95 protein-coding genes and 2 tRNA genes (2 of these 97 cut by a window edge) are annotated in these 115,343 nt (G+C 41.7%); 38 read left to right on the forward strand and 59 right to left on the reverse strand.

The annotated features are described in order from the left end of the window. On the forward strand, window positions 1-431 hold the 3' portion of the coding sequence (locus ACQ4LT_RS05985; RefSeq protein ID WP_445665122.1) for a cysteine desulfurase family protein. It extends 730 nt beyond the left edge of the window; the window shows 431 of its 1,161 coding nt (coding positions 731-1,161); its start codon lies off the left edge, out of view; it ends in the stop codon at window positions 429-431. Here ACQ4LT_RS05985 and ACQ4LT_RS05990 read toward each other — a convergent pair. The 30 genes from ACQ4LT_RS05990 to uvrA all read right to left on the reverse strand — a co-directional run bounded on the left by ACQ4LT_RS05990 (window position 428) and on the right by uvrA (window position 30,571). Continuing rightward, window positions 428-2,266, reverse strand: coding sequence for a DUF262 domain-containing protein (locus tag ACQ4LT_RS05990; protein ID WP_445665123.1), 1,839 nt, complete (start codon window positions 2,264-2,266; stop codon window positions 428-430). The two genes, ACQ4LT_RS05985 and ACQ4LT_RS05990, sit on opposite strands and share 4 nt — an antisense overlap. 96 nt (window positions 2,267-2,362) lie before the next feature. Then, on the reverse strand, window positions 2,363-2,845 hold the full coding sequence (locus tag ACQ4LT_RS05995; RefSeq protein ID WP_445665124.1) for a hypothetical protein: 483 nt from the start codon (window positions 2,843-2,845) through the stop codon (window positions 2,363-2,365). 1 nt (window position 2,846) lies between these two features. Next, complete coding sequence (locus tag ACQ4LT_RS06000) at window positions 2,847-4,811, reverse strand: hypothetical protein (protein WP_445665125.1); 1,965 nt, start codon at window positions 4,809-4,811, stop codon at window positions 2,847-2,849. Next, window positions 4,801-5,004: a hypothetical protein gene (locus tag ACQ4LT_RS06005; RefSeq protein ID WP_445665126.1), complete on the reverse strand. Its 204-nt coding sequence runs from the start codon at window positions 5,002-5,004 to the stop codon at window positions 4,801-4,803. The genes ACQ4LT_RS06000 and ACQ4LT_RS06005 overlap by 11 nt, the downstream gene beginning before the upstream one ends. Beyond that, complete coding sequence (locus tag ACQ4LT_RS06010; protein ID WP_445665127.1) at window positions 5,001-6,968, reverse strand: DEAD/DEAH box helicase family protein; 1,968 nt, start codon at window positions 6,966-6,968, stop codon at window positions 5,001-5,003. Before ACQ4LT_RS06010 ends, ACQ4LT_RS06005 begins: the two co-directional genes overlap by 4 nt. Continuing rightward, window positions 6,955-7,962 carry a sigma-70 family RNA polymerase sigma factor gene (locus ACQ4LT_RS06015; RefSeq protein ID WP_445665128.1) on the reverse strand — a complete coding sequence of 336 codons (1,008 nt, stop codon included), beginning with the start codon at window positions 7,960-7,962 and terminating at the stop codon, window positions 6,955-6,957. The genes ACQ4LT_RS06010 and ACQ4LT_RS06015 overlap by 14 nt, the downstream gene beginning before the upstream one ends. 304 nt (window positions 7,963-8,266) lie before the next feature. Then, window positions 8,267-8,743, reverse strand: coding sequence for a JAB domain-containing protein (locus tag ACQ4LT_RS06020; protein WP_445665129.1), 477 nt, complete (start codon window positions 8,741-8,743; stop codon window positions 8,267-8,269). Window positions 8,744-8,833: 90 nt separating this feature from the next. Continuing rightward, complete coding sequence (locus tag ACQ4LT_RS06025) at window positions 8,834-9,013, reverse strand: hypothetical protein (protein ID WP_445665130.1); 180 nt, start codon at window positions 9,011-9,013, stop codon at window positions 8,834-8,836. 29 nt (window positions 9,014-9,042) lie between these two features. Beyond that, window positions 9,043-9,294: a hypothetical protein gene (locus ACQ4LT_RS06030; protein WP_445665131.1), complete on the reverse strand. Its 252-nt coding sequence runs from the start codon at window positions 9,292-9,294 to the stop codon at window positions 9,043-9,045. 9 nt (window positions 9,295-9,303) lie between these two features. Continuing rightward, window positions 9,304-10,296: a DUF3871 family protein gene (locus tag ACQ4LT_RS06035; protein WP_445665132.1), complete on the reverse strand. Its 993-nt coding sequence runs from the start codon at window positions 10,294-10,296 to the stop codon at window positions 9,304-9,306. Window positions 10,297-10,652: 356 nt separating this feature from the next. Next, window positions 10,653-11,006 carry a hypothetical protein gene (locus tag ACQ4LT_RS06040; protein WP_445665133.1) on the reverse strand — a complete coding sequence of 118 codons (354 nt, stop codon included), beginning with the start codon at window positions 11,004-11,006 and terminating at the stop codon, window positions 10,653-10,655. Window positions 11,007-11,668: 662 nt separating this feature from the next. Beyond that, window positions 11,669-12,190, reverse strand: coding sequence for a hypothetical protein (locus ACQ4LT_RS06045; RefSeq protein ID WP_445665134.1), 522 nt, complete (start codon window positions 12,188-12,190; stop codon window positions 11,669-11,671). A 166-nt stretch (window positions 12,191-12,356) separates the two neighbouring features. Then, window positions 12,357-12,623, reverse strand: coding sequence for a helix-turn-helix domain-containing protein (locus ACQ4LT_RS06050; RefSeq protein ID WP_445665135.1), 267 nt, complete (start codon window positions 12,621-12,623; stop codon window positions 12,357-12,359). A 689-nt stretch (window positions 12,624-13,312) separates the two neighbouring features. Then, window positions 13,313-14,317, reverse strand: a complete 1,005-nt coding sequence (locus ACQ4LT_RS06055) for an AAA family ATPase (RefSeq protein WP_445665136.1) — start codon at window positions 14,315-14,317, stop codon at window positions 13,313-13,315. Window positions 14,318-14,419: 102 nt separating this feature from the next. Beyond that, window positions 14,420-15,145: a hypothetical protein gene (locus ACQ4LT_RS06060; protein ID WP_445665137.1), complete on the reverse strand. Its 726-nt coding sequence runs from the start codon at window positions 15,143-15,145 to the stop codon at window positions 14,420-14,422. A gap of 84 nt (window positions 15,146-15,229) precedes the next feature. After that, window positions 15,230-16,348, reverse strand: coding sequence for a tyrosine-type recombinase/integrase (locus ACQ4LT_RS06065; protein ID WP_445665138.1), 1,119 nt, complete (start codon window positions 16,346-16,348; stop codon window positions 15,230-15,232). 155 nt (window positions 16,349-16,503) lie between these two features. Then, window positions 16,504-16,577, reverse strand: a tRNA-Pro gene (locus ACQ4LT_RS06070). 44 nt (window positions 16,578-16,621) lie between these two features. Then, entirely contained in the window at window positions 16,622-17,023 is a 402-nt protein-coding gene (mce, locus tag ACQ4LT_RS06075; protein ID WP_445665139.1) for a methylmalonyl-CoA epimerase, read from the reverse strand. A 68-nt stretch (window positions 17,024-17,091) separates the two neighbouring features. After that, window positions 17,092-18,687 carry a phosphoglycerate dehydrogenase gene (gene serA / locus ACQ4LT_RS06080; RefSeq protein WP_445665140.1) on the reverse strand — a complete coding sequence of 532 codons (1,596 nt, stop codon included), beginning with the start codon at window positions 18,685-18,687 and terminating at the stop codon, window positions 17,092-17,094. 23 nt (window positions 18,688-18,710) lie between these two features. Continuing rightward, window positions 18,711-19,301, reverse strand: coding sequence for a ribosome biogenesis GTP-binding protein YihA/YsxC (yihA, locus tag ACQ4LT_RS06085; RefSeq protein WP_445665141.1), 591 nt, complete (start codon window positions 19,299-19,301; stop codon window positions 18,711-18,713). Further along, window positions 19,301-20,803 (reverse strand): amidophosphoribosyltransferase, encoded by a 1,503-nt coding sequence (purF, locus tag ACQ4LT_RS06090; RefSeq protein ID WP_445665142.1) that lies wholly within the window; start codon window positions 20,801-20,803, stop codon window positions 19,301-19,303. Before purF ends, yihA begins: the two co-directional genes overlap by 1 nt. A gap of 81 nt (window positions 20,804-20,884) precedes the next feature. Continuing rightward, on the reverse strand, window positions 20,885-21,763 hold the full coding sequence (locus ACQ4LT_RS06095; protein ID WP_445665143.1) for a mechanosensitive ion channel family protein: 879 nt from the start codon (window positions 21,761-21,763) through the stop codon (window positions 20,885-20,887). 163 nt (window positions 21,764-21,926) lie between these two features. Continuing rightward, window positions 21,927-21,998 (reverse strand) — tRNA-Gly (locus ACQ4LT_RS06100). Between the two features lie 158 nt (window positions 21,999-22,156). Continuing rightward, entirely contained in the window at window positions 22,157-23,431 is a 1,275-nt protein-coding gene (locus ACQ4LT_RS06105; RefSeq protein WP_445665144.1) for an adenylosuccinate synthase, read from the reverse strand. 66 nt (window positions 23,432-23,497) lie between these two features. Continuing rightward, window positions 23,498-23,854 carry an STAS domain-containing protein gene (locus ACQ4LT_RS06110; protein ID WP_445665145.1) on the reverse strand — a complete coding sequence of 119 codons (357 nt, stop codon included), beginning with the start codon at window positions 23,852-23,854 and terminating at the stop codon, window positions 23,498-23,500. 43 nt (window positions 23,855-23,897) lie between these two features. Beyond that, a complete protein-coding gene (gene secF / locus ACQ4LT_RS06115; protein WP_445665146.1) occupies window positions 23,898-24,809 on the reverse strand; it encodes a protein translocase subunit SecF in 912 nt (303 codons plus the stop codon). A 40-nt stretch (window positions 24,810-24,849) separates the two neighbouring features. After that, on the reverse strand, window positions 24,850-26,667 hold the full coding sequence (gene secD / locus ACQ4LT_RS06120) for a protein translocase subunit SecD (protein WP_445665147.1): 1,818 nt from the start codon (window positions 26,665-26,667) through the stop codon (window positions 24,850-24,852). Between the two features lie 79 nt (window positions 26,668-26,746). Then, complete coding sequence (locus ACQ4LT_RS06125) at window positions 26,747-27,295, reverse strand: hypothetical protein (RefSeq protein ID WP_445665148.1); 549 nt, start codon at window positions 27,293-27,295, stop codon at window positions 26,747-26,749. Between the two features lie 105 nt (window positions 27,296-27,400). After that, complete coding sequence (locus ACQ4LT_RS06130; RefSeq protein WP_445665149.1) at window positions 27,401-27,604, reverse strand: hypothetical protein; 204 nt, start codon at window positions 27,602-27,604, stop codon at window positions 27,401-27,403. A gap of 108 nt (window positions 27,605-27,712) precedes the next feature. Further along, window positions 27,713-30,571 carry an excinuclease ABC subunit UvrA gene (gene uvrA / locus ACQ4LT_RS06135; protein WP_445665150.1) on the reverse strand — a complete coding sequence of 953 codons (2,859 nt, stop codon included), beginning with the start codon at window positions 30,569-30,571 and terminating at the stop codon, window positions 27,713-27,715. A 141-nt stretch (window positions 30,572-30,712) separates the two neighbouring features. Between uvrA and ACQ4LT_RS06140 the strand changes: the two genes are divergently transcribed. From ACQ4LT_RS06140 to ACQ4LT_RS06165, 6 genes are all read left to right on the forward strand, one after another. After that, window positions 30,713-31,366, forward strand: a complete 654-nt coding sequence (locus ACQ4LT_RS06140; RefSeq protein WP_445665151.1) for a hypothetical protein — start codon at window positions 30,713-30,715, stop codon at window positions 31,364-31,366. Between the two features lie 100 nt (window positions 31,367-31,466). Continuing rightward, on the forward strand, window positions 31,467-32,516 hold the full coding sequence (locus tag ACQ4LT_RS06145) for a WG repeat-containing protein (protein WP_445665152.1): 1,050 nt from the start codon (window positions 31,467-31,469) through the stop codon (window positions 32,514-32,516). A 123-nt stretch (window positions 32,517-32,639) separates the two neighbouring features. Beyond that, window positions 32,640-34,025, forward strand: a complete 1,386-nt coding sequence (locus ACQ4LT_RS06150) for a 3-deoxy-7-phosphoheptulonate synthase class II (RefSeq protein ID WP_445665153.1) — start codon at window positions 32,640-32,642, stop codon at window positions 34,023-34,025. A gap of 343 nt (window positions 34,026-34,368) precedes the next feature. Continuing rightward, window positions 34,369-34,788: an Hsp20/alpha crystallin family protein gene (locus ACQ4LT_RS06155; RefSeq protein WP_445665154.1), complete on the forward strand. Its 420-nt coding sequence runs from the start codon at window positions 34,369-34,371 to the stop codon at window positions 34,786-34,788. Between the two features lie 157 nt (window positions 34,789-34,945). After that, window positions 34,946-36,442, forward strand: a complete 1,497-nt coding sequence (locus ACQ4LT_RS06160) for a Do family serine endopeptidase (protein WP_445665155.1) — start codon at window positions 34,946-34,948, stop codon at window positions 36,440-36,442. Window positions 36,443-36,619: 177 nt separating this feature from the next. Continuing rightward, entirely contained in the window at window positions 36,620-37,645 is a 1,026-nt protein-coding gene (locus ACQ4LT_RS06165; RefSeq protein ID WP_445665156.1) for a DnaJ C-terminal domain-containing protein, read from the forward strand. 68 nt (window positions 37,646-37,713) lie between these two features. Here the strand turns inward: ACQ4LT_RS06165 and ACQ4LT_RS06170 are convergent, their stop codons facing one another. Then, the gene (locus ACQ4LT_RS06170) at window positions 37,714-38,094 is read right to left on the reverse strand and encodes a DUF2784 domain-containing protein (protein WP_445665157.1); all 381 of its coding nucleotides are present in this window, start codon (window positions 38,092-38,094) and stop codon (window positions 37,714-37,716) included. A 100-nt stretch (window positions 38,095-38,194) separates the two neighbouring features. Here ACQ4LT_RS06170 and ACQ4LT_RS06175 point away from each other — a divergent pair, with 100 nt between their 5' ends. Continuing rightward, window positions 38,195-38,974 carry a S1/P1 nuclease gene (locus ACQ4LT_RS06175; RefSeq protein WP_445665158.1) on the forward strand — a complete coding sequence of 260 codons (780 nt, stop codon included), beginning with the start codon at window positions 38,195-38,197 and terminating at the stop codon, window positions 38,972-38,974. Between the two features lie 114 nt (window positions 38,975-39,088). On the opposite strand, the gene ACQ4LT_RS06180 is transcribed toward ACQ4LT_RS06175, so the two are convergent. Further along, window positions 39,089-39,625, reverse strand: coding sequence for a macro domain-containing protein (locus ACQ4LT_RS06180; protein ID WP_445665159.1), 537 nt, complete (start codon window positions 39,623-39,625; stop codon window positions 39,089-39,091). A gap of 278 nt (window positions 39,626-39,903) precedes the next feature. On the opposite strand from ACQ4LT_RS06180, the gene clpB reads away from it, so the two are divergent. Beyond that, window positions 39,904-42,537, forward strand: coding sequence for an ATP-dependent chaperone ClpB (gene clpB, locus ACQ4LT_RS06185; RefSeq protein WP_445665160.1), 2,634 nt, complete (start codon window positions 39,904-39,906; stop codon window positions 42,535-42,537). Between the two features lie 71 nt (window positions 42,538-42,608). On the opposite strand, the gene ACQ4LT_RS06190 is transcribed toward clpB, so the two are convergent. From ACQ4LT_RS06190 to ACQ4LT_RS06200, 3 genes are all read right to left on the reverse strand, one after another. Then, entirely contained in the window at window positions 42,609-43,712 is a 1,104-nt protein-coding gene (locus tag ACQ4LT_RS06190) for an aminopeptidase (RefSeq protein WP_445665161.1), read from the reverse strand. A gap of 114 nt (window positions 43,713-43,826) precedes the next feature. Further along, window positions 43,827-48,287, reverse strand: coding sequence for a translocation/assembly module TamB domain-containing protein (locus ACQ4LT_RS06195; protein ID WP_445665162.1), 4,461 nt, complete (start codon window positions 48,285-48,287; stop codon window positions 43,827-43,829). After that, window positions 48,287-50,167, reverse strand: a complete 1,881-nt coding sequence (locus tag ACQ4LT_RS06200; RefSeq protein ID WP_445665163.1) for a BamA/OMP85 family outer membrane protein — start codon at window positions 50,165-50,167, stop codon at window positions 48,287-48,289. Before ACQ4LT_RS06200 ends, ACQ4LT_RS06195 begins: the two co-directional genes overlap by 1 nt. A 233-nt stretch (window positions 50,168-50,400) precedes the next feature. Between ACQ4LT_RS06200 and ACQ4LT_RS06205 the strand changes: the two genes are divergently transcribed. The 5 genes from ACQ4LT_RS06205 (at window position 50,401) to crcB (ending at window position 54,430) form a co-directional block, all read left to right on the forward strand. Continuing rightward, window positions 50,401-51,666 carry a M14 family metallopeptidase gene (locus ACQ4LT_RS06205; RefSeq protein WP_445665164.1) on the forward strand — a complete coding sequence of 422 codons (1,266 nt, stop codon included), beginning with the start codon at window positions 50,401-50,403 and terminating at the stop codon, window positions 51,664-51,666. 201 nt (window positions 51,667-51,867) lie between these two features. Next, window positions 51,868-52,782 (forward strand): cation diffusion facilitator family transporter, encoded by a 915-nt coding sequence (locus ACQ4LT_RS06210; protein WP_445665165.1) that lies wholly within the window; start codon window positions 51,868-51,870, stop codon window positions 52,780-52,782. 18 nt (window positions 52,783-52,800) lie between these two features. Beyond that, window positions 52,801-53,391 carry an SCO family protein gene (locus ACQ4LT_RS06215; RefSeq protein WP_445665166.1) on the forward strand — a complete coding sequence of 197 codons (591 nt, stop codon included), beginning with the start codon at window positions 52,801-52,803 and terminating at the stop codon, window positions 53,389-53,391. After that, a complete protein-coding gene (locus tag ACQ4LT_RS06220) occupies window positions 53,388-53,870 on the forward strand; it encodes a copper chaperone PCu(A)C (protein ID WP_445665167.1) in 483 nt (160 codons plus the stop codon). Before ACQ4LT_RS06215 ends, ACQ4LT_RS06220 begins: the two co-directional genes overlap by 4 nt. 191 nt (window positions 53,871-54,061) lie before the next feature. Beyond that, window positions 54,062-54,430, forward strand: a complete 369-nt coding sequence (gene crcB, locus ACQ4LT_RS06225) for a fluoride efflux transporter CrcB (RefSeq protein WP_445665168.1) — start codon at window positions 54,062-54,064, stop codon at window positions 54,428-54,430. Window positions 54,431-54,535: 105 nt separating this feature from the next. Here crcB and pafA read toward each other — a convergent pair whose 3' ends face one another. After that, a complete protein-coding gene (pafA, locus tag ACQ4LT_RS06230; RefSeq protein WP_445665169.1) occupies window positions 54,536-56,182 on the reverse strand; it encodes an alkaline phosphatase PafA in 1,647 nt (548 codons plus the stop codon). Between the two features lie 203 nt (window positions 56,183-56,385). Here pafA and ACQ4LT_RS06235 point away from each other — a divergent pair, with 203 nt between their 5' ends. The 4 genes from ACQ4LT_RS06235 to ACQ4LT_RS06250 all read left to right on the forward strand — a co-directional run bounded on the left by ACQ4LT_RS06235 (window position 56,386) and on the right by ACQ4LT_RS06250 (window position 58,333). Then, window positions 56,386-56,772, forward strand: coding sequence for a hypothetical protein (locus ACQ4LT_RS06235; RefSeq protein WP_445665170.1), 387 nt, complete (start codon window positions 56,386-56,388; stop codon window positions 56,770-56,772). An 89-nt stretch (window positions 56,773-56,861) separates the two neighbouring features. Continuing rightward, the gene (locus ACQ4LT_RS06240; protein WP_445665171.1) at window positions 56,862-57,104 is read left to right on the forward strand and encodes a hypothetical protein; all 243 of its coding nucleotides are present in this window, start codon (window positions 56,862-56,864) and stop codon (window positions 57,102-57,104) included. Window positions 57,105-57,118: 14 nt separating this feature from the next. Further along, window positions 57,119-57,691, forward strand: coding sequence for a TlpA disulfide reductase family protein (locus ACQ4LT_RS06245; protein ID WP_445665172.1), 573 nt, complete (start codon window positions 57,119-57,121; stop codon window positions 57,689-57,691). An 18-nt stretch (window positions 57,692-57,709) separates the two neighbouring features. Then, a complete protein-coding gene (locus ACQ4LT_RS06250) occupies window positions 57,710-58,333 on the forward strand; it encodes a TlpA family protein disulfide reductase (RefSeq protein ID WP_445665173.1) in 624 nt (207 codons plus the stop codon). A gap of 10 nt (window positions 58,334-58,343) precedes the next feature. On the opposite strand, the gene ACQ4LT_RS06255 is transcribed toward ACQ4LT_RS06250, so the two are convergent. After that, window positions 58,344-58,802, reverse strand: a complete 459-nt coding sequence (locus ACQ4LT_RS06255; protein WP_445665174.1) for a methyltransferase family protein — start codon at window positions 58,800-58,802, stop codon at window positions 58,344-58,346. A 117-nt stretch (window positions 58,803-58,919) separates the two neighbouring features. Here ACQ4LT_RS06255 and ACQ4LT_RS06260 point away from each other — a divergent pair, with 117 nt between their 5' ends. Beyond that, window positions 58,920-59,540, forward strand: a complete 621-nt coding sequence (locus tag ACQ4LT_RS06260; RefSeq protein WP_445665175.1) for a class I SAM-dependent methyltransferase — start codon at window positions 58,920-58,922, stop codon at window positions 59,538-59,540. Between the two features lie 99 nt (window positions 59,541-59,639). Here ACQ4LT_RS06260 and ACQ4LT_RS06265 read toward each other — a convergent pair whose 3' ends face one another. The 9 genes from ACQ4LT_RS06265 to ACQ4LT_RS06305 all read right to left on the reverse strand — a co-directional run bounded on the left by ACQ4LT_RS06265 (window position 59,640) and on the right by ACQ4LT_RS06305 (window position 68,593). Beyond that, on the reverse strand, window positions 59,640-60,035 hold the full coding sequence (locus tag ACQ4LT_RS06265) for a rhodanese-like domain-containing protein (protein ID WP_445665176.1): 396 nt from the start codon (window positions 60,033-60,035) through the stop codon (window positions 59,640-59,642). 26 nt (window positions 60,036-60,061) lie between these two features. After that, complete coding sequence (locus tag ACQ4LT_RS06270; RefSeq protein WP_445665177.1) at window positions 60,062-60,448, reverse strand: rhodanese-like domain-containing protein; 387 nt, start codon at window positions 60,446-60,448, stop codon at window positions 60,062-60,064. A 28-nt stretch (window positions 60,449-60,476) separates the two neighbouring features. Beyond that, window positions 60,477-61,235, reverse strand: a complete 759-nt coding sequence (locus ACQ4LT_RS06275; RefSeq protein WP_445665178.1) for a sulfite exporter TauE/SafE family protein — start codon at window positions 61,233-61,235, stop codon at window positions 60,477-60,479. A 185-nt stretch (window positions 61,236-61,420) separates the two neighbouring features. After that, window positions 61,421-61,678, reverse strand: a complete 258-nt coding sequence (locus ACQ4LT_RS06280) for a YgaP family membrane protein (RefSeq protein ID WP_445665179.1) — start codon at window positions 61,676-61,678, stop codon at window positions 61,421-61,423. Between the two features lie 302 nt (window positions 61,679-61,980). Beyond that, the gene (locus ACQ4LT_RS06285) at window positions 61,981-62,292 is read right to left on the reverse strand and encodes a hypothetical protein (RefSeq protein ID WP_445665180.1); all 312 of its coding nucleotides are present in this window, start codon (window positions 62,290-62,292) and stop codon (window positions 61,981-61,983) included. A 75-nt stretch (window positions 62,293-62,367) separates the two neighbouring features. Beyond that, window positions 62,368-65,592: an efflux RND transporter permease subunit gene (locus tag ACQ4LT_RS06290; protein WP_445665181.1), complete on the reverse strand. Its 3,225-nt coding sequence runs from the start codon at window positions 65,590-65,592 to the stop codon at window positions 62,368-62,370. 25 nt (window positions 65,593-65,617) lie between these two features. Then, a complete protein-coding gene (locus ACQ4LT_RS06295; protein WP_445665182.1) occupies window positions 65,618-66,712 on the reverse strand; it encodes an efflux RND transporter periplasmic adaptor subunit in 1,095 nt (364 codons plus the stop codon). Between the two features lie 37 nt (window positions 66,713-66,749). Further along, complete coding sequence (locus ACQ4LT_RS06300; protein WP_445665183.1) at window positions 66,750-68,114, reverse strand: TolC family protein; 1,365 nt, start codon at window positions 68,112-68,114, stop codon at window positions 66,750-66,752. 92 nt (window positions 68,115-68,206) lie between these two features. After that, window positions 68,207-68,593 (reverse strand): DUF302 domain-containing protein, encoded by a 387-nt coding sequence (locus tag ACQ4LT_RS06305; protein ID WP_445665184.1) that lies wholly within the window; start codon window positions 68,591-68,593, stop codon window positions 68,207-68,209. 251 nt (window positions 68,594-68,844) lie between these two features. Between ACQ4LT_RS06305 and ACQ4LT_RS06310 the strand changes: the two genes are divergently transcribed. The 9 genes from ACQ4LT_RS06310 to ACQ4LT_RS06350 all read left to right on the forward strand — a co-directional run bounded on the left by ACQ4LT_RS06310 (window position 68,845) and on the right by ACQ4LT_RS06350 (window position 83,621). Continuing rightward, window positions 68,845-69,654: a GntR family transcriptional regulator gene (locus ACQ4LT_RS06310; protein WP_445665185.1), complete on the forward strand. Its 810-nt coding sequence runs from the start codon at window positions 68,845-68,847 to the stop codon at window positions 69,652-69,654. Between the two features lie 28 nt (window positions 69,655-69,682). Beyond that, window positions 69,683-69,886: a YgaP family membrane protein gene (locus ACQ4LT_RS06315; RefSeq protein ID WP_445665186.1), complete on the forward strand. Its 204-nt coding sequence runs from the start codon at window positions 69,683-69,685 to the stop codon at window positions 69,884-69,886. 242 nt (window positions 69,887-70,128) lie between these two features. Next, entirely contained in the window at window positions 70,129-73,335 is a 3,207-nt protein-coding gene (locus ACQ4LT_RS06320) for a PAS domain S-box protein (protein WP_445665187.1), read from the forward strand. Continuing rightward, complete coding sequence (locus ACQ4LT_RS06325) at window positions 73,328-73,981, forward strand: response regulator (protein WP_445665188.1); 654 nt, start codon at window positions 73,328-73,330, stop codon at window positions 73,979-73,981. Before ACQ4LT_RS06320 ends, ACQ4LT_RS06325 begins: the two co-directional genes overlap by 8 nt. 178 nt (window positions 73,982-74,159) lie before the next feature. Beyond that, entirely contained in the window at window positions 74,160-74,549 is a 390-nt protein-coding gene (locus ACQ4LT_RS06330; RefSeq protein WP_445665189.1) for a hypothetical protein, read from the forward strand. Between the two features lie 105 nt (window positions 74,550-74,654). Further along, window positions 74,655-76,838 (forward strand): PAS domain S-box protein, encoded by a 2,184-nt coding sequence (locus ACQ4LT_RS06335; RefSeq protein WP_445665190.1) that lies wholly within the window; start codon window positions 74,655-74,657, stop codon window positions 76,836-76,838. 141 nt (window positions 76,839-76,979) lie between these two features. After that, window positions 76,980-78,863 carry a glycerophosphodiester phosphodiesterase family protein gene (locus ACQ4LT_RS06340; protein WP_445665191.1) on the forward strand — a complete coding sequence of 628 codons (1,884 nt, stop codon included), beginning with the start codon at window positions 76,980-76,982 and terminating at the stop codon, window positions 78,861-78,863. 189 nt (window positions 78,864-79,052) lie between these two features. Beyond that, window positions 79,053-82,238 carry a S41 family peptidase gene (locus ACQ4LT_RS06345; RefSeq protein WP_445665192.1) on the forward strand — a complete coding sequence of 1,062 codons (3,186 nt, stop codon included), beginning with the start codon at window positions 79,053-79,055 and terminating at the stop codon, window positions 82,236-82,238. Between the two features lie 342 nt (window positions 82,239-82,580). Then, window positions 82,581-83,621, forward strand: coding sequence for a zinc-dependent alcohol dehydrogenase family protein (locus ACQ4LT_RS06350; RefSeq protein WP_445665193.1), 1,041 nt, complete (start codon window positions 82,581-82,583; stop codon window positions 83,619-83,621). 160 nt (window positions 83,622-83,781) lie between these two features. On the opposite strand, the gene ACQ4LT_RS06355 is transcribed toward ACQ4LT_RS06350, so the two are convergent. Next, window positions 83,782-85,785, reverse strand: coding sequence for a copper-translocating P-type ATPase (locus ACQ4LT_RS06355; protein ID WP_445665194.1), 2,004 nt, complete (start codon window positions 85,783-85,785; stop codon window positions 83,782-83,784). A 454-nt stretch (window positions 85,786-86,239) separates the two neighbouring features. On the opposite strand from ACQ4LT_RS06355, the gene ACQ4LT_RS06360 reads away from it, so the two are divergent. The 4 genes from ACQ4LT_RS06360 to ACQ4LT_RS06375 are packed head-to-tail and all read left to right on the forward strand — an operon-like array spanning window position 86,240 to window position 91,311. Then, window positions 86,240-88,627 carry a TonB-dependent siderophore receptor gene (locus ACQ4LT_RS06360; protein WP_445665195.1) on the forward strand — a complete coding sequence of 796 codons (2,388 nt, stop codon included), beginning with the start codon at window positions 86,240-86,242 and terminating at the stop codon, window positions 88,625-88,627. 6 nt (window positions 88,628-88,633) lie between these two features. Further along, window positions 88,634-89,854, forward strand: a complete 1,221-nt coding sequence (locus ACQ4LT_RS06365) for a PepSY-associated TM helix domain-containing protein (RefSeq protein WP_445665196.1) — start codon at window positions 88,634-88,636, stop codon at window positions 89,852-89,854. A gap of 5 nt (window positions 89,855-89,859) precedes the next feature. Next, window positions 89,860-90,183, forward strand: a complete 324-nt coding sequence (locus ACQ4LT_RS06370; RefSeq protein ID WP_445665197.1) for a DUF6686 family protein — start codon at window positions 89,860-89,862, stop codon at window positions 90,181-90,183. Between the two features lie 24 nt (window positions 90,184-90,207). Then, on the forward strand, window positions 90,208-91,311 hold the full coding sequence (locus ACQ4LT_RS06375) for a PepSY-associated TM helix domain-containing protein (protein ID WP_445665198.1): 1,104 nt from the start codon (window positions 90,208-90,210) through the stop codon (window positions 91,309-91,311). Window positions 91,312-91,372: 61 nt separating this feature from the next. Here ACQ4LT_RS06375 and ACQ4LT_RS06380 read toward each other — a convergent pair whose 3' ends face one another. From ACQ4LT_RS06380 to ACQ4LT_RS06390, 3 genes are all read right to left on the reverse strand, one after another. Then, window positions 91,373-92,029 carry a metal-dependent transcriptional regulator gene (locus ACQ4LT_RS06380; RefSeq protein WP_445665199.1) on the reverse strand — a complete coding sequence of 219 codons (657 nt, stop codon included), beginning with the start codon at window positions 92,027-92,029 and terminating at the stop codon, window positions 91,373-91,375. 71 nt (window positions 92,030-92,100) lie between these two features. Further along, a complete protein-coding gene (locus ACQ4LT_RS06385; RefSeq protein WP_445665200.1) occupies window positions 92,101-92,616 on the reverse strand; it encodes a thioredoxin family protein in 516 nt (171 codons plus the stop codon). Window positions 92,617-92,625: 9 nt separating this feature from the next. Continuing rightward, window positions 92,626-95,238, reverse strand: coding sequence for a PP2C family protein-serine/threonine phosphatase (locus ACQ4LT_RS06390; protein ID WP_445665201.1), 2,613 nt, complete (start codon window positions 95,236-95,238; stop codon window positions 92,626-92,628). 95 nt (window positions 95,239-95,333) lie between these two features. Between ACQ4LT_RS06390 and ACQ4LT_RS06395 the strand changes: the two genes are divergently transcribed. Then, window positions 95,334-96,104, forward strand: coding sequence for an NRDE family protein (locus ACQ4LT_RS06395; RefSeq protein ID WP_445665202.1), 771 nt, complete (start codon window positions 95,334-95,336; stop codon window positions 96,102-96,104). A 125-nt stretch (window positions 96,105-96,229) separates the two neighbouring features. Here the strand turns inward: ACQ4LT_RS06395 and ACQ4LT_RS06400 are convergent, their stop codons facing one another. Both ACQ4LT_RS06400 and gltX read right to left on the reverse strand, forming a co-directional pair. Then, complete coding sequence (locus tag ACQ4LT_RS06400; RefSeq protein WP_445665203.1) at window positions 96,230-97,960, reverse strand: Na+/H+ antiporter NhaC family protein; 1,731 nt, start codon at window positions 97,958-97,960, stop codon at window positions 96,230-96,232. A gap of 188 nt (window positions 97,961-98,148) precedes the next feature. Beyond that, window positions 98,149-99,633: a glutamate--tRNA ligase gene (gene gltX, locus ACQ4LT_RS06405; RefSeq protein WP_445665204.1), complete on the reverse strand. Its 1,485-nt coding sequence runs from the start codon at window positions 99,631-99,633 to the stop codon at window positions 98,149-98,151. 197 nt (window positions 99,634-99,830) lie between these two features. On the opposite strand from gltX, the gene ACQ4LT_RS06410 reads away from it, so the two are divergent. The 3 genes from ACQ4LT_RS06410 (at window position 99,831) to ACQ4LT_RS06420 (ending at window position 103,616) form a co-directional block, all read left to right on the forward strand. Next, entirely contained in the window at window positions 99,831-100,508 is a 678-nt protein-coding gene (locus ACQ4LT_RS06410; RefSeq protein ID WP_445665205.1) for a WbqC family protein, read from the forward strand. Between the two features lie 58 nt (window positions 100,509-100,566). Further along, the gene (locus ACQ4LT_RS06415; RefSeq protein ID WP_445665206.1) at window positions 100,567-101,727 is read left to right on the forward strand and encodes an aminotransferase class V-fold PLP-dependent enzyme; all 1,161 of its coding nucleotides are present in this window, start codon (window positions 100,567-100,569) and stop codon (window positions 101,725-101,727) included. Window positions 101,728-101,876: 149 nt separating this feature from the next. Then, window positions 101,877-103,616 carry a sodium:solute symporter gene (locus ACQ4LT_RS06420; RefSeq protein WP_445665207.1) on the forward strand — a complete coding sequence of 580 codons (1,740 nt, stop codon included), beginning with the start codon at window positions 101,877-101,879 and terminating at the stop codon, window positions 103,614-103,616. Window positions 103,617-103,705: 89 nt separating this feature from the next. Here ACQ4LT_RS06420 and ACQ4LT_RS06425 read toward each other — a convergent pair whose 3' ends face one another. Continuing rightward, the gene (locus tag ACQ4LT_RS06425; RefSeq protein ID WP_445665208.1) at window positions 103,706-106,198 is read right to left on the reverse strand and encodes a zinc-dependent metalloprotease; all 2,493 of its coding nucleotides are present in this window, start codon (window positions 106,196-106,198) and stop codon (window positions 103,706-103,708) included. 233 nt (window positions 106,199-106,431) lie between these two features. Between ACQ4LT_RS06425 and ACQ4LT_RS06430 the strand changes: the two genes are divergently transcribed. Next, the gene (locus ACQ4LT_RS06430) at window positions 106,432-107,043 is read left to right on the forward strand and encodes a class I SAM-dependent methyltransferase (protein ID WP_445665209.1); all 612 of its coding nucleotides are present in this window, start codon (window positions 106,432-106,434) and stop codon (window positions 107,041-107,043) included. Here ACQ4LT_RS06430 and ACQ4LT_RS06435 read toward each other — a convergent pair whose 3' ends face one another. The 6 genes from ACQ4LT_RS06435 to glmS form a co-directional block, all read right to left on the reverse strand. After that, window positions 107,044-107,361, reverse strand: coding sequence for a phage holin family protein (locus tag ACQ4LT_RS06435; protein WP_445665210.1), 318 nt, complete (start codon window positions 107,359-107,361; stop codon window positions 107,044-107,046). It lies immediately after the preceding gene. A gap of 66 nt (window positions 107,362-107,427) precedes the next feature. Next, window positions 107,428-107,787 (reverse strand): Hpt domain-containing protein, encoded by a 360-nt coding sequence (locus ACQ4LT_RS06440; RefSeq protein WP_445665211.1) that lies wholly within the window; start codon window positions 107,785-107,787, stop codon window positions 107,428-107,430. Window positions 107,788-108,189: 402 nt separating this feature from the next. After that, entirely contained in the window at window positions 108,190-110,448 is a 2,259-nt protein-coding gene (locus ACQ4LT_RS06445) for a heavy metal translocating P-type ATPase (RefSeq protein ID WP_445665212.1), read from the reverse strand. A 127-nt stretch (window positions 110,449-110,575) separates the two neighbouring features. Then, entirely contained in the window at window positions 110,576-112,654 is a 2,079-nt protein-coding gene (locus ACQ4LT_RS06450; RefSeq protein ID WP_445665213.1) for an APC family permease, read from the reverse strand. Between the two features lie 3 nt (window positions 112,655-112,657). After that, window positions 112,658-113,224, reverse strand: coding sequence for an AraC family transcriptional regulator (locus ACQ4LT_RS06455; RefSeq protein ID WP_445665214.1), 567 nt, complete (start codon window positions 113,222-113,224; stop codon window positions 112,658-112,660). Between the two features lie 114 nt (window positions 113,225-113,338). Beyond that, entirely contained in the window at window positions 113,339-115,189 is a 1,851-nt protein-coding gene (glmS, locus tag ACQ4LT_RS06460) for a glutamine--fructose-6-phosphate transaminase (isomerizing) (RefSeq protein ID WP_445665215.1), read from the reverse strand. A gap of 134 nt (window positions 115,190-115,323) precedes the next feature. On the opposite strand from glmS, the gene ACQ4LT_RS06465 reads away from it, so the two are divergent. Then, window positions 115,324-115,343, forward strand: the 5' portion of a protein-coding gene (locus tag ACQ4LT_RS06465; protein ID WP_445665216.1) for a GlmU family protein. Its footprint extends 1,186 nt past the window's final position; 20 of the gene's 1,206 nt are visible here — the first part of the coding sequence; the start codon lies at window positions 115,324-115,326; the stop codon falls past the right edge of the window.

Here is a 115,343-nt window from a genome sequence, read left to right on the forward strand (position 1 = left end):
ATGTTCCAGCTATAATTGGTTTTGGAGAGGCTGTTAAATTGGGAAAAAAAGAAATGGATAAGGAGAACAAGAAGTATAAACAATGGTCAGAATACTTCTTATCAAAGCTTAGAAATCAAATTGGTGAAGTACATTTAAATGGTCATCCAAAAAATAGGCTACCTAACAACTTAAACATTAGTATCCCAGGAGTTGAAAGTAGAGCCTTAATCGTTAAGCTTAAAGAAATAGCTGTAGCAACTGGCTCTGCCTGCACATCAGCAAAGGTTGAACCCTCTCATGTCATCAAAGCATTAGGTTTCGGTGAACAGAGAGCCCATAATGCAATCCGTATTAGTTTTGGTAGGGGAAATACAAAAGAAGAAATCGATCAAGCATTAGATCACCTTGTTAAAAACATAAATAGACTCAATGCTTTAAGTATTTCCTAACTAGGAGAATCAATAGTAAAAACCGATAAACACATATCTTTTATATCATCATGGCGATTTTGAAAATCCTCAATTTCCCATTCGTCATACTCCGTTAGTTTCCTACTCAAAGCAATGTTTGATTGTTCAAACACTTCTTGTTTGTCATTAAAAGTAGCGTTCTCTGCCGCCTTATTATCTCTGGGAGCTAGTACAGTTAAGTTACCTAGTTTGTGCTTAACCTCTTCAAGAGTCTCATTTTTATCATCCTCCTCTGCATTTCTAGGATAAATATGTTCAACTGTAGTATTGGAGAAGTCATAAACTGTAGTTTTATCATGGCATATAGGTTCTCCATCAGAACCATCTCCAAACCAATCCAAGTAATAATTTAATGTCATCAAACAGTATTTTACGTTTTTATTCCCCGAACTTGTTTGATAGAGTAGCTCTTCTAGTTGATTGGTAAATTTTTCATCATGTGTCTTTCTCTCTTGGAGATTATTTAAAGCTGTTTTATAAGAATCTACTTCATAATCTTCGATGCTGTCTCTAATGTTCTCTGCCTCCTTATTGTATATATTATTCAAAGAAGTAATGTGTTCATTACAAACAAGCTTATATCTAAAAAATATCCTCTCTGTTAATTTAACAATATCTAAAAAATCTGTCTGAGATAATCTACTAGCGGCAAGTAAAACTGGGATACAATTTGTATGATTTAACTCATTAGTTAGGGTATTGAGTCTATCTATATCCCAGTCAGTTATGGGATTACCTAATTCTTCATAAGGCCAATTACCTTTAGAAACCTTCCGACATTTTTCAAATTCCTTTTGCAACTCTAATGTTGTATCTACTATTTGATTTGCATCTTGCTCTTCAATCTCGTCCATATCATCTTCTGGATAAAAAGCTTCCAGAAAATCGTCGAAAAGTGTTGATTTTCCAGCTCTAGTTCCTTCATAAGATGCATAAATCCAACGCAAATAATCTTCAGTATCTGATGGTGCATCCTTTAATATCTCATCCCATGCTTTTTCAATACTATCCTGCTGGTCCATAAATTCGTCTGACTCAAGTAGCTCTAATGTTCTAGCACGTAATAAATCCCCTTCTGTTAAACTAATTCCCCTATTGTTTAATACCTGGAATAATTTTATTGCATCTTTTTTATCTGTAGTTACAATATGGATTATACTTAAATCCTCATCTATTATTTTTTTTATACTTTCTAAGACATCAAGTTTTTCAGACAAATCGCCACAATCTTCTATCAAGTTATCTACCCACTCCTCAATAGAAATAAATGCTTGTTTTAGCTTTTTATGAGAATCTCTTTTAATTGTGATATCCCGACCATATAAAAGGTTGTGGAATTCATCCTTATCAGCTTTTGAAAGTTTTAATTTGTAGAACTTCTCAACTTTCCTGTGAATATCTATATCTATCTGGAAGTATGACTTCTTTAAATCCTCAATCCTCTTTTTAATAATTTCTTCTCTATCTTCAGGTATTTCCTCCTCATCTAATAAATTCTGATATACTTTGGTAACTTTGGCCATCAAGATCACAAAAGTTGCTATTCTTTGTTGACCATCTACTAATTCACACTTCTCTTCATGTGCAGCTCCAGGTATTGCTTTTCTAACACTTACGATACCACCAAAAAAATGTGTCTTAGGATTGTCATTTATTCTTGCATCATAAGCTTCACTAATATCTTTCAAGAAATCACTTATCTCAGCATCTCCCCAAGCATAGCCTCTTTGGTATTTTGGTACATTGAAAATAAGGCTTTCATGAAATAAACTACCCACGGAAACATGTGATGGTGTTATATCCATCTCTGACATAATAAATACCTATTCAGTTAATGTTAAAAAAAGTGTATTTATAAAAACTAAACTTCTAATAATCTCTCATAACAAGTGGGAATTTAATTCAAAAAGCTAGAAATTTTTCTCAAAGTTCTTTTTAAGATTTTTATAAGCATTAATTAAGAATTCAGGTGCAAGTGATGCAGGATTATCTCCTAACTCTTGTTGAAACAACTCATACCCTCTGCTTGCATAATCATTCATCAGCGAAAACCCTTTGGAAGTTAATTTAGCCTGTGATTCAGGTTCTACTATCTGTTGATATTTATCTTTAACCTCTCTCTTATCATCTGGTGATATCCCTAGTCGATTTAACTCTGAATTAACTAATAACCCAACAATTGTATTTCTAGACCCTTTATATTCTTCTGGGAAATACTCAATAAGCTCCTTAACAAATTCAGAACCTTTATTTTTTGGGTTCTTATCTTGATTCGCAATTCCCTTCAGAAAAAAAAGATAGTAAAGGTCAAATCTTGTACGAATTAATTCATTCCCATCTCTTGTAAGATCTGTATACCAGTCTTCCGATTCTCTTCTTATATAAAAAGCCATATTAACTTTCCTCTTCCTCAATATCTATTTGATTAAAAAAATCCTCATCATCTATTACAAAACCATCAGTAGATTCAAATGCAATCTGTGGATTCAACTCATCTACAACATTTTTACTATATCCAGTTTTTCTCAAGACTGTAAGAGATTTTATACTAGTTCCATTACCTTTTTTCATTTCATTTACAAATCCTTTTCTCTCAGAGGAGATGGTAAATGCAATAAATTGATCGGTCAAGTCAGGTATTATTCTAGCAATATGCCGTCTAACATTGATGTCAAGGGAACCAGCTGGGCTATCCACGACTAAAGGAAAAGAATGTGTCCCCCACCTTAAAAGTGTTGTTAAGAAGCAATAAGCTATTCCTAATGTTTGACCAACACTTGCACCAGACTGATTAACTAACTTTATATTACCATCTATAGACTCAATCGATATTGGATTATGCTTGAGAATATTATCAATACGGTTTTTGAACTTATCTAATAATTGCTGCTTTAATTTTTCTTTAGCTAACAATTTAGATTGTGTAAGTATTTCTTTTAGTAGGTCGATCTTTTCTTTCAACTCAACTTTACCACTAATTATTTCAATTTCATTCTCAATGTTCTCTATTTCTTTCTTGATTACAGATATATTTTTTGTCGTATATGGATTATCGTCATTATCACTTTTAAAGGCCTTTATTAGTTTTCCTAAGTCTTTATTCTCTTTGTTCAACTCAGCCTGCCTATCTTGCAAATCTTTTAATTTGTCATCACCTCTTTCTTCCAATTGTGTTTTTATGTGTCTAATCTTTCCTTCAAGACGATCTCTGTCATCTAATAAATCAGATAATTCTGAAAGCTCATTCTGAAGAGATGCCTGATCAAAACCATCTGATTGTAGTGACTCGACTTCTGTTTTAAATGAGTTGAGAAAACCCGAAATCTCATTAGACAGATATTGCTCAGCTTGTTCCCTGATATTTTTTTCTTCTTGCTCGTTTATATCATTTCCACAAATACATTGGTCCTGATTAGCTAACTCTTCAAAAAATTGTCGGGAAGTATTAGCAGGTAGTTTTAGCTTATCTAATTTACCCTTATTTTCTATCAGAGTATTAGTTATTACCTCATGGATTGATGCAGGATTTCGAAGCAATTGAAATGCCTGTTGACACCTGCTTGTTATCTTGCCTTGTAATTTACCCAATTTAGCTTTGGCATCATTAAACTCCTCTCTAAATTTTTCAACCTTAGTAATACGTCTTTCTATTTCTTTCTCATTCTTTTCGTATTCCTCTTCATTCTCCTCAATACGATTTTTAAATCTTTTAAATTTAGTTGTTAGTTTCTCTTCTCTTTCTTCAAGTTCTTTTAATTTTTTCTTTTGCTGTGTAATAGCCTGCTTAGACTTACGAGGCACATCTTCTGTTTTTTGATCCCAATATTCATTCAGTCTTTCTTTAATTTCGTCAAGGAGATAGAGCTGGAATAAGGCATCTATTGCCTTAGAAGCTTCGTTTTCATCATTCTCAAGTAACTTTTCAGCTAATTCGCCATCAAAAATAAATAGCTTGATGAATTTTTCGTTTAAAAACCTTGCTAGTTGATTTGATAGCACCCATCCTTTTTTTCTTCCCCTATCCTCAGGTGATATTGTCCAAAAAGTTACCTCTCCTTGCCTGAAATCTGCAACTAATTCAATACTAAGTTCTTTTCCATCCACTAAAAGATTTGTTGTAAAGCGTCCTTCATTTACTGCATGATTCTTCTTTTTAAGCTCTTTAATATCTGCTTTCGACCAGTTGGTTGTATCACCTGTAAGACAAGCCTTAAGTAGAAGTAAAGTAGTTGTCTTGCCCGTCCCATTAGGCATTTGTATAAAATTAATTTTAGCTGGACTTCCCTCTTTAGTTAAATCAACTTCTACATCTGGGCACCGAAAACCCTGTGAAGTCCATCCTTTAAATTTAATTTCCATTTTTAGTTCTTATTTCATTTAAAATTACTTCTATTCTATCCCATGCATCTTCTTTGTTATCTATATCCTCAGAACCAGTTACTAGTGCGTCTATCCATAGGTTTAATTTATGTGATAAATCTTCACTTTGATCTTTTTTACTAACTATATTTTCAATTGTTTTATGTATTATTTTTGTAGATAAATCATTCATTGTTTTTGTCTTTTCGTTTGACTTAATTCCTCAAGCCATTCTTTTCTATCTTTATCAGCTCTTACTAAGCTTCCTTCGTTATAACCTATAAAATCATAAACATGTGCAACTTTATCTGGGTTGTTATCATCTATCCTCAAAGAACGACCAATTCTTTGTATAGTTTCGAGTTTTGCTCTATCTGATGACAATAATACAATATTTTTCACAGAGGGAATGTCAATACCTTGTGACAGTTTATGACAAGTTATTAAACAATCATAATTACCATCAGCAAACTCTTCTAGGTGATATTCTTCATCACCAGAAAAGTATGTACTATAATTATGAGTATGTTGATGAATTGAAGGCAAAAATCTTTCAGAATAGGCTTTAGTAGCACCAAAAATCAAGCATGACTCTAATAGCTCAGGTTTATTATCAACTAACCTTTCGAACCTATCAATTTTATTTTCAGCTGTTTTATACACCATCGCTAAATCCCGATATTTATCAGTTTCCTGATAAGGTTCTCCTAACTCCTCTTTCTTTTTATACTTTGCATAAACCGCTTGAATACGACGTTTATCATCTTCAGTTACCTCGTAAGTAATTGGCATGTAATTAAACTCACATAATATTCCTTCTTCAATTGCATCTGCTAAATCAAACCTGTAAATAATTTCACCGACTTCATTCTCAATGAATTCATTTCCTTCCTCATCATATTCTCTCTCTGGTGTTGCCGATAACCCCAACTTATATTTAAATACTTCATGAGAACCTTTGAGATTATTTACATGACTTGGACTACCAAAACCATGAATCTCATCATGAACTATTAACAAGGACCAGTTATTAAGTTCATCAGAATGTTTAAATAACTTGTCTAACTGATATCGTGAGAGGAATAAAACGGAATCTTCTGGATTGCGAATAAACCTACTTAGTTCACGATGGTTATCGTACTGGCCAAATATTTTTAGATCCCAGTTTTTATCATAATTCCACTCATAAAATTCGGTCTGCCATTGCTCAAGTAATGGGTTACCTTCTACAGTTACAATAGCACCATCTACCTTTTGTTCAGATAATAAATGTTCCATAATTGCAATTGCAACTCTTGTCTTCCCCGTGCCAGTAGCCATCTCCAAAATCCCTTCCTTCTGTTCCAAGAAAACATCAAATGCTTCTTTTTGATGCTCCCATAGAGTGTCAGAAATAGTTTTACTTTCACTATAATTTTGGGATTCTGGCTCTTTGACTTTTGGTTTATCTGGAGGTGAATCGTAACTAGTTGAATAGCTTCTAATTTTATTTAACACCTTTTCAGATAATTGATGGACTTGTAATCCTGGGGAGACTCCACTCCATGCTTCTTCGAATTGGTTTTCCTTAGTTTCCACTCTTGATACTTCAGAATCTATCCAATTCCTGTAGACATCGATAGACTCATAGTTTCTACTATATCCTCCACTTGTTTCATTAGCAGATCCTGTGAATGCAATTTTATAATTAGGATTAATGTCAAAAACACCAATCTTTTCATGAAATAATGAACCAAGTTCATTACCTCTAGGAAAGGCAAATTTAATAGTTAGAATGTTATTAGCTACAAGCCAGGAAAAAAACTCTACTCTCCATTTTTCCAGCTCTCCATTTTGTCTAAGGGACTCTAACCTCTCAAAGAATTTTTCTGAGTAGTCTCTTATATATCCTAGTCTCTGTTCATCATTTAATTTTTTGAGCGCCTCTAAATCATCCTCAGTAAGATTGGGAGAAAGTAAAAGCTTTATTGAAAGCTGATTATCAAGAATATCATTTACAATTTCAGACCATTCAATAAGTGCTTTTGTAGAGAAGTAAGCTACAGCTCTTCTATACCTGTTACTTGCTTTTAAACACGGTATAAAAAAATCGCTTGCTAATGAATCCTTCCCACTTCTATAGTGCTCTTGAATAGTTTCTGGATTAAAGTTCTTCATACAACTCGAATAATAAGTCTTCACTTAGTTCATCTTCAATATCAGCATCAATATTATCAGCAGATTCTTCTAAACCTATTTCTTTTTGAGCAACTACTTCGAATTCATCACTCTTATAATCTAAAAAATGCTTTATGACATTTAATTTTATAGATGATCTTTTTCTATTAGTATCTGAACTTGGATAGTTTAGATCTTCCTTACTAGTAAAATCTGATATAGCAACCTCAGACTCTAACTTCTTAAGGATATTTACTTTAATTTGTCGAACTCTTTCCCTTGTAAGATTCAGCTCTTCCCCAATCATCTCTAATGTCCACGATTTACCAAACAAAGCAAAGTATTTTGTTGCTATCAATCTTTCTCTTTCATTAAGTACATCAAGTTTTTGCGTTAAAACCTTCTCTGTCTCGGAATCAAGTATTTTCTTCAAAAAATTCTCTCCGATTAGCTCGACATTAATTTCAAGTATCTGATCTCGTAATTCAGTATTGGTTTGGGAGTACAACTGTAATATTTCGATTGCTTCATATTCTGTTAAATCATATTTCTGTCGAACTTTATTTAAAGCTTCTACTTCACTAGTACCTATTTCTTGTTTCCTTAAGTCCTTTATAATATTGGAGGCAATACCAATTTTATTTAACGGCAGTCTAACAACTCTTGACTCATTTGCCAAAGCATCATGCATACTTTGCTTAATCCACCAAACTGCATAAGTAATAAGTTTGTAACCTTGACTTGGATCAAAACGCTCAATTGCCTTCATCAAACCAATATTACCAGCGCTAACTAGATCAATGAGATCTAGACCTTGATTTGTGAACTTTTTAGCTTGAGTTATTACAAATCTCAAGTTTGATGTAACTAATTTATGATAAGCACTTAAATCTCCATTTTGAGCTCTGTTAACAAGTTTAACTTCTTCTTCATAGTCTATTTGCTCATAATCTCTGATGTCCTTAAAGTATTTGTCAAATAATCCTTCACTCATGAGAAAAATATTAATATGTAACCCTTTTCAAATCTAATAAGACAATACATTGCTTCATTTAATAGGTCATAATATTACTGCATAAAATTATGTTAAAAAACTTTTTAGTAATGACCTTATAAAATTATTTTTACCCCGACTATCCATTAAATACCAAAACTTTGTTTTGAATATTTTTTCCGAAGTGCCATGTTTTTAAATGAAATGCCATCTGCATGAATAAATAAAGGAGGCGTTGGCCAGCAATGCAACTGTATTATTTTACAGTCTTAAATCCATTTGGCTATAGCCTCCTCTAAAACTGTTAAGAAAGTATATTATTAGCTCTAAAAGAAAAATATTCATTAATGGTAATAACAATGTGATCTTCAACTTTTATTCCAAGCATTTCTCCTGATTTATATATCCTATGAGTTAAGTCTTTATCAGACTTTGATGGCTTAATATTTCCGCTGGGATGGTTGTGTGCCAAAATAATAGACGTAGCATTAGCTAGTAAAGCTACCTGAAATATCGTAGCAGGATCAACTATAGTTGAAGTAGCTCCTCCCGAACTTATTTTGCTCCATCCCAAGCATCTCTTCGCATTATTCAAGAGTAATACTACAAATTCCTCTTTTAGTTGAATACTGTCCTCATCCCAGATCTCACGTAATACCTTTTCCGCTTTGTCGGGAGATGTTATTTCAGGACATTCCTCTATTGATTGTTTGCTATTATATTTAAGCTTTACCTCTGCCAGTGAGGGCGACTTTTCTATAAGATTACTGTTGTTATTCATAATACTAATTGATTTTGAATTAACATTAAAAAAGGGAGCCATCAGGCTCCCCGTTATAATTCTTGTTTAACTTTGTGCTATATATGACGGCTACTTTTGGGCATATTCTTCCAGGTCAAAGTCCACCTTTGATATTCCTACAGAATAGGTGTCATCGCCAACTTTGAACCAGATATATCCTACATTGGAATCTATTCTACAGATAGATTGTGGATCAATCTCCCTGAACTCCATAGCCTCAACTAGTGCCTCGAATAATTGAAAAAGCATAGTGATCTAATTCGTGATTTGACTTACACTCAGAGTTGAATGGAGAAGTAGTAATGGTAATACCCCTTGTTACCTATGATATAAACGAGATCCAGGTCAGGAGATATCTTCACATTTACCACTTCTAGCTCCTCTCCTACCATATAACTATCCACTGATCGAATTACTTTTACCGTGAATGGACAATACAGGCGGATTAATCCCCTGCTTTGGGTATGGACGAGAAGGCTGTCTGAGCCTGTGTATTTGTTAATTTGATCTATCAGTTTACTATTGCTCATAACCACCGCCTAGTTGAGAAACCAAAAATCAGTTTTCCCCTCTAGGGCATTGGCAATTTGAGACGTGAACTGATAAGCATTTACGCTTCTATCCAGAAACGTATCTATGTAGGATGATTTATTTGCCTCCGTAAAAAGGTTGTATAGATCCCACAGGTTAATACTTCCATCAGAAGCACCGCCAAAGTGCTCGTTGCTGTAATACTCTTTAGCTACCGTAGCTATTTGCGTATCATTGAGCTTAAGTTCTGGCAGTTTACTTTTCTGATTGGATGGCAAGTATTGATATAGACGTGATCTGCCCACCAGTTGTGCAAACTGATCTTCCGTTAGTTCATAGTTTTGATACTTTCCCAGCATATTGCTCTGATTGGAGTAGCTGAATCCAGTAATCATATCAAAGATTTTTCCTTCCAGGTCACGAGGGTTATCCACCTCTATTGTTTGGGAGAATCCATCTGTCCAGATACACAGGTTAGTGCATACTTTATTTACAAAGCCAATAAAGACCTTGAAATGCTCTGGCGTACCTTTTCTTCTGTTTAGGTTATCAAGATTGTACGCCTTCACGCCTCCGATGGTAAGACTAAGACTATCCTCTTTGATCTGCTGGGTTATGGAAGGGATTTCAATAGCAAATGCCATCCGCTCATAGTAAAGCGTTTTCTCGTGTTCCTCCAGCTGATCAGCAGGCTTGCCTTTGGCTTCTGGAATTCTGCCCTTCACAGGATGAGATACTCGTATATTTGGCTCACAAACGGTTTCCCCTTCAAAGACATGGTGAGCTATGCCTACTGTACGGTCAATGAATTCAGCAGTGGATATCAACGGCTCATTATCCTTCACAAAGACAGGAATAATGTGGTTCTCTTTTATCTCAGCCAGCTCCATTTCTTCGGTATTAGCTTCGATAAACGGAGACTCAAAACCGTTTTCATCTGCTATCATTGTGTTCTCATTATCAGGTCCAGAGTTGGTATGTAATTGTTGTTCTTGTTCCATAGTCTTGTTTTCAATTTGATTAGAAATAAAAAAGGCAGGCCTGAAGGCCCGCCTTATCATGATGTAATAAACCTAGTATGGGGAAAGCTATTCCAACAGCTTGCTGCACATTGGAACTATCACTAATGAAGCAAAAACCATTAGGATAATGAACAGAATGCCACAGTCAGTAGATTCTTGCTTATCCTTATGCCTATTTCTTGCTTCTCGTCTTTCCCTCTGTTTTTCTTTTTTACTTTGTCGCATATTACTAAGAGATATAATTAAAGATTTTCAGCCCATTAGAAGCTTTAACTCTCAAAGAAGGAAAAAGGACGGATGCTACTCCGCCCTTTCTAAACCTGGTAAGGGGTCAATTAAGCTTCTACTCCATTTTGAGGTTGGCCTTCAAATACATGCTCTTCCACATTCGAAGGCTCAGGATTGTACTCCCAGGTATGCTCCAGCATGATGGTTTCCCCAGTCTCCTCAATTTCATAGGCGTATTCCTCACAGGGAACCCGTTCTATTGTGCCCTTCAACTTCTTACCAATAAGATCTTGACAAACAACTTCATCAAAAGTCGATGGAATTGAAGTCTCCCTTGCAGTAGCATACGGCTTTCCTGTCTCAGAGGACTGAACAATTTCAATATCTCCCTGCAAGTGTAACACATTAAATGGTTCACCCTTGTCATTAAGTCGTTGTGTAAATCCAATTACTCGTACCATAACATTATTCTTTTTTATTAGAGGTTAGTTGACGGGGCCTGTTTGAACCCCAACTTACAGCGGGGGGCGTTTCTCAGGGTGGTCATCGGATTTGCAAACACACTATTTTTCTTATAGAGCCTTGTGAATAAAAGACATACAGATTTATAAAAGAATAGTTTATAAATATTGCTGTATTACAATTTCTAATTGGAAAGAGTTGATAAATCTATAATATCTACCTCTATAGATTACAAGGATTATTTAAATAGCCTTTTTTACCTTACTTAGAAGCTAAACTAAAAATAGAATTCAAGAGAAGAGGAAATTTACAGATCGAACCTGGTACAGAGGTAAATTAATATTAGCTGAGAAAATCAGAAGAAGGGAATCAAAACTACATTTTTCTCAATAACTTTTGAGAGCAAGGGTAATAAAAGGCTATTTATGAGTGGCCAGTACATATACCCAATTCTTGCCTGAAAACCTGATAGACGTGAAATTTAATAGGCTCAGAAACATCTGGGGCATTAATATCACTACCGCAATAAACACCTCCTTGCAATACCCTCTACAAACTGGTTTAAAATCCGATCACTAAGAGTATAATTATTGTATATCTCTTTAGTGTATATATTATATAATTATATATTTTACTCTTAGTGATCAGAAATCAGATCAGTTTATTCCTTCTCCTTTTCAATAAGTTCTGATTGTTCTTTAGGTAAATCATCAGGATCTATATCTATGTTCCCAGGTTTACCCTCATAATAATCGGTGGAGGAATGGTAGTTGATAAAGCTAGTTAACGTCTGCTTTAAAGGCACTACATCTCCTTCCTCTACATCTGTAAAGTTATATACCTTCTCAAGATTATCCGTTATCCAATCATAATTGATACTGTACATGGTTTTAGCACCTTGAGATCTATCTGTACTAAGAATTCCAAGATCTTCTAGAAATTCTATCGCTTTCCTGACCTTATACTTACCTAGTCGAGTATCTTCCACAATTTTATGCAATTGTTTATAGAACTGGGTATTTCCCGTTCTTCTACTCATTACAAGCATGAGCTCATATACAAGAATTTGGGAAAGAGTCCATTCCTCGTTGTAGGCATTAAGTTTTTTAAAATGTACAGCAAAAAGATTAGGAGTCTCTTTGCGTCCATATTGATCAAGTAAAAAAGGTGTATAGTCTTTCATAATTATTGTTTCTCTTTAAATGTGCTTAATTATACCTCTTGATGGAGTACTATATTCTAACTTGCCAAGGGCAAATGAGGTTGTTCAAGCTTTACCCTAAAGCTTACATTTTAACAGGGGGTAGGCTATTCTCTATTAGGACCTGATTTTCGAAGCTATACTACTATCAAGCTTTATTGGCTTCGAGTACTTTATCTATTTCTTTACGGTCATAGTAATTGGTTCCTCCTAGTTTGGTACAAGATATTATACCCTCTGCTTTGAGGTTATGTAATTGGGAAGAGGAAATACTAAGGTAATCAGCGGCCTCTTTTGTTCTAAGCCATTCTTTCTCTTCTGAAACAGGCCTATTAACTATTGCCTCTATATCAGAAATAAATTCCTGCATCAAGGATTTAAATTTCTCAACCGTAAGTATTTCTGAGGTATCCATATGGGTCTTAAGTATAGGGTTAAGACCCTTTGGAGGGAACCAGAGTACTGCCTATTAGTTTCAGCACCCTACCCTCCTCGTATTCTCTAAGGCAGGATCTTTATATAATGAGTTTAGAGTCTAATAATACAATTTTTGTCGCAAACAATCAAGATAAAAAATGCTGTAAATATATAAATAACATGAACTTAGAAGGTTTTATAACCTTATACAAGGTTTCTTAATAGCATCCCTTTAGTAGGGAAACATTTTCTTTTTTATCAATAAATTTTTGATGAGATCATTAAAGTTTCCCGATATCTTTGAACAGCAGGATTTGAGAATCCAATTTACCTACTAGTAGCTAAATCTTATTTCATAAGGAATTTAATCTTGTAGGTTTTTCCTCTCTGGAAAGACAAAAATGTATGTTAACCACGATTCAACACATCGATTTTGTAGGTGCTGTTTTTCAGTTACAAAAAAGTTTGTCGTATATAAATACAATGTCTCAATTAGAAGCCGATTAAAAATAAGCAGAAATCTCAGATATGAACCCACTCTTTGAAAAAGACAGATAAAACAAACAGAAACCGCACCTTCCAGCTATCTATCAGCTGAAAGCTACGGTTTCTGAATAAACATTAATCTGAATGAAGAATGAATGTTCATTCATTCAATGAATATAAGGTAAATGACTGAATGAACGTCTATCCAGATTCTCCATTTTTTCGTGCTTTTACGGCTTTGGCCAAAGTTCCTCTGCTCACATCTACTCCACCCTCATTCAACGCTTTTTCTGCATCTTTATAAGTGTAATCTTTTGCATGGATCAACCGATCTATTATTGGGTAATTGTTCTTCAATAATTGATCTACTTTAGTTGGCCCGCTCTTCTTTGACAAGCTCTCAAGGTTACTGGTCCCCGAAAAGCTAAAATTCAAATCTTGACCAAACTTAAGATTTGTGACCTTACTCTTTTCTTCCTCAGGCAAATAGTTATGTTTAACAACGCAAAGATTTCTCAGACTATCGTTATATTTGTCAAGACTCAGGTTCAGGATAGCCCTCATCTTAGCTTCAAAACCCTGGCTACCCAGTATATCATCTTTGTGGGGAGTTCCATACTGCGTACGCTTGCCATTATGATGGAGAAAAATAACTAAACACTGATGTTTCCTTGCTAGGTCAGCATACTGCTGAAGAAAGGTTCGAACATCATTTGAAGTATTTATGCTCCCTGAAAATACATCGGAAAAAGCATCAATCACTATGCAGTCAGCAGGTTTATTTGATAACTTTTTCTCTAAGTTTTCAAGCAACCCTTCTGTATCAAATATGAATTGCAGATTATCTAATTCAGCGGACTGCGGTGTCTTCCCTTCCTCAATCACATCTAAAACATCCAGCTGCTTAGCAAGTAGATGGCCTAAGGCATTCTGTTCATCTTCCGTACTTACATAAATAGCACTCTCGTGATCGCACTCTAAGTTATGGCCAATGAACTCATCCCTGCCCTGTACAATAGCTAAGGCCAGTTGTCGTAAAAAGCTACTTTTACCTGTATCTGATGATCCCACAAGGGAGGCTACTCCCACTTTAGGTAATATAGGATCAAGCAGGGTTGGCATTTCCATATTGGCTATCGCCAACAATTCATTAGCTGTCATTTCGGACTTAATTGCTACATTTAAATTACTGTCTATTGCTTTCATAATATTCCAAGAATTTGGAGTTGAAATGTTAATTCAATCCAAATGTCTTGTTTAGACAGTATGCAATATCCGACTATACAGCATTCTAATAGCCGTTTGATTTTATTTATAGGCGTCTTTTACTCTAAATAGTCCTCCAACTTTTTTACATTTTTTCTGGAAATTGTCCCTGATTGTTGATTCAGCTATATCAAATTCATCTTGCAGATGGAGCCCCAAACTACTGCTCAAAAAGGTATCCTCATTTTGCCCCTTATAGTGTTCATATTCTTCTTCCAAAAGTTGATTTGCTTTTTCTACGAGGGAGATCAGTAACTCTTGTCCCATCTCCTGTTTCTTAAAGTTTGGATTTCCCCTGCCATCGATATTTTCTTCGAGCTTCTCAAAGGTTGGTGCAAACTCTTCAGGAGCTTTTTCACCAACATGGGAGATTAAATCGATTAAATGTTGCTTTATATAAGGACGGCTTTTTACCTCCTCATGCTTGCGGTAACACTTAATTAATATATTAATCTGCTCCTCTATATGGTTCAGATATACCTTTAACGGAGCATCAGAATCCCTTGACAAAATTTCATTAGCAATCGTCTTTTTATCTCTGCGTAACTCTCTTTTCAGTTTTCTTTTTAACCGCTGATCTAACGACTCTGAAACTTCTACTTCTTCAGTTTCATGGCGATTATTTTCAACCATGAACTTGTGGTATAGATGCTCAGATTTGGGATCATACTTGTACTCTAATGTCCTTTGCTCTACTGACGGACTTGGCCCACTCTCCAGTTTTTTCTCGTATTTCGTAATTCCATTTCCCCTTAGAAGCTTTGCCAAAAAAGTAAACATGAATTAGCCCATTTATTTATAGCCAGCTTTTGAGTATAAATAAATAAAAACGGCTAAACTCAAAAGGTGCATTTACCCATTAAAAGCTTCCCCAATAGCATCAGAAATATCAGTTGCTAACAAATCAGCATATTTCTGTGTTGTTTTCACACTGCTATGCCTCATCCAGCGTTGCACCGTATAAATGGGTACCCCTTTCCGCAGTAACTCTATGCAGCAGGTATGGCGTAAAGTATGTACAGTTACATCCTCTCTTTCTGGAAGTATCATCCTGACATATTTTTTAAATGTTCGGCTGGTTCTTCTTCTGCACTTATGCTGGAATAATCGACTCTCCTTAGAAGGTACGTTATGCAATAGCTTTTTTGCTATTTCTTTTAATCGATCTACCTTGCCAATTGGTAATACTTGCTTACTTTTGGACTTAGTGCTGAATTTGGCAGATCCTATACGCACTTCCCACGTATCAGTGTTTATATCTTTAGGATACAGATTGAGAGTTTCCGATATACGCATACCGCTTAACCTTTGCCAATGGATGAAGTCAATCAGCCAAAGGGCATTTCTGCCTTCATGCTGATACCCTTTCTCCATATCCCTGTGCACCTTTTCTCTAATCCCCTTTACCAGGTTCTGTATTTCGTGCTGGGACAAATAGCTTATACTTTCGTCCTGCTCATTATCATTGTTGTATATCTTAATCTTCGAAAAATCGTACTGTAAAATTTGCTCCTTGGTAAGCCAATTCGCAAAACCATCTATTTTCTTTTTATGGGATTTTTTGGTCTCGTAGGCATACTTGTCTCTATTAAGGAAAGCATTGATTTGGGCGGGCGTTACCTCCCTAACAGATTTATCTTTACCGACAAATCTGGCAAATGCATTTAGTATATATGAGGTATTTACGGTTGTATTTTCTCGCCAGTCTTCCCGTGATTTTTTCTCGATATAATAGTCCAAAGCTTCCTCTACAGTTGAGTTATCATCGACGGGAATCAATGAATCATTACTTCGATATCCTGTCCATGGATCATACTCCCCAGCAGCATATTCATTTTCTAATTGCCTTATAAGCTTGTCAGCTGTTTTTTTAGTTCTAGTTTTCAGTGGAACCCGCTTTCTTTTGGGTGAACGGGCACTGTTATAGAACTGGGCGTAATACCACTTTTTCTGCCTTACCAGTGTAGCCATCTTATTGTCCTCCATGTATTTAGAGAGGAACAAACCGTATAACAATTGTATAACAAATTTTGCTACTACGGCTTATTCAGAGGAAAAATCCAGAAAGGCTAAAAACAAAAAAGCCTTCTAACAGCTCAAAAAGGCTATCAGAAGGCTTTCAAAAGTCGGGACGACTGGATTTGAACCAGCGACCCCACGACCCCCAGTCGTGTGCTCTACCTGGCTGAGCCACGTCCCGAAATAAGAATGCTTAAGATAGTACTGCCAGCGGCAAAACTCAACCTATTCTTCAATACTTTGACACAACTCTACCAGTACCCCATGGTTATCTTTAGGATGCACAAAAGCCACCAACTTGTTATCGGCCCCGCGGCTGGGCTCATCACTCAAAACGGTAAATCCTTCTTCTCGTAACCGTTCCAACTCGGCATGAATGTCATCCACTTCAAAAGCAACATGGTGCATACCTTCGCCTTTTTTGGCAACATATTTTGCAATCACTGAATCCGAATCTGTAGCCCCCAGCAACTCAACTTTAGACTCACCTGTTTCAAAAAATGCTGTTTCCACTTTTTGATCTTGTACAACTTCGCGCTTATAGCACTTGGCGTTCAGAATCTTTTCGTAGGTTTCTACAGCTTTCTCCAAATCATCAACCGCTATGCCAATATGATCAATATGCATAATAATAGGACTCAGAATTCTTTAATCAGTATCCAGCAGTTCTCCTACTTACTACTTGTTACTCGTTATTAATTAACCGATAAACTCACGTACTGTAGCGCTTGTACTCCATCAAGATTGAGAATTGGTTTCAACTCCTCACCCGACATATTTTTATCCACCGAAACAGCCGTAATAGCATTCTCTCCTTTTTTCGTGCGCCCCAAACTCAAATTCGCAATATTGATACCCTGCTCTGCCAACGCGCCACTAACAGAGGCCAACATTCCGGGCTTATCTACATTTTGATACATGATGATATCTCCCTCCAATCGCAGCTCTATACCAAAGCCGTCAATTTCAACAATGCGGTAATCATCATCACCAAACGCTGTGGCAGAAATCTTCTTGTAATCAGCCTCTTCATCCAGCTTGATAGTTATCAAGTCGTTAAAAGTTTTTGTCTGACTGGCAGTAGTTTCGCGGATATTCAGACCCCGTTCCTCAGCGTAGTGACGAGCATTAATCAGGTTAACTGACTCACTTACGTGATGCGAAAGAATTCCTTTGAGAATGGAATCGGTCAATACATCTGCAAATTTGGTACAGGTACCACTGTATTCAAACGAAAATTCATTGGCATGCTCGGGCGCCAACTGAATAGCGACACTTCCCAACTTTTCGGCCAGTTTCAAATAAGGTTGCACCTCTTTATTGGTGATCAGGGAAATCGATTTGCCGTTCAGACTTCCTTTAAAACTTTTCTGCTCCAAAGCATCTGCCATCTGATGAGCAATCTGCTCGGCCACCTTTTCCTGCGCTTCTTCGGTAGATGCACCAAGATGAGGAGTTGTAATTATTTGGGGATGCTTCAACAACTCGTAAAGCTCTTCGGTTGGAGGCTCACTGGAATAAACATCCAATGCAATACCTTCAACATATCCCTCCTGAATAAGCGTATTTAGATCCTCTTCTTTATAAATTCCGCCCCGGGCACAGTTCACCAGGTACATCCCTTTTTTAAGCTGACCTGCATTCTCCATCGAAATCATATTCTTGGTCTTCTCAGTCAGCGGGGTATGAACGGTCAGAAAATCTGCTTCACCAAGCAACTCATCTAATTCAAGCAACTCTACACCCATGCCTTCAGCCTTTTCCACCGATGCGAATGGATCATACGCCTTAATCGTCATTCCAAACTCCTGCATGCGCTTGGCAACTTCACTGCCGATTTTACCAAGTCCGACAATACCGAGTGTCTTATTATGCACTTCGGTACCCATATACTTTTTTCGATCCCAACCACCGCTTTGAACTTTATTAACGGCCTGCGGTATATTTCGAGCCAGCGCTAAAATCATCCCACAAGTATGTTCTGCGGTAGAAATAGTATTACCGTCAGGCGTATTCATTACCAATACCCCATGCGCCGTAGCTGCATCAATATCGATATTATCAACTCCTACTCCGGCACGCCCTACTACTTTTAAATTCTCTGCGGCTTTCAACACTTCCGGTGTTACGTCGGTAGAACTCCGCACCACAATACCGTCATACGATTTTATTTCGTCAAGCAGCTCTTGTCCACTTAGGTTGTGATTGCGAACAACCTCTATTCCGCGCTCTTCAAAAACCTTTTCGCAGAGTTCATCAACATTATCTAACAGTAAAACCTTAAATGACATGGCTATGTGGAATTTTGCTTGGTTTAAAATTCAGCGAATTCGGTTATTAATTCTTTGACTTCACCTATTCCTTTTTTGTCTTTAGTAGAGCTGACAATAATAGGTACTTCAATATTCATTTCATCTAAAATCCGTTTTAACCGAAATTTAGATTGCTGCTGCTTATTGTAGGAAAGTTTATCAGCCTTCGATAGCACCACAGCAAACGGCAGTCGATTCGTCCCCAGCCAGTAGAAAAACTCTTCATCAAGATCACTGGGTTCATGACGGATGTCTACCAAGTGAAGAACTAAACGAAGTGTCGATCTTTCTAACAGGTAATCGCGAATATCACGTCCCCAGCGCTCTCGTTCTTCTTTGGATACCTGGGCATAGCCAAATCCGGGCAGGTCAACTAAGAATAACTTGTCATTCACTTGGTAATAATTCATCTGCTGAGTTTTGCCTGGTACGTTACTGGTACGTGCTAATCCCTTGTGATCCACTAAGGCGTTGATCAATGATGATTTGCCCACGTTGGAGCGACCTGCAAAACAGATCTCAGGAAAATAGGGATCCGGGCAAACATCCAGTGAAGGAGCACTTGTAACAAAGTCGGCTTTTTTAAAAGGCATTATATAATTTCGTTTTCCTCTTTTTCGATGCCAAAGTTAACGGGAACGGGATATTCTTCAGTAAAGCAGGCGGTACAATATCCTTTGGGGGATACATTGGCCTCTTTTACCGCATTAATCAGCCCGTCGGGCGACAAATACCTGAGGCTATCCACCCCAATTTCTTTAGCCATTGCCTCAATATCACGATCGAAGCGATTAGCCATTAATTCGTCAGGAGTAGGGAAATCCATCCCGTAATAACATGGACTGATAATTGGCGGAGAACTCACCATAAAGTGGACTTCGGCCGGATTATCCTGCCTAATCATATTAACCAAATAGCGCGATGTGGTTCCGCGCACAATCGAATCATCCACAATAATAACTGAGCGACCTTCAATCACCCCCTGTACGGTATTAAACTTAGTGCGCACTTTTTGGTTGCGGGATTCCTGTCCCGGTGATATAAAAGTACGTCCCACATAATGATTACGGATCAACCCAAGTTCAAATTTGCATCTGTGTCCCAACTTCTGATTTTCATGCACATATCCCAATGCGGCCGTATTGCTGGAGTCGGGCACCGAAATCACAATAGGTTTTTTATCGCCGGGGGCATTTTGAATGACCTCATTGATGGGATGCTCTTTGGCCAGGTATTTTCCCAAATTGCGGCGAACTTTATCTACATTTTCGCCAAATATCTTACTGTCGGGACGTGAGAAATATACGTATTCAAAAATACACTGACTTGTATCAGTGCCGTATTCTGCATCCAAATGGTGAGATTCAGGCTCGGAATCGGCCGTAGCCTCCTGATCCATTACCAGCACTTCACCCGGCTCAATATCGCGGATAAATTCTGCGTCAATGATATCGAACGCGCAGGTTTCGCTGGCCACACAATAGGAGTTATCAACTTTGCCCAACGCTAACGGACGAAATCCATTGGGATCACGGACTGCAATCAATTTATCGTCGGTCAACATCACCAAACTGTAAGCCCCCTCAACCTGCTCAAGGGCATCCAAAACCTGCTCCAGTTGTGTTTCTTTTTTACTGTGAGATATCAAGTGCAGGATAAGTTCGGTGTCGGAGGTACTCTGAAAAAGCACTCCTTCTTCCCTGAAACGATCGCGCAGCTGTTTGGCATTCGCCAAATTCCCGTTGTGCCCTATCGCAATATTTCCGCTGCGATAAAGCACCCGGAACGGCTGTATATTAGCCGGATTTTTAGCTGCACCCGTTGTAGAATATCGGTTATGGCCAATAGCTGCTGAGCCTTTAAGTTCTTTTTCAAATATTTTTTGGTCATCAAATACATTTAACACCAAGCCAAAATCGCGGTGAGCAGGCATTACCCAGCGATTTTTGTATTCATCGTAATACGAAGTTACAATCCCCGCTGATTCCTGCCCCCGGTGTTGTAATGCATGCAATCCATAATAAGTGAGAAAGGCTGCATCGGGATGGTTTTGCATCCCAAAAATGCCGCAATAATCGCGTGGCTTGTCGATCATTTAGCTAATTGATAAGAATTGATTTCCAGTGATCAGAAAGTTAATAAAAATAGTGCAGTATATGGCAACAAAATGACTATTTTATTTGGACGACTCAGAAGTATTATTCAGCCTTACATTAACTTCGCTCATATCTACAGCGGTAGAAACTTCGGAACTGAATTTAAAGTCATTTTGGACTAAGGCTGTGCGCGCCTGATCCATCAGCTCTGATTTTACATTAGCCAGAAAGATCTCCTGTTTTGAAGTATCCACTTTGATCCAGAAGTAACCCGTTAATTCGACAAAATTTGGCGTAAAGCCAGTAGTTTGAACCATTGGTTCCGGTTTACCAACTACGTTATCGTTCTTTTTTACGACCTCTAATAGAATCCGACATGCGTTTTCGGCATCATCGCGGTAATCAATCCCAACCGTAAAAAAGCCCCGGCGCAAACCATCTCTTGTATAATTATACAGCGGCTTGGCAAGTAACTGCGAGCTTGGAACAAAAACATCGCATCCATTGGCCATACGGATATGGGTATGCCGCAATTCAATATTTCGTACTCGACCTACTACTCCTTCAGTCTCTATAAGGTCACCGTTAGTAAAGGGACGACTAAATGCCATGAAAAATCCCGCCAGAAAATTTTCGCCAATATCTTTAAAAGCAAATCCCAGAATTACAGCAGTGATACCCCCACTGGCTAAAATACTGGTTGCAATGCCGGATAATCCTAAAATATTGAGTGCTATAAGAATACCAACGAGAAAAATAAATGCATAAATTAACTTCCCAAAGAAGTTTATATTTGACGAAGTCAGAGGAGTTTTATTTAATACCTTTTTGTAAATTTTTTGGCCGCCTTTTGCTAAATAGTGAAATAGAATAAGAACTATTAAAGCAAAAAGGAGTTCGGGGAGCTTTTCCAAAAATTGCTCAAAAAGCTCTTCAAAGCGACCATATAAAATTTCCATAATCTTTTCTTTTTCTTGGATGATATTCTAAGAAAGAGAAAAGTTTTAACTTTGAAAACTTATTTTTTGATTAAAAAAGAAGAGAGTAATTAGACCCTTTATATAAAAACATACTCAAAATAAAAAAGCTCCTGCAGACAACTGCAAGAGCTTTTATTGAGAGAGCGGGAGACCAGAGTCGAACTGGCGACCTTCTCGTTGGCAACGAGATGCTCTACCGCTGAGCTACTCCCGCTAATATGTCAAATTCTTCAAAAAGCTTATTTAAAAGGGTTCTTCGTTACTTTAGTATAGAAGACTCCCGCTTTTCAGAGAGTCCCAAATATAAGGTATTCACCTCATATATATCAAGAGGAATTAGCTTTTTTCTATAAAACTTTATAGACACAAATATCAAAGAATAATAGTTTCTGATCGTTTGGGACCTTTGGATAAAATAGTCAGTTCTACTCCCAAATAATCTTCTATAAATTGTAAATACTCTTTTGCTGCTTGCGGAAATTCCTCAACGGTATCACAGTTCTCCAGAGATCCATTCCAACCGGACATAGTCGTAAATACCGGCTCAATATTGTCAATGTCAGGAAGATCCAGGGGAAAAACAGTGGTTTCTTCACCATCAATGCGGTACGAAGTACACAGTTTAATTTCCTCAAAGTCATCCAGAATATCGAGCTTAGTTAACGCAATCTCATTCATGCCGTTTAAGCGTAGTGCATATTTGAGGGCAACTAAATCAATCCAGCCGCAGCGGCGGGGACGTCCTGTCGTAGCTCCGAATTCTTGCCCTGCTTCGCGCAGCTTTTTACCGGCATCATTCGTCAATTCTGTGGGAAATGGTCCATTTCCAACGCGTGTACAATATGCTTTGGTGATACCCATCACTTTGTTGATGGCTGTAGGTGGAATAGCTGATCCGGTGCAAGCTCCTCCAGATGTAGGACACGAAGAAGTTACAAAAGGATAGGTACCGTGATCGACATCCAGCAAACTGCCCTGGGCGCCTTCAAGTAAAATTTCATCGCCTTTTTCTATCGCATCATGCAGCAAAGCAGAAGTATTGGTAATGTACGGTCGTAACGTTTCGGCGGCCTCCAGCAGATCCTCAATAATAGGTTCAGCCTCAATGGGATCGTGTTTATACACATGCTGTAAGGACTCGTTAATATCCGTAATATTATTTTGCACCTTTTTTCGCAGTGCTTTGGGATGTAAAAGATCCGACATGCGAATTCCCACACGCGATACCTTGCTCACATACGCCGGCCCAATACCCCGCCCCGTAGTACCAATGGCATCGTCACCGCGATGTTCCTCTTTAACCTGATCCAGCAGCTGATGATACGGAAGAATTACATGAGCAGAGCTACTGATCTTTAAACGATTTTTAATATCGCCTCCAATAGCTTCCACTTCTTTGATCTCTTCAAGTAGCGCAAACGGGTCAATTACTACTCCATTGCCAATGATACAAGTAGCATCTCCATTAAAAATTCCCGAAGGGATTAGATGGAGTACAATCTTTTCGTCATCAAATTCGAGAGTATGTCCAGCATTGGCACCTCCCTGATACCGTACAACGTAATCGGCATCTTTGCTAAGCAGATCTACTATTTTTCCTTTCCCCTCGTCGCCCCACTGGGCTCCTACAACAACACGGATGGCCATAATATCTATTTGACATAAAAAAAAGAGGTGAACAGCCACCCCTTTTCTAAATTAAATTTAAAATAATTACTCTTGCTCTTTGGAATTACCGTATGATTTTACCGCTTCTTCAAGCGATTTAAAGTGCTTAAAAACGGTGATCAACTTGGTAACAACCAGCAGACTTTCAATTTTATCGGTTGCATTCGCGATACGCAAATCGCCGCCTGCTTTGCGCATCGTTGTGAGTCCGCCAATCAGCATACCCAAGCCCGAAGAATTCATAAACTTAACTTTGCCCAAATCGGCAACAACATTCGTCCGATCCTCTTCGATGAGCTCGTGAAGCTTTTCGTTAAGTTTAACGGCATCGGGCCCACCCATCACATTGCCCTTAAATTCAATTACAACACAATTATATCGTTCCGATACATTAAAATTCATTTTATTGCTCTCCGCTGGTTAATATTAGGAGTTAATATAATAGTTAAGCTTTTTCTTTATACCGCTGAATTTCAACAACTGTTGAACTTGCTACAAACAACGAACTGTAAGTACCAATAATGACACCCAGCATCAATGCAAAGGAAAAGCCTTTTAGAACTTCACCGCCGAATATAAATAGAATGGTTACCACAAAAAAGGTAGTTACAGACGTAATTACGGTACGACTTAACGTATCGTTTAAACTCCTGTTAACCATCTCATCGTGATCCATCGTTTTATATAGTAATTTATTTTCACGAATCCGGTCGAACACCACCACCGTATCATTAAGCGAGTAACCCACAATCGTTAAAAAGGCAGCAATTATCGACTGATCGATTTGCAAGCTAAAAGGTACCAAGTCCGCAAGGAAAGTAAATACCCCAACTACAATTAATACATCGTGAAACAGTGCTGCCACCGCTCCCGCTGAATACGTCCAGTCTTTAAACCGGATGAGAATGTAAATAAAAATAACTATCAAGGCGAAAATAATGGCATTTAACGCCCCACGCCTTAGATCGTCAGCAAAGCGAGCCCCCACAATATCGGTTTTGATAACGGTAGCGGAATTGTCTGGATATAACTCAGACATCGCATTCGTAATTAGTGACTGTACCTCCGAAATATCTTTCGGATTGTCCGTTCGGATCAATACTTCTTCCGGCGATCCAAAAAGCTTTACCACCGGGGTACCATCCAACGGCTCTGAAAGTTCTGAACGGATATCAATTACATCAACAGGCTGTTCGAATTCAAGGACGAACTCTTTACCACCCTTGAAATCAATGCCGTACTGCAAACCTTTGGTTAGGATTCCAAAAATTGAGGCCACAAGCAAAATTCCAGAAACGTAATAGCCAATTTTGTGACCTTTTAGAAAATTAAAATCAGGATTTTCGAACCATCTCATAATTAAAGTCCCTTATTATAAATGTTGAATTTCTTTGTTATTAACCGAAACTGATATCTGCGGATTTATCGCGCGTCAGATAATCCACGACAACACGAGTAATTACAATTGCGCTAAACAATGACGCTACAATACCGGCCATCAGCGTAACCGCAAATCCTTTAATAGGTCCAACCCCAAAGCTGTAGAGAATGATACCTACGAAGAATGTCGTTATGTTGGCATCCATAATCGCACTCATAGCGTTGGAATAACCACCCTCAATGGCAGCACGGATCGTTTTACCAGCTCGCTGTTCCTCCCTGATCCTGTCAAATATCAGCACGTTGGCATCCACGGCCATACCAATGGTAAGTACAATACCCGCAATACCGGGTAATGTAAGTGTTGCTTTAAAGGCCGCTAAAATACCCAGTATAAATATGATATTGAGCATCAATGCGAGGTCAGCAATAGCTCCACCGGTTCGGTAATACACCATCATAAAGAGAGCTACAATAATCAATCCTATAACTGTTGAATAAAACCCTGCCTGAATTGATTCTTCACCAAGTGTAGCACCAACCGTTCGCTCTTCGACTATTTCAAGCGGAGCAGGAAGTGCACCAGAAAGTAATATATTGACAAGGTCTTCGGCCTCTGTAACACTTTCCAATCCGGAAATAGAAGAACGACCGTTAGAAATTTTTGTCTCTACATTAGGATAGGAATACACATAACCATCAAGAACAATCGCAATTGGTTTACCGATATTTGCCCCGGTAATGCGTGCCCAGCGTCGAGCACCTTCAGCGTTCATATTCATCGATACCCGAGGCTGATTAGTAGCCTGATCAAAATTAACGCTGGCTTCAGAAATAACATCTCCGGTCAGCTCCACTTCTGATCGAACACCAATAAGCTCAAATAACTCCTGACCCTGCTCAGTTTCCGTAAATGGCGTAGCCCCCCACATCAGCTCAATATTTCGGGGCATCAGCTCTTGCACTTCAGGCCGCTGAAGCAACTCATTTACGCGAGCAGTATCTCTACCGGTAGAATATCCAAAGGTATAAGGGTTCTGGCCCCGTGGATTTAACACTTGAAGCAATGGATTTTGACCTGCTCCCTGTTCTACGGTATCGGTAGTATCTGAAGAAACCTGCTCGTAATAGCTTACTACACGATCTTTCGCATTGCTGATTTGGTCCGGTTCTCCTACTAATCTAAATTCGAGGCGGGCCGTACCCTTCAACAGATCACGGATACGCTGTTTATTAGCCACCCCGGGAAGCTCAACCACAACACGGTTGTTCCCTTGCTTAAAAATCGCAGGTTCGGTCACTCCATAGCGGTCAACGCGAGATCGGATAATCTCCATTGCCCTATCCACTGCTGATTCCCGCTGTTTTACTAAATACTGCTGTATTTCTTCGTTTGTTGATCTACGCGTAATATTTTCAGTATCAGAGCGATAGTAACGACTTAATCGCCCATCGGGATTACGCTCTTCAAACAGCTGGACCATCTCCTCAATAAAATCGGTATTATTTTCGAGTGCCCGCTGTTTAGCATCGTCAATTACATTGGTCAGTGTTGAATCAGCGTTTTCGCCCGCTAATTCTTTTAGAAATTGTGCCGTACCAACTTCCAGTGTAACGTGCATACCGCCCTGCAGGTCAAGCCCCAGCGATAACGAATTCTGACGCAGCTCTTGTAAGCGTTGCGCATTTTCTTCTACATATTCAGCGCGCTCGGCTTCCGGCAAATCTTCAATATAATTTTGCTCCAACGTATGAACTACTGTCGGCCACAAATAATAGATGGTAAGTGCCAGAAAGGCGACAATAAATCCTATTTTAGTTCCATTACCTTTCATAATAAATCATTTTAAAAATTAAGAATAGAAATTCGTTTTATAGATGTTTAACAAAGAATAGCATGCCCTGCTAATGCATCTATGGCGCTCCAATAGCAATGCCTTCTTTCATCGGCTGCATTGCCATAGTAAAAAAATCATCAATATAGGCTGTAAAAGCATCGATAACCCATTGATGTTCAGGCATGAGTGAAACAGCAGCTGCTGACCCAATTGCTACTTTTTGATCGAGGACAACAGAAACGAAAGCTTTGGTAACTGACGGAATAGGAATACCGGCCATAGCATTACCGGTTTGAAATTGACACCACTCAATTAGCAACAGCTGGTAGAAGTGCATTGATGCTGTTAATTCAGCAAAAGAAAAATTAAAGTTTTCGTTGTTACTTTTTACAAACTGAGAAGCTTCTTTTATAAACTCATCCAGATCACCTGTTGACTTCCGAAGATCATCCAGTTCTTTTTGCAATCCAATGCCATCAGAAGTTTTCACCTTGGTATCCAACCAACTTGCAAAGGCCTGCGACGAACGATTTACCTGGACCTGCTGCACCATATACAAGCCAAAGCCTGTACAAATCACAGCAATTACAGAAATACGGATTATATATTTGCGGAGTCGATTCATCAGTGGCAGAAAATAGGGAGAATGTAAGAACGGGACAAACCTTTTTCTGCTTTCCTACATTCTCTTTCAAGAAGACTCTTACGAGAATTATAACCCCATACCAAATTACTCTTCCAGCCCCGGCTGATGCTTCCGAAAAAACATATCGTCAAGCCAGCCATAAAATATGGTCATCATCAACGCGGCAAATGTAGCAAACAAAATATTGCTCGAAAAAGGCATCTGCGAATAAAGCACACTTTCAAATAACACTGTTATTAATACGGTAAGAACAACACAAACCGAGAGACACTTTGCGAAAAAACTCATATAAACCTCCGATTTTTGTTAGAAGGATATATGCTATTATGTCGAAAGTAATTCAACCTGCCAAATTTTTACCTGATAAAAACCTCAACCTCTTTCTTCAATACACTTTTAAGAAGCCGTAACTGTCTGCTGCTTCTCACGGTCAAATTCTTCCTTCAGATATTGGCCCGTATAGCTCTCCTCCATCCGAGCAACCTCTTCAGGCGTTCCCTCGGCAATAATTTGTCCCCCTTCGACGCCGCCTTCGGGACCCAGATCGATAATCCAATCCGCCGCTTTGATGAGATCGAGATTGTGTTCTATTACAATTACGGTATTTCCTTTGTCTACCAGCTGCTGTACCACATCTACGAGCATGCGCACATCCTGAAAATGTAATCCAGTGGTAGGTTCATCTAAAATATAAAGCGTATCGCCCGTACCCACTTTGGCAAGCTCGCGAGCAAGTTTAATACGCTGCGCTTCACCGCCACTAAGCGTAGTACTGGGTTGACCAAGTCTCAGATAGCCAAGTCCAACATCAACGAGCGTACCCAATATTCGATTAATAGCAGGTACCGAATCAAAGAACTCGTGCGCTTCATTGACCGACATATTTAATACATCAGATATATTCTTGCCCTTGTAATAAATTTCAAGCGTTTCCCGGTTATAGCGCTTGCCGTTGCATGTTTCGCAATCCACATAGACATCCGGCAGAAAGTTCATCTCAATCTTACGAACGCCGTCACCATTACAGGCTTCGCAACGACCGCCCTTCACATTGAATGAAAATCGTCCCTGATCATACCCCCGAATTTTGGACTCCGGTAGCTCGGCAAAAAGTTTACGGATATGATCAAACACCTTGGTATAAGTTCCGGGATTGGAACGCGGCGTACGCCCGATAGGACTCTGATCCACTGAAATAATTTTGTCCAAATTATCAATACCGTGTACTTCATCAAACGGGAGCGGCACTGATTTCGAATTATAAAACTCCGTCGAAAGAATAGGCTCCAGCGTCTGGTTGATTAGCGAACTCTTTCCGCTTCCACTTACACCTGTTACGCAAATAAATTTGCCGAGTGGAATATCAACATCCAATTCTTTGAGATTGTGCCCACGAGCTCCTTCGAGTCGAACTGATTTCCCATTACCTTCGCGTCGCTCATCAGGGTATGGAACCGTTTCTTCATCTTTCAGAAACTTGGCCGTCATCGAATCAGGGTCCAGATCCTCAGGCCGACCTTCAGTAACAATTTCTCCACCGTATTCACCGGCACCGGGTCCCATATCGATCACATAGTCCGCCGACTCAATGGTTTCGCGATCGTGTTCTACCACAATTACGCTATTCCCCAAATCGCGGAGCGTTTCAAGCGAATTAATTAGTTTAATATTATCACGCTGATGCAGACCAATACTGGGCTCATCCAAGATATAGAGCACACCAACCAGCTGCGTACCAATCTGTGTAGCCAGACGAATGCGCTGTGCTTCGCCACCACTGAGCGACTGCGCTTCGCGATCCAGCGTCAGATAATTAAGCCCAACATTGAGCAGAAAATCCACGCGATCGCGCACTTCCTTTAATACCTGGCTACCTATCTTTTGCTGACGCTCGGTAAGATCCAGATTATTAATCGTATTTCGCAGCGTAGTAATATCCATGTTTACCAACTCATCGATGGTATAGCCGTCAATACGATACGAAAGCGCTTCTTTATTGAGCCGACCGCCGTCACATTCAGGGCAGTCGATTTTACTCATAAATGCCTTAGCCTTGTCGCGCTGCTTATTAGAATTGCTCTCCTCGTACTTCTCGTAGATCATATTCCGCAATCCCTTGAAGGAGTGCTTGTATGTGACGTTATCATCACGAAAATCATAACTTACGTCATACTTCGTATCACCGCCGCCTTCAAAAAGCAGATCCATTTGCTCCTCGGTAAATTCTTTGATCGGGGTTTCAAAATCGAGTCCCACCGAATCGAGCACCGCCTTTATCTGTTTAAAAGCAAAAATGTCGCGGGGTTCTCCCAAATACCGAATAGCCCCTTCCTCGATCGTCTGTTCTTTATTGGGAATCACCAAATCACGATTCACATCGTAGGTATAGCCCAACCCATCACAATGCTGGCAAGCACCATAGGGAGAATTAAATGAAAACATATTTGGAGCGGGATCTTCGTATGCCAATCCGCTTTCAGGATCAAAGAGATTCTGTGAATACAGATGATCTTTAAACTCGACCTCCCCGTCTTCTTCTTTGGGAACTGCTAAAATTACATTCCCCTCGGCCATCTCCAGCGCCAGCCGCACGCTTTCAGCGATACGTTTTTCGCTCTTATCATTAATTACAAACCGGTCCACTACCACTTCGATATCATGTTTCTTGTACCGATCTACCTTCATGTCCTCTTCGAGGTCCATAAATTCCCCATCCACGCGGACCTGCACAAAACCCTGCTTCATCGTCTGCTCAAACAGCTCGCGATAATGCCCTTTTCGTCCCCGTACTACCGGCGCAAGGCAATAAGCCTTGGTTCCTTCGGGCATATCCATAATGGTAGATACAACCTGATCGGCCGTCTGCTTTTCCATCTTATTACCTGATTTCCACGAATAGGGTACGCCAACGCGGGCATAGAGTAACCGCAGAAAATCATAAATTTCGGTAACGGTACCCACCGTTGATCGTGGATTCCGGTTCGTTGTTTTTTGATCGATGGAGATCACGGGAGAAAGTCCGTCAATAAAATCAACTTCGGGCCGCTCCATCATCCCTAAAAACTGTCGGGCATAAGCAGAAAGCGATTCCAAAAATCGACGCTGGCCTTCAGCATAAATAGTATCAAAAGCCAGTGAAGATTTTCCCGAACCAGATATACCGGTAAGCACAACCAGCTCCTCACGGGGAATATTAACATCTAAATTTTGCAGATTGTGTTCGCGCGCACCGCGGATAACTATATTTTCTCGCAAAGGTAATCCATATTTTGGGGTTCAATAAAACTTTAAAAGATAAGGATAAATCGTATCTTTTGAAGCCTACATTTAAAACTGATTTATACTCTCGAAAACCAGTGTAGATAACGGAAACTATCGGCATTTCATTCAGTACTTATGCAGCAGCTTTCTATCGATTTAACAGCTCTTTTCAAGTTTAGTTTTCAGCAATACAGATTGTACGCCTCTTTTATAATTGGGGCTGTTCTCACCTTTATCGTCTTAGCTGTAGTTCCACAAATCTACTTCATGATGCGAGCCCCCGAGAACCCCACCATGCAAACACAGTTTGTTTCGTTTTTATTAACAGCCGTACAGCTGTTCCTAAGTCTTGGATTTACGAAATTAATGCTACTGCTCGTACAAGATGCCTATGTTACCGTGGCGGATATGTTCAACAACTTCCGCATTTTCCTCAGCTATTTTGTTGCCAGTTTTATATACGGTCTGGCTGTTTCTGTGGGATTATTATTACTCATAGCCCCGGGCATATGGATTGCTATCCGATTTCAGTTCTTCCCCTATTTTATTATTGAAAACGGCGACTCCTCATTTACAGCTCTCCAAAAGAGTTTTAATTTGTCACAAGACCTCCTTCTGGAACTCTTTGTGTTCGGAGTTGCAGTGGTATTTCTAAATCTAATAGGTGCCCTGCTGTTCGGCGTAGGTGTGATTCTTACCTATCCCCTGACAACCATGGCTACCGCTGTCATCTACAGAAGCTTAATCGAAGAATCAGACACCATACCTGCCAACTCCTACCAAACCTGATGACCTCTCTGATCTCTCTTTATATAGGAACATAGCTTCAGCATCAGGGTAAAATGGTAACAAAACATATAACCCAAAAAAGAACAGCACAGTTTTTACCATGCCAAAGATAATTTGGAAAGGCATTCTTATAACCGGAATTGCTATACTTTTAAACTCATGTAAAGCATCAGAGCCCACAGAATCGACCAAAGATTATTTATATCCCTATTTGGAAAATCACCAGGTCGGCTTTTTAGACACTTCCCTTGAGAAAAAAATTGATCCCCAATTTAAACTTGTTAATAACAGAACCTGGCCCTATACCTTCTCTGAGGGATTGGCCGCCGTCAACTTTTTGGGAACAATAGGCTACATCGATCGCCAGGGAAATATTGCCATCGAACCACAGTTTGACTATGGCCAAAATTTTGAAAATGGTACTGCCTTAGTTCGTAATAATGCGCAATATGGATTCATCAATCGGGATGGCAAGTTCATTATTGAGCCCCAATATCAAAACGCAGGGCGGTTTAACAATGGCCTGGCGCCCGTACAACACTATAAAACAAGCAACTGGGGGTATATTAATCAAAATGGGGATTTTAAAATCCAGCCTCAGTTCGAAAAGGCTACCACTTTTAGTGAAGATCTTGCCCTTGTTCAAACATCGGAACACAAAGAGTGGGGTTATATTAATACTTCTGGTGAAATAGTAATATCGGCAAAATATCAGCAGGCAAAATCGTTCTCCGAGGGATTGGCCCCGGTACAGCTGGAATATAAACAGTGGGGCTATGTCAACAAAAACGGTGCTGTTATCATAGAGTCGAAATTTTTGAAAGCCGAACCATTTTCTGAGGATAAAGCAGTCATTGCCATGCCTATTGATAATAAAAATCTGGAACAGCAGAAATATGGCTATATCAATAGGCAAGGTGAAATTATTATTGAACCCACCTATGAGAAGGCTTTTTCTTTTCATGAAGGCAGAGCTAAAATAAAGCAAAATGGCAAGTATGGATTTATTAATGAACGAGGCCAACTAATTGCAGATCCCATCTATGATAAAGCATGGAGTTTCAAGGGCGGTTTTGCCATGGTTAAACTGGGAGAGAAATACGGCTATATTGATAGAAACGGTGTTTTTGCACTGGAACCAATAAACTAAAACTTTGGTTATAACACATCACAATATTTTAACACCCTATTACTTCTGATAATTGCTCCTATCCGTAATTTTCGGTAACCTTAGAGGTTTTATTAGAAGGGTCAATAAGAGCTTAACAATTAAATGTATTCAAAAAAATCAGTGGCTTCTGAAGTAGCAAATCCCAAAGACTGGTCTCCCCAATCCTGGAAACAATTTCCAGTTAAACAGCTTCCGAAATATCCGGATCAAGCAGCACTGGAGCAGGCCTATAATGAATTACAAAATAACCCTCCCCTAATTACTTCGTGGGAAGTTGAAGCCCTGAAGAAAAAGCTGGCTGATGTAAGTGCCGGAAACGGTTTCTTGTTGCAGGGCGGCGATTGCGCCGAAAGTTTTGCGGATTGCAAATCTCCCAAAATTGTGAATCTGCTCAAGGTTTTACTACAGATGAGTTTCATTCTCATCCACGAGATGGAAACTTCTGTTGTTCGGGTAGGACGTATTGCAGGCCAATATGCAAAGCCGAGGTCAAGGGACTACGAAATTGTTGACGGTGAAAAAATCCACAATTACCGCGGTGATCTAATCAACAGTATTACTCCTACTGAAGAAGCGCGCAAGCCCGATCCCGAACGATTAATTGAGGGATATAATAAAGCGGGTCTTACACTCAACTTCTTGCGAGCTCTCTCTGATGAAGGGTTTGCTGACCTGCATCACCCCGAGTACTGGGAACTCGACTTCATGAAAGAAAATGAGTATTACAAAGAGTACGAGGCAATGGTAAACTCCATCCAAAAAGCGGTTAATTTTATGGAGACCATCACGCCTAATGAATTTAGCACAACCCAAAAAATTAATATTTATACCTCGCACGAAGGATTAAACTTATATTACGATTCCGCCCAAACCCAGCAAGTTCCTCGTCGTGAAGGCTGGTACAACCTAAGTGCTCACATGGTATGGCTTGGAAACAGAACACGCGATCTGGGTGGCGCTCATGTGGAATACCTGCGCGGCATTCGCAATCCGATTGGAATAAAAATTGGTCCAAATTATGATCTGGACCATACCCTGAAATTAATTGAGCGACTGAATCCGACCCACGAACAAGGCAAAATTGTGCTCATTACTCGTTTTGGAAAAGAAGAGGTAGGAAACGGGCTTCCCGATCTTATTAAAAATATCAAACACGAGGGCATGCCCGTGGTATGGAGCTGCGATCCCATGCACGGCAATACCTTCAAGACAGATGAAGACGTCAAAACTCGTAACTTTGATGCAATTGTTTCTGAAATCCGCAAGACCTTTGCCATTCACCGCGACTTGGGCAGCTATCTCGGCGGGGTTCATCTCGAACTTACCGGTGACAATGTTACCGAATGTGTTGGTGGTGCCAAAGGTCTGCACGAGGGACAGCTTCACAAAAACTATGAAACCTATTGTGATCCGCGCCTAAACTACCAACAGAGTTTAGAGATAGCTTTCCTTATTGCCAAGGAGTGGAACCAAAGTTACGGCAGTTAGCAGAGTGCTTATTTGAGACACATAATACCAAATTTATTTATGTCATAACTCTCCTGCTAATTGCAAACCTATTGAGATAAGCCTTGGTAATTGGTCTCTGATCACTGTACTCTGGCTATTCTGCCACAAATACAGCGGAGCTGACGGTTTGACTAAATAGGCGGTGACATTTTTTTCTTAATTACTGACACCTCTGAAAATTTCGCGGCTAATCTATGGCTGAATGACAGACCTTTCCTACTTGTAAGCCCTTGGTATAGCTCTTGCAGCTATAAAAGTGAGTTTGAATCAACAAATATATTTCCAACATAAATTCACTTACGAGGTGTTTATTATGACTTTAATGAGATATTCCAAACCCAACAGAAATGCATTGGACAAGAACTTTTCAGACATCATGGATGAATTTTTCAATGATGTTGTAAATGATCGGCGCGGAAATTTTGTGCCCAGTATCGATATATCCGAAACGGAAAATCAGTTTTTAATTACTGCTGAACTTCCGGGTATGAATAAAGATGATATTACCATCAGTCTGGAAAACGGGCGACTTGCCATTAGCGGTGAGCGTAGCTTCGAGAATGAAGAGAAAGGCAAAACATTCCATCGCGTCGAGACAAAGTACGGTTCTTTCGAGCGCTCTTTCCAATTACCCGATAATGTTGATGAGCAAAGCATTTCGGCAACCTATGAAAACGGATTGCTGAACATCAACATTGACAAGAGCGAAGACAAAGTGAAGAAACAAATTGAAATTAGCTAACCTTAGCTAACAATTGATTCCCAATCCGCGGAAGTTGTGATGAAACACAGCTTCCGCTTCTTTTTTGATGAACAGCACAATAATTTACTACTCTCAGATGTTTATTGAACTGTCAGAAATTCAAAAATTATTAATCTCGATCTAAACTAAGTTCATTATGGAAAAAATTCGTTCCTCTAATTTGTTATGGGCTTTTGTCGCTGTATTGGTTGTCGGTTTTTACACCGTTGATGTACAGACAAACAATGCTTCGGTGCTTTCACTGCCCGGGTTTTCCTCTGATAAGAGTGTTAAGCAATCGAAGAAAGCTCCCTCAAAAACCATTGGCGAACTAAATGATGCTATTGTTGATATCGCTGATAAGTCAAAACAGGCGGTAGTAACCGTTAAAGTAACGCAAAAGGTAAAAGCACGACCAAACCCATTAAGCCGATTTTTTGGGAATCCGCGCCAGCAACCTCAGGAATACCAGCGACGTGGACAAGGTTCCGGCGTTATTGTCTCTAACGAAGGATATATTTTGACAAATAACCACGTTGTGGAAAATGCCAGTGAGGTAGAAGTACAGCTCTTCAATGATAAACGGTTTGATGCCGAAGTAATTGGTACCGACCCCCTGACTGATATAGCTGTATTAAAAATTGATGCTGAAGAACTGAATGTCATAAAACTTGGGAACAGTGAAAAATTACGAGTGGGCGAAATGGTATTAGCTATCGGTAGTCCACTTCAGGCAAGTCTGGCACACTCCGTATCGATGGGTATTGTATCTGCCAAAGGACGTTCCGTTGGCATCATCGAACAAGGAGCTGGATATGAAAACTTTATTCAAACAGATGCTGCCATTAATCCTGGAAATTCTGGTGGTGCCTTAGTAAATATGGATGGAGAACTTATTGGCATTAATACGGCTATTGCGTCTCGCTCTGGCGGCAGTGATGGTATTGGCTTTGCTATTCCCATCGACATTGCTAAAAATGTGATGAAGTCAATCATCCAAAACGGACGCGTTGTCCGTGGTTATCTCGGGATTGAGATGGGTGGAGAAGTGGATGCTACTATGGCAAAAGCTCTCGGCCTTGATGAAGCTTATGGTATTATCGTGGGCAGTGTACCCGAAGACGGTCCTGCAGCAAAAGCTGGGCTTCAGCCAGATGACATCATTCAAACGATCAATGGTAAACCGGTTCGGAGCTGGAGTTCACTGCGTACATCTATCGGTACCTCACCCCCTGGCACCGATGTAAAACTTGGAATAATTAGGGACGAAGAAAAACAAACTATTACAGTAACATTGGGTGAACAACCCGAAGAAATGATGTCTGCCATGCAGCCGGACAACCCATCCGAACCTAATATGGAAAAGGAACTCGGCTTTAAAGTTGAGGATCTTACTCCGCGCATTGCCCAAGAGCTGGAACTCAATCAGAACCAAGACGGAGTTGTCGTTACCCAAATATCACGACAGAGTGAGGCTTATCAACAAGGTCTGCAGCGCGGTTATGTTATTACTGAGGTTGACCAAAAGGAAATTTCCGATGTTCGGGATTTCAACCGGGCAATGAATCAACTTGTTGAAGAAGGCAAAGAGGTGGTACTGCTTCGGGTAATTACCCCTAATGGTAACAGTCAGCTCGTTGCTTTTGAGCTATAACAGTTTAGCACAATCCCTGATAAAAAGCCCTTCGGTTCACCGGAGGGCTTTTTTTATGACAAGCTGACGAATTTTGACCTGATTTTTGACAAAACGTTAGCTTTTGGATTGTGGCACCTTATTTGCTCTATTATTAATGAAATTGAAGAAAAAGCTCTATAATGGTACAATTTCATTATGGAATACAAAAATTACTACGACATACTCGGTGTAAGCAAAAATGCCTCTCAGGATGAGATAAAGAAGGCATACCGTAAGAAGGCGGCAAAATACCATCCTGACAAAAACCCTGATGATCCCTCGGCTGAGGAGAAATTTAAGGAGGTGGGTGAAGCATACGAAGTTCTGAGCGACCCTGAAAAACGTAACCTCTATGACAAAGTTGGTAAAGACTGGAAGAAATACCAACGCGCGGGTGGATCTGCCGATGGATTCAACTGGCAAGATTATGCCCGACAACAAAGCCAAGGTCGAGGTGGTTTTAGCGGTCAGCAAAGCTACCAAACAAATTTTGATTTGAACGACCTGTTTGGTGGCGGGGGTGCCCGCAGCCGTAGGGAAAGCAGCGGCAGAGGCGGTGGATTCTCAAGCTTCTTTGAAACCATTTTCGGAGGCGGTGGCAATCCGTTTGAACAAGCGCAACAGCAACAAAGCCGTGGACGTCGCTATCAAAGCCGTGCTCGCCAACAACAACGCAACGGCAAGCAAAATACCAAAGCCAGCATTACTATTTCGCTGAAAGAAGCATTTGAAGGTACCTCGCGAACATTGCGCGTAGGCGGTGAAAAAATGAAGGTCAAAATCCCGGCAGGTATTGAAGATGGAAAACGCCTGAAACTAAAGGGAAAAGGACAAAGCCGAACACGCGGCGGGGCACGAGGCGACCTCTACCTTACTGTAAACATTAATATGCCAGATGGCTACGAGCGAAAAGGCAACAATATTTACTACGATCATTCAATAGATCTTTATACTGCTGTACTGGGTGGAGAAACCGTCGTAAATACGCTGGCTGGTAAAGCCAAACTGAATATTCCCTCTGGAACTTCGGGTGGTAAGCTCTTCCGATTGAGTGATATGGGTATGCCTGAATTTAAAAATTCATCTAATAAAGGAGATTTATTTGTTCGTATCCAGATACAAGTACCTGAAAAACTCTCCAAGGAAGAAGAAAAACTATTTAAACAACTGGCAAAGAAATAAGATCAAGACAAATTTTTTGAAGATAATGGTTCAGGTAGCTACTCGAACCATTGTTATTTTGTAACTATCTACGAGACAATTCTTTTCTTATCAAAATCTCGAAAGTTAACATAGATCGATATAACCAGCGCCATAAAAAACAGAATTGCCGTTGTGGTATCCACTAACGCTGTATTAAAGTCTAAGCCCGTCAATAACTCTGCCAAAAACTCAATATAGGATGAGGACATCTCGGTGTATCCCAATTCTTGCCGCACCTGCCAGTGCCAATCGGTGCACGGGCAATATCCGAATCCGTACCAAATCCCCAAAATAAACCACGAAAACGCCGTAAGGAGTAATGTGCCAAGATTCCAGCGGCGGGTCGCCTCCCAAATCCATCCAAAAAGATTAAACAGGATAAGTACGGTGTGGAAGACAATAAAACCGATATCGAGTAAGATATACATCCCAAAAAATGATGTTAAAAGTCCCAAAAGCATTTACCTTTCTTCTAAAAAGTAGTGATATTCAACTGCCTACAAAACTTTAATACAACTGTTTAACATTATGGTTTTTATTCTACTGATTGCCACCCTCCTGTTCGTTCCCGCAGATAACCTCTCAAACGATAATCTATGGGGACAAAACGGCCATCGTATCGTAGGCGATATTGCTGCTGATTACCTCACGCCCGAAGCCCGCGAAGAAATCGATCGTGTACTCGGACACGAATCAATGGCTATCGCCAGCACCTGGATGGATAAAATAAAGTCAGATCCCGCCTATGATCACACGCATGACTGGCACTGGGTCACCATTCCCAATGGAAAAACCTATGAGGAAACCGAGAAGAATCCCAATGGCGATCTGATTAATTCCATTCGAACGTTTATTGAGGAACTCAAAAGCGGCAGCCTATCGGCTGAGGAAGAAAAGAAAAAGCTGCGAATGCTCATTCACCTTGTTGGCGATATCCATCAGCCATTACATGTAGGCAACGGTAAAGATCGAGGTGGAAATGAAACAGAGGTTGAATGGTTTTCTGAGGATTCAAATATTCATCGCGTATGGGACAGTGAGATGATTGACGACACGCAGTTAAGCTATACCGAATTTTCGGCAGCGATAAACCATCCCTCCGATCAACAAATTGAAAATTGGCAAGACACCGACGTTCTGGACTGGGCGTACGAGGCCATGGAGCTGCGTGATCAGGTCTACGACTTGCCTGAGGATCGGGAGATTGGCTATAAATACCAGTACGAAAATCGCGACCTGCTGGATCGCCAATTGCTCAAAGGTGGGGTTCGGCTGGCAGGCGTGCTTAATGAAATTTATGGTGAATAGTATTTTTTAGCTAACCGGTAAGGATACGGCGCGCCGTATCCTTACTTTTTTCGTGATCCTTCAAGAATACCCCTGATCTATAATTCAGCTGATATACATATAACAACTAAACAATTAGCTAAATACTTCTTCCATTACACCTTCATGAACCGCGATATCTCCCTCGCTCCAAAGTACAAAGCGAATGAGCGAAACGTATTCCAATTCATTAACTTTCTCCCGAACTGTTTGGAAAGCAACACGCGCAGCATCTTCCATCGGATATCCAAATGCTCCGGTTGATATCGCCGGAAATGCAATTCGCTCGATTTGATGATCTTCGGCAAGATCCAGTGCATTCAAATAGCAATTAGCAAGCAACTTATCCTCCGGTTTATCCTTTCCATATACCGGACCTAAACAGTGAATAATATAGTCGTTCGGCAAATTATGTCCGCCCGAAATAACCGCTTCACCCGGCTCTATCGGCGCCATCGATCGCGTTTCTTCGGTAAGTTCAGGTCCGGCTGCCCGATGAATAGCTCCCGCTACTCCACCGCCAATTCGGAGTTCCGCATTGGCAGCATTAACAACGGCTTCCACATCCGATTGATTAGCTATATCTCCTCGCTTTAGCTCAATTGTTATACCTGATTGCTTTGTTTCTCTCATAGTCTTCTCAATATATTCCTATGAACTATTCAAAAACACAAAATGCCTCACTCAAATTCAATAAATACATAAAAAGACACTGACAACCAACTGTCAAACAGACTCCCTCCTAATTCTAAATGGCAGTTTTCCTACCATAATTACAGATCCCGGCCAAAAGCGTCATATTAAAGAGTAACAACACTGAAATTTAGACACATTTTGGGATTCGGTACGGTATTGGCTTCTATAAAAGTGAAATAACAAAAAGGAAATTTTCACCTAAGTATTCACTTATTATGAACTTAGATAAGCTTACACTCAAAGCTCAGGAAGCCGTACAAGCAGCGGTAGATCTGGCTTCCAGTAATAATCATCAGGCGGTGAGCCCCACCCACCTGCTGATGGCTTTTCTGTCGGATTCCGACAACGTCATTAACACCATTTTAAATAAACTCGGCGTTCGGATTCCACAACTTAAAACCGAGCTTGAACAGCGTATTGATAAACTTCCGGTTGTGAAAGGTGCATCCGTATCAGGTCAATATTTGTCGAATGATTCCAAGGAAGTCTTCGACAACGCCCAGAAATCAGCTGACAACCTCGGCGATGAGTACATCAGCTCAGAACACGTGCTTATCGGAATGCTGGAATCAAAAGGAGAAGCCGGCAGCCTGCTAAAACAGAACAGCGTCAAAAAGGACGATATTCTTAAAGTACTTGAAGACGTTCGCGGATCGCAAAAGGTAGACGATCCTAATGCAGAAAGTCGATATAATGCCCTCAAAAAATATGGGCGTGACCTAAACGAACAGGCCGAAAAAAACAAGCTCGACCCAGTAATCGGTCGCGATCAGGAAATTCGGCGCATCATGCAGATTCTATCACGTCGTACTAAAAATAATCCCGTTCTGATTGGAGAAGCCGGAGTCGGTAAAACGGCTATCGCCGAGGGACTGGCTCTGCGCATTAACAAGGGCGACGTACCCGAAAGCCTTAAAACCAAGCGCATTGTAGCTCTCGATATGGGAGCCCTGATGGCCGGAACCAAATTCCGCGGTGAATTTGAAGAACGACTCAAAGCCATCGTCAATGAGGTTCAGGAGTCTGAAGGCGAAGTTATTCTCTTTATTGATGAGATACATACTCTCGTCGGTGCCGGTGCCACCGAAGGAGCTATGGACGCTGCCAATATCCTAAAACCGTCACTGGCTCGCGGTGAGCTTCATGCCATCGGTGCTACCACGCTGGATGAGTATCGAAAGTATATTGAAAAAGATCGTGCGCTGGAGCGACGCATGCAGAAAGTTCTGGTCAATGAGCCTTCGGTTGAAGATACGGTTTCTATCCTGCGCGGACTGCAAGAACGCTATGAACTTCACCACGGCGTTAAAATCCGCGATGAGGCTTTGGTTGCTGCCAGTGAACTGTCGCACCGATATATCAGCGAGCGGTTCCTCCCTGATAAAGCAATTGACCTGATTGATGAAGCAGCTTCACGACTGCGACTGGAAATCGACTCCATGCCCGAAGAACTCGATCAGGTTGAGCGACAAATTCGTCAGCTCGAGATTGAACGCGAGGGACTCAAGCGAGATCAGAATGAAGAAAAAATTGAAAATATTGAGAAAGAGCTCGCAGATCTCGAGGAAAAACGCAATACCATGCGCAACCAGTGGGATACCGAACGGGATCTCATCAAAAAAACGCGTGACCTGAAGAAAGCTATTGAAACGGCCCGCAATCAAGCTGAAAAAGCCGAACGCGAAGGTAAGTACGACAAGGTCGCCGAGCTACGCTATGGCACCATCAATCAGCTTGAAAATGACCTGGAAGAAACCAAAGAAAAACTCGAAGAGGTACAAGAAGGCCGAGCCATGCTAAAAGAGGAAGTTGAATACGAAGATATTGCCGATATCGTTTCGCGCTGGACCGGCATCCCCGTACGGAAAATGCTGCAAAGCGAACGAGAGAAATTAGTCCACCTCGAAGAAGAGTTGCATAAACGAGTTGTCGGACAAGATCCTGCTGTGGAAACAGTATCGAATGCGGTACGTCGCTCGCGCGCCGGGCTGCAGGATGCCCAACGTCCCATCGGCTCGTTCTTCTTCCTCGGATCAACGGGTGTTGGTAAAACCGAACTTGCCCGATCATTGGCTGATTTCCTCTTCAATGACGAAGACGCCATGGTCCGCATCGACATGAGTGAATACATGGAGCGCCACAGCGTGAGTCGGTTAGTTGGTGCACCTCCTGGCTATGTAGGATACGACGAGGGCGGTCAGCTTACCGAAGCGGTGCGACGAAAACCGTACTCAGTAATCTTACTCGATGAGATCGAAAAAGCACATGCCGATGTGTTTAACATGTTGCTGCAAGTGCTTGATGAAGGTCGCCTAACCGATAATAAAGGCGTGACCGTCGACTTCACCAACACAATCATCATTATGACCAGTAACATCGGTTCGCACCTAATTTCCGATAAAATTGAAGAAACGGGCGGTGAATTTACGGATGAAGTATACAACAAGCTTCAGGATAAATTAATGGACCAATTGAAGAAACAGATTCGTCCCGAGTTCTTAAACCGTGTGGACGATGTCATTGTCTTCCATCCCCTGGAGAAAGAACACATCCGCGAAATTGTGGATATCCAACTCCAACGCGTATACAAGATGCTCGACAAGAAAGACATCAAATTGTCTGTTTCTGACAACGTCAAAGACTGGCTGGCCGAACGAGGATACGATCCCGTCTATGGTGCACGACCGCTCAAGCGACTCATCCAAACAAAAATTATTGATGAGCTGGCTACGGAGCTGCTCAAGCGCGAAGAAGAAGGTGAAACACACTTCGAGGCTACGATCAGCGAAGACGGTGAAAGCATCGAATTTGCTGAAGTTTATGAAGATGCTGAAGCCTGGGCGGAATAAAACAGTTTCACAGTTAGCAGTGGGCAGTGGGCCATTTAAAGTCACTGCCTTACTGTTCACTGTTTAACTAATTACTGTAAAAGATTCTCAGGGTTTAATCCTTTTAAATCGTCTGTAATAAACTCGCGTCCCTCACGGATTTTTTCGCCATCCAAATACACATCCGCGCCGATACAAACCAAGTCCCAGTGAATATTACTCTCGTTACCGTTGGGCGCAATCTCATAATCATTACCGAGCGTTAGGTGATTGGAACCATATATTTTTTCATCAAAAAGAATATCATACATCGGTTCATCGATAATGGGATTTAATCCAAAGCTGAACTCTCCGAACTGACGTGCCCCGGCATCGGTATCCAGAATTTCTTCGAGCGCTTCATTGTTTGAAGAGTCTGAATCAATCACCACGCCATCGCGAACTTCCAGCTTGACGTACTCAAACGGCTTGCCCTGATATACACTCGGCGCATAAGTAATATGCCCGTTCACAGATGACAAAATCGGTGATGAGAAAAGCTCCCCATCGGGAATATTCCGCTTACCAAAGCAGGGTATCCAGGTTTGACCTTTGACCGAAAATTCGATGTCGGTACCCTCTCCTTCAAGACGAATCATATCGGTATTTTCAAGTCGATCTTGGAGAGGCTCCATCGCTGCTGCCAGCTCGGTATAATCCAGCAGGCAGGCTTTGTAATAAAACTCTCGAAATCGCTGGGTCGGCATCTTCGCATTCATGGCAAAAGCCTCTGAGGGATACCGCAGTACCACCCAGTTGGTATTATTCACGCGCTCTTTGTAATGCACAGGATCCACGAAATAGTCGGCATAGGCTTTATTGGCCTCTTTGCTAACATCGGCCTGCTCGTAAATATTGAGAGCCGCACGAATCCCCACAAAAGCGTCCATCTTTTTCATCAGAGGAAGCTGATCATTTTCGGCCTGGTTTTTCCAGAACTTTTCGTCACCGGTTTCTACAAGCATGCGGCGGATTTCGGTATCCTCAATCTGTACAAAGGGATTGGCATCCATCTCCCGGGCGTGCTCTACCAGTGCCCGAAGCAGGCCAATGCCATTCAACCCCACCAGCTGCAACATCACATTTTGTCCTTTCTCCAACTCACAGCTGAATTCTAAAACTTTCTTCGCTAATTGACGATCTTCGTTTGAATACATATCTCTATTATTATTGTTACTTAATTTAATCAATTCTATCAAAACGTAGCGAGATCCTGAAACAAATTCAGGATGACACAATTTTAAAAAAGCCACCCCATCTCACTACTAAACCTAATAATCATAATTCCACCTCAAATCTACTCCCTGGCGGATATCATTTCCCTGACGTAGAATCAACTTCAGATTCTCACGCAGCATATACTCCAACAAGAAACCCGTATCCGGCGTTGAACCCGTAATAACGTTCTGGATGGCAAAGAATACTTTGGGATTCAAATACCAGCCGGTAGTTATTGATGTTCCTGTTTCACCACCAGACCGAGTGTTATCAATTTTTACCACATCAATACCCAGCCGCTGGGTTGCAAGTGCTTCCACTCGATCCAAAAGAACATCAAGAGCAACATCAGCAGCCGTTGTATTACTTCCGGAACTGGCTACGACCTGCTTCCAGGAATCCAATGCATAAAAAGGCTGCCCAAACAGCGTATAGCTTATAATATTTTCAAGCTCCATTGTTGGCTGACTCTCGTATCTAAACTTGGGTTTTTCAACCGTGCCTTCAATGATATACCAGATTACAATTTCTTCCTGTGTCTGCGGAGGCTCATATTTAGTTCGAATCTGAAGTCGCGGGTTTTCCGGATTCCCGCTAAATGTTACTACCCCCTCTTCAAGATTAAAACGTTTCCCAAAGGGACGCGCATACCCATTCGGGGCACTCATATCCCCGAAAAGCTGCAGATCATCCCCACTTTTTTTTATCAAATCCAATACTCCGTCCAATTCAAGTTCCATTTCGAGATAACGCTCATTTCGGATAAAAAACCGTCTATTAAATTCCACATCCATATCCAGGGCCAAAGAATTATAAATATTACTTGATGATGTTTCCTGATCCTCAGAATCTAACTGTACGCTTTCAACTGATTTTTCACCGAAGTTATCCAGCTTAATAAAACCACTTATAAAACTGAGACTCCCAGAAATCTTAGGACTTGTAACTGTTCCCTGCGCCCGAGCATTAAGATTTATTACAGCATTATACTCAGAGGTGTTGGCCGCCCGAAAGTTCTGTGCATTTACCTTAATATCCATATTTCCAGGCATCAATTCTTCCAGCCCAATCGTACCATTCACACGAATATCACCGCTTCCACTTTGAGCCGAAAATTTGGAAACCCTAATTTGATTGGGAGCAAAGTTAACGGTTGAGGCAATATTATCCACCGTAATTCCGGCCGGTACCAAACGAACTTTTCCGCCCTTCAGCTCTAAAAATCCATCCGTCTTTAAATCTTCTATGGCTCCCTTAACTTGCATAGAACCGTCAAGGCTACCTCTCACCTCTCTTAACAGCAATGGATCTATAAAGTCATTGAGTGCCCTCAGGTTAAACTCATTCGTCTCGATATCGACAGCAATGTGATCTTTCTGCTGCGGTAAATCCACTTGAAAGGTTTTCATATCGATGAACAAGGGAAAACGGGCACTAATTTGTGCCGCACGCTGCTTCAGCGACATAACGGAAGCATCAAGTGTGAGTTCCTCATCGATATGCCGATAATTTGCGCCTGCCGTTATGGAATCGATGGCAACGCCAGACAGCACAGCGTTTTTCAGGGTCACATCAGCATCGAACTCAGGATCGCCGGCCGTACCTCCGAGCGTTCCCCAAAACGAAAGAATACCGCTGGTTTCGGTATTTTCGGCTTCATCAAAAAATGACTGGAAACGCTCGATTGAAATATCCCGCACTCTCAAATCGCCCGACACCGGCTCCTCAAAAAAGGCTTCTTTAAACGTTTCAGGATCCCCCAATTTAAAAGGCAAATTAGCATGTCCGCTAACAAGCTTATCACCTTCATCATTAAGAGCCAGTGCACCCTCCATTCGCTCCTCGACGATATCAGCAGAGATCGATAACGAATCAAAATCCGCACCCTCAAATAACATCTCTGATAATAGCATATTGCCTGTAGCCTGCAAATCGGTGCCCCGGCGATCAATATTGAATTCCCCGGACAGCATTCCTTCAAAAAACGTTTCGCCCAACAAACTGCTTTGAATAACGGCTATATTTAGATCATTTCCCTTTACAAAACCTCGTTGCTCGTCCGCACTGATTAACGGCACTCCAACCTCCAAAAATGACCCATCCCCCGAAGAAATACGCAGCGTATCCATACGCAGACTATCATTTTGATACCATAGTCCGAAAGACTCTTCAAGTGTCAATGTTCTATAATCGCTGATCAGATTTAATCCACTGGTGTTTATTTTGATGGAATCTGTTGCCACCTGGTAAGTTCCGGACTGTTCGATACGACCCTCTGTGGAACTTGAAAACTTAAAGTCATACTGTCCCGTTGCAGTCCCATCCCTATAATCACCCTTCGTTTTAAGACTTAAATTTTGGAGCTGAACCCCTGAAAAAACCGGCTCTTGCAAGTTTAAATCAGTAAGGTAAAACAACGTATCTCCAACATTAATATCTACTGATCCCTGAGCACGATCGGCCGCAAAAAGTGAATCATACGCTATGTCATTAACATCCATTTTTCCCAGAAACCGGAGACCATCATTCTTAAACGGACTTAAGGTACCCGCCACATCACCCACTGCCTGTAACTCATCAGCATTTGCCAAGGGAGCCAACGACGACAAATCCTTGAGTTGCAGATCTAAAAATAATTCGTTGCTCTCCTTATATAAGTCCAAGAAATCCAACTGACCATTAAAGGCTCCATCTGCAATACCACTTTGCAACCGGGCACTATCGACGGTTATAACGTTATCCCTAATCGAAAAGTCAGCAAAAATAGTATCAATTTTCTCTCCATTTATTATAGAAGAATCGGCCTCTACTGTTGACCGGAGCTGCATACTTTCGGGATCAAACCCTGTTCCCTTTCCAGTGATAAGACCATTTAAAGACGTACTGAAATCCTGTTCTCCTAAAAATGGCCCCAGATCCAATCGTTGCGTTTTCAACTGGTATTTATATGATGGCGTTGTTGTCAACTCCCGCAGCGAGGCGACTAATTCAATGCGTCCACCATAAAAATTCATGGCCCCATCTGCTGTAAAATCATTACTACTAATCTGCCCGCTCACCTCTGTATTTGTGATATTATGCCCAAGTGCCGTTCCCTGTTCCATCTTCAGGGTGTATTCCCAAAGTTCTTTCTGGGGATACCAATCTCGGCCTTCAAATTTCAAATTAAATGTCAGATTTCCGGCATAAGTCGAATCCTGCATCCAGTGGCCCGGATTTATTTTTTTACCCAGCACATTGCCTTTTACAGAAGGGAGTTCTGACCAAATATCCCGGGCCGACAAATTGACCTCTATCCTTTGCTGTTCTTCAACAGCTTCTATACTCAAGGCAATGGATTTATTTTCGATTGTTCCATTACCAAATAACTTTTGCAATCTATAGGGATTGCTTTCAATCTCGGCTGCCGAAAACGACAGCTCTCCAGCTGTCTTTGTCAAATCGGCAATATTTACCTGACCTTTAAATGAAAAATCTAACTCTTGGAACCGCGGATAGGTCGTATCAGCTAATAATGTTGCCAGATCTATTGATTTAGCTGTGGTTGTAATTTGCTCTACAATTAACTCAGATTGCCAAGCGACGCGGCTCCTCATTTCGAGTGATTGCACTCCTTCTCCCTCTATGGAAAGCCCAAGGTCAAACTGCTCAGGATTTCCCCGTACCGAAAACGTTACATCCACATTTTCCCGAACGGGATAATCTTCCATAATACCTGCAATATCCGACCAATAAATCGGTGTTGACGAGATTCCTAACTGCAGACTCGTATCAACTATGTTAGCATATCCATTGGCTTCAATTACTGATCTTCCCGTCGCCAACACCAACTTTTCAAGAGTCAAACTTTGATCTTCTGCTGAAGCCGAAGCTTGTACGTCCAAGGATTGATCAATATTAGCCTCAGTGATATTCAAAGAAAAGTCGCGTATATCTACTTCGTAAATATTGCCATCATATCCAAAACTGCTACCAATATTAAGCTGGCGGAGCTGATAGCTTGATCCCAGTGGCAAGCTATTAGACTTTATAGAAACAGACCCATTTTCCAACGTAAAATTTGCAACATGGAAGGGCATTATTGCTGATTCCGTTGTGTCGGAGGATTCCACAACCAATCCCTCTATATTCCAATCCTCAGAATCCTGTTCGGCATTCAGTTTGGGCTGATATATTCCCAGATCAGTAACAACAATTTCTCCTCCTAATAAAGCCCAAACATTATACGCAGCGCTTACAGAATCAATTTGTGCAATGGTATCCTGCTGAGTTAATGTAATATGGGATAGGGTAATATCTTTCCATAAATCTCCTGACAGCTTTTCTATAGACAGCTGCGCGTTGAGTTGTTCATTTGCTGTTGATACGAGAGCACTGCGCGCCCAATCTTGAACATATGCTGTCTTCAGGGATAGACGAACAATCAATCCCAATACGACAACCGTTAAGCACAGCCAAAGCAAACGCTTACCCCATCGTTTCAAAGCACTATTATTGTTCTTCTGCTGATCCATTAAAATGCCTGACCTATACTAAAATGAATACCTATTCTATTCCAGGCGCTGCCATGATTCGTTCCTCGGTAAATATTTAAATCCTGATCAGTGGGATTAAGTTTGTATCCAATATCGACCCTTACGGGCCCCAGTGGTGATTGATAACGAAGTCCGCCGCCTATCCCAAATTGCACAGGTCGTTGGCGAATACGAGCAACCGTTTCCCAAATTTGTCCACCATCCAAAAATGCGGCCATTCCGAGTCCATTAATTAAAAAACTCAATTCCTGGCGAATCTCCACATTAAATCCAAACATAGCCCGCCCCCCCAGTGGAACGTACTCATTGAAACCGGTACTGTCGACCTGCACTCTTTTTGGTCCCAATTCATGGCGATACCAACCCCGTACCGAATTCGTTCCACCCAAGTAAAATCGGATGTTACTTGGCAAAGAATCTGAAGAAGTATTGAAAAGCCCACCCCCCTGTACCCGTGTAGCCAGCATTGTTGAACTCGAAAGCCTTATAAAACGACGGATATCTGCAGATACCTTTTGAAAATTAAATGAGGCAAACCCAAAAAACCCTGAGTATTCAAGATAGGGCTGTATTACCCATCCTTCTTGCTGCCGCCCATAACCCTGGCTGTAATAACCGGTTAGTTGTAATGATGACAGATCGTACTCCAGTGTTGTATCGGGTAAACTAATATCCCTTTGTCTTGACAACTCCTGGTTTTTGGTAAACTCATACGAGGCCGAGGCCGTCAAATTTTGACTGTATTGGTAAATAAAACTATTGGTGACACCCGCACGCAACAACTCATAGTTGCTCTCCAACATATGCTGACCAAAAGGAGATATAATAAAGCTGCTTTTCGTGTTGAATACATAAGGAAATTGATACCCTATATTTAGGTACTGCTCAATAAATGAAGCCCGTGCCGTCATACTAAAGCGATGTCCACGATGGGCTACATTCCGATGGGTCCAACTGGCTTGTCCACGAAACTTATCTTCAAGTCCAAATCCCGCTAACAACTCAACTGACCGCTGTTCATGTTCACGAATACGCATCAGTAAATTCAGCGTAGAATCTTGTGGCTGATCTGGAATACTGATTGTAGCAAATCGAAATAAATGATGATTAAAAAGTTCTTGCTGCGCCTCCTGTAGTTTGTTAAGGCTATACTGTTCACCCCGTTGCAGGGATGCTTCGCGCAGCACATAATCCTTGTCAACTGTTTCAATACCCTCTACTTTTATCGAATCGATATACGTTTGGGGACCTAAATCTGCCTGTATCGATACTTCAGAAGAAAGGGCCGAAGAGTCTATAGCTGCATTAATATTGACATCCACATATGCATATCCCAAATTTTTAATTACATTCGAAAACCTTCCCACCACTTCAGGCTTTTTGATCATCTCATACCGATTCCCCTGCTGGTAGTAATGTTGGCTTTGCGCCCGTATAAAAGCACGGCTTTCCAAAATCTGTCTTACATTTTCATCATCTCCTTTAATTTCGTACCCAACATTCTTTATTCGAATAGGATTATTTTCCCTAATTGTAAAAAATACCTCTTTCTTCCACTCTGTATTCTTTGTTTCAATACGATATGCTACCTCAACATTTACAAATCCTCGTCGTTGGTAGTAGTTACGAATGCGAATTACATCTCGCTTAACATCCCTTTCATTTAACTCAAATCCCGTTTTATCCCAGAATTTTAGCTTCTCTCCTATCCCCGGAGCTTCTGTAGCGATCTGATTTTTCAGCACCATTCCCGGATACGTGGTATTGCCTTCAAAAGTAATATTCCACACCTGAGGAACTTTTTCAGAATCATCCGACATATCTTGGCCAAAAGCTGATGTAACGGCTAAGGATACCATCAGCACGATCATGCATATATATTTCAACAGGACAAGTAGCCGCACGCAAATCTTATTTTGAGGATTGTAAAAGTATGACTGAAGATATGATCAAAAAAAGCTAAACAATAATAAAATTCATCCAACGATTAACAAAGACTTTTTAAAGCTCGCTAAATATCCGACAATGATTTTAAGTATTTTGAATATTACTTTCGACCTCTGTGCCAAAAAACAACAATAAATCGTTCGCTATGGAAAATCCCATAAACACAATTTCTTCGATCACTGTTTTCCTGCTTATTTTACTTCTTATAGGATGCTCAACCTCCGAAGAGTTTTCGGGCTATTCCTACGATCCCAAAGACGTTACCGAAACTTCTGATAAAGAAACCAACCCCCATTATACCCGAGTTATTGGCGTTAATGACGGCAAAATATGGGTCAGCAACGATTTTCCGGGCGCGCGAATGAACGATTTCTATCAAGTCAACGACTCGCTGTACCGCGTCGCCATCAAACCGGAACGCGATGCTATTAACAACAGTCCCTGGTATGCATTCCAGATCTGGAGCGTTGAACCCGATACCATCAAATTACAGCTGGATTATGAACACGGGGACCACCGGTATATTCCCAAGTTAAGTAAAGACAGTCGGCATTGGCAGCGTATCGACAGCACAAATTATTCCGCAGATACTACCCGGGGTACAGCCACTCTTACCCTTAATCTCGAACGAAAACCACTTTGGGTTTCAGCGCAGGAGCTTTTTACCTGGAATGATTATAAAGCATGGGCCGACTCATTGACAAAAAAATCATTTATTTCACAAGATACCGTCGGATTTTCACACAATAACCACCCAATTATCAAGCTAAATATCAGTGAAACAAATACCGATGAGCCACGCGGCGTGATGATCATTACCGGACGCCTACATCCTCCCGAAGTTACTGGCGCACTTGGGACAGAAGCATTTATTAATGAACTCGCTTCCGATACTGAACTGGCTAAAAAGTTCCGGAACAATTTTGAAATCTGGGCGTATCCATTTGCAAATCCCGACGGCGTACAGCAAGGGCACTGGCGCTATAATGCGCGTGGAGTAGATCTCAACCGCGACTGGGAACATTTCAAACAACCCGAAACACGTGCTATCCGAAATGACCTCCTTCCATTAAAAAATGATAGTCTCCGCAAAGTCTATTACGGTATTGATTTCCACTCAACGGACGAAAACATTTTTTATCCTATTAATCGAGAGGAAAAAACTTTTCCAGACGATTTCACTTATCAGTGGATCGATTCCCTAAAAAAAGAGTTTCCAGAATATCCGATTGAGGTGGAACCTTTCCCGCCCAATTCCCCTATCACCAAAAACTGGATTTTCCACACCTTCGGCGCCGATGCCGTCACTTACGAGACCAGCGATGAGGCCCCCCGAGACAGTATGCGAACGGTTACGCGGGAAAGTGCTCGTATAATTATGGAGCAGCTGATTGAAGAACAGAAACAATAAAGATACTGGAATGCGTCAGTAGTGACACAGCGCGCCGAATTAAATGCCCGGCACTTTTTAAGTGCCGGGCATTTATCCCTGATAAAAGACAGCACTATATAATATTATTCATGATTTCTTTATCTTCGATTGCTATAATCAGCATTATTAAATTACGGGAGTTCAACTCCCTTCAAGCCAACTGAGCTTTCATAAAAATCGATGGCACATTCTCACGACCACGGACATCATCATCACGGCAAAGATCAAACCGAGGGACGTCTGTGGATCTCCATTATTCTCAATTTTATTATTACCGTTGCTGAATTTATTGGCGGTCTTATATCCGGCAGTCTGGCACTGCTCTCTGATGCCCTACACAATTTAAATGACACTACTTCGCTGGGTATAAGCCTGGTAGCCCGAAAGATTTCCAAGAAAGAAGCCAACCGCGACAAAACCTTCGGCTACAAGCGCGCTGAGATCATCGGGGCATTCATCAATCTCATTACACTCGTCATCATTGCCCTCTTTCTAATCAAAGAAGGCGTTGAGCGGTTCTACAATCCCCAGCCCATCGATGGCATGGTAATGTTCATCGTGGCCATTATTGGTCTGCTGGGTAATGTCATAACCGCCATCCTGCTGTACCGCGATTCTACTGAAAATCTAAATCTTCGCAGTGCCTATATTCATATTCTGTCTGATGCTTTTTCATCAGTAGGCGTCATTATCGCCGGCCTGCTCATCCTCTGGTATCAAATATATATCATCGATACCATCCTCACCCTTATTATTGCTGGATATATTCTCTGGCATAGTTATTATATGCTGCGTCAAACCATCAATATTTTGATGGAAAGCACCCCGGCTGACATCAAAATTCCAAATGTTCAACAGGCTATGGCAAAAGTCAACGGTGTGCTCGATATTCATCACCTGCATGTTTGGCGACTCGACGAAAAAAATATCCTGTTAGAAAGTCACGTTGTCATCGACGAAGACAATATGGGGCAAATGGAATCCATAAAATCATCGCTCAAAGATCTTCTAAGCACCGATTTTGATATCCACCACTCCACCCTCGAATTCGAACTTGAACCCTGTGAAGAACACCACGAAAGTCCCTGCAACTAAATACCAGGTCAACTAACTATGAGCTCGACACTTAAATCACTATTTGCCGCTATTTTTATTATTGCCATTATCTCCGCATGTGATGGCCCAGACCCGCTGTACGACCTCAGCGGTGATACTTTTCAACTCCGCAACTCCGACAGCACCCAAGTCAATTTTCCCGGCGACTTTAAAGGTGACATCTCACTCATCACCTTCATCTACACCAACTGCCCCGACGTGTGCCCTGTTATTACTGCCAACATGACCAATATACAGCGTAAGCTCGACGACACCACGGGTGTCAACTTCATAGAAATAACCTTTGACCCCGAGCGCGACACGCCCTCAGCCCTCAAAGAATATCGCGATCTATATGGACTCAATAATCAATTTACCATGCTCACCAGCCACCCGAACAGTAGTGATGTACTGCTCGATAAGCTCGATATTGTCGCCCAAAAAGTTATTGTAGACTCCCTCGGTTATGACAGCACCAACTACGCCATGCGTCACTCCAATACCCTTTACCTGATGGATCGCGACGGCTACATTCGCGCCGAATATCCCGCGCACCGCGTCACCCCCGAACATGTTAAAGACGATATCAATTACCTCCGATCAGAATGAAATATATACAACACTTACTACTATTATTACTATCAGGCTTCTTCCTTTTTTTGGGATGTGGTTCTGAGTCGAATTCTTCGAACGAATCCAATTCAAAGCAAGAAGTCGTTCTCGGAAAAATAACCCTCGACAACGTCTGGGCACGTCCCGGCTCACAACAGGGCAAAAGCGCTGCATACCTCCGCATCTCCAACGGCACAGCCGCCGCCGATACGCTTTTATCATTCCACAGTAATGCCGCCGAAAGCGTAGAACTGCATGAATCTATTGAACATGATGACGGCACTACCAGCATGCAACCGGCCGGACAACAAATAATTCAAGATGGAGAAAAACTCCTGCTCCAACCCGGAGGACTACACCTCATGCTCATCAATTTAAACAGAGATATTACCGTGGACGACTCCCTGCAAATTTCCCTGGAATTTGCCCGTGTTGGCACCGTAACAACTACTGCTCCCGTTCAAATACAGAATTAGTTTGTGTAGTAGTGACACAGTGCATCGTGTCACTACTACAAATTCTACTTGCCTAATTAACAATAAATATTCGTGTCACCCTCAATTTATTTCAATATGTACGTATCCAAACAGATAATTATAGATGCTGAAACAAGTTCAGCATGACACGTTCTCAAAATTAAAAGGATTAATCTGACAGGAATTATCACATGCTTCAATCCATATTAGCAGTCGGTATCGGAGGATTTTTCGGTAGTATCTTTCGTTATCTTATAAGTCATTACATAAACATCAGCGCCCAATCTACGTTCCCTTTTGGCACGCTTACTGTCAACATCCTTGGCTCATTTCTGATTGGAATCATTATTGCGGCCGCACTCGAAGGCGATCTCAACAAATCCATGCGCCTACTTTTAGCCACCGGATTTTGTGGTGGATTCACGACCTTCTCCTCATTTTCCTACGAATTCTTTTCCCTGCTACAGCACGAACAAATCGGCTACGCTTTTTTATATGCTGCTTCCAGCTTTGTATTGGGATTGGCTTTTGTCTGGCTGGGCTTTTATCTCATCAAATAAAAAAGGACGGGATAACATCCCGTCCCATAAAATTGCACTACTTCGGCTACCCACACCTAAACTAAAAACACCTATCGCGCAAGCATCCACTTGTGCAATTAACCATCACTTTTTGAACTGTAGAATATTCGCTTCAGAACCGCTGGGCAGAGGAATATTCAACATATTCGAAATCGTCGGAGCAATTTGAGGAATAGCTGTCTTTCTGCTGGTTTCGCCCTGAGGCACATTCCATCCGTAAAAAATAAGGGGTACATGCGTATCATAATTATAAGGAGATCCATGTGACGTACCCGTCGGATAATCCGTATCCAGCCAGCCCGACTTCAGCTGAATAAATATATCTCCAGATCGATCATACATAAAACCGCGTTGATACATAGCTTGCTGACCGCGGTCAAAGTTTTTGTATTGAAAATTATGTGCAGTATTTGTGGACAGTACGCCTTCAAACTGCAGCAAAAAATCGGCGGCTTTATCTTGGACCACTTTCAACGATAAACCGTTTTTTTCTACCAACTTACGATCGAGATAAATCTGCTGATTAGTATAATCTTCAATCCATTCTTCATCTCCGAATTCATTTTTTAAATATTGCGAAAGCTCCTTAACAGCTGTATCACTGTCAAAATATCCACCGGGAAGATTTTTATCGATCAGCTCTTGCGGCACATCTACCACACCGTGATCGGAGGTCAACACTACTAAATAATTTCCTTTACCTATTTCTCGGTCAAGATAGTCGAGTATATCGGCAATGTTGCGATCTAAGCGCAGGTAAGTATCCTGCAGTTCAATTGAGTGAGGACCGTACCGATGCCCTACATAATCGGTGGAAGAAAAACTCACACCCAGAAAGTCAGTTGCATCACCTGATCCCAAATCTTCACCTTCAATCGCTGATTTAGCCAGTTCTGCAATCAACGTATTGCCAAAGGGAGTGGAATTAACAATTCCGTATTCGTCTCCTCGGTTAGCTGCCAGATCATGCGGAAAGACCGGCGCATCTTCATTTTCAAATGTCGCCTCATAAGGAGTGTCATCGGCATTGCTTTCGGTATATTCCTCAATCGGTAGCAATGTTTCCCACGTGCTATTAGCAAACTCTTTGGCTAAGCCCTCTTCATTAAAATTTTGCACCCATTTCGGAAGCTCAGAAACGTACCAAGAACTGCTTACAAATTTTCCTGTTTCACCTTCATACCAATAAGCGGCGTCGCCAAGGTGCCCGGCCGCAAGCACTGCCCCGCGGTCTTTGGATGAAATACCGATCACCTTGCTTTCAGAACTGGCAGACTTCAACTCATCCGTAACGGTCGTACTCAACAAATTTCGTGGCGACATTTTCTCAGCATCGCTATCAGTCCCAACCGGCGAAACCGTAGAATCAGAAACAACATACATACTTCTGTCGATACTGCGATCATACCAAGAATTACCGACAATACCGTTTACCGATGGAGTAGCTCCTGTATAAATGGCAGCATGCCCGGGTCCGGTAAAAGTGGGGAAATAATTAAAATGGTTATTATTAAAGTTAAAACCCTGTTTCACCAAACGCTTAAAACCATCGTCTTCAAACTTATCCCAGTACAGCGGGATATAATCGTACCGCAGCTGATCAACAACAATATTCACTATCAGCTTGGGACTATCAGCTGCTGATTGCGTATTTTGTTGCTGCGTCCAGCCCGTTTGGACAAGAATCATCAACATTAAAAAAGTACCGCAAATGGTTCTGATAAATTTCATAGATCGCCTGTTTTTTTGATTACATTATCTGAGGCCAAAAAGTAACTTCTTTTTAGTAATTATCGAATTATGATTCTGTAAAATAATTTAAGCCCATCAGTGTTATAAAAAGCAATGTTCTCATTAATCATCGATAGATAAAGAACAGCATTTTTAATACCTTTATATCTGATTTTTACAGAATCTAAACAACAAACTGCCCAGTGATTAACGCCATAAAGCATATTTTCTTATTCGCGCTTATTTTTGCGGTAGGCAGTGCCATATCTCAGCAAAATATAGCACAATTTGGTAATATTGGCAGTTCTGAATCAGGTTCAAAAACGCTTTGTCAACAGCTTACCAACGGAAGCATATCTAATCCATCCGGCAAAGTTGATCCGCTTTTTGAACATACTTCTAAATCGAATACCGATGATGCACAGCCTAAAACCATTACAAGCTGTAACTCAATGCTGAATATTCTTCCGGCGGAAAGCAATTTTGTTTTCAATCCTGGCGAACAACAACTAAATACCGGCTTTCGTAACACCGTACTCTCCTCTCAAACATTTGTATTTCAAGAACCTGATCCCCCTCGGCTCGGTTGATCTTTATCTTTACAGAACCCCTTTTCACGATATTTTAAAAAACACAGGTAGTGGATCCTCTCCCTGTATATCAAAGATCAACCAAGCTCATGCCTCATTTTAAACAACGCAAAGAACTTCTCGCTCTGGTTGCAGTCATTATCCTACTTGGTATTGCCGGCTATGATTTATTCAGCGAACAACAGGATAACGCTGCAATCGTTAATTCCGGTAAGATGATTGATCCCACAATTATAAGCGGCCGAGCAGCTTGTGAGGTTCCCATTCCGGATATATCCAAGCGAACACAATCTCAACAACCTGCCTTCGAGGCAAAAGAAATTTCCAACTAAGAATTTAATTAATCATGAATTTCTCTCGATTTTCAACAAATTTATTTTTCATTATCCCAATAACCCTGTCAATAATTGCGTGCGGCACCCCAAATGAACGGGCCTCTGCTGATAATGCACAAACAGCTACAGAACAAGCTGCCAACACCCAGAACTCATCCCAACAAGAATTTAAAGAAGCTCCTGATTTTACCCTCGAAACCATGGAGGGCAATACCTTTACCCTCTCTGACCATAAAGGAAAAGTAGTGGTACTTAATTTCTGGGCGACATGGTGTGGCCCTTGCCGTGAAGAAATTCCTGACTTTATGGAGCTCTACAAAGAGATGAAAGACGACGGAGTACTATTTGCCGGCGTTTCTCTTGATGAGGAGGGTTGGGAAAAGGTTCGCCCCTATGCCAATGATATGGGCATAAATTATCCTATAATGGTTGATGATGGCAATGTATCCCGTCAATACGGTCCTATTCGAGCAATTCCAACAACGTTAATCATCAATAAAAAAGGCCAAGTAGAATATGTAGCGCCTGGCATGCTTACAAAAGAAAAACTAAAACCCATACTCACTAAACTGGCCAATCGGTAATCTGAAATTTTAACATTTATGACTTCTACACAAAAAGAAAAAAACAGTAATTCATGGAAACGAAGCCTTATTGAGTGGGGCGTAATATTTACAATTGGAGCTGTTCTTTATGCTACAGGATTGCATACCGAAGTACTTGGTACTATGCAGCGGGCTATGCTGTGGACCGGCTTTTTTGATGCCGATACCTCCCAGATTGCCACTACTGATGGACCGATGCTCTCCGATTCGGACTATCGATTTACCATGGAAACATCGGATAGCCAAACCGCTTCACTGAGTGATTTTCGCGGTGACGTCGTCTTCGTAAATGTTTGGGCTTCGTGGTGTCCGCCCTGTGTAGCCGAAATGCCTACTATCGAGACCCTCTACGATAATGTTAGCAGTCACGATAATATAAAGTTCATTTTACTTTCGATGGATGAAGAGCACCAAAAAGCAGTCGATTTTATGGAGGATAAAGAATTTTCCATGCCCTACTATTTTCCCGCTTCCAGTTTGCCAACGCAGTTTCGCAGCCAGTACTTACCCACTACTTATATCATGTCTAAAAAGGGACAGATCATCTATAAAAAGGAAGGTATTGCCGATTATAGCTCAACAAATTTTGCGCAATGGATGATCGAACTGGCTGAGAAATAATGGACTGTAATTACAACCATCGACGCACCTCGGATTTATACTTTTGGTATTTCTCTCCGAATTTTTCATCCATCACCCTTTCCTCGGGAGCAATCTGAAACCGATTTATATATATCAAAAATAATGGAATGACCACAAAAGTCAGCATGTTACCCAGATAAAATCCGTATCCAATCAGAATCATTAATAATCCCACATACATCGGGTTTCGCGAAATGCTGTAAATGCCGCTTGTGACAAGATTACTCGCTTTATTTGGTTTGTGGGGATCTATGGAAGTGGAATATTTGTAAAACTGAATAAGGCCGACCAAGCCAAATATTCCTCCTATTCCCAAAAAGATAAAGCTTACCCATAATATTTTACCAAATGTGGCCCAGCCGAAAGCAAGATATATATCAATCCACCACATAACTATAGCGATAATTAGTGTAACAACTGCAGGTGGTATTTTAAGCTCTAATTTCATTGGTTATTCATGTTATTTTTTTAACTATAAGTGTTGTAAACTTAATAAAAAGACTGATCCAAACAGCACTAACATTTAGTAAAAAACAAAGCCACAACAATAAAATATTACTTACTCATGCGTACCGCACAAGAGGCTAAACAATTCTGGGATGATCGCTATTCGAGCGGCAATTATATCTACGGGACACAGCCCAACCGCTTTTTTAAGAATCAACTTGATGAGCTGAAACCCGGACGGCTGCTCTTACCGGCTGAAGGGGAAGGACGTAATGCTATTTATGCATCTCGAGAAGGCTGGAATGTTGATGCTTTTGATATCAGTGAAAAAGGACGCAAAAAAGCCTTAGAGCTGGCCAAGCGTAATCACGTAACCATCAATTATTCCATCAGCAGATTTGAAGAGTTTGAAATTGATGCCGAATCTTATGATGCCATTGCCCTTGTTTACGCACATCTGCATAAATCGAAAAGAAGAGGCATCCACCAAAAGCTTATAACGGGCTTAAAACCGGGAGGCCACCTAATTCTGGAAGCCTTTTCAAAAGAGCAGCTGGATAATGATTCCGGTGGGCCACAAGATCTTGATATGCTTTATGATTTAGATGAGCTGCGCAAGGATTTTGAGGAACTTCAAATTAAACATGCCGACTCTACAGAAATTGAGCTAACAGAAGGAATGCACCACGAGGGGACTGCTAACGTTATCCGAATTTTGGCAATAAAACCAGAAAGTTAACTTTGAGTCTATAAAAAGTACCGAAAGCATTTAAATCTCGTGACTAAATACAGGATAGTCACGAGGTTTAAAAATGAACAATAACTTCTAAATTAATTACTACTTGCTACTCTCCACTCCCGCATCTACCAGTTCCTGGAAACCGCCGATATTATAAACATTCTCAAACCCGTTTTTCTTCATCAGATCTGCGGCCTGACCACTTCGATTACCCGTTCGGCAATAAAGATAATAGGTTTCTTCTTTGTCAAGCGAATCCACGGAAGATTCAAAATCACCATTTAGTAAATTAAGTTGGTGGTCAACTTCGGCCAAATGTCCCTGATCGTATTCTTTTTGGGTTCGTACATCGATAACTACACCCGGCGTTTCGTCAACTTTTTCCAAGAACTGCTCGGCACTTATCCGGGTGCTGTCCCCTTCGCTTTGTGCGCAAGCCTGTGCTACAAAAAGTGACATCATTGCTATTAATCCAAGAGTAAATAAACGTCTCATTATAAATTAATTTATTTATACATTAGTTATTCCTTTTCAAACCCGGCATTAACCAAGTTCTGCAACCCACCTACATTATACACATTTTCGAAGCCATTTCGTTTCATAACCTGTGATGCTCGTCCGCTGCGTGATCCCGTCCGGCAATACAAAAAGTAGTTTTTATCCTTATCCAATGTTTCGATTTTCTCTTCAAAATCAGATGCCGAAATATCAAAGTTGTAATCCGTCTTTTTAAGACGGGCATTATTATATTCACTCTTCGTTCGGACATCAATTATCTCTCCCGACTCCTCTTTTAATAACTCTTTAAACTTTTGGGGTGGTATCATGTTTTTAGAATTTTTCAACTTATTGAGATAAAAAAGTGCCACCGCAACACCTACTAAAATAATTACTGTTAATGCATCCATTATTTATTAAACACTTTAGATTTCATTTTTAAATATTCATCAAGATCATGTATCCGCCCATCAAAACAAGAAAGCCAGCAAAACCTTTTTTGAGTCGTTTGTTGGATATTCTGCCTGCCATCTTGTTGCCAATCAAACTACCTACCGCACCAATTAAACTAAAAACCAACACCAGTTGCCAATTCATACTCATGTTCAGTCCATCAAGAACATCAAGGTATTTATAAAACCCGCTAAAGCTCTTCAGAGCAATAATCAAGAGACTCGTTCCTACAGCTAATCCCATTGGTAATCCGCCTAATAACACCAAGGCGGGGACAATCAAAAAGCCACCGCCTACGCCAACCAATCCCGTCAGAATTCCTACTGCAATCCCTTCAAGCACGATTTTCCACCAGGCATGCGAAATTTCAATTTTGCCAGCCGGGTTTAAATTATTCTTGTCTCGAAACATCATAACAGCAGCAATAAGCATCACAACAGCGAATAGTAACAACTGAAATCTACCGGAGACAAATTCAGCAATCATCGCGCCGCCATAGGTTCCCGCCATGCCCGGCACCCCAAATAAAATTACGCTGCGCCAGTGTACTTTTTGCTTTAAGGCATATGGTATAAAACCAGCAAAACTAATAGCACCCACGATGCCAAGTGATTCAGCAATCGCCACTTTTTCTGATTCACCTGCCAGGTAAACAAGCACCGGAACAGTCAATATAGAACCGCCCGATCCCAGCAGACCCAGCGAAAGCCCTACCAATAACGCCCCAATCCATGATAATATCATAATAGACCTAATATACAATTAATTCGGATGGCCGGCTATCAACCGACCATCCGCAGGTTAGGGGATCTATCAAAAAAACAGAGGTATAGCCGGATGGCTATACGCTCTGCTTGTGCTTCGCAAATTCTTTCTCTTTTAGCATAAAAGCCGTCATTATAAAACCCACAACCTGATTTTTTCAGTCGTTAGTTATTGGCTTTTGCTCCGCTTTGGGAATTATCGTCCACCGCAATACCCAGCTTGGTAAAAATCTGTTCGGCCAGGCACCAGTTTGTAAAAGAGGACTGGAATAAATTGAGCCCCACAAACAGGGTTAACAAAAACCAGTAGGGACTTACAAAATATCCCAACGCTAAACTTACCGTTACAATGGTACCGGCCAGCATTCGTATTGCTCGTTCCATAGGCCGCATTGTTGAACAACTTGGATCTTGATTACTCATAATATTGCTTTGTTAAATTTTAAAATTAATTACGTTGCACGCGCTTATCAGTTAGTATTTATTTTAAACCATCTAATTCTCAGTCAATCCTCCTGTCCTCCTTCTCCAAGGAGGAACTCATTAAGTCCACTGATGGATCATTATCGCTTTTGGTAACGAACCTCCGAAAAGTCCATCTTGCGTGCCCGAGTCATTCGGTGGGCGAACAGGGATTTAGCTTGCTCTACAAAGCCTTGTGCGTAGTAGAGGGAGATTGAATATTTGAAAAAAGAAAACTGAGTTACTTTTAACCGGTAAGCGATTTATGCTGATTCTTCTACGCTCAGCGAATAGGCGTGCAGCGGATTTTGTTTTTCTGCACCGGTCTCCTTGTTATACGCTTTTACTTCATCGATAACCCGCTTAACACACTCCTCATTCTGAATGGAAAAAAACAATGAGGAGTAAATACCGTGCTCGTCACCTGCAAACCAGTTTGTGATCTCCGGCTGATGTTTGTCAGTCCTAAAACCGTGTACTTCTGTTTCGCTGTAAATTGGAACCTTCTGTCGCGCTAAAATTTTGCGCACATCATCGGTGTACTCTTCGATACTAAGTATGATTAATAGCTTCATAATATGATATTTTTGATTATTGATAATCACGGCCGGGTTCACAATTCAATACCCGACCGCAGCACCTGCTTAATCTTACGTTTGTTCTCCTTTGAGCTCCTTCACTTTGTTCTCTACCATAAAGTAGATCAACGGTATCATTACCAGCGTTAATGCTGTAGATGCTACCGCACCGCCCATCAGCGAAATTGCCAGTCCCTGAAATATCGGATCAAACAGGATTACGACTGCCCCAATGACCACGGTACCGGCCGTCAACAGAATAGGCATGCTACGCACGGCCCCGGCTTCGATTACCGCCTGTTTGAGTGATTCGCCGTCATCAAGCCGTATATTGATAAAGTCGATCAGCAAGACGGAGTTTCGTACCATAATACCGGCCAGTGCAATCATCCCGATCATGGACGTTGCCGTAAAAAAGGCACCCAGCACCCAGTGACCCACGAGAATACCAATCAACGAAAGCGGGATGGCAATCATCATAATGATGGGCACTTTGAAATCCTGGAACCATCCGATGATCAGCATGTAGATAATCACCAACACAACGGCGAAGGCAATTCCCAGGTCACGAAATACCTCGTAGGTAATCTGCCATTCACCGCCCCATTTAAGCGTATAATCATCTGTCATAAACGGCTGTCCGGCAAAAATCTGCGACAGATTATAGCCTTCCGGCATTTCAATATCGGCAATCTCATCACCGGTATCGAGCAAGGCATAAACCGGACTTTCAATTTCGCCCGCAACTTCAGCCAGCACATACGTTACGCGCCGCTGATTTTTGCGGTGGATACTGGTATCAAGTGTATCCTCGCTCACAGTTACCAAATCAGCCACGGGAATCATTGCCCCTGATGCCGACCTCATGTGCAACTTCTTGAGTTTTTCAATATCAGAACGTTCGGCCTTAGGTAACTTCACCGTAATGGGCACTTCGTTCAATTCTTTTTCGCTGTAAAGACGTGATACATCCTTTCCGCGCAACGCCATCGTTACGGTCTGTACTACCTGCTTGGATGAGATGCCCGACATCATCGCCTTCTCGGTATTCACATCCAGCTTGTACTTGGTCTGCGGTGCTTCGACCATCCAGTCTACATCGACAATACCAGCTGTTTTTTCGAAAATATCCTTCACCCTGCTACCGACCCGCTTACGCTCATCGGTATCGGGACCGTAAATCTCGGCAACAATCGTAGACTGTACCGGAGGCCCGGGCGGCACCTCCACAACTTTAACATTGGCATTGTACTTTTCACCCACTTTTTGAACCATGGGACGAAGGCGTTTGGCAATGGCGTGGCTTTGATCGCTACGCTTGCCTTTATCAATCAGGTTCAGCTGGATATCCGCCACATTAGGGCCTTCCCGCAAGTCGTAATGCCGTACGAGCCCGTTAAAGTTAATCGGTGCATTATCACCGGCGTAAATCTGGTAGTCCTTAATTTCAGGGACATCCTTCAAACTCAAGCCTACCTCACGAGCAACCGCGTTGGTCCGCTCCAGCGTAGTACCTTCGGGCATATCGATAATTAGCTGTACCTCATTTTTGTTATCAAAGGGTAGCATTTTCACCTCTACCATTCGAAACACGAACAGTAGCATTGAGGCCAGAAGCAATACCGTTACTCCAATAATAAATACCCATCGCTTAAACGTACTTTCGATCAGCGGTTCCATAGTACGAGCATACCACTTGTAAATGAACGTCTCTTTAAGATCATACTCTTTGTCCTCTCCATTTTCGTCCTTCTCCGTATTACCGTGCGGCAGCAGTATATATGCCAGCCACGGAGTTATAACGAGAGCAACGATCAGAGAGAAAATCATCGCCAACGAAGCACCTATTGGCATAGGACTCATATAAGGCCCCATCAATCCCGATACAAAAGCCATCGGTAACACCGCCGAAATAACGGTAAACGTCGCCAGAATAGTCGGATTCCCAACCTCGCTGATCGAGGCGATAGCCGCCTGCTTGAGCGGGAGCTTCTTCATCTTAAAATGCCTGTGCATGTTTTCGGCTATAATAATCGAGTCGTCGACCACAATACCCGTCACAAAAACCAGAGCAAAGAGCGTAATCCGATTCAGGGTATAGCCGAACATGTAGTACAAAAAGAGGGTTAGCGCAAAGGTCACCGGCACCGACAGGAATACAACTAATGCACCCCGCCACCCCAATGCAAGAGCCACTACAAAAGTCACAGCCAGAATGGCAAACAACAAGTGTTCAAGGAGTGAGAAGACCTTGGCAGAAGCGCTCTTACCATAATTACGAGTGGTAGTAACATTCACATCCGCCGGGATAAGACTTCCATCAAGATTGTCTACTTTCCGTTGGATTTGTTCGGCAATCGCCATCGCATCCGCACCGGAGCGCTTGGCTATCGAGATAGTTACCGCGGGATATGACTCACCCGCATTTAAACCGGCTTGCTCTGCTTTTTGATGACCAACGCCATACGAGACATACTCAGAAGGCTCCTCCGGCCCATCCCGGATCTCAGCAATACTATGCAAGTAAATCGGATCTCCATTCTGCACATCTACGACGACGTTCCGCACCTCTTCGGCGGATTTAAAAAAGTCCCCGGTATCAACCAAGTACTCGGTATCGTTACTGCTAAATGATCCGGAAGAAAGTTCTTGATTTGCCGCCTGAATTTGTCCGACCACCTGCATCGGGTCAATACCATACGAGCCCATTTTATTCTTATCGAGATTCACCGAAACCTGTCGGCTTCGCCCACCGTGTATATCGGTCTGCGCTACATCCTCGATCTTTTTAATGTCCAAAGCTAACTCTTCGGCCATGCGACGCATTTCAAAATCGCTGTATCTATCGCTCCATAACGTCAATGTCATTATCGGGACGTCATCAATGGAACGGGTTTTCACCATGGGTTGAGTCGCACCCTCGGGAAACCGATCCATGTTTTTTATGATCTCATTGTAGAGCCGAACTAAACTGCGCTCTACATCTTCACCAACATAAAAGCGGGCTGAAACCATCGCCCGGTCGGGCATGGATGTAGAATACACATATTCTACTCCCTCAACATTTGATAGTACTTTCTCTAAGGGAATCGCAATATTCTTTTCCACCTCCTCGGGCGTAGCCCCGGGATAGCCGACAAAAATATCGGCCATCGGCACATCAATTTGTGGTTCTTCTTCGCGCGGGGTTAAGTACGTTCCGTAAAATCCCAGCGCCAGAAATACAATCATTAGCAAGGGCGTCAATTTTGAGTCTATAAACCCTTGTGCTACTTTTCCTGCAATTCCAGTCTTCATAATGGTATATCTAAATAATTTCTATTTATTGCGTATTCACTTTTCGACCTTCGCGTAGCGGCTGCTCAACTGAAGCTACATACGTTTCACCTTCCGATAATCCCGATAAGATCTCTACACCGTTGGCACTTTCGTCGCCAAGGCTAACCCAGCGAAGCACAATTTCAGAGTTATCAGTTAATGTATATAAACCCGTCAGCTGTCCGCGCTCAATAATGGCAGACTTGGGCACAACAATTGCACGATCACTCTCTGTTACCAATCCGACCTGGGCGAACATTCCTGATTTTATGTCTGCATTCTTTTCCAATTCGGGCAACATCACTTCAACAGCAAACTGTCGGCTACCGCGGTTACCGGACTGATTAATATTCTTAACTACGCCCGTCATACCCTTTTGACCAGCGGCCTTTATGTCCACTGTTACAGTATCATCATAATTGAAAAGCGAAATATTACTCTCGGGCACCGTTATTTTCACTTTCATAATTCCTTCCTGTTCAAGCGCAATAATAGGCTGTCCCGGTGAGGCCATATCTCCTTCGGTAGCCATCTTTGAGGCCACATATCCGTTAAAAGGAGCTGTCAACCTGGTATAATTGAGCATTTCTTCAATTTCTTGAAGTTTGCTCTCCGCAGTATTGACTTTGGACTTGGCCATTTCGTACTTGGTAGATATATCATCCAGCTCTTTTTTGGTCGCGCTGTTCTGCTCATACAAGTTCTTTATTCGATTATAATTGGTCTTTGCATTTTGCAGCGCCGCTTTGGCTGCCATCAGGTTTGATTCTACCTGATTCTTTTGTGCTTGTAGATTATCATCTTTAATCTGAATCAATACATCGCCCTTGCTGACGTAGTCTCCCTCTTCAAGATCAAGCTGGGTAATACGTCCCATTACTTTGGTACTCATATTAACCGTGCGATCACTACTTACCGTACCCGAAAAGTTGTGTGATGCCGTTCCCTGTACATATTCCGCGGCCTGAGTATCTACCGTTAAGGGCTCATCTTGCGCAGGCTTCTCACTTTCAGAAGAACTGCACGAGATCCCCATCAACATTAGCACTGCAAGTGCAGATAATAGTCTTCCTGATATGTTCATTATTCTATATTTCATTGTTCTATTTGTTTAGTTGTTAAAATCTTATAGAAAATTAGTAAGGCATTTCGCGCTCAAGCAGCAACTCCAGCGTTGCCACACTTAAATTATATTGATAAAGCGCATTTAATCGCTGCAACTTGCTTTGGAGCAGCTTGGTTTCTGCCCGCAGTAGATCAGTCGTTTTTTCCATCCCTTGCTCATAGCGATTATTTCGGATGCGAAAATCTTCTTCCGATTGCTCTACTGATGCCTCAGCAAACTGAAGCTGTTCTTGGGCCTGATTAAGTGAACGCTGTGCCTGCTGGATCTCCATCTTGTTTTTGAAAAGGCTGCTTTCATAAGCCAACTCTGCTTTTTTTAATCGGGCTTTTGATTCCATCACATTGCCCACATTTTTAAACCCTTTAAACAAATCCCACTTGAGCGTTGCCCCTACCATATAACTGTCACCCTGCATACCGAAGGGCACATCGTCATTAAATTCGTAGCTGCCAAACAGATTTATACTTGGAATAAAGTTGAACTTTGAGGATCGCTGCATCTCTTTCGCAGCCGACATCCGGTATTTCATAGCCTCAATTTTGGCATTGGTTGAATTTTCAGTATTAATCATTTCATCCGAAATACCGGGACGAATCTGCAAACTGTCCGTAGGCTCAATAGTGATATCTTCATCAATATTCAGCAGGTATCGAAAATTATCCTGCACCGTCTTTCGTTGGTCACGAACTTTTGACTGCCGACTTTTCAGTTCCAGCACCCGGACTTTCGCCGCCAGGTAATCGGCCTTGTTGATCATTCCCTGCTCGTAATAGTTCTTGGCCTGACGTTCATTTTCGCGCGCTACTTCAAGTGATTTCGTAATCACTTGGTCCTGCTTCTCCATTAATTGAAGCTGATAATAGGTATCTTTCACTTGGTAGCGGACATGCTGAATGGTCCCCTCCATCTGCTTTTTAGCCGCCTCTAACTGCTTTTTCACCGCTCGACGCTGAAAAATGGCATCCGCATTAAACAGCGGCTGCTGCGCCTTAAAAGTAGTGGTAAAGTTATCATAGGCATCAGGATCATTTAACCGCGTTGGATTAAAATCAGCCTGTGTCACCGCTTCCTGTTTTAACTTAAATCCGAAAACATTCAGCGGATCATTCGTTGAGATACCCGTCTCTTCTATAGAAAGCTGTGGCAAAAACGTGGCATTGGTTTGCCGATACTGCGATCGGGCTTTCTCCATATCGGCCTCGGCCATTCGAATTTCGAAACTGGCCTCTTCTGTAATAGCAAGCGCTTCCCGAAGGCTCATTTCCCGAACGTTCGTTGCATCAGTAGCATTTGACTGCGCCAGTACCGACTGAGTTATAAAAAGTAACAGTACTGCAAAAATCGGCCAGACATTTTTTATTCTTTTAATGTTCATTAGGGCTTATTGTTGGTTAAATATTTCTGCGGCTACTTATTGGCTAACCTTAAGTTCTCTTAACTATCTACATTGCGAAAGAGGGGATACCCCTACAGCCTGTCAATTACTTTTTGCAACCGTGATCGAACTTCATCTGCAATAGAAGGTAACTCCTCATTCTCAACCGCCTGCATCGAGGCCACCGGATTTACTGCAGAAACCTCTACCTGTCCGTCATCTTGCTCTTCAACAATTACATTACAAGGCAGCATCACTCCTATTTTATCTTCGGAGGTAAGCGCTTTGTGCGCAAACTCAGGGTTGCAAGCTCCCAAGATCCGGTATTTTTTAAAATCTACATCCAGCTTTTTCTTGAGGGTTTCTTTGACATCAATTTCTGTAAGAACACCGAACCCCTCTTCCTTCAATAATGCTGTTACGGTATCAATAGCTTCCTCAAATGACTGATCAGTTGTTGCAGAGTAAAAGTATTTCATAACACTGTTGGTTTGATTGTTTTTTGTTATGCATGAATATAGGGATAGAATTTATGGTTGTCAATACAAGTAGATACATATAACTAATTGTACTGATATATTTCCTCTATAAACAAGTATTAAGCCCCCTAACAGCATATAAATAATTTATAACTGGCCAATACAAGAAATTAACTTGTTATGACAGGTATTTGTATTATTGGGATTTTTCTTTAGTTTAAGGAAGAGTAATATTTAACAACGATGCGATTATGGAATTAAAAGAAGGAATCCCCTTACATAAGCAAATAAGTGACTGGCTGAAGCAGAAAATCGAAAGTGGGGCGTTAGAATCCGATGAAAAGCTCCCCTCGGAAAATGAGCTCAGCAGGAAGTTTGATGTAAGTCGCGTTACCGTTCGGCGGGCCCTGCAAACCCTTGAAAACGATCAGCTTATTTATCGCTGTCAGGGATTGGGATCGTTTGTTACCGATCAGCGTACGCATCAATCCTTTTCAATACTCAATGACTTTACCGAAGAGCTGGAGGGATCGGGCATGGAGGCAAGCTCTAAACTTATCTCCTTTGAACAAGTCGATATCGGTGATCGTAAAGATCTGCTTTCATATCTCAATATCAAAAACAAGACCATTGCTGTTCAATTAGAACGTGTTCGTCTGGGCGACGGCGAACCTATTGCCTACGATATCACCTGGATGCCCATCTTTTATGGTCAACTTATTGCGGATTATGACCTGGAAAAAAACACCATCTTTTCTATCCTTGAAGATGAATTTGATATCCCTATCGAAAAAGGATGCTATCGCATTGAAGCATCGATGGCAGACGGACCACTGGCCAAGCACTTAAATATAGATCCGCAAACACCGCTATTATTAATGAATCGTATCTCCTACACGATCGGAGAGAAACCGGTGTATTACCAAAAGCGATATTACCGGAACGATAAGATGGTGTTTGAACTTATGGCTGAAAGACAATCATCGAGGAATACAAATACCAACGACGAACTACCCTTTAAAGAAATGATTCCGGTTTTTAGACAAAACGATAATAAATAACTAACGCTAAATTAAAGAGGTATCCGTCATGAAAAAGAACATGGGAACGATTGATCGCGCTGTACGAACACTGCTGGCTATATTGGTGGGTATTCTATACTTCATGGATATAATTTCCGGAACCACTGCCGTAATTCTGGGAATATTTGCAATTATCTTTTTAACTACCAGCCTAATAAGTACCTGTCCCCTTTATATGCCGTTTGGACTATCAACTCGAAAACAAGAGTAATTTTTACATATACATTGCATTTAAACCTATAAGGCGACCTATAATGGTCGCCTTATTTATTACATCCTTTCCCACCTCCAAGCCTATAGACTCCCAACGTTATTTCTGTATATCTTGTTTACTAAATAGTTACCTACTTAGTAAGGGGTTTATCTATTTCAAAAAAAGCATTACAATACCTAATAACATTTTATTGAGACTGAGCTTTTCTTAAAAAAATAAATTACAGACAGGCGGAAAAGATGTCGAAAAATAACAACCAATATATATCGCTTTCCCCACTAAAGATAACAGTCATTTATCTTATTGTTGCCGCTCTCTGGATCGCCTTCACCGACCGTTTGCTTGAATCATTGGTTACAGATGCTAATGCCCTTTCCACATTGCAAACCTACAAAGGATGGTTTTACGTTTTTCTTACGAGTGCCGGCTTATTTTGGCTGATAAAAAAACATGACCAGCAGCTTAAAACAAAAGAGCTGAAGCTGGAAAATCTACTCAGGGATATCCAATCTAAAAAGGAACTCAAAGACGTTTTATTTGAACGCATTCCCGTACTGATAACGATTTACGATCCCGACCTAAAGACATTTGAAGTAAATAAAGAGTTTGAAAAAGTAATCGGATGGTCAAACGAAGAAGTTGAAGAGGAGGATATCGACCTTTTAAAAGCGTGCTATCCGGATCTGGATGACCGGGAAGAAATTGTCGACTTTATGAACAGTCCCGGCGTTGGCTGGAAGGAATTTCATATTACCACCAAATCCGGAGAGCAGCTCCCTATCTCATGGACCAACGTTCGCCTTACCGATGATACTTCGGTGGGAATCGGTATTGACATGACCGACATAAAGGCCTCCCAAGCAAAAATTCGGAGATCAGAAAAACTGCTAAAAAAGATTTTCGAAAGCCTGGAGTCGAGCCTCATCATTGTTGATCCCCGAAGCCGTACTATTGTGGACTGCAATTCTGCCACAAGAGAAATATTCGGCTACAGTGAAGATGAACTTATCGGCAATTCAACCCAAATACTTCACGTCAATGAACAAATGTACAGAAAGTTTGATGAGATGGGTGCTCAGCCTCTTGAAGAAAACGGGGTTTTTCAAACGGAGTTCCAGATGCAAAAAAAGGACGGCACCATTTTTTATTCTGATCATACCGTTACCATGGTTTATGATGAGGACGGAGAAGTTGACAAGGTAGTAAGTGTTGTCAGGGATATCAGCGATCGAAAGAAAAACGAGCTGGAGCTCAAACGACGTCAAGAACGCTTATTGCGATCTCAGAAGATTGGCCAAATTGGCGACTGGGAATTCAATCCAAAAACCGAGAAAATCAGTTGGTCCCAAACCATGTTTGACATTTATGAACGCGATCCGGAAATGGGGCCTCCCAGTTTTGATGAAATTCAAAACAATTATTTCGGGACTGACAGCCAAAAACACAATGAATCTGTTAAGCGAGCAATAGAACACGGAGAATCTTATGATATCGACCTTGAACTGCATACAGATAAAGGAAACCAGAAATATATAAGAGTAATCGGAATACCAACTAAAATTGATGAAGGAGAGAATACAAAATTAAGGGGTATTGTACAGGATATTACGGAGCGTAAAAAGTCAGAAAAAAAGCTAAAGCAACGCAACACCTTTATTGAAACCACGCTTCAAAATCTACCTGTCGGTATAGCCGTAAATACTATCGATGGCGGCAAGACCACTTTAATGAATGATCGGTTTAGCGAAATTTACGGGTGGCCTAAAAAAACACTCAAAGATGTAGAAAGCTTTTTTGAACATGTCTACCAAGATCCCGATTACCGAGCCCAAATAAAGAAACAGGTCATGCAAGATATGGAAAGCGGGCAGCCCGAACGCATGAACTGGAAAGGCATTCAAATTACAACACAAGAAGGAGACAAAAAGTATGTTAACAATAAAGCCATTCCACTTTACAAGCAAAACCTAATGATCTCTACCGTCATCGATGTCACTGAACAAAAAAAACTGGAAAAAGAGCTCCAAAAAGAGAAACAGCGTTTTAAGTTAGTAGCTGATACAACCAGCGATGTTATTTGGGATTATGATATTCAAAATGAAGAGATATGGTGGAGCAAAGGCTTTGAAGATCATTTTGGCTATGACAGAAGCAAACTGGCCGATGACCTATCATCATGGACCAACCATATACATCCCGACGATAAAGTTCGAACTAGTGAAAGTTTGGAAAAAGCTATCAACGGAGAAGACAAATTTTGGCAAGAGAAATACCGGTTTAACATGGCCGATGGCTCTATTGCTCACATTATTGATCGAGGAATAATAATCAGAGATAAAAACGGCGAAGCTGTACGTATGGTAGGGACCTTAAATAATATTACCGAGCGTGTTAAAGCTGAACAACGACTCCGCGAATCGGAAGAAAAATACCGGCATATTTTTGATAATAATCCTGAACCCATGTGGATTTATGATCCGGACACGATGGAATATGTTGAAGTGAATCAAGCGGCTATTGAACACTACGGTTATACCGAAAAAGAATTTTTAAATATGACACTGGCCGATATCCGCCCACCCGAAGATATCGAAAGATTGAAAAACACCATCGAAAAGCACCGAAGTGAAGAAACATATATTGGAGAATGGAGACATCTAAAAAAAGACGGAACACTTATGCATGTTGAGGTAACTGCATCAAATATACAATACAGAGACCAAACGTATCGTCTGGCTCTTATGCATGATATTACTGAACAAAAACGAATGCAGGAAAAAATTATTCAGTCGGTTATTGAGGGCGAAGATCGGGAACGAAAACGTATTGCCCATGAACTGCACGACGGCCTCGGGCAACACTTGGTAGCGGCCAGCATGAACCTGCAATCGGCCAAAGCAGATATTGAAAAATTAAGCGACAAACGACAAAAGCAGTTTGAAACCGGCATATCGCTTCTTAAAAATGCCCTTTCCGAAACCCGGAATATTGCACATAATCTCATGCCCAAAGCTATTTCAGATTATGGGCTTATTGCTGCACTCGAAAATCTCATCAACGACTTTAACAAAAGCACCGAAATAGACTTTCACTTTAACCATAACTATGATGAACTAAAGCTTAAGGATCAGGCTGAAATTAATATCTACCGTATTTTTCAGGAACTTATTACAAATGCTGTTCGTCACTCTGAGTGCACAAGAATAGAGATTACATTGCACCTGAAGAACGATTCACTTAAAATAATGATCAAAGACAATGGGATCGGGACACAGCTGGATGAACAAGATGAAAAAGCTGGTTTGGGATTACGAAGCATAAAAACAAGAGTAAGCAACCTTAACGGTTCGCTCGATATTAATTCAGAACCCGGTGAAGGTATGCAAACTACGATCACCATTCCAGAAGTTAACAACCTGAAATCTAATAATACGGACCATGAGTAATATCAAAATATTATTAGCAGATGATCACGATATTGTTCGTGATGGGATAAAGATGTTGTTGGAAGATGAGGTAGGCTTTACTATCGAAGCTGAAGCTGAAAATGGTCTTCAGGCCATTGAAATCTGCAAAAAGCACGACATCGATTTAATCATCATGGATATTAACATGCCGGAGATGAATGGCATTGAAGCTACCGAAAAGATTAAAGAGTCATTTCCCGATATAAAAGTATTGGCACTTACCATGATGGATGAGGATCAGCATATCCGCCAGATGATTGAGGCCGGCGCCTCGGGCTATATCCTCAAGAGCTCCGACAAAATTGAGCTTGTCGATGCTATTACTACTATTTTAGACGGCAAACACTATTTTAGCGATGATGCCACTCAAAGTGTTATGATGGATCTTGTTAAGGGCACAACTAAAAAAGAAAGCTCTGATCCCGGAAATATTACTGAACGCGAAAAAGAAGTGCTCGAGCTGATTGTAAAACAATACACCAATCAAGAGATTGCAGAAGAATTGCACATAAGCACCCGTACTGTAGATGCCCACCGCCGGAATCTACTGCAAAAAACAGGTGCCAAAAATACAGCAGGACTCGTCACCTATGCTATCAAACACGACTTGGTAGATATCGAATAAATATCGCTTTCTCCCAATCCAAATTCTCGCACGAACCATTTTTTCTATTCCCGTTTATATAGATTTTAAACTTCGGCTTATAGGCTTTTTCACCTATCCCCCAAATAGGCTTTTTAAATTATATCCCATCTATGTTAAAAATAGTAGATTGGGTATATCATCTTAAAAACACTACGGCATGCAAATATTACTCGTTGGCAAAGCGTCTTCTATTACCACTACTATACAAACAATGCTCCAATCAGTAGAAGACTGGTCGGTTCGGTTTTATTCTGATTTAAACAATCTGAGTAAATCAAAAGAATTACAAGCCGACTTTGACCTCTTGGTTGCCAATATTGAGGATTTTGACGAGACTTCTACAAAAGCTGTTTCTCAAATATGTAAACAATTCCCCGACACTCCATTGCTTGCAATTCACTCATATCTTAACAAAACGCTCATTAAGCCGATGATTATTGCAGGAGCTACGGGATACATCCAGAACAATGTATCCGAGAACAAGCTAATTGAAGCTGCACAAAAAATAGCCTCCGGCACAAAATGTATTATAGCAGAATCTACCTAATGCCCAATACGCTTTTTGCGTTATTAAAAATATAGGCTTTTCACCTGTTTCCCGGTCCTACACAATTGATGATTTTATGATCGTATTATCATCAACCCAAGTACTATGACTGACACAGATTTTTCAAACATTACTTTTGACAAAACTTTTCTGAATAGTCTGCTGGCACATGTGGCTATTATAGATGCCGACGGAACCATTGTAGATTACAATAAGGCCTGGAATGATTTCGACGACGCTTCTTCATCAATTAAACGAGTTGATAAGGGCGTTAATTACTTCGAGGTTCTACAACGAGCTATTGAGGAAGGCAACGATTATGCTCTTAAATTTTTATTGGGATTAAAGAACGTTTTAAATCAAAATAAAACGTCTTTTACCCTTACTTATCCTCTAAAAACAGATACCAATTCATTTTGGTTTAACTTGACTATTCGACCCTGCAGTGACGATAACTCGCATTTTGTGATGATCCATGAGGATATCACGGCCTCAATGAAAGCGAAATATGAAAAACAAGAAAACGAGGATCGGTTCGAGGTAAAATTCAAGCAGAGCATTGACGGTATTTTTATTACAGATACCGATGGTAATATTTTGGAAGCCAACCAGACGGCCAGTAATATTTTGGGGTGGGATCAGGAGGAGCTTGTTGAGCTTTCGCTGGACTCTGTCATAAATGTTGATGATCCAACCTATAAAGCGGCTGTTGAGCAGCAAGAAAAATCCGGCACTTTTTCGCTGGAACTCGAATTTATTAACAAACAGGGTAATACCATCCCTACAGAAACAACGGCTCGAACCTATCGCAATCCGGATGGCAAATTACGATCTATTATTTCCTTCCATGATATCAGTCGGCGCAAGGAAGTTGAACACGATCTATTCCAAACCAAGCAATTTACTGAGTCGGCTCTGAATAGCATCCCCGGCGTATTTTTTGTGATGGATCGAAAAGGCAACTTCATCCGCTGGAATGAAAATATGGTGACAAAGCTGGGATACAATGCCGAAGAACTGACTCAGAAAAAAGCAGGGGACTTTATTGTCGATGAATATAAAGAAGAAACCCAGCAATATATTGAACGCTGTATTAAGGAAGGAGAAATATCCGTTGAGACAAAATTAATATCCAAAAATGGACAAATAAAAAAGTATTCGTTTTTTGCCAAGCGATTTATTGAGGATGGTAAAGTATATATTGTAACTACCGGCATTGATATTACCGAACGTAAAAAGATTGAGCGTGAAAATCGCAAAAATCAAATCATGCTGGAACAGCTTTTTGATAATTCTCCGGTGGGTATTACCATTGTCGATAATGATAACAAAATCCAGAAAATAAATGACAGTTTTGAAGAGATTTTTGGATATTCAAAAGACGAAGTAACGGGCAAAAACATCAATAAACTCTTAGCTCCCAAAAGCAAAGAAAATGAGGCAAAAACTATTTCTCTCGCTACGCAAAACGGAGAAAGTCTTCAAACAGAAACAATTCGTTTAAATAAAGATGGCAAAGAGGTTCCGGTTTTAATCGGTAGTGTTCCCGTTAGATTAGAGGACGAGATCATCGCTATCTATGGCATATATGTAGATGTATCTGTACAACACAATTACCGTGAAAAAATTAAAGAGACTTTACAGGAAAAAGAGGCTCTTCTTTCGGAACTGCATCACCGTGTAAAAAACAATCTTGCACTCATTACCAGTCTTGTTGAACTACAGCTTTTTGACGCTACCGATGATACGTTGGAAAATGAGTTGAAGAATATTAAGAATCGTATTATGACAATCGCCTCTATCCATGAGGTGCTGTATCAAAACGGTAATCTTACAACAATCCCCTTTACCAACTTTCTACAAGAATTAGTGAATAGCCGGATGGTTCAGAACCAACGGGATACAAACAATATTCAGATTAATATTCCTTCAGAAGAGCTATCTCTAAATATTAATCAATCCATTCCCAGCGGCCTATTGTTAAATGAAATCCTTTCGCTGATATTCAATTTTACTGATGAAGATAAATGTTCATCCATTGATATTCAGTTACGCGAATATGGCAACAAGGTACATCTGATTATTGAGGGAGATTGCATTGTAAACTGTCCCAATGAAGCCAAAAACAGTAATTCACTGCATAATATTCTTATTGAAACGCTGGTCATGCAGCTGAGAGGAACACTACTTTGGCCGAATCCGGAAGGCGATTATCAAAAATTTGAGATCTTTTTTACTAAAGAACATGGATCCAGCCCCGCAAGTAAATACCTCGAAGTAGCCGAATAATACGCTGATCTCACATACTTAAATTTAAGGGCAGATCTCCACGGATTTGCCCTTTTTCTATTTCTTTTCTCTGAGATTATCCCTCCCGCTTTCTTTATATACAAAAATTGAGTTTTGTCGGTCAATGTTTATCATACCTCCATGAATAAATTCCTTCGAAAAATTCTACGCTCAAATCTCATCCGCTCTACCTGGCGACGAGTTATCCATCTCTGGAAGCCGATGGCAGCGTGGACAATACTTATATGGGGCCTCATCGCCATTATATTAGCCCCTATTTCGTCTGCCGTATTGGGCCTGGACTTTTTCCGCAGTGGACAATTAATAATCGGAAACGAACAACTCATTTCCTGGCTGCTCTCACCCATTGGTGCAACCTATATACTGCTTGGTGCTACTCTCACTCTTACCGGGTGGATACTTCGGTTCGCAGGAATCTTTCAGATTGTAGCTGATAACATCAACAAGCAAGTAGTAGATTTTCGAAATATCATAGTCCGTATCCTCAGCAAAACTCATCTATTATTTCGGCTGTGTTTGTTTATTGTGGCAACAGGGCTCCTCCTGATGTTACCACTGGCGGCAGGCTTGGCATTGATATATGAACTATTACTGGATAGCTATGATATCAATTATTACCTCTCGGAAACTCCAATCGAATGGCACCTTACCATCATTATAGTTGTAATTTGGTTATTAATCTGGCTATCGGGGATCGTTTTTTTAGCCGGTCGATTCCTATTTGCGTTACCTACATATCTTTACAGTCAAAAATCTATAAAAGAGTCATTACAACATGCCTGGCACGTTGGCTCGCAAAAATCAAAGAAACACCTAAAATCCATTCTTACTGCTATCGGTTTTTGGATGATTATTCGATTTATAGCAGACACTATTCTTTTTGCTGCATCCTTTTGGATCACCAGCTGGATTACTGACCTCACAAGTAGCTTGCGAGTCATCGCACTTGCAACAGGAATCTATCTGATGGCCTCTCTCTTACTTGATGCTATAATCTCCTTTCTGGGATTTTCCTATGTATCAACACTCATCACAAAACTATATCTCCAAGACTTTCAGAAACTCGATCCTACCTCAGCTCCACGCTCTCGCTATAAATTCAAAAAGCTTGGCTCCATTTTTAAAAACATCTTCCAACCAACCTATCTTTTTCCAGTGATTGCAGGCATTGTTTTCATCAGTTTTGTTTTTAGCGGCTATATAATCGAACAGATCCCAGAAACAAAGAACAGCCACCAAGTTAAAATAGCAGCACACCGTGCGGGCCCAGCCCCTGCTCCCGAGAATACATTACAAGCACTCGATCTTACGATGCAAACAAAAGCTGAATGGGCCGAAATTGATGTCCAGCTAAGCCGAGACAGTACAATCGTAGTAGCACACGACTTTGATCTTATGCGTATTGCCGGCAACTCGGCTTCTATCTCAAAAACCGACTATAACCAGTTACAACATATTCTTGAGAAGGCCTATTCGAATGGCAAAAGTCATCAACAAAAAATATATACACTCGATGATTTTTTGGCTGCAAGCCATGGAAAAATTGGACTAATGATTGAGCTAAAGCAATCAACTGAAGCATTAGCTCACAAAGTTATTGAAACTATACGAGAAAGGAACATGGAGAATGAAGTCGTTATCATGTCCCTGAATCTGGATACTATTCGCCTGATACAAAAAATAGCTCCGGGTATTACCGTTGGCTACGTATCTGCCTTTTCGGTAGGTAATAAAAGTCAGCTGCCCGTTGATCTTTTAGCAGTAAATCATCGAGCAGTTTCTCCCCTCCTAATAAACCAAACCCAACAACAAGGTATAGATGTCTATGCCTGGACGATCAATCGTGCCAGTATTATGGCCAATATGATTGAATTTAACGTTGATGGCATTATTACAGACAGGCCGAAACTTGCCGTTCAGATACGAGAAGAACTGCAAAATTTATCTGCGACCGAACGGCTTTTACTGCAATTTAACCAGCTTATAACTACTAAAATAGATTAACAAATCAAGAACCTATGAATTATAGTTTTCACACTTATCATAAGTTTAGAATTTACTGATTTTTACGATGTAAATTTGCTTCTGCTTGAAATCTCTTACATAATAGGATTTCTATCGTTAACGACTTTTCAAATAGATATTCATCAATTTAAAAGCTACTCAGACTTATTTCCAATTAAACGTCAAATTATGAAAAAGCTATTTCTTACCGTTGGTATCGTATGTTTACTATTTACCGCATCCCTTGCTCAATCAGATGAACCCTTTGCCCGTTTTCCTGCCATCAGTCCCGATGGCTCTACCATTGCATTTTCGTATCAGGGTGATATATGGACCGTGCCGGCTGAAGGCGGACGCGCCTGGCGGCTAACCCTGCACGAAGCGTATGAAGCATATCCCAAATGGAGTCCCGGGGGCGCCCAGATTGCATTTACCAGCGACCGTCACGGGAATGATGATGTTTTTGTGATGAATAAAAACGGCAGTCAGATTAAACGACTCACCTATCATTCTACCAATGACGAATTAACCGGATGGACGCCCGGCAATAGCGTAATCTTTACCAGTAATCGATTATTCAACCAAGTGGAATGGGAGCCGGAAATTCATACCGTAGGTGCTGAAGGCGGCACGCCCGACCGCTTTTTTAATTCTTTTGGGATGATGGCGGAGATGAGTCCCGATGGACGATTTTTAGTATTTGTCAGAGGCTATAATCGCGAATTTCGCAAGCGGTATCGCGGATCAGCAAATAAAGATCTTTGGCTCTATGATCTGGAAAACGAAAGCTATCATCAACTTACCGATTTTAAGGGAAATGATATGTATCCCACCTTTACCGATAGCCGAACTCTTTACTTCTTGAGTGAAAGAAATGGAGCTCATAATATCCATAAAGTGGAACTAAATGATGATGGCAGCCTAAACTATTCCCCCAACGCTATTACAAATTTCAAGGACGATGGCATTCGTTACTTTGATATAGACGACGAAGAACAGCGTATTGTTTATGAACGCAAAACTGGACTTTTTACCCTTGATCCTCAGGAAGGAAACAGCAACCGCTTGCCTCTCGATGTTACCCAAGACCAACGGTTTTATAATATTGAGCAGAAAACCTTTACCGAAGATGCACAGGAGTTCGACATTTCCCCAAGCGGAGACTGGCTGGCATTTGTAATCGAGGGCGAAATTTTTGTTAAACATAACGATCCCTCCAAACAGCGTTCTGTAAAAGTAACTGACCATCCCTACCGCGATCGTGATGTGGCGTTTTTAAATGATTCTACACTGATATTTGCCAGCGATCGCAACGGTCAATATGATCTATTTTCCATTCGGCCATCCCAAAAAGATGCCAACGATCTCTTTGAAAGCCTTCAGTTTCAAACAAAACAGCTTACTAATACCGAAATGGGCGAACGCAATCCAGTCGTTTCCCCCGACGGAAAGAAGATAGCTTTCAACCGTGGTCGCGGACAACTGGTGGTAGCTGGAATATCAGGACGAGACAAGCTCGGAGAAGAAACCATCTTGGTGGATAATGGATGGGCAGAGGCCAGTGATGTGGCCTGGAGTCCTGACAACAAATGGCTGGCGTACTCTATGCCTGATCTCGACTTCAATCATGAAATTTACATTCATCCCGCAGATGACTCCCGGGAACCCGTCAATATCAGCAAACACCCCCGGCCCGATACTGATCCAGTCTGGAGTCCTGACGGTAGCAAGCTTGCCTTCCTGTCAAATCGTAATAACGGCAATGATGATGTCTGGTTTGCCTGGCTCAATAAACGCGACTGGCAGCGTACACAACTTGACTGGGATAAAAGTGAAAAACCTGAAGTCGTATCACCGAATGATACCGTTGACATAAATGTTTCCATCGATTTCGACGGCCTTTACAAACGGTTACATCAGGTTACTTCGATGCCCGGGGACGAATCAAATATTGCTATCTCCAAAGATGGAGAAACATTCTATTTCGTAGGTGATGATGCTGATGAGGATATCTACAAAGCAAAATGGGACGGCAGTAAGATTTCCGCTCTTACTGATCAAGGAATAAACCCAAATGACCTTCGCTTAAATGCCGATTTAAATAGCCTCTATTTTATGCAACGCGGTGGACAAATCGGGCGCTATAGTCTGGATAAAAATAGTATTGAACAACTGCCGTACCGTGCGAGCATGAAAATAAATCATAATAAGCAGCGCGAGCAGATCTTTGAGGAAGCATGGCGAAAACTAAATGTCAATTTTTATGATCCCAATTTTCATGGGCAGGATTGGACGGCACTTAAAACACATTACAAGCCGTGGGCTATGCAAACCTCAACAGATAGAGATTTTGAAGATGTTGTGAACATGATGCTTGGGGAACTTAATGCCAGTCACATGGGCTTTTACGGATCAGATCGCGCTGAAACGCAAGAAACCCGAACCGGACTTATCGGCGCCGAGGTTGAACCCGCTTCGAATGGCGTACGAGTCGTTCGCGTGGTTCCTAATTCTCCTGCTGACCGAGAGGTGAGTACGCTCAATGTGGGAGACATTATTACCGCAGTTGGAGGACAACAGGTTGCCGAAGTGGATAATTATTACAGCTTGCTATCCGACAGAGTTGATACCCCTACCCTGCTGCAGGTTCAAAATACTGAAGGTGAAACACGTAAAGTTGTTATTGAGCCTACCGGAAGTCTGGGAGATCAACTTTATAATGAATGGGTTGAAAAGCGTAAAGAACTTACCGAAAAATACTCAAACGGAAGATTGGGTTATATTCATGTTGAAGGAATGAACTGGCCCAGCTTTGAGCGTTTCGAACGCGAACTCGTGGCATCCGGTGAAGGCAAGGAAGGGATCGTTATCGACGTGCGATATAACGGTGGGGGCTGGACGACCGATTATCTATTAACAGTGTTAAAATATCGTCAACACGCTTACACAATTCCTCGCGGAGCAACTAACAATCTTTCAAAAAATAAAACTAACTTCCGTGAACACTATCCCTTTGGTGAGCGACTGCCACTGTCCAGCTGGACTAAACATTCCATCACTTTGGCTAATCAGAATAGTTATTCAAATGCAGAGATCTTTTCTCATGCATATAAGCAGTTGGATCTCGGCACATTAGTAGGTGAACCAACATTTGGTGCAGTAATTTCTACTGGCGGCGCCGGCCTAATGGGCGGTTCGTATGTTCGACTTCCATTCCGAGGCTGGTTCGTCAAAAATACAGATAACAATATGGATCGCGTTCCAGCCGTGCCTGATGTAGAGGTAATCAACCCCCCAGATTACAGAACCGGCCAGGATGCTCAGCTAAAAAAGGCCGTCGATGAATTGCTCAAACAAATAGATCAAAAGGAATAAAAGTTAAATTTTAACTGAGTCAAATATTCTCAGCGCTTACTTAGATTTTAGTGTAGTATTCAGAGCATCGATCAATTTGATCGGTGCTCTTTTTTTATGCATAAATGCGACAGCTGAATGTCAATAGCATTGCGTATTTGCAATATTTTCAAATCCCTTCGTAATTAACTGTTTTTTCGGAATAAAATGCTGCTATGCTTGTTCTAATCCCCTCTTAAAAAATCATCAGATAAACATTTGTGGCACATCTCTTGCAATTATATAAAATGTAGAAACGTCAATTAGTGCATCCTTTGAGAAATTATGAAGATGCCTTTAAGCAAATAATGAGAGGTAATTATTATGAAAGCACTCGTTTATCACGGTCCCGGAAATCGCGCTTACGAAGAAAAACCCAACCCAGAAATTCAGGAATCTACAGATGCGGTTGTCAAGATCACAAAAACAACCATTTGTGGCACTGATCTCCACATCATGAAAGGAGATGTGCCTGCTGTTGAAGATGGAACTACCCTTGGTCACGAAGGGGTCGGCATTATCGAAGAAGTTGGTGAAGGCGTATCCAATTTCAAAAAAGGCGACCCTGTTCTAATTAGTTGTATCACTGCATGCGGGAAATGTGATAACTGCAAAAAACAGATGTACTCTCATTGTGAAGATGGTGGTTGGATTTTAGGGCATAAAATTGATGGTACACAGGCCGAATATGTTCGCATTCCACATGCTGATACCAGCCTGTATCACATCCCGGAAGGTGCCGATAAAGAAGCCTTAGTTATGCTCAGCGATATTTTACCCACCGGTTTTGAAGTAGGTGTTCTAAACGGTAAAGTAAAACCCGGTGATGTAGTTGCTATCGTTGGAGCTGGTCCCATTGGGCTTGCAGCGTTACTTACTGCCCAATTTTACTCCCCTGCTGAAATCATTATGGTTGACCTCGATGACAATCGCCTCGAAGTATCCAAAGAATTCGGGGCTACCGACACCGTCAACAGTGGTGAGGAAAATGCTGTTGATAAAATAATGGAACTCACCGATGGCAAAGGAGTAGATGTTGCCGTTGAAGCAGTTGGTATTCCTGCAACGTTTGATATCTGCCAGGATATCATCAAAGCCGGTGGCCAGGTTGCTGTGGTCGGTGTTCACGGTACCAGCGTAGACTTTAAACTGGAAGAACTGTGGATCAAAAATATCACTATGACCACAGGCTTAGTTGACACCTATACCATCCCCATGCTGATGAAAACGGTGGGAGCCGGCAAGTTGGAACCCGAGCAGCTAATTACCCATCATTTTAAGTTAGATGAAATAATGGATGCTTACGACACCTTTGGCAATGCTGCTGAAGAAAAAGCTCTGAAAATTATTCTCGAGAATAAATAAAAGTTGGCTTAAAATCCTGAAGGAAGTCTGCCTACGTTAATCAGGCGGGCTTCCTTTTTTTTGTGCTTATCTTCTTGTCCCTGCTGGGCAAAACCAGAAACAATACGCAATTATTTAGACTTATAACCTCTATGTACCTAACAGGGAATTCAAAAGTGGCTTAGTTTTCCACTTTCAAAAAACGAGCATTAATAGCCACTACAACCGTACTCAACGACATCAGAATAGCCCCCACAGCCGGACTTAATATGATTCCTGCCCAAGCAAATACGCCGGCAGCCAGCGGAATAGCTACGATGTTGTAACCACTGGCCCACCAGAGGTTCTGGATCATTTTACGGTACGTTGCCTTGGCCAGAAAAATAGAAGAAACGACATCCCCGGGATTATTTTTCACCAGCACCAGGTCAGCGGTTTCTACGGCTACATCAGATCCCGCCCCAATGGCAATACCCACGTCGGCCTGCGCAAGAGCAGGCGCATCGTTAACACCATCACCGACCATCGCCACGGTCAATCCACGACGTTGCACTTCTTTTACTTTGTCGGACTTTTCATCCGGTAATACTTCGGCGAAATAATCTTCCAGTCCCAGCTCATTGGCTACGTACTCGGCTACCTGCTCATTATCTCCGGTAAGCATCATACATTGAATACCCACCTCTTTTAATTTATTTACAGCTTCATAAGATTCTTCTCGAATCTGATCACCCAGCGCAATAGCCCCTTCCAGTGTATCATCAATTAAAACATAAACAATCGTTTTACCTTCCAATGCCAGTTCATCAATCTGCTCACGATCAGGAATTTCAATATCCTGCTCTTCCAAATATCCGGGGCTTACTACCGCTAATTGCTTCTCCTCGACCTTACCAATTACGCCTTTCCCGGTAATAGAATTGAATTCCGAAACCTCATAGGTTTCATCCACAGCTTCTACAATACCCTGGGCAATGGAATGTTCGGATCGTGTCTCGATCGAAGCAGCAAGCTTAAGTAATTCATCCTCAGAATAATTTTCTGTAAACAGCCTGATGTTGGTAACGCCAAACTCGCCCTTGGTGAGCGTACCCGTCTTGTCGAAAATGATAGCATCTACGTTACGAGCCTGCTCAAAGGCCGTTCGGTTGCGAATAAGAAATCCCTCATTGGCCGCTCGCGAGGTAGATACCGAAACCACCAACGGTATCGCCAGCCCGAGAGCGTGGGGACAGGTAATAACCATGACGGTAACGGTGCGCTCGATGGCAAATACAAAGTCCTGCGATGACCAGAACGTCCAGCCAAATAACGTCAGCGCTCCGGCGCCTAAAGCCGCGAATGTAAGCCAGGCCGCTGCACGGTTTGCCAAATTCTGTGTTTTGGATTTACTTTCTTGGGCTTCTTCAACCAGCGAAATCACCTGCGAAAGGAAGGAATCTTCCCCGGTTTTGGTAACTTTTATCGTAATGGATCCTTCCCTATTGATAGCGCCACCAATAACCTCATCGCCTTCTTCTTTAGAAACCGGCTTCGATTCCCCGGTAAGCAGCGATTCATTAACTTGAGTTGATCCTTCCATGACCTCACCGTCAGCGGGAATCTTTTCGCCGGGCTTTATCACCAGCCGGTCTCCATTTTGTAATTCTTTGAGCGGCACTTCTTCGGTACTGCCGTCATCTTTAAGACGGTGAGCGGTATCCGGCATCAGCTTGGCCAGCTCTTCAAGGGCGCGTGAAGCACTCATCACCGACCGCATCTCTATCCAATGTCCGGCCAGCATAATGAGCACAAGCGTAGCCAGCTCCCAGAAAAAGAGCTTGCCCTCCAATCCGAATACTACAGTCGAACTATAGCCGTACGCCACGGTAATGGCCAGCCCTATTAGAGTCATCATACCGGGCTGTTTATCACTTATCTCATCATAAGCTCCTTTTAGAAACGGCCATCCGCCATAAAAGAATACAAAAGTGGATAGCAGAAAAAGAAGTGATATATCACCGGTAAAGTCCAACTGTCCGGCGATGCCCATGAACTCCTGGATCATGGGCGACAATAATAGAATGAGTGCAGTGGGTAATAGCGAGATGAAAAATCGCTTCTTAAAATCATCCAGCATATGGGCATGGTGATCGTGATGCCCCTCATCGTGAGATTCCTTCTGTTGATGATGCTCTTGATCCATGGTAATCTATTTTGTGTGATTATTTACTTAGATGTCGGTAAGATTAAGCGATAATACGTTACAACCAAATAAGTGTTTTGTGTAAAATTTTTGGGTATTGAATATTTTTTATCGAGAAGCATCAAGAGCAAAGATTAACCTTCCATTCAACTTTTCTTCATGTAGACACTTTACCTTAACTACGGTTATATTTTTTAGTTTACAATATCTATTTCTTCTTTTGACCTTTTCAACTCCTACCTTCAAGAGCAAAAAAATCCTGATAAAAATCTTGCTATATAGATTTAATCTAAATAGTTTCAGGCGTGCTATTTAGAAGCGATCTATATAAGTATATAGGGCTGTTTTTTTCTTTCTATTCAACAATAAAAGAACAGCTTCCTTTTCGATCTCGCTCGGAATAGCCACTTAAATTAGAATCAGAAATAATACACCGTAGTAGGATTTACGTTTTATGAACTGTCAAAATAATTTTATTCGCCTCACCTTAACTGTACTGCTATTTTTTACTTTTAGTGCTTCTGTATTTGCCCAATCGGCAAAAATTGAAGGACAAGTTACCAACACCGAACAAAAACCTGTATCCGATATTAACGTTGCATTACAGGGTACTTCGTTTGGAGATGCCAGTGATGCGCAAGGCTATTATTCTATCACTGAAATCCCTGCTGGAGACTACATCTTGGTCGTTTCTGCGGTTGGATATGCCAACCAACGCAAATCTATTTCAATCGAAAGTGGAGAAGAACTATCGATCAACATTACACTTTCAAACAAAAATGAAAAACTCCAGGAGATCGTTGTTGAAGGAAACCAAATCAACAAATTTTCTACTGAGTTCAGTGAATATGTAGCCAAGTTACCGGTACAAAACCTGGAAAATCCTCAAGTATATAATACCGTAAATGCTGAGCTGATTGAAGACCAGGTTATCACCAAGTTCGAAGACATTCTCAACAATGCTCCCGGTGTTAACAAACTTTGGGAATCGACGGGCCGTGGCGGCGATGGCGCCGGCTATTATTCTATTCGCGGATTCTCGGTGCAACCTAATATGCTCAACGGACTCCCCTCGCTGACAAACGGATCACTTGATCCCGCCAATGTTGAACGTGTTGAATTTATTAAAGGTCCCTCTGCCACGTTATTCGGTAACACGGTAACCTCCTACGGCGGACTCATAAACGTAGTGACTAAAAAGCCATCCGATAATTTTGGCGGAGATATTTCCTACCGCACAGGTAGCTTTGGACTTAACCGAATCTCGGCAGATGTCAACACCCCCATTAGTGCTGAACAGGATGTCGCACTTCGCATTAATGGAGCGTACCACAAAGAAAACAGTTTTCAAGATGCCGGATTTTTTGAATCCTACTTTATAGCACCCTCTCTCTCCTACGAAGTGAATGAAGATCTTTCTTTCTTAATCAATACTGAACTCTATCACTCTGAGGGTACCAACCCAACGATGCTGTTCCTAAACCGGAGTGCACCGCTTGATGACAACAATATTTCAGAGCTAAGTTACAACAACAAAAACTCCTATACGACAAATGATATCACCATCAGTAACCCGGTATTTCGTCTACAGGGTAAAATGACGTACCATCTTTCTGATTCATGGACATCAGAAACCGTTCTTTCCAGAAGCTCTGCAAAATCCGAGGGGTACTATAGCTACATTTCAACAATCGGTATTCCCGGCAATACATTCGGACGCTATATTAGTGACCAGAACTCCACAACTCTCGGGACCAATATTCAGCAGAACTTCACCGGCGATTTTGAGCTGGGTGGCCTACAAAACCAAATGGTTATAGGCCTCGACTTTCTACGGCAAAATGTTATAAACAACAGTAGCGGATATATCGCTTATGATTCATTCAATATTGACAGTAATAACTCTGTCCCCGCTATTTCCAAGGCAGGAGTGGATAAAATGCTGGCCAATACTTCTGTTTATAAAAGTTCAACAGAACAGCAGGTGTACTCTGCATATGCTTCGGATGTGATTGATATCTTGCCAAAACTTTCAGTAATGGCCAGCGTCCGACTGGATCATTTTGTAAATAATGGCAACCCCGAAACCGAGGCTGACGACTACGAACAAACAACGTTTTCTCCAAAATTTGGACTTGTATTTAAACCCATTGAAGAGAAAGTGTCTATCTTTGCTAATTACATGAACAGCTTTAATAACGTTGCCCCTGTCACCCAGGGCGACGGTACTGTTGAAAGCTTTTCTCCCGAACAGGCCAACCAGTGGGAGGTCGGTGTTAAGTCAAGCCTTTTCAACGACCGCCTTACTGCCACAGCAAGTTACTACGATATTACCGTCTCTGATATCGTTCGCTCCGATCCCAATCGCCCACAATACTCAATACAGGACGGGGAACAATACAGTCGTGGTGTAGAATTTAGTCTGAATGCTTCGCCCGTCAACGGCCTAAATATTACTGCTGGATATAGCCACAACGAAAGCAAAATCACAAAAACGAGCACTCCCAGCCTGCAGGATCGCCGTCCCGAAGAAGCCGGACCTTCTGATTTAATCAATGGATGGATCAGCTATCGTTTCACAACCGGTTCACTCAAAGGATTCGGACTCGGATTCGGCGGTAACTACGCAAGCGATAACTATGTAATTAACCGTTCCAATACCGGGCGATTTACCATTCCGTCTTACACTGTATTAAACGGCTCCCTGTTCTATGATGCCAAGACATATCGCCTCAATCTCAAGTTCAATAACTTTACTGATGAGGAATATTACAACGGATGGAGCACAGTAAATCCACAGCGTCCGCGCAACATCACTGCGGGATTCACTTACAAGTTTTAATTAGGCATGCCATCGTTTAAAGAAACCGTCTTATTTCTGCATCGCTGGCTCGGACTTATTACCGGGCTGGTGGTGCTTATTTTAAGTATCACAGGCTGCCTCTATGTTTTTCAACAGGAAATTTCAGAGATCGTGCGTCACGATACTTACTATGCAGATGAGGTGCCGGAAAACCAACAGCATTTGCCCATTGAAAAACTGCAGAAAAAAGCCGCCGATACGTTAGGAATTGAACACCTTCCTTATGGATTGACCACGTACAAAAATCCCGATCGCAACTGGTCGGCCATACTTTACAAAGGAGGTGTAGATTCATGGACTTATTTCGGAGGGATGGAAGCCCATAAAACAGCCTATATCAATCCCTATAATGGAGAAATTGAGGGGGTTGTCAACGAGAAAAAGGACTTCTTCCAGATTGTAAAAGGCATCCACTGGAGTCTGTTGCTGGCCACACCTATCGGTCAACCTATCGTTGTTTGGAGCACCGTAATTTTTATCATCTTGTTAATTTCAGGAATGATTCTCTGGTGGCCAAAAAAATGGAACAAAGCCGGGAAGCAAAAAAGCTTTAAAGTAAAATGGGACTCAACCTGGCGGCGGATCAATTATGATCTTCATAATGTATTGGGCTTTTACTTTCTGGTTCTTTCACTAATTATTGCCTTTACGGGTCTCTACTGGTATTTCCCTTTTGCGCAGAAAAGTTTGCATTTTTTAGGAACCGGCGAATACCAGTTACCTGATGGTCCCGCAGAAAAAGTGGTCTCCACCATGCCTGATACGACAGCGAATTCCATACCAATGGAGCAAGCTTATCGACAAGCATGGGCAGAATATCCCAAGGCGTATAGTATTGCATTGGTTGCACCAACTGATTCCCAATCGACAATACGCGCAACTATTCGTCCTGATGGACAAACGTATTATAGCAACAGCACACTCCAATTTGATCAATACACCGGCGAACTATTAAGTGCCGATCGGTACGAAAATTATAACACCGGAGAAAAGTTAGTGGCTATGAATTACGATATTCACGTGGGAGCCATTGGCGGATTGCCGGGTAAAATTATCGCTTTTTTTGCCAGCCTGATCTGTGCCAGCCTGCCTGTTACCGGCTTTATCATCTGGTGGGATCGCAAAAAACGACAGTGGGCTCGTGAAGAACGGCTCCAAAAAAGAAGGAAAAAATCAGACGCTCCCAAAGAACGAATACCTGTATAATTAAAATGGACAACACGACTACTATCTTAAGTCAGAGAGAAAATATCAGTATCGAGCAGTACAACTGCTGTGATAATATTATTCTACATCATAAAAACTTGTTGCTAAGATTTACTCCCAAAAGCTTTCAAAAGTTTACCTCTACTCTCCTCGACCTGGATTTCAATGATCGCGCAATTTCTTTTGGGGATGGGACAAAGAGAATGATTATCAACACTCAGCAACAGGAAGTACAAATGTGTTTTAAAAAATCGGAATTTAAAACAATCTGTTATGCTCTTGAAGAGGCATCCGTAATGCTGGAAGTCAACGATATTTTATATACCTAAAGCTGTAGAGTACTATAATCAGTAATGTATATCTCAAAGAAAAATATCCTTGGCATCCATAAATGGCTCGGCCTCATCGCCGGGCTTTTCGTATTGGTCATGGCCGTATCGGGTTCTCTGCTCGTTTTTGATGATGAGATTGAACATTACATTCAACGTGATGTCATTCATTTGAATGAAAACAAAGGGAGTATCAACATGGATGCGGCCTATCAGTCAATACAACAAAAATATCCCGACTGGGGCGTACGAATTACTCATATCCCAGAATCACCAAGCCGTGCTATTGAAGCCCAAGTCCGCCGATCTGATGAGGTACGACGTATTCTGTACGTGAATCCCACAAACGGAACAATACTGCGAGATATCGACGGTAACCAAACGTACTCCTATTGGTTGCTCAATTTACACTACAAACTTCATGCAGGATTTGCAGGTGAACTGGTACTCTTTTTAGCAGGACTCTGTTTTGTAGGGTCACTCTTAACCGGATTCTGGTTTTATCGTAAATCTATTTGGCGGGTTCTTACCTTCAAAATTCGCCCTCGATTTCGAAACCTTCAAAGGAGCTCCTCTGAGCTACATCGTACGATAGGAGTGTGGGCCCTATTGCTAAACTTAATCATGGCTTTAACCGGTATGTTTCTATCGCTAATTGTGGTAGGAACCAATACTTATAACTTTATCCAGGGAGAAGAAAAACAAACCCCCAATCCTCCATCTATCAATGTATCAATCAATAACCTACTTGAGGAATCCCGAACTAATGTGGCGGGCTTCACTCCAACCTACATTGAAATGCCGACCGCGCCGAGAAAATCTATTACCATTTTTGGCCGCATGGATACCGACTGGTCTATCCATTATAAATTTTCAAATCACATCGAATACGATCCAAAAACCGGGGCCGAAACAGAGCGATTCTTAATCCGAGAAAAACACTGGAGCTACAACATTTTAAGTATTTCTTATCCCCTTCATTTTGGGAACTGGGGTGGTATATTCATCAAGTTCCTGTACTGTATGGCCGGATTAGCCCCTCCCATTCTTTCTATTACCGGATTTGTTATCTGGCAGCAACGCAGAAAACGACGAAAACAAATAGCTCAGCTATCACACAAAGAGTAAATAACAAACTCAGAACTGGCTATTCCAATAAATTAGCTTCGAGAGGTTAATTTATTCTTAACTATATCTCCGCCACGAAAATATTCTTTGCAACATCGTTTCCAATCACCTGTTCATCATTCTCAACAAGTACGGTGACCGGTCCATCAAAAGGAGCTTTTTCTTTTATTTTAACTTTTATGCCGGGCAGCAAACCGATCTTTTCAAGATAGCGCAGCAATTCCGGGTCCTGATCTTTTACCCTGCTCACTATATACTCTTGCTCTGCTTCTCCCTCAACAAGAGGTTCTGCATCCATCTCGGGCATCAATCCATCTTTGGTAGGGATCGGATCTCCGTGCGGATCATGGGTGGGATCATCAAGCAGCTGGGCAATTTTATCCTCAAATCGTTCCGAGATATGGTGTTCCAACTTTTCGGCCTCATCGTGCACTTCATCCCAAGAATAGCCCATAACCTCCAACAGATACAGCTCCAGCAAGCGATGATGACGAATAATTTCGAGCGCAATCTTCTTACCTGAATCCGTCAGCCGTGCTCCTTTATACGACTGATAATCAACTAATCCCATCTTACCCAGCCGTTTGACCATATTTGTAGCCGACGCTGATGACACATCAAGTGCATTTGCAATCTTAGTAGTTGATGCTCCTTTATCTTTTGTTTCCAGCGTATATATTGCTTTTAAATAATCTTCAACAGCCTGACTCAATACCATCTTGAATACATTTTATGCTCCATTTCTACTGCCATAATATATGGAATATTTCATATGCTATAACATTCCCCCTATCCATTAATATCCACTCCATATTTCTTCAAGTATTCTTTAAACGATTTTTTACCTGTTAAATCTGCCCCCACGAATGCCACAAGTTTATCAAAGATATCGGCGGGCAAAAATCCCGGTTGCCTTCCTATGGTGTTCCCATCCTGATCCAAGAAAATAAATGTGGGCGTAGAACTAACTCTAAACTCACGTGCCAACTGCTGTTCGGTAAGGGAACGGCCGTTAAACACAATTTTTTGATCCGACTCGATATCAACTTTAACCGGATAAAAATATTTTTCCAGACTGTCCTGCACAGTTTGCCTTGGAAACACCTCCTCATACATTTTTTTGCAATATCCGCACCACTTGGCTTCGGCAAATAGTATCACTTTTTTACCATTCTCTTTGGCTAACTCTTGTGCTTCAGAAAGTGATTTCCAATTAACATCTGATTGAGCTGTTACAGGAAATATCCCAATAAACAATACAAACAACCCGATGAGAAAGCCTTTCACACTCCACGATAATTTCATTAATAGCACCTATTTTTCTTTCTGACCATTTAACTTCATAACCATTATTGTCATATCATCATGCTGTTTTGCCTTGCCAATAAATGACCTCACATCTTGAGCTAACAGATCTAAAATTTCTTTCGCTGGTTTCCGGGCATTCCGTTTAATCATCGTATTTAATCGATTAGTACCATAAAAACTTTGGGATTCACTCATTGCCTCAACGATTCCGTCAGTGTAAAGAACAATCACATTGTTGTCTTCTATGGATAACTCAATCTCTTCTAAATGCTCATCAAAACGATCTTTCGATAAGCCAATGCCAATGCCTTCGGGTTTTAACTCTTCTAAATTCGTATTGTTGCCACCCACTCTCAAAATCGGATTGTGTCCGGCACGCGCAAAACGAAATGTTTTCTTTTTTAAATTGATAACCCCATAAACCAAGGAGATAAACGTTCCTCGCTGTGCATTATCATAAAATAAGCGATTCACTTTCTTCAAAACTTCAGCCGGTGAATCAATTTCTCTACAAAGACTGTGTAAAATCCCCTTAATAAAGGTCATATAAAATGCGGCCTGAATCCCTTTGCCACTCACATCTCCAATGGTTACTGCAATACGATGGTCATCAAGTTGGATAAAATCATAATAATCACCGCCCGTCTCGTATGCCGGCTTACAGATTGCGGCTAAATCCAGACTTTTAAAACGCGGGGTTTCTAAAGGTAAGAATGATTGTTGTACATCACGCGCAATTCTAAGCTCTTGTTTAATGCGCTGTTCTTGTGCCAGCTCTTCGACATAATCCGGCACATAACCTGAAATAGACTGCTCCTCCTCTCCCTTGACAATAAATAGTACTGCTGCGACAGTATTACCAAAAAGGAAGACTAACAACACAATAAATGCAGGCAGATCCGGGGAACCACTTACAATCCAACCGCTTGAGGATTCGAGCATCAGTACAAAAAGAAAATGAGTGAAAAAGACTGTCAGAATATCCCATTTTAGAAAAATGACGGTGAAAACGATACCTAAAATCCCAAATAGTACCATCTCCGGAATAGCCGGACCAACATTTTGGAAAGTAGGTATAATTAAAATAACACCGAGAACGATAGTTAATGAAGCAAACCACTTTCTCTTATGAGAACCATAGAACTGCGTGGCCGCAACAGCAAAGATGCACAATGCAAATAATAAGCTAAACCAAAAGCTATTTAGAAAGAGATAAATAGGTGTCCAGGCTGCTTCGTGAGCGAGAAAAGTGCGTTCGATTTCAAGAAACAGGTTAGGAGCAAAAGAAAGAGCGGCAGTCCAAATCCCACATAAAATAAATGCCAGTACCATTGATCGCAGAATCATTTCTCCGATAGGCTTATTAAAAAACTTTCCCTCGCGGAGATAATCATAGCTGTACAATTTCTGGGGCCAGTATTGACGCATAACTGAATCTCCGACAGCAAATAGGGCAAACACGCCTACCGAAGTAAAAGCACCCGAAAATCCCATTTGTAGTGCCAAGCCGAGCAAGTCCATCGATTGCACATTTACACCCACCAACGAACTTGTTCCCCATTCTTGCAAAAAGATTGTTGCCGGCACAATCAGTCCTGTCAAAATACCAGCAATCAATGCCGATCGGGTGTCGATTGCCCGGGAACGAATCCGGAAGTAAAACAGGATTATCAGGGCAAGGGAGAAAATGAGCACTATTGATAACCTGCTAATTTCTAACAGTCCGGGCATATTTTGTTCAGTACCATTCGGATTGTAGGTAGCATCGAGGTTTATCAACGCACCGCTGGAAAGAAGACGGGCATTAATCCGGAGATCTTGCCCCATTATCGGAGCGGAGGCAGTTACCATTACATCCGCTACCGGCTGTGAATGAACGGTCTCAATTTGAATATCCGAAAATTCAAACTGTTCGGGATTCCATCCCCCTATTTGCAAATAATAATTTGTCAGCCGTTCGATATTAGCACGCCTAAAAGTATGTGAACGCTCGGTATTGGCCATATCTACTGAATCGGAAGTCGAAGAACTGTTGTAATCCTCATCGATATCAAATCGTAGTACTTTATCCCAAGCTGAATCAGGCAAGGTCTTCCACAAATCTAAATCGGAATCAGCATCAAACGCATGGATTAGAGCACTGCGATGTACAGAACGATCCGGCAAACTATTCTCAGAATTTAAAAATTCGATCAAGCGTCCCTGCTCATCAAGCCGCAAAACAATATTTCCATTTCCATCTTGTGCAGCATCAGCATTCTTGTTGGTATTGGAAAAATTTACATCCCAATAATATGGATGTAATCCCGGTGACATAGAGTCTGATACAGTACGGATAAATGCCTGACGACCGTTATCAAGCTGCAAACTGTCAAGTAAGTCAGTATTACTCTGCAAACTAATAGCTGATGCCTGTCGGCTATCAAGAGAATATCCTAAATCACGAATAACCTGATTCGCCGTTGCAGCGACCGAATCCTCAACCATTGTTGTTTGAATAACACTGCGCGGCTCCTGTGATGGATAGCTCAAGAAAAATCCGAAAACACATAATAATCCCACTGCAATAAATACAAAGTCCCCTACTCCAAATGCAGTATTTTTATGAATAATCGACATGCAGTTTTTTGCTGTAAGATATTTCTTTTGTGTTCACGCACGAATATGCCAAATTGTTTCGTAAATTTCTGCTTTCAACTTTATCCGATTAAAAAATGTGTTTGATTGTATTTTCATATAAACAAGACTCCCACTACCCACTAATTTTTGCCGCTAATCGAGATGAGCATTATGAACGCCCCTCACGGGCAGCTCAATTTTGGGATCAAAGCCCAAACATCTTAGCTGGCAGAGATTTAAAAGCCGGCGGTACCTGGATGGGAATCAACAAACAAGGAGAATTTTCAGCGATAACCAATTACCGAGATCCCGACATTGAGAAAGATAATCCACCCAGCCGCGGACAGTTGGTGCTCAATTTTTTACAAACCGATCAGAATGTGCGGACTTATCTTTCAAAATTGCAATCCTATGCTGATCAATACATGGGCTTTAACCTATTAGCAGGATCATTAGATCAACTGGGCTACTACTCCAATCAACAAGGCAATATTCTATTTTTAGATTCGGGGTTATACGGACTCAGTAATCATCTATTGGAGACCTCCTGGCCAAAAGTGCATCGAGCGAAAAATAAATTACACCGTATAATCCAGGATGATTCAATCACCCCCGAACTACTCTTTGATCTATTAGCTGATGATCGCGAAGCACCGGATAAAGAACTACCAGATACTGGTATCCCAAAGGAAGTGGAAAAGAAAGTTTCACCAATCTTCATTAAAAGCGACGGGTATGGCACACGCTGTTCTACAGTTTTATTAGTCGATCATAATAGAGAAGTTACCTTCGCAGAACGTCGATTTAAGCCTGGAACAATGGATGTTGAGGAGGAAAACCGCTACGAGTTTACTATTGAAAAATAGTTAAAAAAACCAATCCGAACCAGAGGTTCGGATCGAGACACAAACCTTACACAAAATAAAATCTCATACATCATCTGGTTCCATACTACTGGTGCGGAACCTAAGCTCCAATCAATATAGATGCTTTAATCCAATGTTGTGTTGACCGCCTCTTTACCTTCAGGCGTATATTCTGCGGGATCGGGAGTTTTTCCAAACTGAAAAATAATAGCCACGATAATGGCAATACCGGCCGGGTAGATAACCCACGCCGGAACGCCAAGTACCATGATTGCAATTAAACTCACAATACTTATGCCTCCGACAATCATAGCATAGGGAAGCTGCGTATTAACGTGCTCGACGTGATCGCACTGGGTAGCAATCGAGCTGAGAATAGTTGTATCCGAAATCGGTGAACAGTGGTCGCCCCAAACAGATCCGGCCAATACCGAACTTACGCTGGCATAAATAATTTCGGCCGTAATTGCATAGTCCAACCCAGTGTTATTGCCAATCTCCCAAGCCAGTGGCACAACCAGCGGCATTAAAATACCCATTGTTCCCCAACTGGAACCGGTAGCAAATGCTGTAAGAGCTGAAAGTATAAACACGATAGCCGGGAGCCAATAAGGATTCAGTGTTTCGCCGAACACACTCATCAGGTAATCGGCTGTGCCAAGCTCAACAGTGAGCGCACTGAGTGCCCAGGCTAACACCAAAATAAGAAGCCCGTCGAACATGGTATGCATTCCCTCCATCATACCTTCGAGCATCTCATCAACTTCGAGCAATTTTCGAGAAAGCGTCATTATAATAGCTACAGTAATAGAGATAAGCGATCCCCAGAGCAATGCTTTGTACGAATCCGCAGACTCAATAATAGCCTGAACAGAACTCCCCTCTCCTGTAATAAACAAGCCACCCACGGTTCCTACGACAAGCGTTATAATTGGAATAACTGCATTCGACCAGTGTGATACCTTTTTAGTCTTCTTATCGTCTTCAATCTTATCCTTCCAGAGGTTATACGTATCAAGTTCCGGATTATGCTTCGCCTTATAAAGATTGATACGTGAGGTAAGCATGGTAGCGAAATCACGTCCCGACCACGCGATCAAAATTACAAATAGAAGCGTAAAGAAAGCATAGAAATTATACGGCAACGAATTCAAAAATACGGCATACGCTGATTCAGTAAAGTTAGGCATTTTATCTGATGCATCAGCGATAAATCCGACCATAGCCCCTATCCAGGTACTTACAAGCGCTATTGTTGCCACCGGGGCTGCGGTAGCATCTACCAAATACGCCAGCTTAGCTCGCGAAATGCGAAGTTTATCAGTTAAGGGACGCATGGTACTGCCTACTACCATGGTGTTGGCGTAATCATCAAAAAAGACTACAAAGCCCATCAATGACGTCATCAATTGTCCCCTCACTTTGGTACGGACATATTTTGTGATGCGCTGAATGACTCCGCGTGTTCCTCCGTTATCGGTGATAATACCAACCATCCCACCAATAAGAATAGTAAAGATGATGATACTCATATGACTTTCATCAGCAGTAGCGGGAACGATATAACCATGGAGAGCCGTAAAAAAGCTGGAAAAAACGCCGCCGAATGAGAGATCACCTGCCAAAAAAGCACCACACCAAATTCCCAAAAACAAGGCAAAAAGCACCTGACGAAAAATTAAAGCAATGCCAATAGCTACGAGTGGAGGCAAAATACTGAACCAACTTCCTGATTCAATGCCTGTTTTAGCAGTTTCTTCGGCAGCTTGTGCAGCATCAGGAGAAGCATAGCCAAAATTCATTAACAGTAATACTGAAAATAATCCAGCTATAACAAACAGTACTTTCCGCTTCATTGAATCAATTTCTTTATTAGCTTTTTCTTATCCAATACCAAACGCACAATTGATCAATGAAAATACAATCTCTGCAATAATTTGCCAGATTTTTTTTTCGAGCCTTACTAATCCTTTTTTAAAAACATAAAACCCTAAGGATTTTGAAGACCCTCAGGGTTTATAACCTAACTCTTTTTTCATTTAAACTATCCCAGCTTTTCGATAGCCGTGTTAATTCGGCGGATGGTCGTTTCCTTGCCAAGAAGCTCAATCGTTGGCGTCAGATCGGGACCGTAGCCCATTCCTGATACAGCTACACGAAGCGGCATCATAACCGGACCAAAACCAACATCGTATTCTTCGATCACTTCTTTGATCTTGTCTTTCAACGTCTTGGCTTCGAACTCGTCCTCGTCGAGGTCTTCAAGTTTATCAACATATGCTTCCAGCAGCTCAGCGCTGTTATCCTTCCACTTTTTAACAGCCTTGTCTTCGTATTCCTCGGGATCCTCAAAAAAGAAGCGTCCCATTGTTACGAAGTCCTCAACCTTGCTGACACGCTCTTTCATCAGCGGAATAATCTGCTTCATATAGTCTTCATCAGGATCAAGTCCGTGCTCCTTGGCAATCTCCTGCACGCGTGGCCACAGCTCATCAGCCGGCTTTTCACGCAGATAATGCTCGTTATACCAGATTAGCTTCTTGTAATCAAACACCGCACCGCCCTTACTTACGCGATCCAACGAAAACATATCGCAAAGCTCATCAAGTGAGTGAATTTCCGAATCATCCCCGGGACTCCACCCTAAATATGCCAAAAAGTTAACTAATGCTTCCGGCTCAAATTTCTGCTCAATATAATCTTTGGTGTTGATTGGAATTCCCTCAGTCTCAGCTTTTCGCTTGGAAAGCTTTCCTCCACTCGGCGACATAATCAGCGGTAAGTGCGCCATCGTGGGCGGCTCCCATCCAAAATATTCGTACATCAAAATATGCTTCGGCGTACTGCTGAGCCATTCCTCTCCACGAATTACGTGCGAAATTTCCATCAGGTGATCATCCACCACATTCGCTAAGTGATAGGTCGGCATGCCATCAGATTTGAGCAGAACCTGGTCGTCCAATCCTTTACTTTCGAAGGAAACGAAACCGCGAACTTCATCCTCAAAACGGATAGTTTCCCGACGCGGAACTTTTAAACGAATAACATATTCTTCGCCTTCCTCCAGCTTCCGCTCGACTTCTTCTTCGGGAAGCGTCAGGCTATTCTTCATCGACATGCGAGTAATGGCATCATACTTGGGCGACGGATTCCCCGATTTTTTTAATCGTTCCCGCATCTGATCCAGTTCTTCAGGCGTGTCAAAAGCGTAGTAGGCATTACCCTGCTCAACAAGCTTTTCGGCATATTGCTCATACATGTCCTTGCGCTCACTTTGTCGATAGGGACCAACATCACCGGGATTTTCGGGACCTTCATCAACTTCCATACCGGCCCATTTCAGAGAACGATGAATATCTTCTTCGGCTCCTTCTACATAGCGAGCCTGATCGGTATCTTCAATACGGAGCACAAACGTTCCGTCGTTGCCCTTCGCAAACAAATAATTATAGAGTGCCGTCCGGAGCCCACCGATATGCAATAATCCTGTGGGTGACGGCGCAAAACGTACACGTACACTACCTTCCATAAATCTTGGTAATTGAATTAAAATAATTTCTGTTCAACACTCTCGAAAATAAGGCTTATGGGGCACTTGTGCTAATCGTAACAAGTGATGAGTAATGAGTGAATAGTAATTTTTAATTCTAAATTTTTAATTCTTAATTCTATCCACATTATTATTAATAATCTTAGTGTCCTTAGTGACTTAGTGGTAACTCAAACATGAAGCTTGCTCTTTTAACACCGCAATTTGCACCCAATCTCTATGATTTAGCTGCCATGCTGCAGGCCGACCAAATTATTCTGCAGGATGTGGAGCGCTGGTCGCGTAAGAGCCGTATTCACCGTGCCCAAATTCGAACTCCGGAAGGGAAACAATGGATTAACATTCCCATCCGTACCGAGGATCGAAAAAAAGCCATCAAAGATGTACGGATGGATCATTCTGAGGACTGGGTTACGCCGTTGCTTCGTACGCTGGAATACAACTACCGCAACAGTATCTACTACGACTTTTATGAACCCGAAATTAAAGCAGATTTTGAATCCGCCTACGACTATACCTACCTGATGCAATTCATTCTCTACATTCAAAGGCGGCTGTTTCGCTTTATGGATATTAGTATTGACTATGAGTTGGCCAGCGAAGTTTCGGCTTATGATTCTAATCCTGATTTGCTCGTACAGCGTTTAGGTGCCAATACATTATTCCAGGAACACGACAGCCGCCACTATCAGCGCCAGGCCGAGCATAAAAGTGATCCCAACTTTGAGCATCCTGAATATCACCAGCATTTTGAGGGATTTGAGCCGTGGTGTTGCATTTTGGATATACTGTTTCAATTTGGACCGGAAAGTTTTAGAATTACCGATCAGCTCGTCGAAAAAGTTGGAGATTGAACGTTAAAAGTTTACCCTTAAATCCTCAATATTTAACTTTGAAATATTCAATCTCAAGATGGACTGCCAAAAACATTTATTTTCGTTATCTGATGACCATCATTACCTCAACTGCTCCTTTTTATCACCACTGCTTAAAAGTGTGGAGAAAGCTGGTATTCAGGGCATTAAAGGAAAAAGCCAACCCTGGGATATAACGCCTGATCACTTTTTTGAGGACAGCAATACGTTGCGATCACTTTTTGCCAAACTCGTAAATGCTCCCAAGGCTAAAGATATCGCTATTATGCCTGCCGTTTCGTACGGACTGGCAACAGTAGCAAAAAATATAGATCCTTCCAAAGGCAGTTCGATTGTTATTGCAGGAGAACAATTCCCCAGCAATGTGTATGCCTGGAAGCAGTTTTGTAAGGAGCACGACTGTCAGCTAAAGTTCGTTGACCCACCGCAAGGGTTCGACAATCGTGGTAAAAAGTGGAACAAGCGAATATTAGATGCCATCGATTCAGATACGCTATTGGTTGCCCTCGGTAATGTACATTGGACCGACGGTACCTGGTTTGATCTAAAAACGATTGGAGCGAAAACTCGAGATAACGACGCATACTTTGTAATCGACGGCACGCAGTCGGTAGGTGCGCTGCCCATCGACGTGCAAGAAATTAAGGCCGATGCCCTAATCTGTGCCGGTTACAAATGGCTTATGGGTCCCTATTCCATAACGCTTGGCTATTTTGGGCCCAGACTGCAAGACGGTATCCCTCTCGAAGAAGGCTGGATTGTCCGTAAAGATAGTGAAGATTTCAGCGGACTGGTAGATTATGAGGATGACTATCAACCGGGTGCCCAACGCTTTGACATGGGAGAACGCAGTAATTTTATTTTAGTACCGATGATGATTGAGGCTATCAAACAGATTTTAGATTGGGAACCTCAAAACATTCAGACGTATTGTGAGCAATTAACAGCCGATCTGGAGAGAGGTTTACCCGACCACGGATACCAAATTGAGGATCCGGAATGGAGAGCCGGGCATATGTTTGGCATCCGGCTGCCAGCATCTGTATCCCTAAAAAAGTTACAGCACCAACTGGATGAAGATAACATCCATGTCTCGGTACGGGGCTCGGCGGTGCGTATTTCGCCCAATGTGTATAATGATGAGCAAGATATTGCTATGTTATTTAATGTGCTTAAGAATATAACGAGCGATACCTAACGATTAATTTTTAAGCCGGAGCAGATTATGACAGAGAAAAAATCAGAAAAACCAAAGCAAAACTATTGGCGCGTCTTCTGGATTGGCCTTGCCTATATCCTGCTGCTGGGATTGTTCACATACTTTTTTAACCTTCCCATTTAAGCGTTATGCACTGGATTGACTGGCTTGTTCTGATTGCATTTCTGGGGTATACCATCTGGGACGGTACTCGTCACGGCAAGCAAAGTGAAAATATTGAGGGATTTTTCCTGGCCAACCGATCGATGCCGTGGTGGGCAATGGGACTATCGGTGATGGCAACCCAAGCCTCGGCAATTACGTTTATCGGTACTACGGGTCAGGCGTATGTTGAGGATATGCGATTTGTACAGATCTACCTGGCAGTGCCTTTTGCAATGATAATTCTGTGCCTGACGCTGGTACCCTATTTTAATAAGCTACAAAACTTTAGTGCTTATGAGGTGCTGGAGGAACGATTCGGACTTTCCACCCGGCTTTTTACCAGCTTTCTTTTTCTGATGTCGCGCGGGCTGGGGCTGGGAATTATTATTGCAGCCCCGTCATATGTTCTTGCCATACTACTCAACCTGCCGCTTTCAACGACCATCCTTATTATCGGGATTACCGCAACGCTTTATACCATGGTCGGCGGCATAAGCGGTGTAATTCGCACCGATGTAAAACAGATGGCGGTGATGATGTTTGGGCTTGCGTTCTGTTTCTATTGGATTCATTATCAGCTGCCGCCCAATGTAGATTTTAGTGACTCGCTCTATCTTGCCGGTACGCTCGGCAAGCTGGACGCTTTGGATATCAGCTTTGACATCAGCGAGAAGTATAATATCTGGACCGGCGTTTTTGCTGCCCTCTTTTTGATGCTTTCCTATTTTGGGACCGATCAAAGTCAGGTGCAGCGCTACCTTACAGCAAAGTCGCTGAATGATGCCCGAAAATCGTTACTACTTTCTGCCTATGCTAAAGTACCAATGCAATTTTTTATCCTCTTGCTGGGCGTAATGCTTTATGTGTTCTATATTTTTGGATCGGCGCCTATAACTTTTCACAGTACCGATCCGGTGGCCGAAATGGAGCAAACCGAACTTACCGGCGAAATGCTACAACAGGAGTATCAGGTAGCCCATTTGCAACGCAGAGAAGCTGCTTTAAATTTACTTGATCAAAAAACACAGGAAAATGCAGCGGCTTTTCGTGAGGCAGATCAACACCTTAACGAAGTGCGCGAATCGGAACTGGAGCGGCAGGAAAAAATTACCGAATCCAGCCGAAATGATACCAATTATATCCTGCCCTATTTCATTCTCAATGAGATTCCTATCGGCCTCATCGGTCTTATTGTGGCCGGAATTTTTGCTGCTGCTCTCTCAAGTATTGACAGTGAGCTCAATGCCCTGGCCACCATCTCCATTGTGGATTGGTATAAGCGACTTGATCCCAAAGATCGTAGTGCGACATGGTATCTGAGATCCTCACGATTTACAACCGTGCTCTGGGGATTACTGGCAACCGGAGCAGCTTTGGCTTTGGGCGAAACGCGATCTATTATTGAACTGGTTAACAAAGTCGGAAGTTATTTTTATGGATCTATTCTGGGCGTTTTTGTTCTGCTACTCTATGTAAAACGTGCCAACGGTGTCGGAGCTTTGACGGGGCTTGTCTCGGGAATGATTACCGTCTTTTTCTTTGATCGCCTTTTTGAACATCCCGAAACAGGCGGCTGGCAATTAATTCTACCCTGGAATGAAACCCCGGAGGGGTTTACCAAAGCTATTGAATATCTGTGGTTAAATCCTGTAGGTACAGCTGTAGTTGTAATTGTCGGAATAACTATAAGTATGTTCTGGGATCAGATTAGTAACAAGTCCTGACGCTAACATTTGTTATTTCCCAACATAGCCCAATTAAAAAAGCCCCGGCTATAAGCCGAGGCTTTGAAATTAATCAGTTGTTTTCGCTTTTAGTCATCCGGGTTTAGGATATTCTCAATCCGTACTTCAACATCAGCCAAGTGTGCACCAGTTGCACGATCTTGCACGCGATTTTTCGTATTCTGAACATCGTCTAACAATATCTGCAGCTGATTTCGAACAATCGGACGAATATCAGACTGGCTTACATTTACATCCGTCCATCCCATGAAATCTTTAAATGCAGCAGGGATATCCGGAAGTTCTTCGGTCATCAAATACTCCATGCGCTCGAGGTATGCGCGCTGCAGATTACGGCGATGCACATCAATTGAGCTATTGCTATTAAGCTCTGACCAGATTCCGTTACGGACGTCATCCATCATTTCGAAGGCATCATACGTATCTTCTGACGATCGCGCATCAAACTCGATAAGCCGAGCTATTCGCTGTGGATCGGTAAGATCGTTAAGTACACTCACCTGGGCGCTTCGCATATCATCAACAACAGTAGATTGGTTAATACGATCAAGGATATCTTCCTCAAGTAACCAGTCGGGTGTCATAAATCCGTAGTCAACGATAAAGTCCATAGCTCGCTGCTGGGTTTCCTGAGGAACAAACGTATATACAGGACCTTCCTGATTGTAGGTTTTATGATTTTCGTAAACACCACCCACATTTTTGGTTACATGCCCCATGTAGCGATTCCATTGGCCAACAACGTTATTGTAAAGCTCTTCGAGCTCGGCAAAATTTGCCCCGTCGCGCTCAGTCCATTTAACCAAATTGGAAATAATACGCTTCAAGTTTGCAATACCAAGCTCACTGGCTTTCATGGCATCATTCCCAAGATCTTCGTTTTGTGAACGCGGATCTATTTTATTACCGGTCTGCTGACCATAGAAATACCGGGGATCATCAGCTCGCTCCCGGGTCCATTCATTAAGCTTGGCTTGCTTCTCCTCTTTGGTCATATCGTCAGGGAACCAAGTATAGCCCCACTTAATCGACCATTTGTCATATTCACCGATATCGGGACCAAACTCTTCAACACCATCACCCGGCTGCGCAATGTAATTGAATCGTGCATAGTCCATAATGGATGGAGCTGTACCATGCTTGTCAGTAAATGTTGGAGATCGAAGCGAATCTACGGGGTAAGCATAGCTGGATCCGTAATTATGCGGAAGTCCCAGCGTATGGCCAACTTCGTGCGCCGATACAAACTCAACGAGCTTACCCATTACTTCATCCTTAAACTCAACCGCTCTTGCTTCCGGATTGGCTGCCGCCGTTTGCACAAAATACCAGTTGCGCAGCAGATTCATCACGTTGTGATACCAACCGATATCACTCTCCAGAATTTGTCCCGTACGTGGGTCATGAACATGAGGTCCATATGCATTCTGGATATCAGAAGCGAAATACCGAATCACCGAATATCGAACATCTTCGGGACTCCACTCAGGATTTTCTTCCTTGGAGGGCGGATCTTTGGCAATAATTGCGTTCTTAAATCCGGCCGCCTCAAAAGCTTCCTGCCACATCTCAACGCCACTTTTTAAATAGGGTCGCCATTCTTTCGGTGTCGCGGGATCAATATAATAAACAATGGGGTTTTTCGGCTCTACCAGCTTTCCATTCAAATAGGCCTCTTTATCTTTCGGCACCAATTTGTAGCGAGTAACATACTGCTGTTCTTTCGCCTTATGATACTCTGTTCCATAATCTGTTTGCTCAACACTAAAATATCCCACACGCTGATCATACGAACGGGTATCCATCGGTTTGTCGGGCAAAAGTATCATACTATGATTAATTTCCATAGAGATCGTTCCCGTAGAAGCATTTGATGGTGGATTTGAGGCTTCATACGTCATCCAATTGCGAGCCTCAATATTTTGGGGATAACTGTTAATATGCTCAATAAAAGAACGATCGGTATCAAGTCTTCTCACACTATATTCTTCGCGCTGACTGCTTTGCAGACCAAGTGCCGGAATATCGCTGGCGTATAATTTCGATACATCGATAACTACTCCGGCCGAATCCTTTCCAAGCGATTTGACGTCGAAAGAAGCAATAATAGGCTCAAAGTTTGAGTTTTGAACCGCTTCGTAAACCGGTAGTGAATCACTGGCTACATTTTCATACGAAACATGTCGCAGCAACACCTTGTCATCTTTCTTTTGCCAGCGTACAACTTGCGTATTTAACTTTTCGCCACCGTAACCAATTTCGTTTTGGGTTTCGGCTATGCGAGAAACGAGTAACATTTCACGACTCAGTAGCGAATCAGGGATTTCATAAAAATAATCCTTATCAATTTTGTGGACATCAAATAATCCTGTATCAGTTTCAGCCTCGTCAGTGATAACTTCACTGTATGGCTTCATACCGTTATCTGATTCTGGAGATGGCGACCCACCGCCTTTTGATTGGTCTTGAGCATTTTGAGTACTGGCGCATGCCCCTAATAAACCGACACACAACACGATAATACTCAATTGCTTCAATTCCTTGAAGATAGAATAACTCATAGATGGTTTTTTATTAATTTAATGTTAGTTAGTAAGAACTATTAAAGTGAAAGCTATAGCGAAATGAATCAACTGTAAATAGTTAATTAGATGTAAAAATATATTTCAGCTACAGTTTTTGAAACTTCTCTTAATTTACAAGATATATTGTAAAGTAATTCGATACGCACCAATTAGTCAATTTGCTTAAGCTTTGTTACCTTAAAACAGCCACAATAACCAAAGAAATATCATTGGAACACCTACTTTACTTTCTAAAAGACTTAAAACAGGTCGGAGCAGTAGCCCCCAGTTCTAAGTTTTTGGCCAAAGATCTTGTGGCCCACCTACAAGAAAAAATTACTGATACCGACTGCAAACCCTTAAATATTCTGGAAGTTGGAGCCGGTACCGGTTCACTTACCAAACAGATAGCGAAACACCTTCGTCCCCAGGACTCTTTAGACATTGTTGAGATCCATAAAAAGTTTTATCAAATCATCGGTTCCAAGTACCGCCTCAAAGATAATATCCGCATTCATCATGCTGATATCTTAAATTTTCATCCCCAGAAAAAGTACGACTTTATATTTTCAAGCCTCCCCTATGAAAATATGCCCGAAGAGATCACTAAGCAGATCTGGGAAAAGAAACTCAAACTCTGCTCTCAAAAAGCGTATATCAGCTATTTCAAATACCTGAAATTTGGTGATTTTAAAAGCGACTTTGAGGAAAAAATTGTTAAAGCCTACAAGCATAACAAAAAGCTTGTCTTTTTAAATATCCCCCCTGCTAAAATCTACACTCTCGAAATCAATCAAACTGATAAAGAGCAGAACCTCATCAAAAACTCCAACGTGGCGTAATTAGAAAAATCCCAAATTTAGCACAGCCAGCAACAAGCTAAATAAAAACGCCCATCCGAAGTTTTCTATTTTCATTCCCTCTACGAGTTCATCCACCAGCATCAACATTAGGGCATTTATGACAAGGATAAAAAGTCCGAATGTCAGTATTGTTATGGGCAGCGTCAGAAAAACCAAGATCGGTTTTACCAGAGTATTTATAATTGCCAAAAGTATCGCTGCCCCAATCGCCGTAAAGAAGCTTTTTATCTGTACGCCTTTTAGGATGTAGCCTATTACAAAAATCCCAATACTATTTACTAATAATGGCCAAATCATAAGAGTTATCCGTTTTGGTGAGCATTTGCCTACCAATACGAATAATACTCCCAAAGGTTATAGCTATTATTCTCTCAATGTTTCAATTTTATCAGATAACTCATCCAGGGCTTGACGACATAACGAACAAAATTCCGAAACTTTTTCTCCTAAATCATCAGATATTTTTTCCGTATTGGCCTGCTCCTCAATATCAAGAATAAGTTCGTGAGCACGCTCCATCCCCATGTATTTTAGATTGGGCTTAATTTTATGGGCTTTTTTGTAGAGCTGTTCCCATTCCTCATCCTCATAATATTTCTCGATATTTTCAATAGCCGCAGGCATATCTTTAAGAAATGCTTCGGTGGTTTCTATAACAATAGAATCGTCACCCATTGCAAGCTCACGCAAATAAGACAGGTCTGTTACTGATTTATCTTCCACAGAAAAACGCTTTTAAATTATACATTTTGGTATGCTGATTGCATATACCAAATACGCATTTCTGTTATTACAATACAAATTAAACTTTATAATTAAGCCGTCTTATTATCCTGTCAACATTACAATGCCCACGAGCACCAGTAATGTTATTTTTAAAATCAATGCCTTCCAATTTTTCATAATAAATATTCCCCAAACTTATTGTTACGCTTTGTCGGAAAAGCAATTATGTAATAAACAATCCTTCCTTTAATATCAAGTTATCAACATTGATATCTTTAAATATACTCATTAATTACTTCCCGATTGTACGTTCAAGAAAGATTTATCGGCATTTTGTTACAGATTTTCCAAATAAATTATATTTCGGGAGTTTTCCACATAGTTATCCACACACAGATACTATATTGTGGAAAGATCAGCTTTTTGCAGTCGCCTGGAGTTAAACACGACATTTATGGAGCTAAATGCCATGGCGACTTCAGCCAACACCGGGTGCATCATTCCCATAATAGCGAGGGGAATCATCACCACATTATAGAAGAATGCCCAAAAAAGATTTTGCTTTATCTTTTTAAATGTAGCTTCACTCAGCTTTATTGCTTGCACTACCGATTGAAGTTCACCTTTTACCAGCACTATGTCACCAGATTCTATAGCCACATCAGTCCCCGTACCGATGGCGATACCCACATCGGCCTGCGTTAGTGCGGGAGCATCGTTTATGCCGTCACCCACCATAATTACTTTATTGCCGTTTGATTGAAGACGCTTTATCTCATCAGATTTTTGATCGGGGAGTACCCCTGCAATCACCTGCTCAACACCTACTTCGTCTGCCACGGCCCGCGCCGTTCGTTTATTATCACCGGTAATCATAACCGTGGTAAATCCCATCTGCTTAATAGTAGCTATAGCCTTTTTACTGTCTTCTTTGATAGGATCGGCAATGGCTATTAATCCAATCAGAGTCCCATCCACTCCAACCAAAACAGTGGTCTTGGCCTGATCTTCATATCGCTCAATATCAGCTTTTGCATTATCACTGATCTCAATATTCTGCTCTTCAAATAACGACTTGTTACCAATAATAACTTCTTTTCCTTCAACCTCTGATCGAATGCCTTTCCCAGTAATAGCTTCAAATCCGGAAGTATCCAACAGATTAATTTCCTGCCCTTTGGCATGACCAACAATCGCCTCTCCCAGAGGATGCTCGGATCCTTTTTCTGCAGCAGCTGCATATTTAAGCATTTTTATTTCATCCCAATCTGATAATATCTCGATATCTGTAACCGAAGGCTCTCCCTTGGTAATGGTTCCGGTCTTATCCAGCACAATCACATCGGTTTCGCGCAATAATTCAACGGCTTTACCCTTGCGGATTAAAATACCGTTTTCGGCCCCAAGGCCGGTGCCAACCATAAGAGCCGTGGGCGTCGCCAATCCCAATGCACAGGGACACGCAATCACCAGCACCGCAATAGCCGCGTAAAAAGCCAGCGCTACCGATCCCATTTCGGGATTTATCCACGGAATAAAACCTGATGCCCAGACTGCAACCTGTCCAAAAAATTCCGGGAAGATCATCCACGCGGCCCACGTAGTAACGGCCAACCCAATAATAACCGGTACAAAAACAGCCGTAATACGATCGGCAAATTCCTGTATAGGCACCTTGGAACTCTGTGCCTCTTCAACCATCCGAATAATCTGGTTAAGAAAAGTCTCGCTGCCAACCTTAGTCGCCTGCACCTTAAGCGTACCATTTTTATTAATTGTGGAACCAATCACTTCATCGCCCTTCTCCTTACGAACAGGCATTGATTCACCCGTAGCAAGCGACTCATCCACACTGCTTTCACCATCGATGACCTTGCCATCGGTTGGTATCTTTTCACCGGGACGAACAATCATCACATCGTCAACGTCCAAATCTTTAACGGGGATAGTCATCTCTTCGCCGTTACGAATGATCGTTGCTTCTTTGGCCTCCAGCGTCATTAAATTCTTAATCGCTTCAGAAGCACGACCTTTTGCTTTCGTTTCCACATAGCGTCCCGTAAGATGAAAGGCCATAATCATCCCCGCGATACCGGCGAAGCTGTGGAACGGCGGTGCCATTCCGAAGACATGCAGTAGGGCTACAAATCCCGTTCCCAACGCTGCCAAAGACCCCATGGCAATAAGCACATCCATATTGGGGGAACCATTAATTGCTGATCTCCACGCTCCTTTTAGGGTTTCCCAACCGGGATAAAATATTACAACTGTAGAAAACCCAATCATCAGTAGCTGATATACCAACTCCCCGCCGAGCGCGTAGCCGGCAAACATTTCGGGGATCATCAGCAAAATAATGGGGATGGTCAGTGCCCATGACCACCACATCTTGTGATAGGCTACATCAAGTTTTTTTTTACCGGTTACATCCGGATCCTCTTTTTCCTCAGCTTCTTCCTTAATATCGTAGCCGGCATTTTGTACCGCCTTTTTTAACTCTTCACGCGAAATCTCACCGTTTTCAAACTCAACAAACGCTTTTTCCGTAGCCAGGTTAACGGAGGCATTGCTAACACCCTCTACCTCTGAAAGAGCTTCTTCTACGCTGTTAGCACAACCGGCACAGTGCATGCCTTCGATTTGCAAAGATTTTTTCATCGCTATATGGATTCTGTTCGAAATTACAGCCTAATATAACAGCTCTCGATAGACCATCCCTTACAATCCATTAAAAGAAATGTGTAAAATTTTTGGATCTGAACACCCTGAGGAAACCTATTTTTCTTCAGTCATTCAATACTACCAGCAAAGGACAGTCCAGTTTATCTTCAATATCATTATGGATTGTATTAAAAAAGCTATCGCGGTTAGAAGTATCTGCTTCAGACAGTATCACTACATCATCTTCTGCTGCAAGTTCATCAACAGCTTCAGCAATATTTGCAACCTCTGCCCGATTTGTTCGAATTTGATCTGAACCTAATCCCGCCAATTCGAGCTGCTGTACCGCATAATCTTCAAGCGCTTCAATGGTATCTCTTTCGTCAGATTCAGATTCACCGCTTACCATTACAATTAAGCTCACTGGCAAATCGCTGGATATAGCCAGATCATAAAGCATTGTTACCAAGTTTGAATTAACCTGACTCTTTGTATAGACGGGAACCAATAGTCGTTTCACAGAAGAAATAGGACGCGCCGTCAAAACCGCCTGGGTGTCATTTTCATCAATAAAAGCATTTAATGTTTCAGCAAAGTTTGGGGTAAAAACAGTGTCACTTTGAAAGTCTATATCCTGACCTTTCAGCTGATCTAACACTTTATCAAACTTTTTATGCGATTCCTCCTCAAACGCTTCGCGGGATTGCTCCGGGCTGGTTTGCTCAGGTACTATCTGATATCCAAGAACATCGAGCTTAAAATCTGTAAAAGCCTCCAACAATGCGCGGGGAACCGGCTTGGGATCTTCTATCTCAATCGGCATCACAATTCTGGGATTAATTATTGCTTGATCCACGACACTGGGCAGCGGCGGTGAAAAGGATTTAGCCGGCACAAAAAGTGCATACCATCCCAGTGCTAATCCCAAAATACCAAGCCCCATTACTTGAGAAATAGGCTCCATTAAAAAGATAAGTCCAAAACTTGCCAATGCCCCAATAATCGGTAAAACAGGAAAAGCTGGAATTTTAAAAGTAGGATTATACCAGTAAGGCTTTTCATATCTAAGAGACATCAAAGCGACACAAATCATCCCGTAAATAACCAAGTGCAGCAGTGAGGCTACCTCGGCCAATACTTCAATTCTTCCCAACATCGTCAGCCCTGCTATAGGGAAACCCACAGCTAATAATGCGATATGAGGTGTCCCAAACCGATCATTGACTCTACTAATGTTGTCCGGCAATAGGTCATCTAAGCTAAGTGCATAGATAGCCCTTGATGAACTTAATATGGAAGCATTGGCGCTGGAAAGTGTTGCCAAAAGTCCGGCCGTAATTACGATTAGCGCTCCAATATCTCCTACTAATGCCCGGGCAACCTCAACCATTGCAGTTTCGCCAAGTTCCGAAAGAGTTTCGGCTGATAATACGCTTGTGGACACAAACAGGGCAACAACATAAAGGACAGCCACAATTAAAACACTCCCTACCAGTGCCCGCGGAATATTTTTATCGGGATTTTTTATCTCACCCGCCACGGTAGCAATTTGTACGAATCCCAGATAGGAAGTAAAAATTAAAGCAGTGGTGGTAAAAACAGGTCCTATTCCATTTGGGGCAAACGGAGTAGGCCAGGCTGTTTCCCCAACTATGCCAGCGGCATTTAACAATCCGTAACCAAAAAGAAGGCTCAACAAACCGGTAAGAATAATCACGACCCTGTTTTGCAATTTCCCGGCTCCCTTTGTACCCAAAAGGTTGATAATCATTAGCAACAAAGCAGTACCAAATGCCACAAGCACAACAAGGTCACCCATCTGAAATCCCAGGCGGTGGATTAAATCAATAGCATATTGACCAAACCCACTCAGGTAAAAAGAGCTGGCAAAGACAAGTCCAACCCACTGTCCAATGCCAATAATAAATCCGGCTAAAGGGCCATACACTCTTGATACATAAAAATACGCCCCACCGCTTTCAGGCATAGCCGTTGCAAGCTCAGCTGTTGAAACAGCTACTACCAAAGCAATAATCCCTCCAATTGCAAATGAAACCATTGCGGCGGGTCCGGCATACCCTGCTGCAATACCCGGGAATACAAAAATACCCGCACCAACCATAGTACCCACGCCTATAGCCAGTGCTGCCCCTAAACTTAAGGTGCGTTCTAAATTTTTAGCTCCGGATTCTTTATTGCCCATATACTATATGGCATCATATGTCTTGCGCGCAACACCTGAAGTTTTCTTAAATTTTGTGGCAGACATACCTACAGTCTTTTTAAACTGATTGGAAAGATACTGCACGCTACTGTAATTGAGTTTCCAAGCTATCTCGCTCAGCGTCAATTCATCATAGGTAAGCAACTCTTTAACCCGTTCAATCTTCAGGTTGATAAGATATTTCTCAATGGTCACTCCCCCGTGATCTGAAAAATACTTGCTCAAATAACTGTAGTTATAATGGAGGTTACTCTCTAAAAATGTAGAAACCTTATCAGGCTCTTCGGAGTTTTCAAGATACTTAACATAGTCAATAAGCTGAACCTTTATCTGTTCAAGTAATGCCTCATCGTTCTTTTGGATAAGCTCGAACCCTTTATCAACCAATTTTTCGCTTATCTTTTCGAGATCTTCAGAAGTGACATCTTCTGCTATAACAACTTGGCCAAGAGCAATAGATTCAACCTCGAACCCCAGATCTTCCATCACCTGTTGCACCGTCATAACACAACGGTCGCAAACCATATTTTTGATTTGTAATGTTGTCATAGATCAATAAAACGCGGCAAATTAAGAAATCGTTTACTGTTCAAGTACCCATAAAAATACAAAAGGGCAAAGCTTTCGCAGCCCTGCCCTTACATATATTCTTAAAGGATAAGGCTATTCTACCGTTACACTTTTGGCCAGATTTCGTGGCTGATCCACATCACAACCGCGATTTACGGCAATATAATAGGAAAGAAGCTGCAGCGGTATGGTCGTCAGCATTGGCGAAAGACAATCTTCGGTCTCGGGAATCGGACAAGAAAACTCAGAAAGATCAATAACCTCATCATTGTCTTCGCCCGTTATCGAAATAATGCGTCCTTCGCGTGCTTTCACCTCTTCGATATTGCTGATCATCTTCTCATTGGTATGATCCGTAGCAGCAACCACCACCACCGGCATCATCTCATCGATGAGGGCAATAGGGCCGTGTTTCATCTCTGCGGCAGGATACCCTTCGGCGTGAATATATGAGATCTCCTTGAGCTTCAGCGCGCCCTCCAATGCCACCGGGAAGTTGTACGTTCGTCCCAAGTACAAGAAGTTGGGCGCATAACTAAAAAGCCGGGCCATATCTTTAAGAGAGTCGCTGTTATCCAGAATCTTCTGCACCTTTCCGGGAATACGATCCAGTTCTTCAATCAATCGCGCCGCATAATCCTCGTCAAGCACGCCTCGTTTTTGTCCCAACAGGATAGCCATCATCGCCAGAACCGATACCTGCGTAGTAAATGCTTTGGTAGATGCCACCCCGATTTCCGGTCCGGCATGGGTATAAACGCCCGCATCGGTATCGCGGGCAATAGTTGATCCTACTACATTACAAACACCCAGCGTAAGCGCTCCGCGTTCTTTGGCCGTACGCAGGGCCGCCAGCGTATCCGCTGTTTCACCGCTTTGCGAAATAACCAGCATTACATCGTCTTCATCAATAAGGGCTTCGCGATAGCGGAATTCAGAAGCGTATTCCACCTCTACTGACAACTTGGCCAGATGCTCAAACAGATACTCAGCAACCAGTCCGGCATGCCAACTGGTACCGCAGGCGGCAATAATCAATCGTTTGGCATTCACCAGCTTATCCAATATATCGGCGATACCCCCCAGCTGTATTGAATGATCTTCTACGTTAATCCGCCCACGCAGACAATCCGAAATAGCGCGCGGCTGTTCAAAAATTTCCTTGAGCATAAAGTGCGGATAGCCGCCCTTCTCAATCTCCTCAATACTCATCGCCAGCTCGTGCACTTTCTTTGTAAGCGGTTCATCTTCGATGGTTTTAACATCATATCCATCCTTCGTAACAATAGCCATTTCACCGTCATCCAGGTAGACCACCTTTTTAGTATGTTCAACGATGGGCGAAGCGTCCGAGGCTACAAACATTTCATCGTCCCCAATACCCAGCAGCAATGGCGATCCTTTTCGGGCAACGATAATACGGTTGGGCTCTTCAACATTCAAAATAGCCAATCCATACGTTCCTACCACCTGCTGCAGAGCCATCTGTACAGCCTGCTCGAATGTAATTTCTTCGTCTTCCCCCTCGCCATTCTCGTAAATCTCTTCGATCAGCTGAGCAATAACTTCCGTATCGGTATCGGTATAAAACGACCGACCCTTATTTTTCAGCTCCTTCTTTAAGGTATTGTAATTCTCAATAATACCGTTGTGGACAAGCGCAATTTTTCCCGACTCACTAACGTGCGGATGAGAATTTATATCATTCGGGGCCCCGTGCGTAGCCCATCGGGTATGTCCAATCCCAACAAGACCATCATTGGGGTCGGCTTCCATTTTGTTCTTGAGGTTTTGGACCTTTCCTTTACCCTTCTTAATATCCAGCTGACCATTAAGCAAAGCGATACCTGCAGAGTCATATCCGCGATATTCAAGGCGCTCAAGCCCTTTTACAATGATATCACTCGCTTTCTTATTTCCTATATATCCTACAATTCCGCACATAGATGTATTGTATTATTGTATTTGTTTCCTGATTCTTATACTGTCTCTCTCAGGCTGATAATTGAACAATACTAAAGTTATCATTCTGGCAGATATTTTGAAACAATTTTAATCAATCTTTTACAGGTATAACCATGCAGCTGTGTTTCTTTGA

This window comes from Fodinibius sp. AD559 (assembly GCF_052712805.1).

What these genes read in the sequence shown, in the direction of transcription:
- ACQ4LT_RS05990 (WP_445665123.1), bottom strand. Translation starts at nt 2,266, where the DNA reads ATGTCAGAGATGGATATAACACCATCACATGTTTCCGTGGGTAGTTTA.
- ACQ4LT_RS05995 (WP_445665124.1), bottom strand. Translation starts at nt 2,845, where the DNA reads ATGGCTTTTTATATAAGAAGAGAATCGGAAGACTGGTATACAGATCTT.
- ACQ4LT_RS06000 (WP_445665125.1), bottom strand. Translation starts at nt 4,811, where the DNA reads ATGGAAATTAAATTTAAAGGATGGACTTCACAGGGTTTTCGGTGCCCA.
- ACQ4LT_RS06005 (WP_445665126.1), bottom strand. Translation starts at nt 5,004, where the DNA reads ATGAATGATTTATCTACAAAAATAATACATAAAACAATTGAAAATATA.
- ACQ4LT_RS06010 (WP_445665127.1), bottom strand. Translation starts at nt 6,968, where the DNA reads ATGAAGAACTTTAATCCAGAAACTATTCAAGAGCACTATAGAAGTGGG.
- ACQ4LT_RS06015 (WP_445665128.1), bottom strand. Translation starts at nt 7,962, where the DNA reads ATGAGTGAAGGATTATTTGACAAATACTTTAAGGACATCAGAGATTAT.
- ACQ4LT_RS06020 (WP_445665129.1), bottom strand. Translation starts at nt 8,743, where the DNA reads ATGAATAACAACAGTAATCTTATAGAAAAGTCGCCCTCACTGGCAGAG.
- ACQ4LT_RS06025 (WP_445665130.1), bottom strand. Translation starts at nt 9,013, where the DNA reads ATGCTTTTTCAATTATTCGAGGCACTAGTTGAGGCTATGGAGTTCAGG.
- ACQ4LT_RS06030 (WP_445665131.1), bottom strand. Translation starts at nt 9,294, where the DNA reads ATGAGCAATAGTAAACTGATAGATCAAATTAACAAATACACAGGCTCA.
- ACQ4LT_RS06035 (WP_445665132.1), bottom strand. Translation starts at nt 10,296, where the DNA reads ATGGAACAAGAACAACAATTACATACCAACTCTGGACCTGATAATGAG.
- ACQ4LT_RS06040 (WP_445665133.1), bottom strand. Translation starts at nt 11,006, where the DNA reads ATGGTACGAGTAATTGGATTTACACAACGACTTAATGACAAGGGTGAA.
- ACQ4LT_RS06045 (WP_445665134.1), bottom strand. Translation starts at nt 12,190, where the DNA reads ATGAAAGACTATACACCTTTTTTACTTGATCAATATGGACGCAAAGAG.
- ACQ4LT_RS06050 (WP_445665135.1), bottom strand. Translation starts at nt 12,623, where the DNA reads ATGGATACCTCAGAAATACTTACGGTTGAGAAATTTAAATCCTTGATG.
- ACQ4LT_RS06055 (WP_445665136.1), bottom strand. Translation starts at nt 14,317, where the DNA reads ATGAAAGCAATAGACAGTAATTTAAATGTAGCAATTAAGTCCGAAATG.
- ACQ4LT_RS06065 (WP_445665138.1), bottom strand. Translation starts at nt 16,348, where the DNA reads ATGGCTACACTGGTAAGGCAGAAAAAGTGGTATTACGCCCAGTTCTAT.
- mce (WP_445665139.1), bottom strand. Translation starts at nt 17,023, where the DNA reads ATGCATATTGATCATATTGGCATAGCGGTTGATGATTTGGAGAAAGCT.
- serA (WP_445665140.1), bottom strand. Translation starts at nt 18,687, where the DNA reads ATGTCATTTAAGGTTTTACTGTTAGATAATGTTGATGAACTCTGCGAA.
- yihA (WP_445665141.1), bottom strand. Translation starts at nt 19,301, where the DNA reads ATGCCTTTTAAAAAAGCCGACTTTGTTACAAGTGCTCCTTCACTGGAT.
- purF (WP_445665142.1), bottom strand. Translation starts at nt 20,803, where the DNA reads ATGATCGACAAGCCACGCGATTATTGCGGCATTTTTGGGATGCAAAAC.
- ACQ4LT_RS06095 (WP_445665143.1), bottom strand. Translation starts at nt 21,763, where the DNA reads ATGGAAATTTTATATGGTCGCTTTGAAGAGCTTTTTGAGCAATTTTTG.
- ACQ4LT_RS06105 (WP_445665144.1), bottom strand. Translation starts at nt 23,431, where the DNA reads ATGGCCATCCGTGTTGTTGTAGGAGCCCAGTGGGGCGACGAGGGGAAA.
- ACQ4LT_RS06110 (WP_445665145.1), bottom strand. Translation starts at nt 23,854, where the DNA reads ATGAATTTTAATGTATCGGAACGATATAATTGTGTTGTAATTGAATTT.
- secF (WP_445665146.1), bottom strand. Translation starts at nt 24,809, where the DNA reads ATGAGATGGTTCGAAAATCCTGATTTTAATTTTCTAAAAGGTCACAAA.
- secD (WP_445665147.1), bottom strand. Translation starts at nt 26,667, where the DNA reads ATGAAAGGTAATGGAACTAAAATAGGATTTATTGTCGCCTTTCTGGCA.
- ACQ4LT_RS06125 (WP_445665148.1), bottom strand. Translation starts at nt 27,295, where the DNA reads ATGAATCGACTCCGCAAATATATAATCCGTATTTCTGTAATTGCTGTG.
- ACQ4LT_RS06130 (WP_445665149.1), bottom strand. Translation starts at nt 27,604, where the DNA reads ATGAGTTTTTTCGCAAAGTGTCTCTCGGTTTGTGTTGTTCTTACCGTA.
- ACQ4LT_RS06140 (WP_445665151.1), top strand. Translation starts at nt 30,713, where the DNA reads ATGCAGCAGCTTTCTATCGATTTAACAGCTCTTTTCAAGTTTAGTTTT.
- ACQ4LT_RS06145 (WP_445665152.1), top strand. Translation starts at nt 31,467, where the DNA reads ATGCCAAAGATAATTTGGAAAGGCATTCTTATAACCGGAATTGCTATA.
- ACQ4LT_RS06150 (WP_445665153.1), top strand. Translation starts at nt 32,640, where the DNA reads ATGTATTCAAAAAAATCAGTGGCTTCTGAAGTAGCAAATCCCAAAGAC.
- ACQ4LT_RS06155 (WP_445665154.1), top strand. Translation starts at nt 34,369, where the DNA reads ATGAGATATTCCAAACCCAACAGAAATGCATTGGACAAGAACTTTTCA.
- ACQ4LT_RS06160 (WP_445665155.1), top strand. Translation starts at nt 34,946, where the DNA reads ATGGAAAAAATTCGTTCCTCTAATTTGTTATGGGCTTTTGTCGCTGTA.
- ACQ4LT_RS06165 (WP_445665156.1), top strand. Translation starts at nt 36,620, where the DNA reads ATGGAATACAAAAATTACTACGACATACTCGGTGTAAGCAAAAATGCC.
- ACQ4LT_RS06170 (WP_445665157.1), bottom strand. Translation starts at nt 38,094, where the DNA reads ATGTATATCTTACTCGATATCGGTTTTATTGTCTTCCACACCGTACTT.
- ACQ4LT_RS06175 (WP_445665158.1), top strand. Translation starts at nt 38,195, where the DNA reads ATGGTTTTTATTCTACTGATTGCCACCCTCCTGTTCGTTCCCGCAGAT.
- ACQ4LT_RS06180 (WP_445665159.1), bottom strand. Translation starts at nt 39,625, where the DNA reads ATGAGAGAAACAAAGCAATCAGGTATAACAATTGAGCTAAAGCGAGGA.
- clpB (WP_445665160.1), top strand. Translation starts at nt 39,904, where the DNA reads ATGAACTTAGATAAGCTTACACTCAAAGCTCAGGAAGCCGTACAAGCA.
- ACQ4LT_RS06190 (WP_445665161.1), bottom strand. Translation starts at nt 43,712, where the DNA reads ATGTATTCAAACGAAGATCGTCAATTAGCGAAGAAAGTTTTAGAATTC.
- ACQ4LT_RS06195 (WP_445665162.1), bottom strand. Translation starts at nt 48,287, where the DNA reads ATGGATCAGCAGAAGAACAATAATAGTGCTTTGAAACGATGGGGTAAG.
- ACQ4LT_RS06200 (WP_445665163.1), bottom strand. Translation starts at nt 50,167, where the DNA reads ATGGTATCCTTAGCCGTTACATCAGCTTTTGGCCAAGATATGTCGGAT.
- ACQ4LT_RS06205 (WP_445665164.1), top strand. Translation starts at nt 50,401, where the DNA reads ATGGAAAATCCCATAAACACAATTTCTTCGATCACTGTTTTCCTGCTT.
- ACQ4LT_RS06210 (WP_445665165.1), top strand. Translation starts at nt 51,868, where the DNA reads ATGGCACATTCTCACGACCACGGACATCATCATCACGGCAAAGATCAA.
- ACQ4LT_RS06215 (WP_445665166.1), top strand. Translation starts at nt 52,801, where the DNA reads ATGAGCTCGACACTTAAATCACTATTTGCCGCTATTTTTATTATTGCC.
- ACQ4LT_RS06220 (WP_445665167.1), top strand. Translation starts at nt 53,388, where the DNA reads ATGAAATATATACAACACTTACTACTATTATTACTATCAGGCTTCTTC.
- crcB (WP_445665168.1), top strand. Translation starts at nt 54,062, where the DNA reads ATGCTTCAATCCATATTAGCAGTCGGTATCGGAGGATTTTTCGGTAGT.
- pafA (WP_445665169.1), bottom strand. Translation starts at nt 56,182, where the DNA reads ATGAAATTTATCAGAACCATTTGCGGTACTTTTTTAATGTTGATGATT.
- ACQ4LT_RS06240 (WP_445665171.1), top strand. Translation starts at nt 56,862, where the DNA reads ATGCCTCATTTTAAACAACGCAAAGAACTTCTCGCTCTGGTTGCAGTC.
- ACQ4LT_RS06245 (WP_445665172.1), top strand. Translation starts at nt 57,119, where the DNA reads ATGAATTTCTCTCGATTTTCAACAAATTTATTTTTCATTATCCCAATA.
- ACQ4LT_RS06250 (WP_445665173.1), top strand. Translation starts at nt 57,710, where the DNA reads ATGACTTCTACACAAAAAGAAAAAAACAGTAATTCATGGAAACGAAGC.
- ACQ4LT_RS06255 (WP_445665174.1), bottom strand. Translation starts at nt 58,802, where the DNA reads ATGAAATTAGAGCTTAAAATACCACCTGCAGTTGTTACACTAATTATC.
- ACQ4LT_RS06260 (WP_445665175.1), top strand. Translation starts at nt 58,920, where the DNA reads ATGCGTACCGCACAAGAGGCTAAACAATTCTGGGATGATCGCTATTCG.
- ACQ4LT_RS06265 (WP_445665176.1), bottom strand. Translation starts at nt 60,035, where the DNA reads ATGAGACGTTTATTTACTCTTGGATTAATAGCAATGATGTCACTTTTT.
- ACQ4LT_RS06270 (WP_445665177.1), bottom strand. Translation starts at nt 60,448, where the DNA reads ATGGATGCATTAACAGTAATTATTTTAGTAGGTGTTGCGGTGGCACTT.
- ACQ4LT_RS06275 (WP_445665178.1), bottom strand. Translation starts at nt 61,235, where the DNA reads ATGATATTATCATGGATTGGGGCGTTATTGGTAGGGCTTTCGCTGGGT.
- ACQ4LT_RS06280 (WP_445665179.1), bottom strand. Translation starts at nt 61,678, where the DNA reads ATGAGTAATCAAGATCCAAGTTGTTCAACAATGCGGCCTATGGAACGA.
- ACQ4LT_RS06285 (WP_445665180.1), bottom strand. Translation starts at nt 62,292, where the DNA reads ATGAAGCTATTAATCATACTTAGTATCGAAGAGTACACCGATGATGTG.
- ACQ4LT_RS06290 (WP_445665181.1), bottom strand. Translation starts at nt 65,592, where the DNA reads ATGAAGACTGGAATTGCAGGAAAAGTAGCACAAGGGTTTATAGACTCA.
- ACQ4LT_RS06295 (WP_445665182.1), bottom strand. Translation starts at nt 66,712, where the DNA reads ATGAAATATAGAATAATGAACATATCAGGAAGACTATTATCTGCACTT.
- ACQ4LT_RS06300 (WP_445665183.1), bottom strand. Translation starts at nt 68,114, where the DNA reads ATGAACATTAAAAGAATAAAAAATGTCTGGCCGATTTTTGCAGTACTG.
- ACQ4LT_RS06305 (WP_445665184.1), bottom strand. Translation starts at nt 68,593, where the DNA reads ATGAAATACTTTTACTCTGCAACAACTGATCAGTCATTTGAGGAAGCT.
- ACQ4LT_RS06310 (WP_445665185.1), top strand. Translation starts at nt 68,845, where the DNA reads ATGGAATTAAAAGAAGGAATCCCCTTACATAAGCAAATAAGTGACTGG.
- ACQ4LT_RS06315 (WP_445665186.1), top strand. Translation starts at nt 69,683, where the DNA reads ATGAAAAAGAACATGGGAACGATTGATCGCGCTGTACGAACACTGCTG.
- ACQ4LT_RS06320 (WP_445665187.1), top strand. Translation starts at nt 70,129, where the DNA reads ATGTCGAAAAATAACAACCAATATATATCGCTTTCCCCACTAAAGATA.
- ACQ4LT_RS06325 (WP_445665188.1), top strand. Translation starts at nt 73,328, where the DNA reads ATGAGTAATATCAAAATATTATTAGCAGATGATCACGATATTGTTCGT.
- ACQ4LT_RS06330 (WP_445665189.1), top strand. Translation starts at nt 74,160, where the DNA reads ATGCAAATATTACTCGTTGGCAAAGCGTCTTCTATTACCACTACTATA.
- ACQ4LT_RS06335 (WP_445665190.1), top strand. Translation starts at nt 74,655, where the DNA reads ATGACTGACACAGATTTTTCAAACATTACTTTTGACAAAACTTTTCTG.
- ACQ4LT_RS06340 (WP_445665191.1), top strand. Translation starts at nt 76,980, where the DNA reads ATGAATAAATTCCTTCGAAAAATTCTACGCTCAAATCTCATCCGCTCT.
- ACQ4LT_RS06345 (WP_445665192.1), top strand. Translation starts at nt 79,053, where the DNA reads ATGAAAAAGCTATTTCTTACCGTTGGTATCGTATGTTTACTATTTACC.
- ACQ4LT_RS06350 (WP_445665193.1), top strand. Translation starts at nt 82,581, where the DNA reads ATGAAAGCACTCGTTTATCACGGTCCCGGAAATCGCGCTTACGAAGAA.
- ACQ4LT_RS06355 (WP_445665194.1), bottom strand. Translation starts at nt 85,785, where the DNA reads ATGGATCAAGAGCATCATCAACAGAAGGAATCTCACGATGAGGGGCAT.
- ACQ4LT_RS06360 (WP_445665195.1), top strand. Translation starts at nt 86,240, where the DNA reads ATGAACTGTCAAAATAATTTTATTCGCCTCACCTTAACTGTACTGCTA.
- ACQ4LT_RS06365 (WP_445665196.1), top strand. Translation starts at nt 88,634, where the DNA reads ATGCCATCGTTTAAAGAAACCGTCTTATTTCTGCATCGCTGGCTCGGA.
- ACQ4LT_RS06370 (WP_445665197.1), top strand. Translation starts at nt 89,860, where the DNA reads ATGGACAACACGACTACTATCTTAAGTCAGAGAGAAAATATCAGTATC.
- ACQ4LT_RS06375 (WP_445665198.1), top strand. Translation starts at nt 90,208, where the DNA reads ATGTATATCTCAAAGAAAAATATCCTTGGCATCCATAAATGGCTCGGC.
- ACQ4LT_RS06380 (WP_445665199.1), bottom strand. Translation starts at nt 92,029, where the DNA reads ATGGTATTGAGTCAGGCTGTTGAAGATTATTTAAAAGCAATATATACG.
- ACQ4LT_RS06385 (WP_445665200.1), bottom strand. Translation starts at nt 92,616, where the DNA reads ATGAAATTATCGTGGAGTGTGAAAGGCTTTCTCATCGGGTTGTTTGTA.
- ACQ4LT_RS06390 (WP_445665201.1), bottom strand. Translation starts at nt 95,238, where the DNA reads ATGTCGATTATTCATAAAAATACTGCATTTGGAGTAGGGGACTTTGTA.
- ACQ4LT_RS06395 (WP_445665202.1), top strand. Translation starts at nt 95,334, where the DNA reads ATGTGTTTGATTGTATTTTCATATAAACAAGACTCCCACTACCCACTA.
- ACQ4LT_RS06400 (WP_445665203.1), bottom strand. Translation starts at nt 97,960, where the DNA reads ATGAAGCGGAAAGTACTGTTTGTTATAGCTGGATTATTTTCAGTATTA.
- gltX (WP_445665204.1), bottom strand. Translation starts at nt 99,633, where the DNA reads ATGGAAGGTAGTGTACGTGTACGTTTTGCGCCGTCACCCACAGGATTA.
- ACQ4LT_RS06410 (WP_445665205.1), top strand. Translation starts at nt 99,831, where the DNA reads ATGAAGCTTGCTCTTTTAACACCGCAATTTGCACCCAATCTCTATGAT.
- ACQ4LT_RS06415 (WP_445665206.1), top strand. Translation starts at nt 100,567, where the DNA reads ATGGACTGCCAAAAACATTTATTTTCGTTATCTGATGACCATCATTAC.
- ACQ4LT_RS06420 (WP_445665207.1), top strand. Translation starts at nt 101,877, where the DNA reads ATGCACTGGATTGACTGGCTTGTTCTGATTGCATTTCTGGGGTATACC.
- ACQ4LT_RS06425 (WP_445665208.1), bottom strand. Translation starts at nt 106,198, where the DNA reads ATGAGTTATTCTATCTTCAAGGAATTGAAGCAATTGAGTATTATCGTG.
- ACQ4LT_RS06435 (WP_445665210.1), bottom strand. Translation starts at nt 107,361, where the DNA reads ATGATTTGGCCATTATTAGTAAATAGTATTGGGATTTTTGTAATAGGC.
- ACQ4LT_RS06445 (WP_445665212.1), bottom strand. Translation starts at nt 110,448, where the DNA reads ATGAAAAAATCTTTGCAAATCGAAGGCATGCACTGTGCCGGTTGTGCT.
- ACQ4LT_RS06450 (WP_445665213.1), bottom strand. Translation starts at nt 112,654, where the DNA reads ATGGGCAATAAAGAATCCGGAGCTAAAAATTTAGAACGCACCTTAAGT.
- ACQ4LT_RS06455 (WP_445665214.1), bottom strand. Translation starts at nt 113,224, where the DNA reads ATGACAACATTACAAATCAAAAATATGGTTTGCGACCGTTGTGTTATG.
- glmS (WP_445665215.1), bottom strand. Translation starts at nt 115,189, where the DNA reads ATGTGCGGAATTGTAGGATATATAGGAAATAAGAAAGCGAGTGATATC.